Annotated in this window: 113 protein-coding genes (1 of these 113 only partly in view); 48 read left to right on the top strand and 65 right to left on the bottom strand. The window is 60.4% G+C overall.

The annotated features are described in order from the left end of the window. The 10 genes from ACR0JN_RS21245 to ACR0JN_RS21200 all read right to left on the bottom strand — a co-directional run. On the bottom strand, positions 1–412 hold the 5' portion of the coding sequence (locus ACR0JN_RS21245; RefSeq protein ID WP_480888484.1) for a plastocyanin/azurin family copper-binding protein. It extends 74 nt beyond the left edge of the window; 412 of the gene's 486 nt are visible here — the first part of the coding sequence; it begins with the start codon at positions 410–412; its stop codon lies off the left edge, out of view. Positions 413–427: 15 nt separating this feature from the next. Next, entirely contained in the window at positions 428–2,635 is a 2,208-nt protein-coding gene (locus tag ACR0JN_RS21240; RefSeq protein WP_480888483.1) for a HEAT repeat domain-containing protein, read from the bottom strand. 144 nt (positions 2,636–2,779) lie between these two features. Further along, a complete protein-coding gene (locus ACR0JN_RS21235; RefSeq protein WP_480888482.1) occupies positions 2,780–5,461 on the bottom strand; it encodes an arsenate reductase (azurin) large subunit in 2,682 nt (893 codons plus the stop codon). 14 nt (positions 5,462–5,475) lie between these two features. Further along, on the bottom strand, positions 5,476–6,045 hold the full coding sequence (locus ACR0JN_RS21230; RefSeq protein ID WP_480888481.1) for an arsenate reductase (azurin) small subunit: 570 nt from the start codon (positions 6,043–6,045) through the stop codon (positions 5,476–5,478). A gap of 5 nt (positions 6,046–6,050) precedes the next feature. Beyond that, positions 6,051–7,235, bottom strand: coding sequence for a cytochrome-c peroxidase (locus tag ACR0JN_RS21225; RefSeq protein ID WP_480888480.1), 1,185 nt, complete (start codon positions 7,233–7,235; stop codon positions 6,051–6,053). Positions 7,236–7,246: 11 nt separating this feature from the next. Further along, positions 7,247–8,353, bottom strand: a complete 1,107-nt coding sequence (locus tag ACR0JN_RS21220; RefSeq protein ID WP_480888479.1) for a cytochrome-c peroxidase — start codon at positions 8,351–8,353, stop codon at positions 7,247–7,249. Positions 8,354–8,818: 465 nt separating this feature from the next. After that, complete coding sequence (locus ACR0JN_RS21215) at positions 8,819–9,637, bottom strand: hypothetical protein (RefSeq protein ID WP_480888478.1); 819 nt, start codon at positions 9,635–9,637, stop codon at positions 8,819–8,821. A 68-nt stretch (positions 9,638–9,705) separates the two neighbouring features. Next, on the bottom strand, positions 9,706–11,370 hold the full coding sequence (locus ACR0JN_RS21210) for a sulfatase-like hydrolase/transferase (RefSeq protein ID WP_480888477.1): 1,665 nt from the start codon (positions 11,368–11,370) through the stop codon (positions 9,706–9,708). Next, positions 11,367–12,599, bottom strand: coding sequence for a DUF3179 domain-containing (seleno)protein (locus tag ACR0JN_RS21205; protein ID WP_480888476.1), 1,233 nt, complete (start codon positions 12,597–12,599; stop codon positions 11,367–11,369). Before ACR0JN_RS21205 ends, ACR0JN_RS21210 begins: the two co-directional genes overlap by 4 nt. A 24-nt stretch (positions 12,600–12,623) precedes the next feature. Next, a complete protein-coding gene (locus ACR0JN_RS21200) occupies positions 12,624–12,851 on the bottom strand; it encodes a hypothetical protein (RefSeq protein WP_480888475.1) in 228 nt (75 codons plus the stop codon). 174 nt (positions 12,852–13,025) lie between these two features. Here ACR0JN_RS21200 and ACR0JN_RS21195 point away from each other — a divergent pair, with 174 nt between their 5' ends. Then, a complete protein-coding gene (locus tag ACR0JN_RS21195; protein WP_480888474.1) occupies positions 13,026–14,384 on the top strand; it encodes a tetratricopeptide repeat protein in 1,359 nt (452 codons plus the stop codon). A 56-nt stretch (positions 14,385–14,440) separates the two neighbouring features. Here ACR0JN_RS21195 and ACR0JN_RS21190 read toward each other — a convergent pair whose 3' ends face one another. The 5 genes from ACR0JN_RS21190 to ACR0JN_RS21170 all read right to left on the bottom strand — a co-directional run bounded on the left by ACR0JN_RS21190 (position 14,441) and on the right by ACR0JN_RS21170 (position 18,926). Continuing rightward, a complete protein-coding gene (locus ACR0JN_RS21190) occupies positions 14,441–15,586 on the bottom strand; it encodes an ABC transporter permease (protein ID WP_480888473.1) in 1,146 nt (381 codons plus the stop codon). Then, positions 15,583–16,509, bottom strand: coding sequence for an ABC transporter ATP-binding protein (locus ACR0JN_RS21185; protein WP_480888472.1), 927 nt, complete (start codon positions 16,507–16,509; stop codon positions 15,583–15,585). Before ACR0JN_RS21185 ends, ACR0JN_RS21190 begins: the two co-directional genes overlap by 4 nt. Next, positions 16,506–17,465: an HlyD family secretion protein gene (locus ACR0JN_RS21180; RefSeq protein WP_480888471.1), complete on the bottom strand. Its 960-nt coding sequence runs from the start codon at positions 17,463–17,465 to the stop codon at positions 16,506–16,508. The genes ACR0JN_RS21185 and ACR0JN_RS21180 overlap by 4 nt, the downstream gene beginning before the upstream one ends. Positions 17,466–17,578: 113 nt before the next feature. Further along, a complete protein-coding gene (locus ACR0JN_RS21175) occupies positions 17,579–18,469 on the bottom strand; it encodes a haloalkane dehalogenase (protein WP_480888470.1) in 891 nt (296 codons plus the stop codon). A 79-nt stretch (positions 18,470–18,548) separates the two neighbouring features. Continuing rightward, positions 18,549–18,926: a hypothetical protein gene (locus tag ACR0JN_RS21170; RefSeq protein WP_480888469.1), complete on the bottom strand. Its 378-nt coding sequence runs from the start codon at positions 18,924–18,926 to the stop codon at positions 18,549–18,551. A 117-nt stretch (positions 18,927–19,043) separates the two neighbouring features. Between ACR0JN_RS21170 and ACR0JN_RS21165 the strand changes: the two genes are divergently transcribed. Beyond that, complete coding sequence (locus ACR0JN_RS21165; protein WP_480888467.1) at positions 19,044–19,637, top strand: TetR/AcrR family transcriptional regulator; 594 nt, start codon at positions 19,044–19,046, stop codon at positions 19,635–19,637. A 19-nt stretch (positions 19,638–19,656) separates the two neighbouring features. Here the strand turns inward: ACR0JN_RS21165 and ACR0JN_RS21160 are convergent, their stop codons facing one another. From ACR0JN_RS21160 to ACR0JN_RS21140, 5 genes are all read right to left on the bottom strand, one after another. Then, on the bottom strand, positions 19,657–20,292 hold the full coding sequence (locus ACR0JN_RS21160) for a DUF1826 domain-containing protein (RefSeq protein ID WP_480888466.1): 636 nt from the start codon (positions 20,290–20,292) through the stop codon (positions 19,657–19,659). Continuing rightward, positions 20,289–21,503: a GTP-binding protein gene (locus ACR0JN_RS21155; RefSeq protein WP_480888465.1), complete on the bottom strand. Its 1,215-nt coding sequence runs from the start codon at positions 21,501–21,503 to the stop codon at positions 20,289–20,291. The genes ACR0JN_RS21160 and ACR0JN_RS21155 overlap by 4 nt, the downstream gene beginning before the upstream one ends. A gap of 186 nt (positions 21,504–21,689) precedes the next feature. Continuing rightward, positions 21,690–22,841, bottom strand: a complete 1,152-nt coding sequence (locus ACR0JN_RS21150; RefSeq protein WP_480888464.1) for an adenylate/guanylate cyclase domain-containing protein — start codon at positions 22,839–22,841, stop codon at positions 21,690–21,692. Positions 22,842–22,953: 112 nt separating this feature from the next. Further along, a complete protein-coding gene (locus ACR0JN_RS21145; protein ID WP_480888463.1) occupies positions 22,954–23,556 on the bottom strand; it encodes an NAD(P)H-dependent oxidoreductase in 603 nt (200 codons plus the stop codon). A 53-nt stretch (positions 23,557–23,609) separates the two neighbouring features. Continuing rightward, positions 23,610–24,104, bottom strand: a complete 495-nt coding sequence (locus tag ACR0JN_RS21140) for a nuclear transport factor 2 family protein (protein ID WP_480888462.1) — start codon at positions 24,102–24,104, stop codon at positions 23,610–23,612. Between the two features lie 120 nt (positions 24,105–24,224). Here ACR0JN_RS21140 and ACR0JN_RS21135 point away from each other — a divergent pair, with 120 nt between their 5' ends. The 4 genes from ACR0JN_RS21135 (at position 24,225) to ACR0JN_RS21120 (ending at position 27,728) form a co-directional block, all read left to right on the top strand. Further along, entirely contained in the window at positions 24,225–25,121 is an 897-nt protein-coding gene (locus tag ACR0JN_RS21135; protein WP_480888461.1) for a LysR family transcriptional regulator, read from the top strand. An 83-nt stretch (positions 25,122–25,204) separates the two neighbouring features. After that, positions 25,205–26,092 carry a helix-turn-helix domain-containing protein gene (locus ACR0JN_RS21130; RefSeq protein WP_480888460.1) on the top strand — a complete coding sequence of 296 codons (888 nt, stop codon included), beginning with the start codon at positions 25,205–25,207 and terminating at the stop codon, positions 26,090–26,092. Between the two features lie 112 nt (positions 26,093–26,204). Next, positions 26,205–27,158 carry an alpha/beta hydrolase gene (locus ACR0JN_RS21125; protein WP_480888459.1) on the top strand — a complete coding sequence of 318 codons (954 nt, stop codon included), beginning with the start codon at positions 26,205–26,207 and terminating at the stop codon, positions 27,156–27,158. Between the two features lie 60 nt (positions 27,159–27,218). Continuing rightward, positions 27,219–27,728: a nuclear transport factor 2 family protein gene (locus ACR0JN_RS21120; RefSeq protein WP_480888458.1), complete on the top strand. Its 510-nt coding sequence runs from the start codon at positions 27,219–27,221 to the stop codon at positions 27,726–27,728. Between the two features lie 136 nt (positions 27,729–27,864). Here the strand turns inward: ACR0JN_RS21120 and ACR0JN_RS21115 are convergent, their stop codons facing one another. From ACR0JN_RS21115 to ACR0JN_RS21105, 3 genes are all read right to left on the bottom strand, one after another. After that, positions 27,865–29,844 (bottom strand): bifunctional 2',3'-cyclic-nucleotide 2'-phosphodiesterase/3'-nucleotidase, encoded by a 1,980-nt coding sequence (locus ACR0JN_RS21115; RefSeq protein WP_480888457.1) that lies wholly within the window; start codon positions 29,842–29,844, stop codon positions 27,865–27,867. A 186-nt stretch (positions 29,845–30,030) separates the two neighbouring features. Beyond that, on the bottom strand, positions 30,031–31,074 hold the full coding sequence (locus ACR0JN_RS21110) for a glutathione S-transferase C-terminal domain-containing protein (protein WP_480888456.1): 1,044 nt from the start codon (positions 31,072–31,074) through the stop codon (positions 30,031–30,033). Between the two features lie 89 nt (positions 31,075–31,163). After that, complete coding sequence (locus tag ACR0JN_RS21105; RefSeq protein ID WP_480888455.1) at positions 31,164–31,478, bottom strand: bactofilin family protein; 315 nt, start codon at positions 31,476–31,478, stop codon at positions 31,164–31,166. Positions 31,479–32,026: 548 nt separating this feature from the next. Here ACR0JN_RS21105 and ACR0JN_RS21100 point away from each other — a divergent pair. Next, the gene (locus ACR0JN_RS21100; protein WP_480888454.1) at positions 32,027–32,875 is read left to right on the top strand and encodes a class I SAM-dependent methyltransferase; all 849 of its coding nucleotides are present in this window, start codon (positions 32,027–32,029) and stop codon (positions 32,873–32,875) included. Positions 32,876–32,979: 104 nt separating this feature from the next. Here the strand turns inward: ACR0JN_RS21100 and ACR0JN_RS21095 are convergent, their stop codons facing one another. Beyond that, a complete protein-coding gene (locus ACR0JN_RS21095) occupies positions 32,980–34,029 on the bottom strand; it encodes a LacI family DNA-binding transcriptional regulator (RefSeq protein WP_480888453.1) in 1,050 nt (349 codons plus the stop codon). Positions 34,030–34,156: 127 nt separating this feature from the next. On the opposite strand from ACR0JN_RS21095, the gene ACR0JN_RS21090 reads away from it, so the two are divergent. From ACR0JN_RS21090 to ACR0JN_RS21035, 12 genes are all read left to right on the top strand, one after another. After that, positions 34,157–35,662 carry a sugar ABC transporter ATP-binding protein gene (locus ACR0JN_RS21090; protein ID WP_480888451.1) on the top strand — a complete coding sequence of 502 codons (1,506 nt, stop codon included), beginning with the start codon at positions 34,157–34,159 and terminating at the stop codon, positions 35,660–35,662. 11 nt (positions 35,663–35,673) lie between these two features. Continuing rightward, on the top strand, positions 35,674–36,693 hold the full coding sequence (locus tag ACR0JN_RS21085; protein ID WP_480818935.1) for an ABC transporter permease: 1,020 nt from the start codon (positions 35,674–35,676) through the stop codon (positions 36,691–36,693). A gap of 19 nt (positions 36,694–36,712) precedes the next feature. Further along, complete coding sequence (locus ACR0JN_RS21080; protein WP_480888450.1) at positions 36,713–37,759, top strand: substrate-binding domain-containing protein; 1,047 nt, start codon at positions 36,713–36,715, stop codon at positions 37,757–37,759. Positions 37,760–37,872: 113 nt separating this feature from the next. Further along, a complete protein-coding gene (locus ACR0JN_RS21075; RefSeq protein ID WP_480888449.1) occupies positions 37,873–38,634 on the top strand; it encodes an ATP-binding cassette domain-containing protein in 762 nt (253 codons plus the stop codon). Positions 38,635–38,645: 11 nt separating this feature from the next. Continuing rightward, a complete protein-coding gene (locus tag ACR0JN_RS21070) occupies positions 38,646–39,770 on the top strand; it encodes an ABC transporter permease (RefSeq protein WP_480888448.1) in 1,125 nt (374 codons plus the stop codon). An 81-nt stretch (positions 39,771–39,851) separates the two neighbouring features. Further along, positions 39,852–40,997 carry a substrate-binding domain-containing protein gene (locus ACR0JN_RS21065; RefSeq protein WP_480818931.1) on the top strand — a complete coding sequence of 382 codons (1,146 nt, stop codon included), beginning with the start codon at positions 39,852–39,854 and terminating at the stop codon, positions 40,995–40,997. 75 nt (positions 40,998–41,072) lie between these two features. Then, positions 41,073–42,035: a YncE family protein gene (locus tag ACR0JN_RS21060; RefSeq protein ID WP_480888447.1), complete on the top strand. Its 963-nt coding sequence runs from the start codon at positions 41,073–41,075 to the stop codon at positions 42,033–42,035. Beyond that, positions 42,032–43,036, top strand: a complete 1,005-nt coding sequence (locus ACR0JN_RS21055; protein ID WP_480888446.1) for a 4-hydroxythreonine-4-phosphate dehydrogenase PdxA — start codon at positions 42,032–42,034, stop codon at positions 43,034–43,036. The genes ACR0JN_RS21060 and ACR0JN_RS21055 overlap by 4 nt, the downstream gene beginning before the upstream one ends. 10 nt (positions 43,037–43,046) lie before the next feature. Then, positions 43,047–44,222, top strand: coding sequence for an L-rhamnonate dehydratase (locus ACR0JN_RS21050; RefSeq protein WP_480888445.1), 1,176 nt, complete (start codon positions 43,047–43,049; stop codon positions 44,220–44,222). Positions 44,223–44,225: 3 nt separating this feature from the next. Continuing rightward, positions 44,226–45,134, top strand: a complete 909-nt coding sequence (locus ACR0JN_RS21045; RefSeq protein WP_480888444.1) for a dihydrodipicolinate synthase family protein — start codon at positions 44,226–44,228, stop codon at positions 45,132–45,134. A 1-nt stretch (position 45,135) separates the two neighbouring features. Further along, positions 45,136–46,638 (top strand): aldehyde dehydrogenase (NADP(+)), encoded by a 1,503-nt coding sequence (locus ACR0JN_RS21040; RefSeq protein WP_480888443.1) that lies wholly within the window; start codon positions 45,136–45,138, stop codon positions 46,636–46,638. Positions 46,639–46,774: 136 nt separating this feature from the next. After that, positions 46,775–47,704: an SMP-30/gluconolactonase/LRE family protein gene (locus tag ACR0JN_RS21035; RefSeq protein ID WP_480888442.1), complete on the top strand. Its 930-nt coding sequence runs from the start codon at positions 46,775–46,777 to the stop codon at positions 47,702–47,704. 53 nt (positions 47,705–47,757) lie between these two features. Here ACR0JN_RS21035 and ACR0JN_RS21030 read toward each other — a convergent pair whose 3' ends face one another. The 5 genes from ACR0JN_RS21030 to ACR0JN_RS21010 all read right to left on the bottom strand — a co-directional run bounded on the left by ACR0JN_RS21030 (position 47,758) and on the right by ACR0JN_RS21010 (position 55,537). After that, the gene (locus ACR0JN_RS21030) at positions 47,758–49,299 is read right to left on the bottom strand and encodes a sensor histidine kinase (protein ID WP_480888440.1); all 1,542 of its coding nucleotides are present in this window, start codon (positions 49,297–49,299) and stop codon (positions 47,758–47,760) included. Continuing rightward, on the bottom strand, positions 49,296–49,988 hold the full coding sequence (locus tag ACR0JN_RS21025; protein WP_480888438.1) for a response regulator transcription factor: 693 nt from the start codon (positions 49,986–49,988) through the stop codon (positions 49,296–49,298). Before ACR0JN_RS21025 ends, ACR0JN_RS21030 begins: the two co-directional genes overlap by 4 nt. Before the next feature lie 2 nt (positions 49,989–49,990). After that, on the bottom strand, positions 49,991–51,568 hold the full coding sequence (locus tag ACR0JN_RS21020) for a DUF4153 domain-containing protein (RefSeq protein ID WP_480888436.1): 1,578 nt from the start codon (positions 51,566–51,568) through the stop codon (positions 49,991–49,993). Between the two features lie 164 nt (positions 51,569–51,732). Beyond that, on the bottom strand, positions 51,733–53,148 hold the full coding sequence (locus ACR0JN_RS21015) for an RtcB family protein (RefSeq protein ID WP_480888435.1): 1,416 nt from the start codon (positions 53,146–53,148) through the stop codon (positions 51,733–51,735). An 832-nt stretch (positions 53,149–53,980) separates the two neighbouring features. Further along, positions 53,981–55,537, bottom strand: a complete 1,557-nt coding sequence (locus tag ACR0JN_RS21010; RefSeq protein ID WP_480888433.1) for a vWA domain-containing protein — start codon at positions 55,535–55,537, stop codon at positions 53,981–53,983. Positions 55,538–55,710: 173 nt separating this feature from the next. On the opposite strand from ACR0JN_RS21010, the gene rtcR reads away from it, so the two are divergent. Continuing rightward, the gene (gene rtcR, locus ACR0JN_RS21005) at positions 55,711–57,273 is read left to right on the top strand and encodes an RNA repair transcriptional activator RtcR (RefSeq protein ID WP_480888431.1); all 1,563 of its coding nucleotides are present in this window, start codon (positions 55,711–55,713) and stop codon (positions 57,271–57,273) included. A gap of 14 nt (positions 57,274–57,287) precedes the next feature. Here the strand turns inward: rtcR and ACR0JN_RS21000 are convergent, their stop codons facing one another. The 3 genes from ACR0JN_RS21000 to ACR0JN_RS20990 all read right to left on the bottom strand — a co-directional run bounded on the left by ACR0JN_RS21000 (position 57,288) and on the right by ACR0JN_RS20990 (position 59,063). Continuing rightward, the gene (locus ACR0JN_RS21000) at positions 57,288–58,073 is read right to left on the bottom strand and encodes an MBL fold metallo-hydrolase (protein WP_480888429.1); all 786 of its coding nucleotides are present in this window, start codon (positions 58,071–58,073) and stop codon (positions 57,288–57,290) included. A gap of 236 nt (positions 58,074–58,309) precedes the next feature. Next, positions 58,310–58,792: a protein tyrosine phosphatase family protein gene (locus ACR0JN_RS20995; RefSeq protein WP_480888428.1), complete on the bottom strand. Its 483-nt coding sequence runs from the start codon at positions 58,790–58,792 to the stop codon at positions 58,310–58,312. A 16-nt stretch (positions 58,793–58,808) separates the two neighbouring features. Continuing rightward, positions 58,809–59,063 carry a DUF1272 domain-containing protein gene (locus tag ACR0JN_RS20990; protein ID WP_480888427.1) on the bottom strand — a complete coding sequence of 85 codons (255 nt, stop codon included), beginning with the start codon at positions 59,061–59,063 and terminating at the stop codon, positions 58,809–58,811. A 62-nt stretch (positions 59,064–59,125) separates the two neighbouring features. Between ACR0JN_RS20990 and ACR0JN_RS20985 the strand changes: the two genes are divergently transcribed. The 11 genes from ACR0JN_RS20985 to ACR0JN_RS20935 all read left to right on the top strand — a co-directional run bounded on the left by ACR0JN_RS20985 (position 59,126) and on the right by ACR0JN_RS20935 (position 71,260). Continuing rightward, positions 59,126–60,151, top strand: a complete 1,026-nt coding sequence (locus ACR0JN_RS20985; RefSeq protein ID WP_480888426.1) for a GlxA family transcriptional regulator — start codon at positions 59,126–59,128, stop codon at positions 60,149–60,151. Between the two features lie 315 nt (positions 60,152–60,466). Beyond that, on the top strand, positions 60,467–61,492 hold the full coding sequence (locus ACR0JN_RS20980) for an ABC transporter ATP-binding protein (RefSeq protein WP_480888424.1): 1,026 nt from the start codon (positions 60,467–60,469) through the stop codon (positions 61,490–61,492). Continuing rightward, on the top strand, positions 61,480–62,577 hold the full coding sequence (locus ACR0JN_RS20975; RefSeq protein ID WP_480888423.1) for an ABC transporter ATP-binding protein: 1,098 nt from the start codon (positions 61,480–61,482) through the stop codon (positions 62,575–62,577). The genes ACR0JN_RS20980 and ACR0JN_RS20975 overlap by 13 nt, the downstream gene beginning before the upstream one ends. Then, positions 62,574–64,085: an ABC transporter substrate-binding protein gene (locus ACR0JN_RS20970; RefSeq protein WP_480888422.1), complete on the top strand. Its 1,512-nt coding sequence runs from the start codon at positions 62,574–62,576 to the stop codon at positions 64,083–64,085. Before ACR0JN_RS20975 ends, ACR0JN_RS20970 begins: the two co-directional genes overlap by 4 nt. Positions 64,086–64,148: 63 nt before the next feature. Then, positions 64,149–65,093, top strand: coding sequence for an ABC transporter permease (locus tag ACR0JN_RS20965; RefSeq protein ID WP_480888421.1), 945 nt, complete (start codon positions 64,149–64,151; stop codon positions 65,091–65,093). 1 nt (position 65,094) lies between these two features. Beyond that, positions 65,095–65,958 carry an ABC transporter permease gene (locus tag ACR0JN_RS20960; RefSeq protein WP_480818902.1) on the top strand — a complete coding sequence of 288 codons (864 nt, stop codon included), beginning with the start codon at positions 65,095–65,097 and terminating at the stop codon, positions 65,956–65,958. 17 nt (positions 65,959–65,975) lie between these two features. After that, a complete protein-coding gene (locus ACR0JN_RS20955) occupies positions 65,976–67,769 on the top strand; it encodes a gamma-glutamyltransferase family protein (protein ID WP_480888419.1) in 1,794 nt (597 codons plus the stop codon). Between the two features lies 1 nt (position 67,770). After that, positions 67,771–68,520, top strand: coding sequence for a DUF1028 domain-containing protein (locus ACR0JN_RS20950; RefSeq protein WP_480818904.1), 750 nt, complete (start codon positions 67,771–67,773; stop codon positions 68,518–68,520). A gap of 3 nt (positions 68,521–68,523) precedes the next feature. After that, a complete protein-coding gene (locus tag ACR0JN_RS20945) occupies positions 68,524–69,357 on the top strand; it encodes a sulfite exporter TauE/SafE family protein (RefSeq protein ID WP_480818905.1) in 834 nt (277 codons plus the stop codon). Between the two features lie 2 nt (positions 69,358–69,359). Beyond that, the gene (locus tag ACR0JN_RS20940) at positions 69,360–70,079 is read left to right on the top strand and encodes a FadR/GntR family transcriptional regulator (RefSeq protein ID WP_480888417.1); all 720 of its coding nucleotides are present in this window, start codon (positions 69,360–69,362) and stop codon (positions 70,077–70,079) included. Between the two features lie 44 nt (positions 70,080–70,123). Continuing rightward, the gene (locus tag ACR0JN_RS20935) at positions 70,124–71,260 is read left to right on the top strand and encodes an NADH:flavin oxidoreductase/NADH oxidase (protein WP_480888416.1); all 1,137 of its coding nucleotides are present in this window, start codon (positions 70,124–70,126) and stop codon (positions 71,258–71,260) included. Positions 71,261–71,284: 24 nt separating this feature from the next. On the opposite strand, the gene ACR0JN_RS20930 is transcribed toward ACR0JN_RS20935, so the two are convergent. Continuing rightward, positions 71,285–72,163 carry a LysR family transcriptional regulator gene (locus tag ACR0JN_RS20930; protein WP_480888414.1) on the bottom strand — a complete coding sequence of 293 codons (879 nt, stop codon included), beginning with the start codon at positions 72,161–72,163 and terminating at the stop codon, positions 71,285–71,287. Between the two features lie 92 nt (positions 72,164–72,255). Between ACR0JN_RS20930 and ACR0JN_RS20925 the strand changes: the two genes are divergently transcribed. The 3 genes from ACR0JN_RS20925 to ACR0JN_RS20915 are packed head-to-tail and all read left to right on the top strand — an operon-like array spanning position 72,256 to position 74,066. After that, complete coding sequence (locus ACR0JN_RS20925) at positions 72,256–73,335, top strand: L-dopachrome tautomerase-related protein (protein ID WP_480888412.1); 1,080 nt, start codon at positions 72,256–72,258, stop codon at positions 73,333–73,335. A 3-nt stretch (positions 73,336–73,338) separates the two neighbouring features. Beyond that, positions 73,339–73,653 (top strand): muconolactone Delta-isomerase, encoded by a 315-nt coding sequence (locus tag ACR0JN_RS20920; RefSeq protein ID WP_480888411.1) that lies wholly within the window; start codon positions 73,339–73,341, stop codon positions 73,651–73,653. A 17-nt stretch (positions 73,654–73,670) separates the two neighbouring features. Beyond that, on the top strand, positions 73,671–74,066 hold the full coding sequence (locus tag ACR0JN_RS20915) for a VOC family protein (protein WP_480888409.1): 396 nt from the start codon (positions 73,671–73,673) through the stop codon (positions 74,064–74,066). 64 nt (positions 74,067–74,130) lie between these two features. On the opposite strand, the gene ACR0JN_RS20910 is transcribed toward ACR0JN_RS20915, so the two are convergent. The 4 genes from ACR0JN_RS20910 to ACR0JN_RS20895 form a co-directional block, all read right to left on the bottom strand. Continuing rightward, a complete protein-coding gene (locus ACR0JN_RS20910; RefSeq protein ID WP_480888408.1) occupies positions 74,131–75,399 on the bottom strand; it encodes an FCSD flavin-binding domain-containing protein in 1,269 nt (422 codons plus the stop codon). Between the two features lie 24 nt (positions 75,400–75,423). Continuing rightward, positions 75,424–75,747, bottom strand: coding sequence for a c-type cytochrome (locus tag ACR0JN_RS20905; protein WP_480818913.1), 324 nt, complete (start codon positions 75,745–75,747; stop codon positions 75,424–75,426). Between the two features lie 78 nt (positions 75,748–75,825). Continuing rightward, entirely contained in the window at positions 75,826–76,155 is a 330-nt protein-coding gene (soxZ, locus tag ACR0JN_RS20900; protein ID WP_480888406.1) for a thiosulfate oxidation carrier complex protein SoxZ, read from the bottom strand. Between the two features lie 14 nt (positions 76,156–76,169). After that, complete coding sequence (locus tag ACR0JN_RS20895; protein WP_480888405.1) at positions 76,170–76,607, bottom strand: thiosulfate oxidation carrier protein SoxY; 438 nt, start codon at positions 76,605–76,607, stop codon at positions 76,170–76,172. A gap of 181 nt (positions 76,608–76,788) precedes the next feature. Between ACR0JN_RS20895 and ACR0JN_RS20890 the strand changes: the two genes are divergently transcribed. From ACR0JN_RS20890 to pqqE, 9 genes are all read left to right on the top strand, one after another. Next, positions 76,789–77,535 carry an ABC transporter ATP-binding protein gene (locus tag ACR0JN_RS20890; protein ID WP_480888404.1) on the top strand — a complete coding sequence of 249 codons (747 nt, stop codon included), beginning with the start codon at positions 76,789–76,791 and terminating at the stop codon, positions 77,533–77,535. Further along, a complete protein-coding gene (locus ACR0JN_RS20885) occupies positions 77,532–78,323 on the top strand; it encodes an ABC transporter permease (RefSeq protein WP_480818916.1) in 792 nt (263 codons plus the stop codon). Before ACR0JN_RS20890 ends, ACR0JN_RS20885 begins: the two co-directional genes overlap by 4 nt. Then, on the top strand, positions 78,320–79,921 hold the full coding sequence (locus tag ACR0JN_RS20880; protein WP_480888402.1) for a sensor histidine kinase: 1,602 nt from the start codon (positions 78,320–78,322) through the stop codon (positions 79,919–79,921). Before ACR0JN_RS20885 ends, ACR0JN_RS20880 begins: the two co-directional genes overlap by 4 nt. A gap of 9 nt (positions 79,922–79,930) precedes the next feature. Further along, positions 79,931–80,614: a response regulator transcription factor gene (locus ACR0JN_RS20875; RefSeq protein ID WP_480888401.1), complete on the top strand. Its 684-nt coding sequence runs from the start codon at positions 79,931–79,933 to the stop codon at positions 80,612–80,614. 102 nt (positions 80,615–80,716) lie between these two features. Next, positions 80,717–80,818, top strand: coding sequence for a pyrroloquinoline quinone precursor peptide PqqA (pqqA, locus tag ACR0JN_RS20870; RefSeq protein ID WP_480473037.1), 102 nt, complete (start codon positions 80,717–80,719; stop codon positions 80,816–80,818). Between the two features lie 24 nt (positions 80,819–80,842). Further along, entirely contained in the window at positions 80,843–81,739 is an 897-nt protein-coding gene (gene pqqB / locus ACR0JN_RS20865) for a pyrroloquinoline quinone biosynthesis protein PqqB (protein ID WP_480888400.1), read from the top strand. Beyond that, a complete protein-coding gene (gene pqqC / locus ACR0JN_RS20860) occupies positions 81,736–82,485 on the top strand; it encodes a pyrroloquinoline-quinone synthase PqqC (RefSeq protein ID WP_480819074.1) in 750 nt (249 codons plus the stop codon). Before pqqB ends, pqqC begins: the two co-directional genes overlap by 4 nt. Further along, positions 82,485–82,757 (top strand): pyrroloquinoline quinone biosynthesis peptide chaperone PqqD, encoded by a 273-nt coding sequence (gene pqqD, locus ACR0JN_RS20855; protein ID WP_480617118.1) that lies wholly within the window; start codon positions 82,485–82,487, stop codon positions 82,755–82,757. The genes pqqC and pqqD overlap by 1 nt, the downstream gene beginning before the upstream one ends. Then, on the top strand, positions 82,757–83,866 hold the full coding sequence (gene pqqE / locus ACR0JN_RS20850; protein ID WP_480888399.1) for a pyrroloquinoline quinone biosynthesis protein PqqE: 1,110 nt from the start codon (positions 82,757–82,759) through the stop codon (positions 83,864–83,866). Before pqqD ends, pqqE begins: the two co-directional genes overlap by 1 nt. Before the next feature lie 4 nt (positions 83,867–83,870). Here the strand turns inward: pqqE and ACR0JN_RS20845 are convergent, their stop codons facing one another. From ACR0JN_RS20845 to ACR0JN_RS20815, 7 genes are read right to left on the bottom strand one after another with little or no spacing between them, the layout of a single operon-like run. Further along, positions 83,871–84,467 (bottom strand): ABC transporter ATP-binding protein, encoded by a 597-nt coding sequence (locus ACR0JN_RS20845; RefSeq protein ID WP_480888398.1) that lies wholly within the window; start codon positions 84,465–84,467, stop codon positions 83,871–83,873. After that, entirely contained in the window at positions 84,464–85,213 is a 750-nt protein-coding gene (locus ACR0JN_RS20840; RefSeq protein ID WP_480888397.1) for an ABC transporter permease, read from the bottom strand. Before ACR0JN_RS20840 ends, ACR0JN_RS20845 begins: the two co-directional genes overlap by 4 nt. A 6-nt stretch (positions 85,214–85,219) precedes the next feature. After that, positions 85,220–86,185: an ABC transporter substrate-binding protein gene (locus ACR0JN_RS20835; protein WP_480888396.1), complete on the bottom strand. Its 966-nt coding sequence runs from the start codon at positions 86,183–86,185 to the stop codon at positions 85,220–85,222. Positions 86,186–86,197: 12 nt separating this feature from the next. After that, a complete protein-coding gene (locus ACR0JN_RS20830) occupies positions 86,198–86,446 on the bottom strand; it encodes a PepSY domain-containing protein (protein WP_480649555.1) in 249 nt (82 codons plus the stop codon). 14 nt (positions 86,447–86,460) lie between these two features. Then, on the bottom strand, positions 86,461–86,898 hold the full coding sequence (locus ACR0JN_RS20825; RefSeq protein WP_480819060.1) for a cupredoxin domain-containing protein: 438 nt from the start codon (positions 86,896–86,898) through the stop codon (positions 86,461–86,463). Between the two features lie 19 nt (positions 86,899–86,917). Further along, entirely contained in the window at positions 86,918–87,889 is a 972-nt protein-coding gene (locus ACR0JN_RS20820) for a YVTN family beta-propeller repeat protein (protein WP_480888395.1), read from the bottom strand. A gap of 12 nt (positions 87,890–87,901) precedes the next feature. Next, the gene (locus ACR0JN_RS20815) at positions 87,902–89,083 is read right to left on the bottom strand and encodes an ABC transporter substrate-binding protein (protein ID WP_480888394.1); all 1,182 of its coding nucleotides are present in this window, start codon (positions 89,081–89,083) and stop codon (positions 87,902–87,904) included. Between the two features lie 307 nt (positions 89,084–89,390). Here ACR0JN_RS20815 and ACR0JN_RS20810 point away from each other — a divergent pair, with 307 nt between their 5' ends. The 3 genes from ACR0JN_RS20810 to ACR0JN_RS20800 are packed head-to-tail and all read left to right on the top strand — an operon-like array spanning position 89,391 to position 91,676. Next, the gene (locus ACR0JN_RS20810) at positions 89,391–89,930 is read left to right on the top strand and encodes an SRPBCC family protein (RefSeq protein WP_480819057.1); all 540 of its coding nucleotides are present in this window, start codon (positions 89,391–89,393) and stop codon (positions 89,928–89,930) included. Next, positions 89,896–90,861: a YncE family protein gene (locus ACR0JN_RS20805; RefSeq protein WP_480888393.1), complete on the top strand. Its 966-nt coding sequence runs from the start codon at positions 89,896–89,898 to the stop codon at positions 90,859–90,861. The genes ACR0JN_RS20810 and ACR0JN_RS20805 overlap by 35 nt, the downstream gene beginning before the upstream one ends. After that, on the top strand, positions 90,858–91,676 hold the full coding sequence (locus ACR0JN_RS20800) for a quinoprotein dehydrogenase-associated SoxYZ-like carrier (protein ID WP_480888392.1): 819 nt from the start codon (positions 90,858–90,860) through the stop codon (positions 91,674–91,676). Before ACR0JN_RS20805 ends, ACR0JN_RS20800 begins: the two co-directional genes overlap by 4 nt. A 1-nt stretch (position 91,677) precedes the next feature. Here the strand turns inward: ACR0JN_RS20800 and ACR0JN_RS20795 are convergent, their stop codons facing one another. From ACR0JN_RS20795 to ACR0JN_RS20765, 7 genes are all read right to left on the bottom strand, one after another. After that, a complete protein-coding gene (locus tag ACR0JN_RS20795) occupies positions 91,678–92,232 on the bottom strand; it encodes a PQQ-dependent catabolism-associated CXXCW motif protein (protein WP_480888391.1) in 555 nt (184 codons plus the stop codon). Further along, positions 92,229–93,071 carry a substrate-binding domain-containing protein gene (locus ACR0JN_RS20790; protein ID WP_480888390.1) on the bottom strand — a complete coding sequence of 281 codons (843 nt, stop codon included), beginning with the start codon at positions 93,069–93,071 and terminating at the stop codon, positions 92,229–92,231. The genes ACR0JN_RS20795 and ACR0JN_RS20790 overlap by 4 nt, the downstream gene beginning before the upstream one ends. Continuing rightward, positions 93,055–93,558 (bottom strand): c-type cytochrome, methanol metabolism-related, encoded by a 504-nt coding sequence (locus ACR0JN_RS20785; protein WP_480818760.1) that lies wholly within the window; start codon positions 93,556–93,558, stop codon positions 93,055–93,057. Before ACR0JN_RS20785 ends, ACR0JN_RS20790 begins: the two co-directional genes overlap by 17 nt. Positions 93,559–93,622: 64 nt before the next feature. After that, entirely contained in the window at positions 93,623–95,425 is a 1,803-nt protein-coding gene (gene xoxF5 / locus ACR0JN_RS20780; protein ID WP_480818759.1) for a lanthanide-dependent methanol dehydrogenase XoxF5, read from the bottom strand. A 131-nt stretch (positions 95,426–95,556) separates the two neighbouring features. Next, positions 95,557–95,946 (bottom strand): c-type cytochrome, encoded by a 390-nt coding sequence (locus ACR0JN_RS20775; protein WP_480888389.1) that lies wholly within the window; start codon positions 95,944–95,946, stop codon positions 95,557–95,559. A gap of 22 nt (positions 95,947–95,968) precedes the next feature. Continuing rightward, positions 95,969–96,802, bottom strand: a complete 834-nt coding sequence (gene fghA / locus ACR0JN_RS20770) for an S-formylglutathione hydrolase (protein WP_480888387.1) — start codon at positions 96,800–96,802, stop codon at positions 95,969–95,971. A gap of 1 nt (position 96,803) precedes the next feature. After that, positions 96,804–97,916, bottom strand: coding sequence for an S-(hydroxymethyl)glutathione dehydrogenase/class III alcohol dehydrogenase (locus ACR0JN_RS20765; protein WP_480649542.1), 1,113 nt, complete (start codon positions 97,914–97,916; stop codon positions 96,804–96,806). Positions 97,917–98,080: 164 nt separating this feature from the next. Here ACR0JN_RS20765 and ACR0JN_RS20760 point away from each other — a divergent pair, with 164 nt between their 5' ends. Further along, positions 98,081–98,689, top strand: a complete 609-nt coding sequence (locus ACR0JN_RS20760; protein WP_480888386.1) for a hypothetical protein — start codon at positions 98,081–98,083, stop codon at positions 98,687–98,689. Between the two features lie 6 nt (positions 98,690–98,695). Here the strand turns inward: ACR0JN_RS20760 and ACR0JN_RS20755 are convergent, their stop codons facing one another. After that, positions 98,696–99,727 carry a quinoprotein relay system zinc metallohydrolase 2 gene (locus ACR0JN_RS20755; RefSeq protein ID WP_480888385.1) on the bottom strand — a complete coding sequence of 344 codons (1,032 nt, stop codon included), beginning with the start codon at positions 99,725–99,727 and terminating at the stop codon, positions 98,696–98,698. A 122-nt stretch (positions 99,728–99,849) separates the two neighbouring features. Here ACR0JN_RS20755 and ACR0JN_RS20750 point away from each other — a divergent pair, with 122 nt between their 5' ends. Next, entirely contained in the window at positions 99,850–100,662 is an 813-nt protein-coding gene (locus ACR0JN_RS20750; RefSeq protein WP_480818753.1) for a quinoprotein dehydrogenase-associated SoxYZ-like carrier, read from the top strand. Positions 100,663–100,680: 18 nt separating this feature from the next. Here the strand turns inward: ACR0JN_RS20750 and ACR0JN_RS20745 are convergent, their stop codons facing one another. The 13 genes from ACR0JN_RS20745 to ACR0JN_RS20685 all read right to left on the bottom strand — a co-directional run bounded on the left by ACR0JN_RS20745 (position 100,681) and on the right by ACR0JN_RS20685 (position 112,968). Further along, on the bottom strand, positions 100,681–101,046 hold the full coding sequence (locus ACR0JN_RS20745; RefSeq protein WP_480888384.1) for a hypothetical protein: 366 nt from the start codon (positions 101,044–101,046) through the stop codon (positions 100,681–100,683). Further along, entirely contained in the window at positions 101,043–101,717 is a 675-nt protein-coding gene (locus ACR0JN_RS20740; RefSeq protein ID WP_480818751.1) for a hypothetical protein, read from the bottom strand. The genes ACR0JN_RS20745 and ACR0JN_RS20740 overlap by 4 nt, the downstream gene beginning before the upstream one ends. A 47-nt stretch (positions 101,718–101,764) precedes the next feature. Beyond that, on the bottom strand, positions 101,765–104,020 hold the full coding sequence (locus ACR0JN_RS20735) for a PAS domain-containing hybrid sensor histidine kinase/response regulator (protein WP_480888383.1): 2,256 nt from the start codon (positions 104,018–104,020) through the stop codon (positions 101,765–101,767). 2 nt (positions 104,021–104,022) lie between these two features. Continuing rightward, complete coding sequence (locus tag ACR0JN_RS20730) at positions 104,023–105,180, bottom strand: FIST N-terminal domain-containing protein (protein ID WP_480888382.1); 1,158 nt, start codon at positions 105,178–105,180, stop codon at positions 104,023–104,025. A gap of 9 nt (positions 105,181–105,189) precedes the next feature. Further along, positions 105,190–105,909 carry a response regulator gene (locus ACR0JN_RS20725; protein ID WP_480818748.1) on the bottom strand — a complete coding sequence of 240 codons (720 nt, stop codon included), beginning with the start codon at positions 105,907–105,909 and terminating at the stop codon, positions 105,190–105,192. A gap of 109 nt (positions 105,910–106,018) precedes the next feature. Continuing rightward, the gene (locus ACR0JN_RS20720; protein ID WP_480888380.1) at positions 106,019–107,200 is read right to left on the bottom strand and encodes a hypothetical protein; all 1,182 of its coding nucleotides are present in this window, start codon (positions 107,198–107,200) and stop codon (positions 106,019–106,021) included. Continuing rightward, a complete protein-coding gene (locus ACR0JN_RS20715) occupies positions 107,197–107,871 on the bottom strand; it encodes a hypothetical protein (RefSeq protein ID WP_480888379.1) in 675 nt (224 codons plus the stop codon). Before ACR0JN_RS20715 ends, ACR0JN_RS20720 begins: the two co-directional genes overlap by 4 nt. After that, a complete protein-coding gene (locus ACR0JN_RS20710; protein ID WP_480888378.1) occupies positions 107,868–108,767 on the bottom strand; it encodes a VWA domain-containing protein in 900 nt (299 codons plus the stop codon). The genes ACR0JN_RS20715 and ACR0JN_RS20710 overlap by 4 nt, the downstream gene beginning before the upstream one ends. Next, positions 108,764–109,726: a VWA domain-containing protein gene (locus tag ACR0JN_RS20705; protein ID WP_480888377.1), complete on the bottom strand. Its 963-nt coding sequence runs from the start codon at positions 109,724–109,726 to the stop codon at positions 108,764–108,766. Before ACR0JN_RS20705 ends, ACR0JN_RS20710 begins: the two co-directional genes overlap by 4 nt. Beyond that, positions 109,719–110,081 carry a hypothetical protein gene (locus ACR0JN_RS20700; protein WP_480888376.1) on the bottom strand — a complete coding sequence of 121 codons (363 nt, stop codon included), beginning with the start codon at positions 110,079–110,081 and terminating at the stop codon, positions 109,719–109,721. Before ACR0JN_RS20700 ends, ACR0JN_RS20705 begins: the two co-directional genes overlap by 8 nt. Next, positions 110,078–110,983, bottom strand: coding sequence for a DUF58 domain-containing protein (locus ACR0JN_RS20695; protein ID WP_480888375.1), 906 nt, complete (start codon positions 110,981–110,983; stop codon positions 110,078–110,080). The genes ACR0JN_RS20700 and ACR0JN_RS20695 overlap by 4 nt, the downstream gene beginning before the upstream one ends. Next, complete coding sequence (locus ACR0JN_RS20690) at positions 110,980–111,936, bottom strand: AAA family ATPase (protein WP_480888374.1); 957 nt, start codon at positions 111,934–111,936, stop codon at positions 110,980–110,982. The genes ACR0JN_RS20695 and ACR0JN_RS20690 overlap by 4 nt, the downstream gene beginning before the upstream one ends. 84 nt (positions 111,937–112,020) lie before the next feature. After that, the gene (locus ACR0JN_RS20685) at positions 112,021–112,968 is read right to left on the bottom strand and encodes a hypothetical protein (protein WP_480888371.1); all 948 of its coding nucleotides are present in this window, start codon (positions 112,966–112,968) and stop codon (positions 112,021–112,023) included. Positions 112,969–113,223 lie beyond the last annotated feature (255 nt).

Raw genomic sequence — 113,223 nt, 5'->3', positions numbered from 1 at the left:
GATAGGCCTTGGCATCTTCGAGGTTCGAGCTGGGATCGCCGACCACCAGCAGCATGACCATGCCATGGCGGCCATGCACGCGGCAGCGGATGCCATAGACGCCCTCTTTCTCGAACGTCACATCCATCTCGGGCTTGCCGCGAATCTCGAAACTGCGGGCCCCGACGGGGATCATGCGGGTGATGGCGGTCACGGTATGCCGCCCGGTCGAGCCCTTGAAGCGCACGGTTGCCCCGGCGGGGACTTGCAGGAACTTGGGTTCGAACCGGAAAGCATGGGCCGGGGTATCGGCGTTCAGGTCGATGATCTGATGCACCACCGCGACCTCGGGGATGTCGTCGGCTTGTGCGGCGGGGCCAAAGGTCATGGCACCCGCCAGAATCGCTGCGGCCAGTTTCAGCGAAGTATTCATCTGTCCCTCCGGGGTTCAGGCCGCCCGAGAGGTTCCCCCCAGCAGATCGGCCAATGCGCTGATCATCACCGGCCATTGCGCGCGGCGGTCTTCATCGCGCAGTTCGGCCAGAAGTTCGTGGCCAATGGACACCACGGCGGGGGTGCTGTCATTGACATAGGTCACGATGCGCTGCTCGGGGTTGGCCAGCAGGAAGGGCACGATGGCGGCACCGGCCTGATCAGGCGCAGTTTCCGACAACAGCCGCATCGCCGCCTGCCGCACGGGGGCCGAGACATCATCCAGCAGGCTGCGCGCCACATCCGGCGTGCCGTCCCAGCGGGTCAGGATCTGCATGGCGTCGATGCGGAAGGCGGTATCGCCGGTCTTCACCATCGCCCGCAGCTTGCCGCGCAGGCTGTCCTGCGGCGGCAGATCGGCCTGTTGCAGCAGTTTCAGGGCCTGCAGCGCAAGGCCCGAGTCGGTGTGCGACAGGCCCTTGGTGATCAGGTCCACCAGTTGATCCTGTTCCAATTCCACACCGTTGCGGGTGACTGCGGCGGCCAGTGCCGAGAAACCCTGTTGCGCGATCTCGGTCTCGGGGTCCTGCGCGATCTGGGCCAGCATGATCTGCATCCCCGGCACCTCGCCCAGCAGGCGGATGGCGGATAGGCGTGTTTCCCGTTCCAGTGCTTCGGCATTGTCGTCCAGCGCGACGCGGCGGCGTTTGGGATGGCGGGTGGCCTTGGCCAGCAGCGCCTGTTCGCGGGGGGTCAGCGGTTGCACCTCGTCCTCTTGCGCCTCCTGCGTCATCTCGGCCGCGATGGCGTCATGACCGAGGATCGCGCCGAGGCTTGAAGTCGGGCCGTTCTCGCCGCCATCCGAGACATCCAGTCCGGCCTCTTCCAGCGCGGCGATGTCGGTTTGCGGGGCCTCTTCTTCGGGGGTTTCCTCGGCGGCCACGGGCATCGGGGCCAGCGCGAAGGACAGCAGCAATTCGCGGCCCTGCTGCTGGTTCACATGCGGGCGGTTCGTATCGGTGACGATCATCGCCAGCGACGCGACGGCCTTGAGTCGCACCGACCGGAACGGCGCGCGGCAGGCGCGTTGCAACCATTCCGCCGCCTCGCGCAGAGGGGAAGTTGCCAGCGCGTCGACGATGGCCCATTGGATACGCTCGGCCTTGAGGTCGTCCGCATCGACCGAAAACAGCGCGTTCAGGCGATCAGCCACCAAGTCCGGGGCCAGCGCTGCCAGCAGGCCCAGTGCCTGTGCGGACACTTCGGGTTGTTGACCGGTGGCGAGGAAGTCCAGCACCTGCCAGCGCAGGTCTTCTTGGTCCGCGATCGGCGTGTCGCGGTCCAGCCGGTCGAGCAGCGCCAGTTGCACCTTGGCACCGGGGTCGCGCATCATGCGGTCCAGCAGTTCGGGTTCGGAAAAGCCGGACTGGGTCAGGGCCGCGATGCGGATATCCTCGACCGCATCGGTCAGCGCCTGTTCGACCAGCGCCGGATCGCCGGGCATCAGCGCCTCATAAGCGATCAGGCGCACGGCCCCGTCCTTGTCGGTGGTGGCTTTGCGCAGGATCGCTTCGGCCTCGGCCCCGCCGATTGTGGCCAGCGTGCGCAGGGCGCGGTGGCGCAGGCGGCGGTTCGAGGATTGGGTAAATACGCCCAGCGTCGGCACGGCGGGCTGGCCGATCCGGCCCAGCGCTTCGCAGGCCACATCGCCCAGCTCTTGCCCGTCTTCGTCCATCAGGGCCATGACGATGGGTTCAATCGCGGCCGCGTCACCCATGCGACCCAGCGCTTTGATGGCGGCGATCTGGGTGTCCAGCCAGTCGTCCCATTCGTCTTGGTGCAGCTCGTCCTCGTCCCATGTGATATCCTCGCCGCGTCCGGTGACGAGGGTGCGCAGATAGGGCGCGGCGTCTTCGGACTTCAATTCGGCCAGAGCGGTCACGCAGGCCAGTTTCACCTCACCGCAGGGATCGTGGATCAAGTTCTCCAGCAGTTGCGGCGCGGCGTCCTGCACGCCCAGCGCGCCCAGCGCCTGCGCCGCGTCCTGACGGACGTCTTCATCATCGTCCAGCAGCGCCTCGACCAGTGCGGGGCTGTTGGCGGCACCAATGGCGGTCAGGGCCTGTATGGCGCGCAGGCGGATCACGTCATAGTCGGATTTTGCGTATTCGGAAAACAGGCCAGCGGCCTCATCGCGCAGGGCGGTATCGGAATGCATGTTCATATCGGGTCTGCCATGTTTTGCGTTGGGACAGGTTGGGTGAAAGTGGAAGGCAGGTTTCCCAACCGAAGCCTGCCTTCCATGTGGTCCCTTCTGCAGTGGGACCAGACCCGGGGGGCGGCATGGCGACCGCCCCCCGGAAAGCCGTCAGGCGATATCGCGCGGTGCGAAGGACATCGTGCGGAACGAGGTCTTGTAGGGGCTCGGCCCCAGTTTGCGCAGCTTGGCAACGCCCATCTTGTAGTTGTAGTTGCCGCTGATCCAGTCGACGATCCGGCCCTCAAGCGCGTTTGCAGGCTGCTGCATGTGCAGGAAGTCCATGTAAACAACGCTTTTCTTGATGGCGGGCGTGACCATGGCCACGGCGGTGATCGCCGCTTTGGTCAGTTCGATATGCCCGTTCTCCATCAGTTTCGAGAACTGGAAGTCATCGCCTTCCACACCCAGCAGCGTGGTCTTGTTGCCCGGAACACGTTCCGAATAGACCATCACATAGTCGCCGCTTTCGATGCCGCGTTCAGCCGCATCATCGGGGTGGATTTCGACCCAGTTTTCCGGCCAGCGCTGCACGATATACGGGCGGCGGCGGTCGTCGAAACCGGACTGCCAGCGTTCGTTGATCCGACCCGAGGTCGCCCAAAGCTCGCCTTCGTCCTTGTTGGGTTTCAGCCATTCCCAATAGTCCGAGAACAGATTCCACGGCGATTTCTGGATGTTGCACTTACCGGTCTGGCTGTTGAAATGCGTCAGCTTCTTGTTGAACACATCCGCGCCAGCCGCACCGGTATCGGGCAGTTCGCGGGTTGTGTCGTGCAGACGTTTGGTTTCAATCAGCGTGACCCCATCGGCATCCAGCATGACCGGGCATTGCACACCATCAGTGCCGAATTCACGGACCTTCTGGTGGAGGGTTTTGCCCTCTTTCTTGGCCAGACGGTGCACCGCGTGGAAGTCCTTGCGCGACCCGCGGGTAAAGCGCACGGCCTCTTCCGCGACTTCGTTCGAGCTCTGCCAATCGAACCCGTCAAAGCCCATCCGCTGTGCCAGTTGTGCAATGATCCACCAGTCAGGTTTCGCCGCACCGGGGGCGTCATAGAACTTCTGGTAAAGGCGCAGACGACGTTCGCCGTTGGCGCGCAGGAAGTCCTCTTCGCCCCAGGTTGCTGCGGGGAACACGATGTCGGCGTAACGGTTGCCGATCGGGTCCTGCAGATAGATGTCCTGGTTGATCACCACCATGCCACCGCTGTCGGCGCGGGCCTTCAGTGTGTCGATCATCTCTTGCTTGTCAAAAGAGGCGATCTGGTGCGGGTTGCGGACGGTCAGTTCCTCAAACTTGTCGGCCAGTTGCTGGCTGCCGCACATGGATTGGATCCATGTGGTGCCGATCACATGGGCCATACGGGTATGACCTGCGATCAGATACCGGTCGGTATCCATGGCGCGACGACGGCGACCGGGCAGTTTCTCGGGCGATTTGTTGCGCGGATATTTCCCGCCCTTCACGCCGCCCCGCTGGTGACCACCGGCCCGGCCAATGACCTGACCCGGACGACCGCCACAGCCACAGATGATACCCAGAGCCGAGATCGCCTGCGTGTTGCCGGTGTTGTTGGACCAGTAGAACCCTTTCTCGATCATCACCGAGGTTTTGGGCCGGGTGCCATCCGCCTTGGGTTTGGCCAGCCATTCGGCGGCAGTATAGATTTTCTGCACGTCGATTTCGGCCATGGCGGCTGCGTTCTCGGGCGAGAACTCGTCCTGCGACAGCAACCAATCTTTCCAGTCTTCAAAGCCTTTGGTCTGGAACTTGCCCCAGGTGGTCCGCCACTGCCATGGCGTGTTCCGGGTGCCCTGACCGAAGCCCGAGGAGCTTTCCCACTTGTTGTTGACCCATTTCTTGATCCAGTCGCTGTCTTCCCAGCCATTTTCCACGATAACGCGGGCGATGGCATTAACGACCAGCAGGTCAGTACCGGGCAGAACGTCGATATGCAGACCACCCATCTTCTCGGCATGGGCCACGCCAGCCGACCGGCGCGGGATCAGATAGATTTCTTTCTGACCGTTCTGCATCCCCTTCATCATCCACTGGGTATAGAGGATGGTTTTGGTCTCATACGGGTCGGTGCCGCAAACCAGAAGGGTTTCCGCATCGCGCCAGTCTTCGTAGGACGGGCCGAAATTGTCGAAACCCGCATCCCGGAAACCGGGGGTCGAGGTCACGTCGGACGGCGTGTCGTGGAAGGTGAAGTTCGCGGTGTTGATATGGCGCAGCGCGTATTTCGAGATCGCATAGGTATTCTCGATATACTGATAGCTGAAGGTTTTCACGCCATAGGCATTGGTGCCGTGTTTGGCGATGACGTGGTTGCCCACCTCAGCCGCCACATCCAGCGCCAGATCCCACGGGACCGGCATCAGCGTGCCATAGATCCGCATCAGCGGTGTCTTCAGGCGGTCGCGTGTCGGTGTCTGCGGGTTATAGCATTTCTGCGCGATACACCCGCCCCGCAAGGAGCTGTCGCCGTCGGTGTTGACGTATTGCGTGTCCTTGTCAGGGATGATCACCACGTGGTGCGGCTGACCTTTGTGCAGAACGATGTTGTGCTGGTTCGGCGCGACCCATGCACCCAAGGGTGCAACGGGGAAATCCTCGCCAAAGGCGTTTTCGTCCGCAGTTGGGCCACCGGGTTTGGCCGTCACGGGCCAGCGGTAGACTTTGTAACCACAGGCCACAATGCAATAGTCGCAGGCGGTCGAGATGACCTCGGCGCCTTTGGGCGGCAGCGGGACGTTGGTTTCGGGTACGTAATACGGGGTTGCCATGTTTCCGTTTCCCCTTATGCAATCAGGTTGTCGTAGCGGCCGTAGATCAGGCCGAACATGCCAACGGCGTAGATGTCATCACCGTCCAGTTCCAAAAGGACCTGCGGCAGCGACTGATAGGCCTGCCCCGAGACGAGGATGCCGTGCCGTGTCGCGTCATAGGTGGACAGGTGCAGCGGGCACGGGCCCAGCACCTTATGTTCAGGCTTGTAGCTGTCATACATCGACCCGCCCTGGTGGGTGCAGGTGAGGTTGAAGGCCACAACATCCTTTTGCGGGCCGATGCCGCCGCCGCTTTCCACGCCGGTTTTCACAAGGATCGAGTCCGAATAGTCACCCTCATCGGGGTAGTAGAACTCGACCGGCACATCCTGTTCCAGTTCGGACAGTTTGCCGATCAGCTTGCGCGGATAGGTGGACACAAGGGCAGGAACCTGTTCGGCCTGACCGTGGCGGGTGGGCATGGCCACCATCACGGCAAAGGTTGTTGCGCCCGAGGCGAACAGGAACTGGCGGCGGTTCACGGTGCAGGCCTTCTTGGCCTCACCCGTACAACTGCATCCGGTTGCGTTATGATCTTTCATGACGCTTACTCCTCTGCTGCCGCGGGAAGCGGCTGGTAATCCGGCAGATCAGGTTCTTCGACCAGAATCTCGTCACCGGACAGGGATTTCAGGAAGGCCACCAGATCCGCCTTTTCCTGATCATTCAGGCCAAGCGGCTGGATCAGTGGGGATTTGGTTGCTGCGAATTCATTCTCGCCGCCGCCCTGATTGTAGAATTCGACCACATCCTCGAGCGTCTCCAGCATGCCGTTATGCATGTAGGGTTCGGTGTAGAGGGTGTAGCGCAACGAAGGCGTGCGGAACTTGCCCAGATCGGCCTTTTCCTTGGTGCGGAAATAGAAGCCGGGGTCGTCCTTGGTGTGGCGATAGAAATCCTCGGTCGAGCCTTTGGAATAAAGCTCGTACCGGAAGGTGATCTGCGCCAGACCGTCATCTTCCCAGCCACTATAGGGCGGAACGCCGGTGTTGTAGTATTTCTCATCCGACAGCAGCGCGCCGTTGTGGCATTCGGAACATTGCGCCTTGCCGGTGAACAGCTCCAGCCCGCGTTTCTGTTCGTCGCTCAGCGCCGCATCATCCCCACGCAGGTAGTTGTCGAAGGGCGTGTCGGTCTGAACGATGGTCCGTTCAAACGCAGCGATGGCCCGCCATGCGTTGCCGATGCGCGGCCACTGATCGCCGAAGACATCGTTAAAGCGTTCGACATATTCGGGAACGAAGGCCAGTCGCGCCTCCATCATGTCGGATTCGCCGTTGCCGGCAACCGCACCGCTTGCGGCGGATTTGGCCTGACTTTCAAGGCTTTTCGATGAGCCTGCCCAGAACAGTTTGCCGTAATAGGCCGAGTTCACAACCGTCTGGCTGTTGCGCCAGTGGGTCGTGCCAGGATAGCCGAACGAGATCGGCGCTTCGACGTCCCAGCCCACATCGGGCAGGTGACAGGCCGAACAGGGCGTTGTCTCATTCCCGCCCAGACGTGGATCGAAGAACAGCATCTTGCCCAGTTCGATCTTGGCCTCGGTCTGCGGGTTGTCCAGCGGGATGGGCGGCTCGCCCAGCGCCACCAGCGGTGCATCGGGGTCAGGGTCTGCCCCGCCGATACCGGCCTCAATCGCGATACTGTCCGCAGCAAACGCTTGCGAACCGATGGCGGCAAACAAGGCAGCGGTGGCGATTGTGCCTGAAAGGTAAGACTTAAGGTCTTTCATGGGTCCACTCCTCAGTTTGTCGTTTCGCGCCAGTTTTCGATCGGCGCATAGTCCGTATCGATTTCCTCGGCGACGAAGTCAGGACCGGTCAGCGGCTCGCCGGACAGTGCCTTCAGGAAGGCCACCAGCTGTGCTTGTTCGGTCTCGTTGAGGCCAAGCGGCTTGATGCGCGGGTCCTTGTTCTCATCGTCACCGCCACCGGCGTTGTAGAAGGCCACCACGTCTTCGAGCGTTTCCATCGTGCCGTTGTGCATATACGGCGCGGTATAGGTCAGCTCGCGCAGCGTGGGGGTCATGAAGGTGCCGAACGTGTCGGCGGTGTGGGTGCGGATATAGGCACCGGGGTCAGCGCGCAGGTTCATGTAGTTCTCGACGCCGAGGAACTTCATCATGGTCACGAAGGTGATGTGACGTGTCGGTTCCGCCCAGATGTCGGGGTTGTCACCAACGCCGATATTGTGCGGCAGGTCATCGGTGAACCGCTCGCCCGAGTGGCACGAGTTACAGCCGCTGGCATTGAACAGCTCGTACCCTGCCTTGGCCTCGTCCGACATCTCGCCACTATCAAACGGAGCGCCCCGCGAGATCAGCGTTTTCAGATATTCCGGGATCGCGTTACGCACGCCGCCATTCGACGGCTCGCCAAATCCGGCGGCTTCGAACATCTCGACATAGACCGGGTCCTGCTTGATGCGTTCCTGCATCATCCGCATGTCCATGTTCATGGAATAGGTCTCGGTGATGCTTTCGCGGGTCACGTCGTTAAGGTTGGTGCCTATGCGCCCGTCATGGAACCACGCGTTGCGCTTGGCGCTGTTGATCAGAGTCGGCACGTTGCGGAAATGCAGGTTGCCCGTATAGGCATCTGACAGGGCCTGCCCGTCGGTGAACCCGTTTTCCGGCTGGTGGCAGCTGGCGCAGGCCAGCTCTCCGTCGCCCGACAGTCGCGGATCAAAGAAAAGTCGTTTGCCAAGTGCCGCCTTGGCAGGGTCGAACTCAATGGCTTCTACCGGGCCCGGCTGCTCTGCCTGGGCCTGGTGAACCGGGTAAGCGGCACCCATCGTCAGCAACGAAACTGTCGACAGCGCCGAGAACCATGTTCTGGCTTTGGTTGTCATTTAAAAGCCCCTTTTTCGCTAGTCCGGTCTTCTCGGCATGGCCGGGGACCGGCATGGCGGACCATAGGGAGGGCCATGGGGCGGCGATTTGATCTGGATTAAGGTGCAGGGTTTTAGCTGGGGTACGCGACACCCCGCCTCAGGCCAAATCAGACGGATGCTGCATTTTTGGGCAACATGGGGCAAAACGCGCGCCAAAGCCCTATGCCTTATGATCGTAACTCCTGCTCAGATCAAAACCCCAGGGCCCGTATCCCACAGGAATCACCCGAAAACCGTGCATAACATCCCGGTGCGATTCGAACCGAAAGAGCAGCCGCCAATTGGTCAAATCCCCCACCGTTCCGGGCGTGGTTCGGCGAAATGACATCCCCACTTGGTGAGAAGGTGGATGGGTCGGGGCAGCAGCGGGTATCAGTTCCGATCCTTGGCCTTCAGATCGGTCGCAGCTGAGGGGTTACACGCCTAGTTGAAGAATATCTTCAGTCCAAAATACGGCCCGTGCTGCGTGACATCATAGGCAAACTCGCCTGTGCTTAGCGTGTCGCTGTAATCGACGCTGAAAAACCGGTAGCCGAAGGTAAGCGCGGTTCTGTCCCAGGGCTGATAGTCGAAGCCGATATTCGCGCCGACCTGCAGGTCATTGCCCCCGGCTCCAAAACCGCCAAGATCCACCGAGGCGATGGTTGTCCAGCGCTCGTTCAGCCGCCACATGCCACGGGCGCCGACGACCGGCTCGATCCAGCCCTCGTCGCCGCCCAGCGTGGGTGGGGTTGTCGGGCCCGGGGTGGTGAACTTGATCTCTTGCCGGATCGAGTTGTAGCGGATGCCCCCCTGAAGATCGACGCTGTAGCGCTGGTTCCCGGTGCCGTATGTTCCGTTCGCGACGCGGTAGGCCCCCATGACTGCGAACCATTTCTGGCGCACATCTATATCCACGGCCGAGCCGCGGGGACCGGGGAGGGTCGTGTCCTCTCCGATACCCACGTAGTTGGCATCGACGATGATCCCCAGATCCCCGTTCCACGCCTCGAACCGCCCGGCAGCGGCGAAATCGAGGACGTTCAGCACATCGCCGAGATCAAGGTCCAGATCGGCTGAAACGCCCGCCACGGTCGATGTGCCCGTAGTTCTGAGCGGCGTGAACAGATAAAGGCCAAAGCTTTGCCGCCAACCGTCATCCGCCTGCCCCGGCGCGGGCAGCGATTGGGCTGACGCGCCGCAGGCCAGCAGGCAGGACAGGGCAATGGTGCCTGCAGCGCAGGGGGCTGATCGTAGGGCCATGTGTCAATCTCCTTGCGTGTGGTCCGGCGAAATCCGGGTATCGGGGGTGCCGACGCGGCGTGCTGCGGTCATTTGCTGACCGAGGATTGCTTGAGCAAGAAGGCCTCGACAGCGGCCTCGGTTTCCGGGCGCAGGTTTTCGATGCCTTCATAGGGAACGCCGCGCGCGGGTTCGGTATCGGGGTATTTCTCCTTGCGCTTCAGGTGACGCCCGAGAATGCGCACGAATTCCTGACCGCCCCAGGCCCCGACCTCGGTAGAGACCGGATATTTTTCATGCGTGTCGCGGTAAACATCGAAGAAATCCGCAAGGATCGCGCTTTCACCGGAGCCCGGAATGCGCAGCTTGAGCTGATCCTTGATGATCGCCCGGGGGGTGTGGACGGAATAGACGATCAGGTGATCCCGCCGCCCTTTTGTTTCCCCCAAAAGCAGCAGCGCTGACTGATCGACGCCATCGACCAGCCGGTCCCGGGGGATACCGGCCTCGGCCCCGGCAAAGCGGGCGAGCGTTGTATACAGGTCGGACACGTGGACGATATCGCCGACGATGCCGTCGGCTTCGATCATTCCGGGCCAGCGGATGAAACTGTCGACCCGGATACCGCCCTCGGACACGTCACCCTTGCCGCCCGCGAACACCATCGGCGTAAAACCCGATTGCGGCGAGTATTTGGTAAAGTGGCCATTGTCGCCCATGACGATGACGATGGTGTTTTCGGTCAGGCCAAGCGCGTCCATTTCGTTGAAGATGTCACCCAGCCAGCTATCGAGCAGTTGCATCTTGTCGACATAAAGCCCGCCGTTTGGCGATTGCGGCCCGCCCCGGCCCGCGCGGGTATTGTCCAGCGGGATCAGGGGCCAGTATTGCAGGAAAAAGGGTTTGTCCCCGCCCGCCAATTCCCGCAGTTTTTCAAGCGTCTGATCCTGATAGCGCTTGTTCATGTCGTCATATTTTTCGGCCGTCCACCGTTCGCCTGCGGTCATCTCGACCTCGCGCGCGGTGCCGCCCCGTTGGGCTTCCAGCCCGGTGACCATGGCGGCAGGGTCGGGGCGAAAGAAATCGTCGAGAATGAACCGGTCGTCGAAATCCGATATTCCGACCGAGACCTGTTCCTTGATCGCGTCGTCATTGTAGATCGTCAGCTGGCCCTGCTGATGCACCGGGAAACCGGCCCAGTCGAACCCCTGATTGTGGGGCCAGGCCTCGGGGATGTCGCCCATGTGCCATTTGCCGACATGGGCGGTTGCATAGCCCGCGTCCGACAGAGCCTCGGCCAGTGTCACCTCATCCGCTGGCAATCCGAACCCTGCGATGTCGACGGTGGTGTCGCCCATGCCCATCCGCACCGGCAGCCGCCCGGTCATCATCGCAACCCGCGTGGGGGTGCAGGACGGCTCGGTATACATGCGCACCATCCGCATCGCCTCGTCGGAAAAGGCGTTTATGTGCGGGGTCGAATACCCACGCACGGCGTTCAGTTCCGGTATCCCCAGATCGCCAAAGCCGATATCGTCGATCAGGATATTGAGGATGTTGGGCGGCTTGCCCCCGTTCGAGCGGCGGAAGGCGTCGAGCAGCTGGTCGACCTCGGCATTGTCCGCCGCCCATTGGTCGGCGTTCTGGGCCTCGAGAATATAATACTCGGCATCATGGATGATGGGACTTTCCTGAGCGGTCGCGGACGTGACCGCAAGACACATGAGCGCCGACAGGCCAGACAGGTTTTTCATTTCGGAGCTCCTTGTTGGGTCTGTTCCATTGCGGGATCGGGATCGGTTTTGCGGTTGATGTCGGTGCCGGGAAAGAACTCGACCCAGACATGCCAGAACATCCCTGATCGCAGGGTTTCAACGCGGCTGAGCGTTCCGCAATCTGCATGGCCGAAAAAGTCGATTTCCCGGACGGGCGCGGCGCTGTCATTGTACCAGACGCCGACGCTTTCATAGGCCGGGTCGTAAGACACCACGACATCACGGCCGCCGACCGTGGCGTTAATCAGCCCGCGGTTTTCGGCAATGAAATCATCGGTCCAGCACACCGCGTCGTCGCCCACGGTTACACCCCAGACATAGGTCTTGTTCGGCAACCGGTCATCGCTGTGGCTCATGTTGTCCATCACCGGCGCGGCCTCTTGATGCTGTTTGGCGATGCCCGAGGAGAATACGGTTTCGGTGAACGTATCGAACAGTCTGAGCAACGGGTTCGAAGACGGTTTGTTCAGAAAAACCTCGCCATTCGGATAGGCCTTCTGAAACCCGCGAAAGCTCATCCGGAAGGTTGGCCAGGGCTGCATTGCGGATTGTTTCGAGGCATCGCTGTCGAAATAGCCATAGATCTGCTGGATCGGCTCTCCGGTGGTGTTGTCGCGCAGGATCAGGTTGTTGCCGTGCTGGGCCATCACTTCCAGGTCCAGCCGCTTGCCGTCGATCACCGGTTTGTAGGCCAGGCCCAGATTGGCCATGGCGCAATAGGTCATCACGATGTCGTCGCCACCCAGCCCCTGGGCATCCCCGGCCAGATGCGGCCGCATCAGCTGCGCGTCCGAATGCGCCCGTGCATGGCCATTGTTTTCGATCACCAGAACGCTGGCAGAGGGGTTGATGAAATTCCGCGCCTCAGAGATCGGATAGTAGCGCGCGCTGTTTTGCTGGTTGCGCAATCCCACATGAACCCAGACCCAGGGGAACACGAACAGGAAGATGATCAGCAGGGTCACCGCAGGCACGCCAAGGAAAAACAGCCAGCCGGGGCCGCCGCCCATCCAGTGACCGATCAGCAGCAGGACCAACCCGCCGAGACCGGTGGCCAGAAAGGTATTTTCATTGCGGATGAAGCGGATCATGTTGTTCCGCTTGACCTTCAGGACCATCTGGCTGACATCCCCGAGGTCACGAAAATACATGAACCCGATGGTCATCGACAGGATCAGCCCGGCGTAAAACAGAAGATTGGCCAGCATTGAGATCGCCTTTTCGTATCGTGGTCAGAGTACGGGGGGCGTCGGCTTTGACGCCAGATAAAGCCGGATTTCGCTTTCGAGTCCCCGAAGGCTGTCGTGCAAATCCGGGTAGGTCGGGGCGCTGGCATCGCAGGGCAGCAGCGCGGCCAGCTTCTCGTAATCGGTGCAGATCTGGGCAAACACCGTGTCCGAGCTGCGCAGGCGTCCGATTTCATTTGCCTGATCCGGAAACAACATCGACAACGCATCCATATCGCACTCCTGATGGAGAATTCCTGACAAGGCCCCGGTGGCGGGGCATTTTCCCCCTCCTTTCCGGTTCAGTATCGCTGAAACCCTCTTACATATTCAGGTATCTTAACGTATGTTACGACGTAACACGTTATTTATCAGAGGTTTAGGACCCGCCGGAAAGCTGCCAAAGCGATGTCGTCACCACATCCAGATTCTGAAACAGGTCCCGGTCTGGGCCGGAAAGACCCGCCGGATACCGAGATTCGGCAGGCCTTGCAGGCCGTTCTGGACAGCCCGGAATTCGACGGGGCCGAGCGGCTGCAGTCCTTTCTGCGCTATGTGGTCGAAAAGCTGTTGGCGGGCCAATCCGGGGACATTCGCGCCAAGTCCATTGCCGAGGATGTGTACGGCATTTCACTGAACGCGGGTGGGGACCCGATGGCCGTCGTGCGTGTCGATGCCGGGCGTATGCGCCGAAGACTGGCCAATTACTATTCGAACTCGGGCAAAAATCAGTGCCTGCGTATTCACATCGACCCCGGCGGATACGTGCCCCGGTTCGAGGTGCTGCAGTCTGAACAGAGCCAGGTTCCGATCCGCCCCCCGCGACCGCATTGGATTTTGGCCGCCGCAGTTTTGGCGGCGCTGGTGCTTGTCGCAGGAAGCGTTTTCTATTTCAGGACGTCGCCACCCCCCCAAAACGCCACAGCGCCCTCCGAAGACCGCAGACAGCAACAAGCTGTCCGAGAAGCGCTGTTTTCCACCAATCCAACTAAATTGCAGGCGGTCAATCTGGTGAGCGAAGCGCGCCCGCTGATGTTTCCGGCGCTTGATCGTGAACGCCTTCAGGCTGTCAGCGGTATGTTCGAACGGGCGATTGCGTTGGATGACACGTATTTCGGGGGCTATGCGGGCGCGGCGCAGGCGTTGGGCATTCTGGCGATCACCTCTCCGCCCGGTGACGAAAAGCGCGCTTTGCTGGACCGCGCCAGATCACATGCCAACACGGCGCTGGAACTGGCGTCGGACCAGGGGTGGAGCCATTCGGCGCTTGCCATGGTGTCCTTTGCCAGTCGGGATTTCGATGCGGCTCTCGATCAGTCTGCGCGCGCGGCCAGCCTGGCACCGGACGATATCCACGTCACGAATTTCGACGCTTTGATTGCATTGTTCAGCGGCGATTTCGAGCGCGCCATCGCATCGGCCCGCCGCGCGCAGGACAGCGACACCACCGACCGAAGGTTCCCCTATCGCAGCGTATTGGCATCGGCCAGCTATCACCTGCAGGATTTTCAGGGGTCCGTGGACCAGTTCAACGAGGCGATCAGGCTGGGGGACCCGGTCAGCGCGATCTCGATCGGCTATCTCGCCGCCAGCTATCAACGGCTGGGCGAGCTCGAACAGGCCCGCGCGACGGTACTGCTATTGGACGAAGCCTGGCCGGGCTACCCTCTGGCTGCTTTGTTCCGGACCCTGTTTGCCGATACATCCCATGCCGAGCAGATCATAACCGCGCTCGACGCCATTGAGCCTTCGCAAGGTGAGAAGTGATTTCTTTTGGGCGCGGGGTCGCTTCGCCCTGTCCATCTGGCGTGAAATCGGGCCGCCTATCCCAACCGCTTCTTGAACCTCAGGGTAGCCGCCAACAGTCCGAAAACGGCAAACCCGATCATCCATAAGATGTCCCACCGCAATTCATACAGCGACGCGTCACGCAGGACCACGCCGCGGATCATGTCCATGAAATGGGTCGCTGGCAGGACCTGAGCAATAATCTGGACCGGTTGCGGCATGCCGTCGAAGGGGAACATGAAGCCCGACATCAGGATCGAGGGCAGCAGGACAAAGATGGTCATCTGCATCGACTGAAGCTGGTTCTGCGCCAAAGTGGATATCACCAGCCCCAGCGACAGGCTGGCGATGATGAACAGCAACGTCACCACCAACAAAGTACCCAACCCGCCGTTTATCGGGACATCGAACAGCACGTGCCCGAGGCCGAGGATGATTGCGACCTGTATCAGGCCCAGAAAGATATAGGGGATGATCTTGCCGATCATCAGTTCGATCGATTTGATCGGGGTGTTGATCAACATCTCCATATTGCCCCGCTCGCGTTCGCGGACGATGGCGGCCGAGGTGAACAGGATCATTGTCATGGTCAGGATCACGCCGACAAGACCCGGCACGATATTGACCGCCGACCGCTGCTCGGGGTTGAAATAAAGCGTCACCTCGAACGTGGGCACTTGCCGGTTTGGTGGCTGTTTCAGCAATTCGGTCAAGGGCATCGTGCGCAGGGATTTGATCGCGCTGGCGACCATCGTGTCCGAGCCATCGACGATCCAATGGGCAACCGGTCGGCTGCTGGTCTGGTCGGTTGCGTTGGGCAGGCCCAGCCCGACCGACGGGCTTCGGGCAAGGCGCTGGCTGACATCCGGCGGAATGATCAGCGCGGCGCGCACGCGGGATTCGGTGATCGCGCGTTCGGCCTCTTGCGGGGTTGTCAGTTCTTCGGTGATTGTCACGACTTGGGTGGCCTGGACAATCTGCGCCAGCGTGCGTGACAGTTCGGTTCCGGACTGATCCACCACCGCCACGGGCACATGGCGCAGGTTGGTGTTGATCGCATAGCCAAACAGCAGCAGTTGGATCAGCGGGATCATGATGACCATGGCAAAGGTCATCCGGTCCCGCCGCAGTTGCAGCAGTTCTTTCTTCAGAACAGCGGTGATGCGGCGCGCAGAGATCACTGTTCCGGCCCCCGTGTGGCACTGACGAACACGTCTTCCAGATTTGGTCGCTGCGGGGTCAGGGACAGGTCGGCAAATTCAGCAAGCTGGCCGCGCAGCATATCCACTGGCTGAGGTTCGGATTTGTCCACCAGCACACGCAGCCGCGACCCGACCTGCGCCGTCGACAGGATCTTGGGCTGACCGTCCAGCGCGTGTTTGACCTTGCGCAGGTCCGGGCCTTCAACCTCGACAACGTCGGCCTGCAGATCGTCCATCAACTGACGTGGAGAGCCATCGGCTTTTTTTACCCCATGCTGCAGGATGGCCAGCCGGTGACAGCGTTCGGCCTCGTCCATGAAATGGGTCGACACGATCATCGTCGCGCCCTGATCGACCAGATCGAACAGTTGCTCCCAGAAGGTGCGGCGGGTTTCGGGATCAACGGCCGAGGTCGGCTCGTCCAGAAACAGCAGTTTCGGGCGATGCATGACGGTTGCGGCAAGGGCCAGTTTCTGACGTTGTCCGCCGCTCATGCTGCCGCTGAGTTGATGGACATTCGTCGTCAGATCGTAGGTCTGCAGCAACTCGTCAATCCGATCCTTGGCCGATTTCCCCGGAATGCCGTAAATCTCGGCCGCAAACCGGAGGTTTTCCAGCACGGTCAGGTCGCGGTAATACGAGAAGATCTGAGTCATATACCCGATCTCATTCTTCAGCGGCTCTGCCGCCTCGGGCATCGATTGACCCAGAACCGAGATCGCCCCGCTGCTGGGGGTCAGCAGCCCCGTCAGCATCCGCATGGTCGTGGTCTTGCCGCAGCCATTGGGGCCGAGAAAGCCGTAGATCTGGCCGGTTCGGATTTCGAGGTCCAGATTGTTCACGGCAGTGTTGTCCCCGAACCGGCGGGTCAGACCTTTCGTCGAGACGACGATATCATTCATGGCATGGGGACCTGCACGGGCACTCCGGCGGGCAGGTCCGGGGATGCGGTGGGCAGGTCAATCTCGGCCAGATAGACAAGCCGGGTCCGGTCATCCTGATTCAACCCGTAGTAGGGCGTGAACGAGGCGTCATCGCTGATCCAGCGGATCACGCCGTCCAGCGGATCGGCCAGCCCGTCCACGCGCACGTCCAGCGTGTCGCCGGGTTTCAGATTGACGCGATGCGGCTCGGGCACGTAGACGCGCGCGTATGGCGTCTGGCCCGTGACCATCACGGCAACCGGGCTGCCGGATGTCACGCGTTCGCCCAAATTCCACGGCAGGGAATCCAACACGCCGTCGCGGGTGGCCGTGACCGTCAAATCGTCCAGCACGGTCTGTTCGGCGGCGACCGAGGCTTCTGCCGCCCGCACATTGGCCTCGGCAACCGCAAGGTCTTCGGGGCGGGTGCCGTTTTGTAGCTCTTTCAGGGACTCCTGAGCGCTGGCCAGTTCAGCGCGCGCGGAATCGCGCAGGGCCAGATCATTTGCCACTTGGGCCTCGGTCACGACCGAATTCTCGACCAGTCTGGCGTTTCGGTCATAGATGGCCTCGGCATCGGCAAGACGCGCAACCGCGCCTGCAACCTTGGCCTCGGCAATCGCAATCTCTTCCTCGCGCGGGCCAACCTGCAGTTTCAGAAGCGTGGCCTGCGCCTTTTCCAGTTCAGCCTGCGCCAGGGCCAGCTTTGCGCTTTGCAGGGTGGGGTCAAGCTGAACCAGCGTGTCGCCTGCCTTGACAACAGTGCCCTCGGCCACCGGCAAATCGACAACGATTTCGCTGGCCGTCGCGGTCAAAGCCACCCGGTCGCGCGCCAAAACGCCCAAGGCGACGCTGGTATCGGAGCCCGAGCACCGGTCCAGAAAGGCGGGCAGGACAGCCGCCAGAATCAAAGGTATGGGGATTGTCAGATTCAACAGGTTTTCCCTCCGGTGCTAGGCCTTTGAACGCGTTGGGCGATCGTCAAAGCATAAAATCAGGAAATCCGATTTATGTATACGGTTCAGCCGCTAAACATGACAGGACAGGGTCACGCGGGCAGTCGCGCCAGCCAGTCCTCCAGCTTTTCTCCGATCAGATGGGGGTTATCTTCCTGCAGGAAATGAATGCCTTTGCCGATATCCGCCACGTCGAGATTCTGGATGGTTTGACGGCACCATTTGACCTCTTTTGGCCCGATGGTGCCTCCGGGCGTGGCGTGGAACATCAGCATCGGGGTTTGGGTTTCACCCAGCCAGCGGCTGTAGCCACTGACGACGTCATGAACATCCGCTGGCGTTCCGTCGATCGGAATCTCGCAGGGCCAGACCCGAAGCGGCTTGCGGCTGCGCGCGGTGGGGTAGGGCGCGCGGTAGTGGTCCATCTCTGCCGGGGTCAGGTCGCGCAGAATGGCGCTTGGCAGGATCTTCTCGACGAACATGTTCAGGCCCGAGATCATCAGCCACCCCAGACCCGGCGTCCGCATCATGCGAAACCCGGTACGGAAGTCTGGCGGGAATCCGGCCCAGCTCATCGGGCGGATGATGCCCTCCATGAACGCGATGCCGCGGATGTTCTCAGGGTTCCGGTGGGCATAGTGAAACCCCAAAGCCGAGCCCCAGTCATGGATGACGAGCGTCACGTTCTGCAGCCCCAGCGCCTGGATAAAGCCGTCCACGAAGGGGACGTGATCGACGAAACGATAGGGGATGTCCGGCTTGTCCGATTTGCCCATGCCGATCAGGTCCATCGCAATGGCGCGACCCTGCCGCGCGGCATAGGGGATGACGTTGCGCCACAGATAGGACGAGGTCGGATTGCCATGCAGAAACAGAACCGGTGCGCCTTCGCCTTCATCGACATAGTGGATGCGCTGCCCGTTCACCTCGACATATTTCGAGTCATACGGGAAGTCGGGTGAAATCCCCTGTTCGCTACTCATTGGGCCGCCCTTTCTGCGTTGCGAGTCTCTTCGATCAATCCCAGTGCCTCATCATACCATGCGGGGCCGGAGGCTGATCTCAACCATGATACGCGAAATAGGCGCGGACAGGGGCGGTGAAGGTCAGGCCCATGCTGATGATCGCGATGATAAAGCCGATGACTGCGGTCGCCGGGATCGAGACCAGAAAATCAACGGCAATCGCGGCGTGGATACCGATCATGCTGCGCTTTAGGATCGACGCGACGATGCAGGCAAAGGTCACCATATAGCCCAGCATCGTATAGAGCATCAGGTTGGCGGCTTGCGGGCCAGCCAGCTCTCCGACCTGCAGGCCGTAGAATTTGAAGGCGGCGAAGAAGCCAAAGGCCAGCAGAATTTTCAGCGCGTTCAGAATGAAGATCACACGCAGCGTGACGGGTTTTGAAGCGCCGGGCGTCGGGTTGATGGCGGTCATGTCAGGTCTCCGGTTCAAGTGGGCCACACGGCATTTGCTGCCGCGCGTCCGCAATGCTATCCATGTGGATAGGAACTGATTACTATCCACATGGATAGAAAAAGCAAGGAGAAATCTGTGGCGCGCAAACGCAAGACGGATCACGACAGTGCAGTGGCCGGGGCGCTGGACCTGTTTTGGCGGCGGGGATATCACGGTGCCAGCACGCGAGAGCTTGAGCATGAGACGGGGCTCACCCGGTTCACGTTGCAAACCACCTATGGCGGGAAAGAGAAGTTTTTCCTAAAGACGCTGGACACTTATCTGGACAACGCCGAGGCCCGGCATTTCCCTGATCCCGAAACCTACTCGCTGGATGATCTGGCCGGTTGGTTCCGGGGCATCGCCTCGGCCAAGCGGATGCCAAAGATCGAAGATGCGGGGTGCCTTGCCTTTAACTCGATCAGTTCATTCGACCGCTCTGACCCCGAGGTCAACGCACGGATCGAGCGCTACCTGACCACGCTGGAGGGGCGGTTCGCGGCGATACTAAACCGGGCCAAGACAGACGGGGCCATCCGGTCCGAGGTCGACCCGGATGAGGCCGCACGGGTGCTGATCGGCCTTTTGCTGGGCCTTCATACGATCATGAAAGCCCGAACCACGGACCAGTTTCCCCAGAGCTACGCCGAGGCGGCGGTCGGGCTGATTGACGGCTGGAAAATACGGTAGCTTCGCGCAGCAAGGCCCGCTAGCCGACCTCATCCAGATCGAAAACAGGGTCAAGCACAAGGACCAGACGCGTTTCGCCGGTGCCCGCGATAGGCGGCGAACGGTGCAACAGGCCGGGTGATGGGGTTTGCGGCCAAAGCGTGCCGCGCATGATCATCGGGGCTCCGGTGGCGAGGGTGAAGACCCGTTTTGGGTCCTGACCATCACGCGATATTCCGTATTGCGTTCCGGTGCCCCGATAGGTGCAGATCAGGCGTGCGTGGATCGCGTCGATGTGGAATTTCCGGCAGGCGTTTGTGCTGATCGGGTCCAGGCGAAGCCGCAGATAGGGCGCGCGCATGATCTCGGCAAACCGGGTCGCCAGATCGGCGATATCGTTTTCCAGCCAACTCCGGTGGGTTGTGTTTTCCATGGCTGAGATCTCGCATAGATGCTGAACCGCCTCGGGCACGGCCGTTGGACGCAGGATCAGACGCCCTTTGGGCAGGTGTGCCGGGTCGAGCGCATTGATCCATGCCTGAAAAGCCGAACCGACCTGGCGTCGCCAGATTGCAGCGGCACATCCGGGCATTCCGATCCGGGCCAACCCTTCGGGCGTGTCGGCAATGCCAACACCGACGGCGGCGTTTTTGATTTCTGTGCGAACATAGCTCATGCGGCATCCTCCACCCTGCGCCACAGCGGGAACGGATCCGGCAAGTCAGTCGGCAGGGTGTCGGGGCCGGGCGCGACGGTCTTTGGCAGCAAACAGGCATCCAGCCGCGATCTCAGCCCTGGCCAGTCAATGCCTGCGCCAATAAAGACCAGTTCCTGCCTTCGGTCACCCCAGGGCTCGGACCAGTGCTGTTTGATGTAGCTCAGCACAGAAGGGTGTTCCGGCCATCGCGTTTCCGGGACCGAGGCCCACCAAGTTCCGATCGGCTGAACGCTGGACAGCGCCCCGGCCAATGAGAATTCTGCAACCCATTGCGGCCGGGTTGCGATCCAGAAATGCCCTTTGGCCCGGATCACACCGGGCAGGTCGCCGTTCAAAAGGGCCAGAATCTTCTCGGGCTCAAAGGGCTGGCGGGCGCGGTATACAAAAGACGAGACACCGTATTCTTCGGTTTCCGGAACGTGGTCTGCAAAACCGTAAAGCTCTTTCGCCCACATTGGATGCTGGTGCGCTTCTTCGATGTCAAAGAGGCCGGTGTTTAGAATGGCGTCGCTGGCGACCTGCGAATGGTTGGTTTCGATGATCCGGGCATCCGCGTTCAGGCTGCGGATGATCTTGCGCGCCGCATCGGTGCGTTCCGACCCCGCATCACCGACCTTGTTGAGAATGACCACATCGGCAAATTCGATCTGATCGGTCAAAAGATGGACCAAGGTACGTTCATCCTCGGCCCCCAGTGTTTCGCCCCGGTCGCGCAGGAAATCATGGCTGGAAAAGTCCTTGAGCAGATTTACCGCATCCACAACGGTCACCATCGTGTCCAGACGGGCGACATCTGAAAGGCTGCTGCCGTCTTCGTCCCGAAAGTCAAAGGTCGCCGCGACAGGCAAAGGTTCCGAGATGCCGGTGGATTCGATCAGCAGATAGTCGAACCGCCCTTCCGCAGCCAGCCGCCGCACTTCGGCCAGCAGATCATCGCGGAGGGTGCAGCAGATGCAGCCATTGGACATTTCCACCAGCGTCTCGTCGGTGCGGCTAAGCTCGGTTTCCGCGCGCACGAGGTCGGCGTCGATATTCACTTCGGACATGTCATTGACGATGACGGCAACGCGCCGACCTTCGCGGTTGTTCAGAACGCGGTTCAAAAGGGTGGTTTTACCAGCCCCAAGAAAGCCGGACAGGACGGTAACGGGAAGACGGGCATCGGTCATGGCTGGGGGATATCTCGCTTTTTCTGGGCGGTTGGTCCTTTGATTTGCAACGTGATATCATAACATTTAGAAGAAACACAAGCCGGTTGAGCGATCCGTTCGGCGATCTGGCTCGGACAGTAAGTCGTCACCGATACGGCTGAACCAAGCGCTTTCAGCAGACCGATGAAATCACCAACAGCTTGATCAGACTTTGAACACTTCAATATCCGCGCGCAGGCCGCGGATGGAATGGCGACCGACGGACTGGGCGTCATCGGTCATGTGCTGTGCGACGCTCTGGGTTACGAGCACCTTTTCGCCCAGCAGTTTACACAGGTCCTGAACGCGGCTGGCCACGTTCACGGCCTGACCGACGACAGTGAAATCCAGGCGGTCGGGGCTGCCGATGTTGCCATAGGTGACCTCGCCGAAATCAATGCCGATTACGAATTCTATGGCCTCCCGGCCTTTGTCAGCGGCGGTGTCGTTGTAGGTGCGCAGATTGATCAAGGCTTGATGCGCCGCCCGAACCGCCGCCAAGCAAGAGGTCTGGGCGCTGTCATCCACATCAAAAACGGCCAAAATGCCGTCGCCCATGAACTTGAGCACGTCGCCGCCCTGATCCTGAATGGGGGACACGACCATCTCGAAATACTCTCCCATCATGGCAAGCAAGTCAGCTTCGGGCCAGGTTTGGGCCTTTTCGGTGAAGCCGCGCAGATCAGCGAACAGGATGGCAGCGGTGACGGTCTTGTGTTCCCCGCGTTTGATATGCCCCTGACCGATTTCCTCGGCGGGGCCATGACCCAGATAGGTCTGCAGCAGGCTCTTTTGCGACTGACGCATCGCGATGGGTTCCAGGGCAGAGGCAAGCGCGTGGCGTGTGTCTTCGATGTACCGGACATGCTGGTCCGAAAACCCCGCCGCCGCATTCGAGGTGTAACTGGTGCCCTGAACCGATCCGTTGCCATGCTCCAGCGGAATGGCCAGAAAGTCGGTGGCCCCTGTCTCGGCAAGTTCGGCATAGACCGGATGTTCCGCCGTCAGGTCGAGATCGGTCAGGCGTTTGCGCAAGGGGCGCCGCTGGGTGACCACATATTCAAACGGGCTGCCGTGCCAGGCGCTGGTTGCCAGAACCGTTGTCGCCACGGTGTAGCGGCGGGTTTCTTCAGGTGTCCAGATGATGCCCCAGGCGCTGAGCAGGGGGTTGGAGTAATTCTGCGCAATGCGCGCGCGGGACAAGGGGACCCCAAGCTGCACCAGACCCTCGCAATAGCCCTGGACGATTTGCGTTTCATCGCCAAGCAAGCGGCCTTGGGAAATCAGCCAATGGGTCAGGTCATCAATCTGAGTCACGGTGTTCTCGCAAACTGCTTCCGCACCGGCATTCTACCGATCACAGGCCGCGAAAGAACCCGCGCCGGGCTGCAGGCTTACAGTTTTCGATCCGGCGCGGGACAGGTGGGCGTCAGCTGACCGCTGCCGCAAGGGTGGGATCATCTTCCAATTGTCTGAGCAAGCGCGCCTGTCTGACTTTGGGGTCCAGTTCGGGATCACTCAGATAGGCCAGCATACGGGGCACGCTTTCGTCGATCTGTTCCAGGGTCGCCACCGCCATCCCATGCGCCACGAAGGGCCGCAGATAGGTCATCCCCGACAGGTTCGCCGTTTGCTGAAACGGTTTCAGAAACTCGGCCATGGTAAAGTTGTTGTAGCCGCCCGCGTGATAGCTGTGCTCGGGCCCGCCGGTCGAGACAAGGATCAGCAGTTCGCGCCCTTTCAGTTGATCGCCACCCGGACCGTAGGCAAAGCCGTAACTCAGGACCTGATCCATCCAGGCTTTCATCACCGGGGGTGCCGAATACCAGTAGAAGGGAAACTGAAACACGATCCGGTCATGCGCCAGCAAGAGCGCCTGTTCCGTTTCGATGTCAAAGCGCATTTCGCTGCCGCCAATGGCGGTCAGATCGCGCGTCGTTACGTTGGATGCATCAGACAGGGCGTCGAACCACGCGCGGTTGATGCGCGATTTGTTCAGGTCCGGATGGGCGGTGAGAACGAGGGTTTTCATGTATCAGCCTCTTGCAGGAATATTGCGGAATAATGGGTGATCAGCGGGCCGGGCTACTCGGCCAGCCGTTCAGGCACAGGGGCCAGCGTGTATTGAGACCAGAAAAACGTGTTGGCCGCGTCCTGATCGGCGGACAGGTTGGTTGCCTCGACGATCTTGCCATCCTCGATCCGGTAGACCAGCGCCCAAGTCGTATCGACATTCGGCTTGCCGTCGGCATTCGACCAGCCACGGTGGATATCGACCACATGGGTCTCGTCCGCGCCGAAATAGATGGGTTCGGCCTGAAATCCGGCGACGCCCAATTGTTCGAAAAAGGCCAGCACTTCGTCCCGACCGGTCTTGGTGCCAGACAAGGGGTGGCGGCCGGGGATGTGCCATTTGACGTTCTCGTCCATCACCGCTGCGATGCCGTCCAGATCGTTGGCGCCATAGGCGGCAAAGAAATCCTGCACGACCTTGATATTGTCTTCGGGGGATGCGGCCATGGCGGTCTCTCCTGCGATCAGCGCGGCGGTGAGGGCAGCAATTTTGGTCAGAGTGTGCATCTTGTGTCCTCCTGAATATGTGGTGACACAAAGGTAATAATCTCGACTAAGCGCGATAATTCACCCTGTAAGCATTACTTTCATGTATGATATCGATTAATTGAGCTATTCGAGGACAGGATGCGCCTGCCACTTGCCACGCTGGAAATCTTTACCGCCATCGCGCGCCACGGGTCGCTGCGTGCAGCGGCCGAGGCGCTGGGTATCAAGCCCTCGACCGTCAGCCACCAGTTGAAAGCACTGGAAGAGCAGCTGGGCACCGCGCTCTTCATTCGCACAACGCGATCCATCAGTCTGACCGAAGCCGGGCGCGCCCTGATCCGTGGTGCGGGGCCTGCTTTTGATCAGTTGACCGAGGCCGTCGAAAGCGCGCGCAGCACCGGCCACGCCGCGCGGGGTACGTTGAAACTGGCGATGCCGGAATTTGCCTATCACCTCTATGTCGGTCCGATCCTCAAGAGCTTTTGCGCCGAGTATCCCGAGATCGAGCTGGAACTGTCCCTGACCGATGCGCTATCGGATATTCTGGGCGAGGAACTGCATGCCGGGTTCCGTTTGGGGGACCGCGTGGCACAAGACATGGTGGCGGTGCGGCTGACGCAACCGTTGCCTGTAACCGTTGTAGCCAGCCCGGACTATCTGACCGCCCGAGGGATTCCGGAAACGCCGCGTGATCTGCTTGGGCATAACTGCATTCGCTATAGGTTCCAATCCTCGGGCCAGATCGCGCCATGGAGTTTTCAATCGGACGAGGGCGAGTATTCAGTCGATGTGCAGGGCAATCTGATCGCCAACGCCCTTCCAGCCTCGGTCGATCTGGCCAAACGAGGGCTTGGGCTGGTCTATACGTTCAGCGCCTATGTCGCCCCGCAGATCGCTGCGGGACAGTTGCAGCCGGTTCTGGACGACCATTTGGGCCCGACCCCCGGTATTTTCATGTATTTCCCGCGTGAATACCGGTCGATGATGCCGCTCAGGCTGTTCATCGACCATATCAAACGCCAGCGGGGTGTCTGACCCTGCATGTGTTGGCCCCATCTATCGTTGCCCGCGATGCCGAGACCTGCAAATCTGTGTGCATCGCCAGCCGGAGCCGCCCCTTGCCCCTAAGATACGCCGATATCTACCCGTCAGAGCCTTTGCTCAACAGCGATGCGATGCAGCGTCCTTCGGCGGCGGGGTTGATGTCGGTGCGGTATTTTCAGGCCGAACCTGATCGGATGCCGGAAGAGGTGTTTGCGGAACACCACGTCCTTCTGAACCTGCAGAAAAAGGGGCATCGCGTTCAAAACTGGCGCGACGGCACGCTGCGGGATTTCACCTTTTGCAAGGATGAGGTCATCGTAACCCCGGCGGGCATGCGGTCGGGGTGGCGGTGGTACGGACAGTCCGATGTGATCGTGATCACCTTGCATCCGGACAAGGTTCAGCGCTTTGCGCAGTCCGAACTTGGCATGCTGCTGGCCCCGGAACAGTTTCACGATCAGCCGCAGTTTTCCGATCCTGACCTATGTGCTGCGGGCGTCATCCTGCGCGATGCGCTTGCGACCGACGATATGTCCTCAGCCGTGATGTTCGAAGCCATGAGCCGGGTGTTTCTGGTCAAGCTGCTGCAGAAATACGGCAAACGCCGTGCGGAAGAGGTTGAACTGTCGGCGCGCTTTACCTCTCAGCACTATCAACGGGTGCTGGCCTATGTGCAGGACCGTTTGGATCAGACGATCACGGTCGATCAACTGGCGTCTGAGGCGGGCATGAGCCCCTCGCATTTCGCGCGGGTGTTCAAGGAAACGCTGGGCTCGACCCCGATGCAATATGTTATGGCCTACCGGGTCGAGCAGGCGATGAAGATGATCGAGGACCCCGCGCGCCCTCTGGGGGATATCGCCTTGGCCTGCGGGTTCTCGGATCAGGCCCATTTCACGCGCAGTTTCAAACAGGTGGTGGGCCAGACCCCGCGTGCGTTCCGCGCAGCGAACGCTCTCTGAAGCAGAATCTTTCAAAAACGCGGCAGTCCGGTGCAAGTTTCCCTGCCGTCGCCAGCGTATCTCAGATGTCATCGGGCTTGTGCCCATCCAGACAGTTTTGGGAGATACCGCTATGAACACCCTCGCTACGACCACCGCAGCCGCCTTGATGGCATCGACAGCCGCCGTCGCGCAGGTTGAAACCCGCAGCGTCACCTTCGAGAACGAAGGCGCTGTGCTGTCCGGCACATTGTACCTGCCGGAAGAGCGCGGAGCCGAACCGCTGCCGACCGTCGTCGTAACCGGGGCATGGACCTCGGTTCAGGAACAGATGCCCGCCAACTATGCGCGCGAGATGGCCGAACGCGGCTTTGCGGCCTTCACCTTTGATTTCCGCGGTTGGGGCAAATCGGGCGATCTGCCGAACAACGTGCGCTTTGTTGAAAGCCCCGAGGCCAAGACATCGGACATCAAAGCGGCCATCGCGTTCGTCGCAACCTTGCCCGAAGTGGACGCCGATCACATCAACGGTCTGGGGATCTGCGCCTCTGCCGGGTACATGGTCGATGCGGTTTCCGGCAACCCGCTGGTTCAGCGGCTGGGTCTGGTTGCACCATGGTTGCAGAACGCCGAGATCGTCGAGGCGGTCTATGGCGGCGCTGACGGTGTCGCCGGGCTGATCGAGGTGTCTCACGCTGCCGAGGCTGCTGGTGGCCAGATCATTCCTGCCGCAGGGCCCGAGGGGGCCGAGGGCGTGTTGATGCCAATCGGCGGATACTACTACGAGGCCGACCGCGGCGCGATCCCGGAATATGACGACAAGTGGAACAATGCGGGCTGGGAAGGCTGGCTGACCTATCACCCCGCCGACAATCCGCAGCGTTTGGATAAGCCGCTGGCCATTGTGCACTCGGAAAGCGCGGCGATCCCACAGGGCGTGCAGACCTTCCTGGCCGGTTTCGCGGGCGAGGCAACCGCGCAATGGCTGGAGGATGTCACGCAGTTCGACTTCTACGACAACCCCGAGGATGTGACCCGCGCGGCGGATACCGTCGCTGACCACTTCCGCGCCGGTTCGAGCAACTAAGCCCTGTTTGGACGCCGAGCAATCGTTCGGCGTCCGCCCTCATCTATTCGGAGCATCCTTATGCCTAGAAAACTCGCATCGACCCTGGCGGTCGTCTCGATGATCGGAACCGCAGCCTTTGCCGAGCAGCAGGCAGGCATCTCGACCGCAATCACCGATATCGCGGCAGGCGCGGATCGCCATGACTGGGCCCGCGTGCGCGGTGCCTTCGCCGATACCGTCACGACGGACTACACCAGCCTCTGGGGCGGCGATCCGGTCACGCAACCCGCCGATGAGCTTGTGGCAGGTTGGTCCGCCTTTCTGCCCGGTTTCGATGCAACACACCATATGGTGGCCAATCACACGGTAACCTCTCTGTCCGATACATCCGCCACAGCGCAGGCCGATTTCACGGCAACCCATCGTCTTGACGATGGCTTGTGGGTTCTGGGCGGGCGCTATGATTATGAGCTGGAGAAATCTGACGACCGCTGGGTTGTCACGTCGATGACCATGACCGCCCTGTGGGAAACCGGTGATCGGGGTCTTGTGACGATAGCCGGTCAGCGCGCGGCTGAAGCGAATTGACAAGTAAGACAGTGACCGGAGCCTATCGCGGTTTTCGTTCCGCGTTCGGTTTGGGTTGCAAAAACAACTCGGCATAAGCCCGCCACTGGTTTCATCCGGTGGCGGGCTTTTCTGACGAAGGTGCCGATCTATCGGATCAGAGCTTGATCCGGAACGCGGCGAAACCGTCTGCGCCGTCTCCGGCTTCCTCGATCGAGACCCCTTTGAGTTCTTCCATATAGTCCCGCGCCTTTGGGCCGGTTTCGAACAATACGGTCGTGTCCGCAAGCGGAGCGAAGGACCAGTTGGCGTCTGCTTTCGGGTCGATTGTACCTTGCTCGACAATATAGCGCACGATGACGTCCCGGTTGGTGTCGGGGGCTTCAAACACAACCGTGTCTCCCAACGCACCCGGGAAAGAACCGCCGCCAGAGGCGCGGTAGTTGTTGGTGGCAATGATGAACTCCATGTCATCCGTGACCGGTGCGCCATTGAAGGTAAGGTTCACGATCCGGGCGGCATCGGGGTTGATCTCTTCGCCTTTTGGCCCGAAGCGGGAAGGCTGGGACAGGTCGATCTGATAGGTCACACCGTCCATCACATCGAAGTTGTAGGACGGGAAGTCCGGGTTCAGCAGATTTGCGTCGGTCGAGCCTGCCTCGACCTGATTGAACATACCGGCTGACCGTTCCAGCCAGCCGCGAACCTGCGCCCCGTTCACGCGAACCGCGCGCACAGTGTTGGGGTACAGATACAGGTCGGCCACGTTCTTGATGGCAACATCCCCAACCGGAACATCGGTGTAGTAGTCCGGGCCGCCACGGCCACCGGCCTTGAAGGGCGCGGCCGCCGACAGGATCGGCAGCGCTTCGTGCTCGGTGCCTTTCAGCATCTCCGCGACATACCATTTCTGCGCGATCGACACGATCTGCACCGATGGATCATCGGCGACCAGTGCGAAATAGCTGTGCAACGGGGCCGAAGTTTTGCCAACCGCACGACGGACATAGGCGAGCGTCTCGTCATGGTCCTTTGCAACCGAGTCGAGCACCTGCTGATCATCCCCGACCAGCGCGGTTATCGAGCGATCTTCGTTGCGCTTGGAAATCGGGCGCGCCTCGGACGTTGTCGTGACCACGCGCCACGCGGTCCCGTCCCGTTCCAGCAGCAGGTCGAGCAGGCCAAGATGCGATCCCCAGAAGCCGCCCATAACAGCCGGTTTGCCCATCAGAGTGCCCTTTTCCACGTCGATACCCGGGCGGTCGGCAAAAGTGGGGGACGGGAAGACCAGATGGTTGTGACCCGTTACCAGCGCGTCGATCCCGTCGACACCTGCCAAAACGACCGACGCGTTTTCCATGCCTTCTGCGTGATTGGCATCGCCAATCCCTGAATGCGACAGGGCTATGATCAGGTCACAGCCCTGTTCCTGCATCTCGGGCACATAGGCCTGAGCGGTCTCGATAATGTCACGCGCTTCGACATTGCCGTCCAGATGCTTGCGATCCCAGTTCATGACCTGCGGGGGTGTAAAACCGATAACGCCGATTTTGATCGGATGTTTGGTGCCGTCGCCCATTTCAATCTCGCGGTCGAGAATGGCGTAGGGCGGCACCAGGGTCTTGTCGTCGCGCGGGGTTGCGCCTTTCTGTTTTGCCACATTCGCCAGAACCACCGGGAATTCGGCCCCGGCCAGCGCTTTGTCCAGGAAATCCAGACCGTAATTGAATTCGTGATTGCCCAGCGTGGCCGCATCGTAACCGACCGTGTTGAACGCGGTGATGATCGGGTGGCTGTCCCCGTCCTTCATGCCGCGCTCATAGGCGATGTAGTCGCCCATCGGATTGCCCTGCAGGAAGTCGCCATTGTCAACCAAGAGCGAATTCGTCGCCTCGGACCGGATCTCATTGATGATCGAGGCCGTGCGGGAAAGGCCCACCGTGTCGCGGGGTTTGTCTGCGTAATAATCATAGGGGAAGACGTGGACATGTATGTCGGTGGTTTCCATGATCCGCAAATGTGCCTGGTTGTTGGCCGCTGCAGCCGAGAACGGATGCAATGTGATGGCCGCGACGCTGGCAGTAGATGTTGCGAGAAACTGGCGACGCGAAACGGAAAAGCGGTCGGAGAAAGACATGGGCTACCTTTCTGGTTGGTGATTAACGCCAAATGTGCCAGCTTTTCTCAACACCCGTGTGACGATGGGGTCCGGCACATCTGACGTGGTGTTTGTCGGCTGGAACAGGTGCCAGCATACTGCAAATTCACGTGCGCGCTAAGGTCCTGCGCGCCCTGAACTGCCATTCTACAGGTCCCAACAAGACTAATCGGGTGTATTTCGGTCGCGCATTGCCAATTCCGGATGCGCATAGGCTTGGGGATATTCCATGGGCTCGAAAGGACCCAAGGGTATGACGCCGTTCCAGCTGCGCCCGAAATACCCCTGCCGGCAATGGTCCAGAGAGCTGCTCTGAGCAACGCCGGGAAGGCTGTGAACACGGCACAACCAGCGCCACAGGTGGGGGTAGTCAAGGACCCTGGCACCGTTCAGCTTCATACGCAGATAGTAGACCGGATCATGCCGATACAACGTCGGAAAAAGGCGCAGGTCGGCTTCGGTAAAGGTCTTGCCGGTCAGAAACGGGCGTTCATCTTTGGCAAGATGCGCTTCAAGCCAGGACAGAGCTTCAAAATATGCGGTGAACGCGTTGGAATAGACCGCCTGATCCGAGGAAAACCCGGCTTTGTATGCGCCATTGTTGATGGTGACGTAGATCCGTTCGTTCAGCGCGTCGATCTCACGTCGAAGGGTCGGATCGTCGGGGTAGAGCCTCGGCCGCAAGGGTTCGGTTTTCGAACGGCCCAATGCGGTGGCATGGGCATCCAGCGTGCGAATGATCTCGGCGCTTTCGTTGTTGACGATGCGGTTTGTCTTTTTGTCGTAGAGTATCGGAACCGAACGTTCCTCCGCGCCTTCTGCGCGGTAGATGTCCCGGACCAGCCTGAAACCCTGACCTGTGCCGGTTTCAGCCGTGCATTCCGGCAAGGCGGTGCCGGTCAGCGCTGCCACTTTGTCAGGTGCGAACTGCCAGTGATTGGGGCCGTCAGGATCGTCCTCGCCCGTGCGGTTCGGAAAAAGCACGTCCATCGAGATGCCGTGCTGCAAGCCCAGCACATTGCGGGCCAAGGTCACGCGGTGACACCAGGGACAGTTCAGGGCGACAAACAGGTGATAGCGTCCGGACTCAGCCGGGAAATCCGGATCGCCGATTGCGTTTCTGAAACCGCTGACGCCACGCACGAACTCTCCGCGTGCGCGGCGCGCTTTTGCGTGGGACTGATCTTCCTGTTTCGAACGGTCGGTCATGCGGATGCCTTTAGACGCATGTCGTCTGGCATGTGCGAAACATGATTGAGGTCATCCGGCGTTTCTTGATCATGCGACGGGCGCGCGCACTAACAGCCGCTGGCTTCCACCCGACCGCTGATCTTGGCCCCTGAACTTACGGTCATGGTTCCGGCCGTCACGTCCGCCTTCAACGCGCACTTTTCCTCCAACGCCAAAGCGCGGCATTTTACGCTGCCTTCAACGCTGCCCGCGATTTTGACATCCCCGGCCTGAACGTGGCCCTTAACGGTTCCCGGTGCCAGAACTTCAACGGATTTAGCTTCGATGTCGCCCGTCACGGTGCCAGCGACAGAGATCGCTCCGTCATTGGCAACCATGTCACCTTGAATCGTCAGGTCTTCCTGAATCACTGTAGCTGCCAAGACGCTTTCCTCGCTGTTGGTTCCCAGTCAGGAATACGTGCTGCCGTCAGAGAATGCGAACGGAGTTGACGCTGGAGGCAGATTTTTGCCGACGGTTTCGCGTTCCGGCGAACCTTTTGCGTCCGATCAGAATGCCCCGCGCCAGCCTTTGTTGGTCACGGGCACACCGGGCATCTGAGTGTCTGCCCGCTGATAGACAAGCTGTCGGATGCTGCGCTAGGCTGCGGCAAGCTTGCTCAATCATCACTTCGGACGGGCGGACGCCAAACCTGGGGCATCCCCAAAGGCAGATCGAAAGAGCTGTGACGAACAGAAGACATATCATTACCGGTATCAGCGCCTTCGTGGGCGCTGGCCTTGCTGCGAAGCATCACCGCAGGTTTACTCTTTGATGTGAGGGTGCGACGTGCGTTTAGACTGGCGCTGTTCTGAGCGTGCCAAAGCCCGGCTCTTTCCAAGCCCCCACTTTTCCTGAATGGTTTTCTGTGGTTTCGGATGGATGCGGTCTTTGACCAAAAACAGCGGTGTTACCAGGAAGGTATCAACACGTGTTCGGAAAACTCGAAGAGATATTCAAGCGGCCTGAGCCCTTCAGCGTTTATACCGCCGAGGCGCTTTGGTCGGATGAACACCGCTCAGGGCAGATGCTGCGGTTTCATTTGAACGGTGCGATAGATGTTTCGTCCCGGAATGCGCAGTTCCTGGAACACTCGTCCGAGTGGATCACAAACCGCTTCGGTCTTGGCCCTGGAAAATCCGTATGCGACTTTGGCTGTGGGCCGGGCTTGTATACCTCTCGGCTGGCGCGGTCAGGTGCGCGGGTTACGGGCATCGATTTCTCATACAACTCGATTGAATACGCCCGAAAGCAGGCCCGTCATGCAGGGCAAGACATCGACTATGTTCGCGGTAACTATCTGGAATTCAGTACAGACGCGCGGTTTGATCTTATCACCATGATCATGTGCGACTATTGCGCGCTAAGCCCGGCGCAACGGCAGCAACTGCTGACCATTTGGCGCGAATGTCTTGGCGATGGCGGTGCGGTTCTCTTCGATGTTTATTCAATGGCGGCCTATGCAGACCGCGAGGAAGCAAGCCTGTGCGAGAAAAACCAACTCGACCATTTTTGGCATGCGGAAGACTATTACGCCTTCGTCAACACGTTCAAATATGACGCCGAAGCGGTCGTGCTGGACAAATACAACATCTTCCCAGAGCACAGTAAGGCCCAGACGGTCTATAACTGGTTGCAAAATTTCAGCCCGGAACGCCTGACCGAAGAAGTGGCAGAGGCCGGTTTCAAGGTGGATCAACTTTGTGGAGATGTCGCAGGCGGCGCGTTCGCGGACCAGAACCCCGAATTCGCCGTTGTCGTCACGAAAGAAGGGTCTTGAAGCTTAGTTGCAGTCGGGCACAAGGCAGCACGTCAATGGCCGGTTAGACCCGAACGTGGGTGATTGGCGCACACTCCTTGGGCCGCTTCGATTTTGCGCGCCACTTATCCATTCGGCGTGGTTTTCCTGACGGTACTTCCCGGGATCAGCCGGAATCCCACGTCCTTTGCAGACTTTGTCGGCTCACCATTAATTTGTGCCAGGACCATCTCCGCCGCGATCTGGCCGATTTTCAGATGAGGCACTGCAATTGACGTCAGCCGATAGGGTTGTATCGCCGAAATCGGTAAATCGCCCCATCCCGCAATTCCGATGTCATCAGGCACGCTTAACCCGATCTTCTGCGAATAGTGCAACCCGCCGATGGCCATATTGTCATTCTGGTAGAAAATGACTTCGACATCGCGATGGGCTGCCAATAACTGTTCGGTGCCATAAAACCCGGTGTAAAAGCCCGGAGTGTCCTTCAGAAGCAATTGCTTCTCAAGCCGCCCCTTCGCGTCTTCGATCGCTTTCGAGAACCCCTGAAGACGGGCGGTTGCCGCGTTCGCTACGTCGTGCGATGTGCCCACATAGCCAAATTTGCGATAGTCCATCCCGGCCAGATAACGGCCCATGCTGTAGCCGCTGTCAAAATGGTTCAGGCCGACGCACATATCCAAAGGGCTGGAGTTGAAATCCCAGATTTCGACCAGCGGAATACCCGCGCCGCGCAGCATCTGGATGGCTTTCGGGCTGTGCGATCTGCCGGTGACGATCAGCCCCGCCGGTTGCCAGGACAGCACGGTTTCGATCCATTTCTCTTCATGGTCGATTTCGTGCTCGGTCAGGCCCAGCACCGTCTGATGCCCGAACGCGCCCAGTTTCCGGTCGATGCCTTCCAGAACCTGCGCGAAGATTTCGTTGCCCAATTCGGGAATGCTGACCCCGACAAAGGTCGATTTCTTGTCACCCGCAAACACCGTCGCCAGACGATTCGGCAGGTAGCCCAACCGCTCGACCTCGGCCATGACCTTGGCGCGGGTTTTTTCGGAAAAACCACCCTCGTCCCGCAACACCCGGCTGGCCGTCATCTTGGAAACGCCTGCAGCCTTGGCAACCTCGGCAAGGCTTATCTTATTGTTCTTATTTGATTTATCCGGATCGCTGCTCATTTACGTTACGGGTAACTCTTTTTTATTGACATCTGATTGGCCTAGGAGAATGCTAACGTAACGTTACGGGTAACTCAATACGTTGTTGAGGAGCAGCAGAGGGACCCCGACCTGGGAGGAGACCGCCGTGCCGGCCACTGCGCACAACAATCTGTTCTTTGACGGGATAAAGAAGCATTTTGGCGGCACCTATGCCCTGCGCGATGTGTCCCTGAACGTTGAGCGCGGTGAAATCGTGGCACTTCTGGGCGAAAACGGCGCGGGCAAATCGACTCTGATCAAGATCCTCGGCGGTATCCACAAGGCGGATGAGGGGCGCGTTCTGATCGATGGACGGCCCTATGAGCACCGTCCCGGAGGGTTCGGCGAGCGCCAGTCGGTGGCCTTTATCCATCAGGATCTGGGCATGATCGAATGGATGACCGTGGCTGAAAACATCGCGCTGGCGCTGGGTTATTCGCGCAAGGGTGGCCTGATCAACTGGAAATCGGTCGAAGGCTTTGCGCAGCGGGCGCTGGACAAAGTCGGGTGTGAATTCGACCCGACCACACGGGTGCAGGACCTGTCGCGGACCGAAAAGTCGCTGGTTGCCATCGCGCGGGCGCTGGCGGTGGATTGCGACTATCTGGTTCTGGACGAACCCACGGCCTCATTGCCCGCCGATGAGGTCGAACGGCTGTTCGAGGCGCTGCGCCCCCTCAAGGAACAGGGGGTCGGCATGATCTATGTCTCGCACCGTCTGGATGAGATTTTCCGGATCGCGGATCGCGTTGCCGTGTTGCGCGATGGTGAGATGGTCGGGCTGCGCAGCATCGACCACACCACGCCCGAGGAACTGGTTTACATGATTGTTGGCCGCAAGACGCGGCAGGTGGTGAAACCCGACAAGCCGCCGGGCGACACGATTTTGCAGGTGTCCGGCCTGAATATGGAGGCCGCACATAACGTCGGCTTTCAGCTGCAGGCGCATGAGATCGTGGGTCTGGTGGGCCTGCGCGGAGCGGGGCACGAACATGTCTCGCGCGCGCTGTTCGGGTCCGAGATGTTCGATGGCGAGATCACGTTGCACGGCGAAAGCCCCGATCTGTCGTCGCCGCAGACGGCCATGGCCTCGGGCATTGGCCTGGTGGCGCGCGACCGGACCGAGGAATCGGTGGCCATGTCGTTGACCATTCGCGAGAACACGTTTCTGAACCCGGCGGCCATCGGGCGGTCGCTTCTGTCTTTCATGAGCACCCGCGCGGAAACCGAAAGCGCGGCCCGGATCGGCAAGGGGGTCGCCCTGTCGCCCAATGACCAGAGCATGGCCATCGAAAGCCTGTCGGGCGGAAACCAGCAAAAGGTCGTGATCGGGCGTTGGCTGGAAACAAAGCGCAAGCTGCTGATCTGCGAAGACCCGACCGCAGGCGTGGATGTGGGGGCCAAGGCCGAAATCTATGCCCTGCTGAACCGCGCCATGGAAGAGGGCGTGGGCATTATCGTCGTATCGACCGATTTCGAAGAGGTCGCCGCCATCTGCCACCGCGCCATCGTGTTTAGCCAGGGCCAGATCGTGAGCGAATTGTCGGGCACGGAACTGACCACAGAAAACCTCATACAGGCTGCCTCGGCCTCGAACGCCGTTGCGAGTTAAGGAACTGAGATATGCAATCGCTTGAATCCAACGCGCTGGAACCCACCAAGGCCGAGTTGAAAAACGCCTCGCTGAAAACGCGCATTCTGCGATTTCTGCCGGTCTATGGTCTGGTTCTGCTGACGGCGTTCCTGATCATCCTGTTCTCAATCCTGCTGCCCAACACCTTTCCGACGATGCTGAACCTGCGGGCGATCATCTCGGACAAGGCGATCATCGCACTGTTGTCGCTGGGGGCGATGATCCCGATGGCGGCGGGCCGCATCGACCTGACGGTGGGCTATGGCATCGTGTTGTGGCACATTCTGGCGATTTCCCTGCAGACCATGTTCGGCATTCCGTGGCCCATCGCCGTGGCCATCGTGCTGTCGCTGGGTCTGTTGACCGGCTTCCTGAACGGGCTGCTGGTCGAGGTCGCCAAGATCGACAGCTTCATCGCCACGCTGGGCACCGGCACGGTTCTGTACGCGCTGGCCCTGTGGCACACCGGTGGCCGTCAGATGGTGGGCGCACTGCCCGAAAGCTTCTATGCCATCAACGGCACCTTTGTCTTCGGCCTGCCGATCACCGGGTTCTATGTGCTGGGGATCACGGTCGCCATGTGGCTGATCCTGGAATACACGCCCATCGGTCGATACCTCTATGCGATTGGCGCGAACCAGCGCGCCGCGCAGCTGAACGGTATCCCGACGCGCAAATTCGTTATCGGAGCTTTCATGTCATCTGGCCTGATCACCGCCTTTGCCGGGGTGCTTCTGGCGTCGAAACTTCGGATCGGGCAAGCCTCGGTCGGTTTGGAATTCCTGTTGCCTGCTTTGGTCGGGGCCTTTCTGGGGTCCACCACCATCAAGCCGGGACGTGTGAATGTCTGGGGAACAGTCGTGGGTGTCGCGATCCTGGCTGTCGGTATCTCGGGCATTCAACAATTCGGTGGGTCCTTCTGGGTCGAGCCGATGTTCAACGGTGTCACGCTTCTGATCGCAATCGGCATTGCCGGTTACGCCCAGCGGCGCAAGGGCGCCAGCAAGTAAAAGCATAAGGGAGGAGATTATGCTGAAACGGACGTTCATGGCGGTATCCGCCGCTGCCCTTCTGACCGGTCTGGGGATGCCAGCAATGGCCGAGACCGCTTTTGACGGGCCCACCGCAGGACCAACCGCGGCCGAGGGTAAATCGATTGTCGTCGTCGCTGCCGACCTGAAGAACGGCGGTATTCTGGGCGTGACCAACGGCGTGGAAGAGGCCGTGGACACCATAGGCTGGGAGGTCCGCGTGCTGGACGGTGCAGGCTCGATCCAGGGTCGCACCGGGGCGATTGGTCAGGCGCTGGCCTTGCAGCCTGACGGCGTCATCATCAATGGCTTTGACGCCGTCGAACAGCAGGCCGCGCTGGAAGGCGTGGTGGCCGCAGGCATCCCGATTGTCGCCTGGCATTCGGGCCCCAAGATCGGCTGCGATGCGCCGGGCGGTATCTTTGCCAATGTCTCGACCGATGCGATGACCGTGTCCGAGGTCGCCGCTGAATGGGCTATGGAGGATGGCGGTGACGGGGTCGGTGCGATCATCTTCACCGACTCGACCTATCAGATCGCCATCGACAAGGCCGACCGCATCAAGGAAACCATCGAGGCCGCAGGCGGCACGGTGCTGGAATATGTCGACACGCCCATCGCCGATACCTCGGCCCGGATGGGACCGCTGACCACCAGCCTGTTGCAGAAATACGGCGATCAGTGGACGCATGCGCTGGCGATCAATGATCTTTATTTCGACTTCATGGGTCCGGCACTGGCCGCCGCTGGCATCTCGTCCGAGGATGGCCCGCAGGCGGGGTCGGCAGGCGATGGCTCTGAGGCTGCGTTCCAGCGTATCCGCAGCGGCAACTATCAGACCATCACCGTGGCCGAGCCGCTGAACCTGCAGGGCTGGCAACTGGTGGATGAGCTGAACCGCGCCATTCAGGGCGAGGCATGCTCGGGCTATATCACCTCGCCCGCGCTGGTGACCGAGGCAGGGCTGGCCAAGCTGGGCGATACCAACCAGTTCGACCCCGACAGCCCGTACCGCGAGGCCTATTCGAAAATCTGGGGCAAGTAAGCCCACGGGCGGCCCCTGAAAAAGGGGCCGCATTCGGCAGGAATGAAAACGTGCAAGAACCTGCGAGCGGTCGATTGACCGCCCTGGCGGAGCTATGCGCAGAGGAGGAAACCATGAGCGACACGCCATTGGTTCAAATGCAAGGTATAACAAAGCGCTTTGGCGGTGTGACGGCGCTGCAGGATGTGGACCTGACCGCTTATGCGGGCGAGGTTCTGGCCATCGTCGGCGACAACGGGGCCGGGAAATCTACGCTGATCAAGATCTTGACCGGGGTGCATCAGCCGACCGAAGGCCGGATACTGCTAGACGGCCAACCGCTGGAGATGTCCAGCCATTCGGACGCCATCGCAAACGGGATTGATGCTGTTTATCAGACACTTGCGCTGGCCGACCACCTGTCGCCTGCCGCCAATATGTTTCTTGGTAACGAATTGACCAACAGCTTTTTCGGCATCCCGTTTCTGGACAACAAACGCATGAAGATCGAGGCCGCGCGGGTGCTGGAAGAACGCCTGGGCGTGCGCTTGCGGTCAATGGATGTGATGACCGAAAGCCTGTCGGGCGGTCAGCGTCAGGCGGTGGCTATTTCGCGCGCGGTCTATCACGAAGACCTGCGCCTGCTGGTGATGGATGAACCCACTGCGGCCTTGGGCCCGCAGGAGACAGCGCGGACGCTGAAACTGATCAAGGCGCTGCGCGAGCAGGGGCTGGCGGTGATCCTGATCTCGCACTCGCTGGATGACGTGTTCGAAGTGTCGGATCGCATTCATGTGCAACGTCGTGGCCGTGCCGTTGGTGTTGTCAAAACAGCGGAAAGTTCCGTGCAGGATGTTCTGGGCCTGATCGTAGGTGCCCAGGATGCGGCTGCGTGAGGAGTAACAAGATGTCTGCAACAACCACGCATCCCGACAAGACACTGATGGACCGTCTGGAACCTTATCTGGCCTTTATTGGCCCCATGGTCATGATCCTCGCGATCCTGATCTTCATGGGCATTGCCGAACCGGCGCGGTATTTCCGCCTGACCAACCTCAACCTGATCCTGCTGGACGCGGCGCTTTATATGCCGATGGCGATGGCGATGACCTTTGTCATCACCCAACGCGGCATTGATCTGTCGATTGGCTCGGTCGCTGCGCTGTCGGCCATTCTGATGGCCTTTCTGGTCAAGCAATACGGCTTTCCGGCCTGGATCGCAGTGCCGCTGGCCATTCTGATGGGCGCGATCATGGGCCTGATCAACGGTCTGGTCATCACCCGGTTCAAGGTGCCGGACCTGATCGGCACGCTGGCGATGGACCTTGTCTATCGCGGTCTGGCGCTGGTGATTGCCAAAGGTCTGGTGCTGGCCCGTTTCCCGGAACTGATTACCGAGATCGGGCGCGGCCAGATCCCCGGCTTTATCCCGGTGCCGGTTGTTCTGGGTCTGATCACCATGGCCATTGGCTATGTGGTCCTGACCCGCACCTATTTCGGGCGCTACACCATTGCCATCGGGTCCAACCCCGAGGCCAGTGAGATGACCGGCGTCGCGGTCGACCGCCACAAGATCTACGCCTATGTGCTGATGGGCGCAGCGGCGGCGATGGCGGGCGTGATGCTGACCGGTAAGCTGAACGCGATTCAGGCGACCTCGGCCCCCTATTTCAACCTGCACGTCATCGCGGCGGTGGTTGTAGGCGGTACGTCCCTGTTCGGCGGGCGCGCCTCGATGCTGGGCTCATTGGCCGGGGTACTGCTGCTGTCGATGATGATCAATGCACTGGTGACCCTGCGGATCGAGTTCTTCTGGCAATCCGTCGCCTCGGGCGTGGTGATCGTCAGTTCGGTCGCTCTGTACACCTGGATGCAGAAAAAGGACCGGGACGGGGCGCATGGCCTGCTGGCCGGGTTGCGCAGCAAAGAAGCCCGCAAACTCATCCGTTTTTCAGCCGCGCTGATCGGCGCACTGATCCTGTTGCTGGCCCTCGGGGCGGGACTGGCAACCGAGCCTGCGCCAAGCGGCTAAGGCAACGAAGTGGTGCGCCGGGGGATAGGAGCCCCGACGCACCTGCAAGACCCCACTTATTCGCGAAAGGGAGGACTTACCGTGAAACAATTGAACAAAGCACTACTGACGACAAGCGCGTTTTGCCTGTGTGCCGCAGCGGCCTGGGCCGAGGGCAACCTGCCCCTGAAAGAGTTGCCGGGCATCGAAGACCGCGACTACTGGGTTCCGGGCGAGGTGAACGCCGACGGCAAGCTGGAAGCGCTGCAGGCGACAACCGGGGCCGAGGCGGTGAAATACAGCGGCACACAGGACGGCCCACTGCAGATCGCGCTGATCTATCCGTCGGCGGATACCTCGGATTTCTGGGCGCGCAACTATCTGGCGATGACAAAACGGCTGGAAGAGTTGGGCATCGAATACGAGACCACAGAATTCGCCAGCCGTCAGATCGAACACAGCCTGCAATCGACCTATGCCAATCAGGTGGTGCAGGATTCCGATCTGTATGACTTCGTGATCTTCGGGCCGTCAGAACTGGCGATTCAGGCGGACAATATTGACAAAATGGCGGGTAATGATGGCTTTGCCACCTTTGTCTGGGCCTTCCACACGCCGCCCAAGGATCTGAAGAACCAGCCCGATGCGTGGTTCGATTTCAGTTCCGCCGCCGGTGCGCTGACCATGTGCGACTACATGCTGGAACGTCTGGGCAACGACGTAACCATGGCGATGAACCGGGGTATTCCGGGCATCACCGACGATCAGCGCTCGGGCGATTTCAAGGCCTGCGTGGAAGAGAAAGGTAACTGGACCACCGTTTATGAACATTACGGTGAGTACCAGCGCGAAGGCGGTTTTGAAGGCACCAGCCTGATCCTGCAGGCGTATCCTGAGGCCACGATCATCCATAACGCCAACACCGCAATGGCCATGGGCTCGGTCGAGGCGCAGGTCGCCGTCGGCAAAGAGAAAGACGTGTTCTCAACCGGTTGGGGCGGCACCGGGCTTGAACTGGAAGCCATCCGCCGGGGTGAGTTGGACGCGACGCCGATGCGCATGGGCGATGATGTGGGCGCGGCCACGGCCGAAGCGATCAAGGCGCATCTTGAGGGCCGTCAGGACGAACTGCCCTTTGTCTTCCTTGGCCGCATCACGGTGGCCCATGATCAGATGAGCGCGGATGAGTTGAACGCGCTGGAACAGGAAGCGTTCCGCTTCTCGGGCGTTGGCGCGCTCGAGCGCTGATACCCCTTTCCGTGACCGGCTGGCGAGTGGCCGGTCACGGACCCCAATTGAAGACGACCACCGGAGGGAGATCGAATGGCGCAATCCATGATGCTGATTGAAAAATGCAGCCATTGCGTAAGCTGGTACGATATTGAAACGGGCGCCCGGCAGGGGCGTTTGGATTTGCCGCATTTCCCCCATGAATTCGTGGTCGATGATGAGTTTCACTATGCCTATGTCGGGCATTACGGGGTGCAGAACTCGGGCATAGAAGGGCTGGAAGGCCGCTCGGTCATCGTGATCGATATCCGCAAGCAGGAAATCGTGCACACCTATGATCTGGGCGACCACCGCCGCCCGCATGGGATCGGGCTGGACGGGCAGGGGCGGCTATATGTGTTGTCGGAATGGACCGGGCATCTGCTGGTCAAGGAAAACCCGCGCGCCTTCGATCAGGGGTGGGATCACATCACGCCCACCGGCGGCACCAAATGCCATCTGTTTGCGCTGACCAAGGATGGGCACACGGCCTATTCGATGAACCTGACCTCGGGCGATGTGACGGTGTTCAACCCGTATGATGCCGGGGTCACACCGATCTCGATCAAGACCGGGCAAAAGCCCGAGGGGCGGTGCCTGCGCGAAGAGGTGCGGACGCTCTATACCTCGCAGCGGATTTCCAACACGGTGGCGGTGATCAACACCGACACGCTTGAGATCGAGCGCACGTTCCCAACGCCGGACGATCCTTGCCGTATTTACTATGACGGCAAACGCAACCGGCTGGTAACCATGAACCATTTCGGCGGGTCGTTTTCGGTGTTCGACGAAGCAACAGGTGAGATGCTGCACGACCAGAAAACGCCGGCCAACCCGCTGGCGCTGTGTATCGATGATGAGGCCGCATTCGCCTATATCGCCATCGATTGCGAGCAGGTGCAGCGGTTCAACCTCGATACGTTCGAGGTGGTGCAGACCTTTGACACGGGCAAAGAGCCGGACGTGATGGTCATCCTGCCCGATGGATTTTCCAAACATTGGGAGGGCGTGGCATGACCAAACCTCGTATCGCCATCGTCCCCGGCGACCCGTCGGGGATCGGGCCAGAGTTGATCGCCAAGCTGCTCAATCAGGACGGCGTGCAGGACGCAGCCGATATCGTGCTGGTGGGCGACAGTCACCTCTGGCAGCGCGGCGCGGAACAGGCCGGACTGGATGTGCCGCTGAACACCGTGGACGCGGTGGCCGACCAGCCAGGCCTGACGCATCTGGAACTCGACACAATCGCGCCAGAGGACGTGCAGATCGCCGAAGTTACAGTCGAGGGCGGCACGACATCCCTGCGCTGTCTCGACAAGGCGATGCATCTGGCGATGGCGGGACAGGTCGATGGCATCCTGTTCGGTCCCTTCAACAAGGCCGCGATGACTGCAGCCGGGCTGAATGCCGAGGATGAGCACCGCTATATGGCGCGGTATATGGGGCACACCGGCTATCACTCGGAACTCAACGTTCTGGATGAGCTGATGACGACCCGCGTGACCTCGCATATCGGGCTTAAGGATGTGGCGGCTAATATCACCGAAGAGGGGATATTGAAGGCGGTTAACCTGGCCAATGATACGCTGCGCAAGGCGGGCAAGGCGCGCCCGAACATCGCGGTGGCGGCGCTGAACCCTCATGCCGGGGACAACGGCAAGTTTGGTCGGGAAGAGATCGATATTCTGGAACCCGCCGTGCGCAAAGCGCAGGAAAAACAGATGAATGTGACGGGGCCATGGCCCTCGGACACGGTGTTCCTCAAGGCGCAGCGGGGCGAAGTCGACGCGGTTGTGACCATGTATCACGACCAGGGCCAGATCGCGATCAAGCTGATGGGGTTTGAACGCGGCGTGACCGTTGCGGGGGGGTTGCCCATCCCGGTCGCCACCCCGGCCCATGGCACCGCCTTTGATATCGCCGGACAGAACAAGGCCAATCCGGGCGCGACACGGCAGGCGTTTGATCTGCTGGTGCGTATGGCGAAAACACATCGCGCTGATCGCGGCGCGGACTGAGAGGACAAAGATGACCAAGATCAAATCCGTACGCACCCGCGTCTGGAACTGGACCGGACCGACCGTTCCGCCCACCGGCAATTTCTGCACCAATGCCTCGGACGCGCTCTATGAAAAGGGCGATGCGATGTCGTCCTTCCGCTTCCACCAATGGCTGACCTGCGAGATCGAGACCGAGGACGGCACCGTCGGCATCGGCAACGCGGCCCTCGCGCCCTCGGTCGTCAAAGCGGCCATCGACGAATGGTTTGCCCCGCTGGTGATCGGCGAGGACCCGTTCGACTACGCTTACCTGTGGGAAAAGATGTACCGCCGCAGCCATGCCTGGGGGCGCAAGGGGATCGGGATGATCGCGATTTCCGCTGTTGATCTGGCGATCTGGGACCTGATGGGCAAGCTGGCGGGCAAACCGGTGTTCAAACTGTTGGGCGGGCGCACCAAAGAGAAGATCCCGGTCTATTACTCCAAGCTCTATTCCGGCCCCGTCGACGTGATGCAGGCCGAGGCCGCCGAGGCGCAAAAGAACGGCTATTCCGCCTACAAGATGCGGTTCGGCTGGGGGCCCAAGGACGGCATGGCGGGGATGCGCGAGAACCTCAAACGGGTTGAAGCGGTGCGCGAGGTCATCGGCTATGACGTCGATCTGATGGTTGAATGCTACATGGGCTGGAACCTCGATTACACCAAGCGGATGCTGCCCAAGCTGGTCAAATACGAACCCCGCTGGCTGGAAGAGCCTGTGATCGCCGATGATGTCGAGGGCTACCGCGAGCTGAACGCGATGAACATCATCCCGATTTCGGGCGGGGAGCACGAATTCTCGATCATCGGCTGCAAGGACCTGATCGAGAAAAAGGCCGTTTCCGTCCTGCAATATGACACCAACCGCGTGGGCGGCATCACCGCCGCGCAAAAGATCAATGCGATTGCCGAGGCGTTTCAGGTGCCCGTGATCCCCCATGCAGGCCAGATGCACAACTATCACCTGACCATGGCCAACGCGAATTGCATGATCAGCGAATACTTCCCCGTCTTCGATGTCGAGGTCGGCAATGAGCTGTTCTACTACATCTTCGAAGGCGACCCCGAGGCTGTGGACGGGTTCCTTGATCTGGACGACACCAAGCCCGGTCTGGGGATCGAGATCACGGACAAACACCTGAAACACTTTGAGATTACGGAGTAATCCATGACCTATACCGGTATCTGGCCCGTTGCGCCGACACCGTTCCACGATGATGGATCGCTTGACCTTGAGGGCATGAAGCGCGTTCTGGATTGCCTGATCGATCAGGGCGCGGATGGCATCTGCGTGCTGGCCAATTTCTCGGAACAGTTCCTGATCTCGGACGAGGAACGCGCGATCCTGACCCGGCTGAGCCTTGAGCATGTCGCGGGCCGTGTGCCGATGATCGTGACGATCAGCCATTTCGCCACCCAGATCGCGGTGGAACGGGCGCAATTCGCCAAGGACTTGGGCGCGGACATCGTGATGATGATGCCGCCCTATCACGGGGCGCTGCTGAAGGGGAACGCGCAGCAGACCTATGATCAGTTAGCTGCCGTGGGTCAGGTCGGCATCCCGATCATGGTGCAAGATGCGCCCTTGTCTGGCGTCGATCTGCCGGTACCCCTGCTGGTGCGCATGGCGCAAGAGATCGAGATGGTGAAGCTGTTCAAGATCGAATGCCCCCGCGCGGCCAACAAGCTGCGGGCGCTGATCGCCGAAGGCGGCGACGCGATTGAAGCGCCCTTTGATGGCGAAGAAGGCATCACCCTGCTGGCCGATCTGGATGCGGGGGCCACGGGGTCGATGACCTCGGGCATGATTGTCGACCAGATCAAGCCGGTAATCACGCATCACCTTGCGGGCCGCGTGGACGAGGCAACCGCCGCCTATGGCCGTGTCGCGATGGTGATCAACCATGAAAACCGCCAATGCGGCTGGCAATCCTGCAAGGCCGCGATGGTCGAAGGGGGCGTCATCGGCTCGGACTTCTGCCGCCATCCGATCGACCCGCTGCAACCGGCCATTCGCGACCGGTTGATAGACCTTTTGAAACCGCTGGACCCGATGGTCCTGAGATGGGGAAGATAACATGATCCTTGGACAAAACCTGATCGACGGCACCTGGGTCGGGTCAGACAACCTGCGCGCCTCTGACGACCTTGACGGCCAAAGCTTTGCCCAGGCCACCGCCGCGCAAGTGGACCAAGCCTGCCGCGCGGCCCGCCGCGATTTCCGCGCCTATTCCGGCAAACCGCGAAGCGAACGTGCCGCGTTTCTGCGCACGATTGCCGACCAGATGGATGTGCTGGGCGATGAGATCACCCAAACCGGCATGGCCGAAACCGGCCTGCCCGAGGTTCGTCTGGTGGGCGAACGCGGACGCACGACAGGCCAGTTGCGCATGTTCGCCGATCTGATCGAAGAGACCGGGTATCTCGATACCCGCATAGTTGGCGCACTTCCTGACAGGACGCCACTCCCCCGTCCTGATCTGCGCCTGACGCACAAAGCCATCGGCCCTGTGGCCGTCTTTGGGGCGTCGAATTTCCCGCTCGCCTTTTCCACGGCGGGCGGGGATACCGCTTCGGCTTTGGCCGCAGGCTGCCCGGTGATCGTCAAGGGTCATAGCGCCCATGCGGGCACAGCGGAACTGGTGGCGCAGGCCATCGCGAAGGCCATCGAGATCTGCGGCATGCCTACGGGCACCTTCCAGATCGTGCAAGGGTCAGGGCGCGAGGTCGGCTCGGCCCTTGTGCAGCACCCGGAAATCACAGCCGTCGGCTTTACCGGATCGCTGGCCGGGGGTCGGGCGCTTTATGATCTGTGCCATGCGCGCCCGCAGCCGATCCCGTTTTATGGCGAGCTTGGATCAGTCAATCCGATGTTCTGCCTACCTCAGGCGATGGGCACCCGCGCGGCTGAGATCGGCGCGGGCTGGGCGGCGTCGCTGACCATGGGGGCCGGGCAGTTCTGCACCAATCCCGGCGTGGCCGTCATGGTCAAGGGGCCGGATGCCGATGCCTTGGAAGCGGCCTGCGTTGCGGCCCTGAATGACACGGCCGAGCAGAAGATGCTGACCGACGGCATTCACGGCGCCTACGAACAGGGCGTCCGCGCCTTCCGCGATTTGATGGCCGAGGTCACATCCTGTGGCGCGGCCACCGGCAAACGCGCGGCCCTGCCTGCGCTGTTCAAGGTCAGCGCGGCTGAGTGGATGGCCAACCCCAAGCTGCAGCATGAGGTCTTTGGCGCGGCGGGTATCATCGTCTTGTGCGAAGACACCGACCAGATGAAGGCTCTGTCCGAGGGGTTGGAGGGTCAACTGACCCTGACCCTGCACATGGATGACAGCGATACCGCACTGGCCCGCGACCTGATGCCGATCCTTGAAGAAAAAGCCGGTCGCCTTCTGGTCAACGGCTTCCCGACAGGGGTCGAGGTCTGCTCGGCCATGATGCATGGCGGGCCATATCCGGCCAGCACCGATGTCCGCGCGACATCCGTGGGAACGCTGGGCATTGTCCGCTGGCTGCGCCCGGTCAGCTATCAGAACATGCCCGAAACCCTGTTGCCGGACGAACTGAAAGGCTGAGGTACCCCCCAGATAAAAGAACGGCCATTGGCCCATTGACCCGGAACCGGGCCACGATGCGGGCCAAGCCTTGCTGGGAAGCAACGGGCATATGAGATTGGGTGCGATCAGCCCCCTTAAACAAAGGAGCGGAGTGATGTTTGGTGTACTGGATGGCACAGGGTTCGAAGTCATCGAAAAAGAATTCGAGGCCTGTTTCATCGGCCATGCCCGGGTCGAGCGTCTGTGGACCGGCGCGCGCTGGTCAGAAGGGCCGGCGTGGTTCGCAGCCGGTCGATATCTGGTCTGGTCGGACATTCCCAACAACCGCCTGATGCGGTGGGATGACACGGATGGCACGGTCTCGGTATTTCGCCAGCCCTCGAACAACGCCAACGGCAATACGGTTGACCGCCAAGGGCGGCTGGTGTCCTGCGAACATCTGACCAGACGGGTGACCCGCACCGAACATGACGGGTCAATTACCGTTCTGGCCGATGCGTGGCAGGGCAAACGGCTGAATTCCCCCAATGATGTGGTGGTGAAATCCGATGGCTCGGTCTGGTTCACCGATCCGTCCTACGGCATCATGATGGATTATGAAGGCGAGCGCGCAGACAGCGAAATCGGTGCCTGCCATGTCTATCGCATCGATCCTGACACGACCGAAGTCACCGCCGTCGCGACCGACTTTGTAAAACCCAATGGTCTGGCCTTTTCGCCGGACGAGAGCAGCCTTTTCATATCCGATACAGGTGTCACGCATGACCCCGACGGGCCCGCGCACATTCGCAAGTTCAGCGTATCGAGCAGCGGAAAAACTCTGTCAGGGGGTGAGGTCTTTGCAAACTGTTCTGCAGGCTTGTTTGACGGCTTCAGACCCGACCGGCACGGCCGCATCTGGAGCTCAGCCGCCGATGGCATTCACTGCCTCAACCCGCAAGGAGATTTGATCGGCAAAGTGCATATTCCCGAGATGGTTGGAAATGTGAGTTTCGGCGGTGCCAAACTGAACCGCTTGTTTGCGGCGGGAACAAGCAGCCTCTACGCGATTTATCTGAATGTGAACGGTGTGTCCCCGGTTTGATCTCATCTGTGGCTCGAGTTTGTTGAAAGGCAGCCGCGTCTTTAAAGACCGCGCTACAAATGGCTATGGCCGGTGCGGTCGAAGACGATGTGAAACGAAACGCCTTGCGGGCTGCTCTGGAAGTCGATTTTGCCGTTCGAGGCCTCAACCACTGATTTCACGATATTCAGCCCCATACCTGTGCCCCCGTCATCGCGTCGGGTCGTGAAAAACGGCGTGAAAACTTTGTCGAGATTGCCTTCGCTGATGCCTTTGCCGTTGTCCGTCACGGTCAGGGTTACCGAACCAGCGTCATCGGTGCAGTCCAGCAAGACGCGGGTTGCCCCGTGCTGGCTGGCGTTTCCCACCAGGTGAGACAGAATGATCAACAAAGCGTCGCGGCCCACGGGAACTTTGGCATCGTTCCGCCCGATCCCGACACCGGCCTGAGGGAAAGAGGACCGGATCTCGGCAAGAACATCCATCAGATCGGTTTCACCGCCGTCGAGCTTTTGATCAGCCAGGCTGTATTCCCGCATTTTCGCCAACAGGGTCTCCATCCGGTCAATGTCGCGCGCGACATTTGCCAGAAACCGCTGGCGTTGATCCTCCGGCATATCGCCGTCTCTGAGCAGTTCCAGCGCCCCTTTGGCCGCCGTCATCGGCGACTTGAGCTCATGAGTGACATGGGCGGTGTACGACCTGAGCGCGTCTTGCTGGGTTTGCAACCGTTCCGTCAGGGATTGGAAACTGTCGCTGAGGTTTTCAATCTCCCGGGTGCCCAGATGGTCGATGGGTTGCCATGTCCAGCGCCGGGTATCGGACGCCGACATGTGGCGGATAAGGCTATGGATAGGGCGGGTGATGAAGCGCCAGAACAGAAAGCCGACAAGCGCCGTTGCCAGCAGCACGAACAGGCCCGCCCGGGCCAGATTAAGACGCTCGCCATAGAGAAACCGAAAGATGTGGTTCGGTGTTCGGCTGATATAGACCGCGCCGATAAGCTCACCATCCAGCGTGGCGGGCATGGCCACAAAGATCCGAACGCGGGTCCCTCGGCTAAAATCGTACAGGAACGGCTCTGGTTTCGAACGGATACGCATGCGGGCGACGGACGCGGTCTGTCCCTGCAATGCCATAGCGACTTCATCCACATGGGCCAGTGACAGACCGACCTCGGCGCTGCCGCCGATCACGTTTCCGGACGGATCGAGAAACCTGTAGCCTGCCAGTGTTCCGATTTGGGACAGATCGGCGATCCGGGACAGGCGTTCGCCGACCGCATCATAGATTGGGTCGGGGGTTTCAGTGATTGTCCGGGCATCAGGGCGCGGAGGTAAGATCGTGCTCTCGCTCAATGAAAGGGACGGGAAAAGCGGTGCCAAATCTTCGGGAATGACAGGCTTGCTGTGGCCCTGTGCTGTCTCGGCATAGGTTTCGGCATAGAGAGCGGACATGATGGACGCCTGCGAAAGCAGGCTTTCCTCGGCCTGTTGGACAAGCTGGTTGGCATAGAATTTGAACAGCAGCAGCCCAGCGAAAGGCAGGCAGAGAACCACGCCCAGCACCGCCACCAAAACCAGCCACAATCGGGGCCGCCATTTGCGGCGTTTCACCGGCACAACCCCATGCGCAGGCCGACCCCATGCACCGTGACGATACCGCTTTCGCATCCCGCGTCAGCCAGCTTTTTGCGGATGTTGCGGATATGGCTGTCGATGGTGCGGTCCGAGACATGGACATTGCCGCCATAGGTCGCGTCGATGATAGATTGCCGGGAACTGACGATCTCGGGCCGTTTCATGAGATGGGCCAGCAGCGTCATTTCGGATGCGGTGAGGTCGAGTTTCGTTTCCTTGAACCAGCAGGCGTGGCGCGCGGCGTCCAGCCGCAACTGGCCGTGCTCCAGCGCGATTCCGGGGTTTGTGTCTTGCGGGTTTGGGCGGCTGCGTTTCAGGATCGCCTTGGTTCTTGCCACCAGTTCTCGGGGGCTGAACGGCTTTGTCACATAATCGTCGCCGCCAATTTCAAGCCCAAGCACCCGGTCGATCTCGTCGTCTCTTGCGGTCAGGAACACGATCGGGACTTCCGAGGATTTCCGAATGTTCCGGCAGACCTCAAGCCCGTCCATTTCGGGCAGGCCAATGTCGAGGACAATCAGGTCAAACGGAGTTCTGGCAACCATTTGCAACGCGGTTGCCCCATCTGCCGCAAAACTGACGTGGTAACCGGCCTTTTCCAGGGCAAAGCCGATCACCTCGCGGATGTTCTGATCGTCGTCGACGGCGAGAATCCTATTCGGCATTACTAAACTGGCTCTTGGGCATTTGCGTCAAGATAGACCTCTAGCCGCCAGCGACGGAACCCCCATTCTCGCCAATCGGAAATCGGATCCAGCCACGGACGAAGATAGGGGCTGCACGCCTGTCCTCCTGTTTCGGTTTCGAAAGCAATGATGACCGGGAGCGCCTGTTCCCCCAGTTGGCACATATACTGCGGATCAAAGCGGCCCAGTTCCGGCCGAGAGGCGAAATTGTAGGCTGCGATCAGGTAGGCAAAATTCACAAAGCAGCAGATATATAGCGTTGCCCCTACGGTGATCAGGTTGGATCGGATCAGCCAGCCGATCCCCTTGTTCCGGGCCATCATGAAGACGATCAGACCCAGACCGACAAACACCAGACCCATCCAGATGAAGGCTCGGACACGAAGATAGGTCAGGGAATAGACATCGACATAAAGCTGCAGCCGAAAGGCGGCGGTGAGCACCAGAAACAGGGTTTGGCCCAGCCAAAGATACATCAGGGCGCGCAGCATCGGGTGGCCTTCAATCATCCTGTGCGATGCGATCGCAAAGATCCCGGCCAGCAGGGCGGTTAAGACCAGCGGATAGGCTCCGCGATGGGCGTATTCCGCATAGGTCATTCCCGCTGGCAAGGCCGCCCCGCCGGACAGCACGCCGATATCCAGCGTCGTCTGCACCAGGAACATTGCGTTGAACAGAACCAGCGCATTGCGAACGGATGCGGGGTTGAACAGGTCATTGCTGCGCTGGCGTGTTTGCTGTTGCCGTGTGCGCCCGACCGCAACCGGCCCGACCCAGGCACCCTGCAGGTGCAGATAGGGCCAGATCAATGACGCGGCCACCAGCCAGAACACAAACCTAAAGGCGTAATCCGCGTCGATAAAATCAAGCGATGCAACATGTTGCAAAGCGCGATCCAGAAGGGGATTGGCCGAGGTCAGAAGCAGCAGGAAAACCAGCCCGACACCGGCTGGCATAATCAAGGCCATGATATTCTTTCTGAAGTCAGACCCGGGTTTGAATTCCGTGACGTCCCGAACGACCTTCACGGGCAAAATCGCGGCCCCGACAGAGGACACGCGCAGCATTAGCCAGAGCGCCTGCCACCATGTGACGAACCGGTCATAGGCGACCCAGACAGTGATCGCGACGATCCCGAGGCCTGCAAAAAACAGCGAAAGCGGTTGCAGCAGTTCGATGACAGGCAGGTTGAGCGCGATCTCGGCGCTCATCCAGAGCAGCCATTCTTTCCGCGTCGCACCGGTTTTCTTCGAGGCCAGGATTATTGCACAAAACGCCATGGCAAAAACCGCAACGGACACGCCCGGGCCTTTCTCCCAGAACAGCCAATCCGCCAGCAGGACCAGAAGCAGAAGAACGGGCACCGTGAACGGGCGCGCACTTTCGCGGATCTCAACCGGGCTGTCAGGAGGGCCCGCACTTTCCGCCCCGTTCGGCGTTGCCGCCGTCAGCCACCATCCATCCTGTTTGATGCGCGAGGGCACCCCTCTGATAACCAATTGCTGTTCCATACGCCCCTCGGCCTGTTGATTGCTCAGGACGGAGGATGGACAAGACATGTGCATTCCAAGGCCCCAAGGTCCTTAGAGCGTCAGGTCATTTCGTGCATGATTTGTGCAGATCGAACCGGAACAGCCGCGACGATCTTATGTCGCGGCTGCCAACACGAAGTTTTCTGTGCTGCAGGGTTCGGAGATTGTGTTGCCGGGGCCGTCGGCGGATTTCACCGACGCCCCTTCTTCTTGTTTTTCCAGAACGGCGGCACATCTCCGGCCATGATGCAGCCGTAAGGATCGATATAGTCCTCGATCTCGGCCAGATCATAGGACTTGATCTGCGCCACGACACTGTCTGCGCTTTTGTAGCTGGACGGCAGTTCAGAGGCATCGACTCCACCCGCATGAAAGCGGATGTCCAGACCCTCGGTTTCTGCCTTCAGCATCTGATCCGGTGTCACCGACCCCATCCGGCGCTTGTGCTCGGACCGTGAAAAGTTCCGCCCCGCGCCGTGCGGGCTGAAGCCCAGACCGTGGCCGGCATCCTTGCCGCGCACCACCAGAACCGGTTCCGACATGTTCAGCGGGATCAGAGTCAGACCTGTTGCATCCGCCGCGTAATCGCCCCAGGCCGGGGTTGCGCCCTTGCCGTGATAGAACAGATCACCCCGTTTGAAGACGGAGTTATGCTCGTTCCAGAACCGCTCACCCACATCGCCCACCCGCGCAGCCTCGACCGTGGCCTGATGGATCGCGTTATGGTTGGCCTTGGTCCATTTCCGGATCAGTTGCAGCGCTTCCCAATAGTTGCGACCCTCTTCGGTATCTGCCGGAATCCAGGCGTTCTGCTTGGATGTCTGCGGCGACAGCGCCTTGCGGAACCGCTCGGCCACGGCCATGCCGTTCTTGTACAGAACCGCCCCCGGCCCGCGCGAACCATGATGGGTCACAATCGCCGTCCGTCCGGTCTTGCGCGAGCGTCCCACAAACAGGAAATGGTTCCCGTCGCCTTGCGTCCCCATATGCTCCTGCGCCATGCGCAGCGATTTGGGATTGTCCAGAAACGGGTTCTCGCGGAACGCGTCCAGCAGTTTCAGCGAGGTTGTGAACCGCTTGCCCTGCGCCCGCCCGCCCGGGCCGAAATGGGTCACCGACTGCGCGGCATCCAGCACCGTCTTAGGGTCCGCATCCCCCAGATCGGTGATCATGACCGAGCAACAGATATCCGCCGAGTGCATCCCCGGATGGATCGCATTGCGCGCCGCCGCCACGCCACCGACCGGGATCGTTCCAACCGGACCCGCCGGACAGGCATCCGGCATGATCGCCCCGGCCTCAATCGTCGGTGTCCGCATCAGGGCCGTCATCGTCTCGCGCACTTTTGAGACGTTGTCTTCCTCATCGGGGTCGCCCGCGTCGATGTTCTCGTGAAATGCGATCTCTCCGGGCGCGCGCAGGTCCAGCGTGGGCGGGATCGGAGGGATCTCGCCCTCCAGCTCCTGCCGGATGCGTACCAGACCGAACCCTTCGGCCCGCATCTCATTCGCGCGCGCCAACAGGGCCGGGAAGTGCTTGCCGGGGCGATGCCCCCAGTCTTTCAGATGTTCCCCGGTCACGGGGTCAAATGTGTTTTCTTTAGTCATCTTCGTCTACTCGCGTTCCCAAATTGGATGGGCGACAAAATGTTCGCAAACCGATATTTTCCGCCACCGGATTGCTCCGGGCTGGGTTCGAACCAGCACAACATGGGTATCCATGTCTCCCTTTCGGGCGCGTCTACCAGTAGGTCAGCGGGCATTCGCCCAACTTTTCATTGGCCCCGGCGACAAGGGGTGAAGAAACAATCGGGAGGCCCGCCCCGCATCTGAATGGGCAGATGCGTTTGCCGTCTGGGCGCCGGCACGGAGGGGAGTTGAACCCGCTCGACCTGTCCCTGTTGAGCCATGTAGTTCCTTCGGCATTCGCCGGGGGTGTCCTTTCGTTTTGGGTCTCGACGACAAGAATTTGGTGAAACGCCTGCTCTACCTGACTGAGCTACATCGCAATGCGATAGCGGGATTCGAACCCGCGACACGGAGATTAACAATCTGTAGTTCCACCGGCATTCGCCGAGATTTGTCCTTTTGTTCGGGTCAGGCAGACAAGAGGTGATGAGACAGCGCCCTTTAACGGGCGCGGATCGTTAACAGCGATGTAGTCCCACCGGCATTCTGCCTGATGTTGTTCGGGTCCCGGCGACAAGGCGGTCGTGTTTGCGTGCAAACCACGACCAAGGTGAAACAGCTTCACTGAGCTACGCGCATTGCGCGGCGAGAGTTGAACCCGCGACCTCCGGCCTGCTGACCGGCGCTCTATCCTGTAGTTCCACCAGCATTCGCCGGGAAAAATCTGTGTGGGTCAGGCGGACAAATCTGTTTGTGAGACGGTGACATTACCTAAAAATGTAGTCCCACAGGCATTCCGCCTGACCCGGTTTCATATTTCGATCTTCTCGATCTCGCCGACCCAGTGATCCGGGCCGGTCTGACCGGCAGCAAACGCCGCGATCTGGTCAAAGACCGCATCCGAGAAGCCGCCGACATTCAGCACGTCTGCGCGCGTCTGCGCCTGCGTGGTCCCGTATGGGGCGATGTCGATGCAGACCAGTTTGGCCTTCGGGTTGCGACGCTTGATCACCTCCCATTCCTTCAACATCGCCGTCCCCTGACCGCCAGCGCGGGCGTCCACCCACGACTGGTTGTCAGACACGAACACCACCAGATCCGGCGCGCGACCACGTTTGTTCAGCCAGGCCAGCGGTGCGGAACAGTTCGTCCCGCCCCCCGCAAGCGCCGCCAGACGCTCGGCATTGGTCAGGATCGTGTCGCGCGGCTGCAGACGTACGTCACGCACGTTGAAGTCGAACGGCAACACCTGACACCCGCGGTTCACCCGTTGGAAAGACGCCGCCACCAGCGCCGCCACATCCACGTGGCGCACAGCCGAGGTTGCCCCCGGACGATACCCGGTCACGGCCCAGGTCATCGAGCCCGACACGTCCGGGCACACGACAACCTGACCCGAGACCTGCGGCACGTTCTGCACCGCGATCTCCATCGCGTCGTGCAGGGCATCGACGATCTCGCGCGGCATCTCGCCGTTCACGTTCTGCGCTGCCACCATCAACTGGTACGGAAACGCACGCGCCTTGGCGATCGCCTGCGGGTCGCGCAGCAAGGCCGCCACATGATCCACGTTCCGGGTCACGTTGAAAACGCCGTGGCGCTGGAACGTGTTCAGGTTCTGCCGCACCATCTGCCACGACCCCTTGCGCGCAATCCGTGCCCAATGCTCGGGCGACAGCTCCAGCTGCGTCAGCATCTGGAACGGCACATCCGGCACCGGACCCTTGCCGGTCTCGCGAAACGCAATCCAGTCCCGCAGGGCCTGTGGCAGCCGTGCCAGATTGCACGGCCGCCCGACGATCCAGGCAAACAGCGCCTCGCGCTCGGCCGAGGCCGGTTTCGGATGCACCATCTTGATCACGTCCGCCAATGACGGGTCATTCCCGATATTGGCGTTCAGCAGCGCCCGATCAGACGCGGTGTTCAACCAGGTCTGCACCATTGCTTTCGGTGCAGACCCAAGCGATTTCCGCCCCGTCTGACCCGACCGGATGACCTGCACAAAAGTGCGCAGCATCTTGCCGTTATCGATCACCTGGGCGAACGCCGCCCGGAACAGAACCGGGTCACGCCGGGCCAGAATGGCCAGCAGAACCGCAGGCATATCCTTCATGTATCCCGACTGGCGGGCATAGATCGCGGCCTGTGCCAGAAAGCGCGGCGCGACGGCTTCGGCCACATCCAGAACGTATTCCAGTTCCTCTTGCGGCGACTGATAGAACATGCCCCCGAAAGTGCCGGTCACGGCGACCTGAGCCAGAGCATGGGCATCGGAATAAGCGTAGGCCGGTGCGCCATGGGCGTTCTTTGCAGTTGCCTTCGGCAGCAACCGGCCTTTGATCGATGCAAACACGGATTTGTTCGCCATTTCCTTGTCCTCGTTTGTTTGTGAGGATGTTTTGCCATGGCGGCGGTGGGGATCAGAGGAAAATCTGTTACTGCTTTAACCATCTGATTATAATGTAAAATAATCCATATTGATGAAATTGATATCTGACGATACGATACAAAATAATCGTCTTTTATAAATATTGATATGTCATGCAAAATGTCGTCATCGGATTCCTGGGCACGCAGTTGGATATGGGCAAGAAACGGCGCTGGAAGCCGACGCCCAGTCTGACCATTCATGACGATTTCAATGTCGACCGGCTGGAACTGCTGCACGACCACAAGTTCAATCGCCTTGCCCATCAGGTCAAACGTGAGATCGAAGAGCTGTCACCCGAAACCGAGGTGCTGCTCCACCGCATGGACCTGGCTGACCCCTGGGATTTTCAGGAAGTCTATGGCAAGCTGTTCGACTTTGCCCGGGCCTATGGGTTCGACGAAGAGCGCGAGCAATACCACGTCCACCTGACCACAGGCACCCATGTGGCGCAGATCTGCTGGTTCCTGCTGACCGAAAGCCGCCACATCCCTGCGCGGCTGATCCAGACGGGACCACCGGGCCCGGATGAAAAAACACCGAAATTCGACATCATTGATCTGGACCTGAGTCGTTACAACGCGCTGCAGCAGCGGTTCGACCAGCTTTCGCGCGAATACAGCGATCAACTGAAGGGCGGGATCGAAACGCGCAATCCGGCCTATAATGCCTTGATCGACCGGATTGAATTGGTCGCCAGCAATTCCGACGAACCCATCCTGCTTTTGGGTGAAACAGGCACCGGCAAAACCGAACTGGCCGAGCGAATTCATAGCCTCAAACTGGATCGACGGCGCGTAAAAGGTCGTCTGGTCCATGTGAACTGCGCGACATTGAACGGACCGAACGCTATGGCGACCCTGTTTGGTCAGCGTCGTTCCTACCTTGGGGCGGCAGGGACCGAGCGCAGCGGGTTGTTGCGCGAAGCGGATGGCGGTGTTCTGTTTCTGGATGACGTGGACGAGTTGAACCCCAACATGCAGTCGGTACTGCTGCACGCGATCGAAACCGGGCGGTTCTACCCGCTGGGGGCTGACCACGAAATCTCAAGCCGGTTTCATCTGATTGCCGGAGCCAACCGCGATTTGCGCAGCTTGACGGCGTCGGGGCAGTTTCGCCCCGATCTTCTGGCCCGGCTGAACACGTGGAGTTTCACCTTGCCTGCGCTGCGCAACCGCATCCAGGATATCGAGGCAAATCTTCTGTATGAGCTGGATCGCTGCGAGCGGGATTTGGGCACTCATGTTGGTTTCAACACTGATGCGCGCGCCCAATATCTGGACTTTGCCAAAGACCCGGCTACCCAGTGGCCGGGAAACTTCCGCGACTTTTCGGGATCAATCCGCAGGTTGTGCACGCTTGCGCCTCGGGGCCGCATCACCCGGGCGATGGTGGCCTCTGAAATTGAGGCACTTCGAATGGACTGGAAATCCGCCCAGTCCAATGATGACTTCCGGCTGGTCGCAGAGGTGATGGGCGACGGAGCGTCCGAGGTTGATCCGTTTGACCTTGTGCAACTGGCCGAGGTGATCCGGGTCTGCCGAACGTCCTCAAGCCTGAGCGCCGCAGGACGCGTCTTGTTCGCTGTGTCGCGCAGCAAGCGCAAGACCCAGAACGACGCGGACCGGTTGAGAAAATACCTGGGCAAGTTCGGGCTGGAATGGGGTGCGATCTGATCAAGAAGGCGGGTTCATTCTTTCCAACGAAACCGGTTACCTTCTGCATTCACATACCCCAAAGAGGGCAAGGCAAAATGCGATCCCAAAACCATGCAACTGGTTTCGGAGCAATGTTCGAGCAATAACCGCCGGGATGTAACCGCCCGATCTGCATCTGCATCGAATTTGAAATGCCAATCGGGATACTGACACTGAGCAGAGATGTGCAGCGCATCGCCGGTGATGACCGCCTCATGGCCGCGGCTTTTCACAAGGATTGAAACATGGCCCGGCGTATGTCCTGGCGTCGGGAACAATGTCACATGATCCCCCAACTGGTGCCCGGCTTCCACCAGTTCCACCTGACCGGCCTCGACAACCGGCAAAACGCTTTCGACATAGGCGTTGCTACGCCGCAAACGCTGTGTTTCTTCGTCATCTTTGGGCATAAGGTAACGCGCGTTCGGAAAAGTTGGCACCCAACGGCCATCTTCCATCTGCGTGTTCCAGCCAATGTGGTCCACATGAAGATGTGTGCAAAGCACATAGTCGATCTCAGGCGTGCTGACTCCTGCGGCTTTTAACGCGGCCATGAACCGCCCGTCTGACCGTTGATGCCAGTCTGAGTAATCCGGGTTGTTCTTGTCATTGCCGACACAGCTATCCACCAGAATATTGTGCGACGGCGTTTTCAGTAAGAACCCTTGTATGGGCAGGATCAGCCGCCCGGATCTGGCATCGATGCTGCCTGGGACCAGATCTTCGATGACCGTTCGGACATCCGGCCCCGCATCGGGAAACAATTCTTCCGGTGTCATGAACGGAGCATGAATTTCAAGAATCCGCCAAACCTCAACTTCGCCAATCCTGCAGAGCATCGTTTTCGATCCTGTGTTCAAATGGGTATGGGGCGACACTCGGTCTTTTGGGCGGGTGTCACAAGGGTTTTGGCTTCCCATCCGCCGGTCGATTTTGCCGGTCAGTTCCGCTACGCGCAGTTGATTGCTTTCAGGAAACGACCGCGTCGCGCCAAGGCAGGTACCAGGATACGCAGTCAATAATCCTCACCGGCGTACCGATTGGGCCGACCCTGCGCATCTTCGCTGCCGATAAAGGTGGCCCAATCTGAACCCGGGCGCCAGATGCTTTCCATATTCTCGAAAGCATCCGAAATCGACATGCCATGCCCGTCCTTGGCATAGCGATAAAAGAAAGCACTGACCCGCGCATTATAGATGCAGTGGACGTGGATTTTTGCGCCCGGATATTCAGCCAGCGCTTCCTTGAACGCCTGATAATCGGCATCCGTCGGGTTTTGGAAATCGACCGGGATATAAGTGTATTCCATGCTAAGGTCAGCGACCGTGGCAGGTTCGTCAACCAGCGCGCCTTTGCCCTGATGATGAATGCCCAGATTCACAACATGCGTCACCCCGAGGGATTTAAGCTCGGCCATCTGCGCCTCATTCGGCTGCCCTGATGTGGTGATCGAAGCGTTGATGCGCCGCCAGTTCAGGATGTGATTCAGTTCTGTCATCGATGCCCCCCTCGCGTTAGGCGTGCAGGTCTGCACACGCAGCATGTGCTTTGGTGAAACGCTTTGCAGAACCCGGAAACCGGGCCAGTTTATCCGCCGGGCGCACTGGCCGTGGTACAAAATTGCCACCGCAATTCGGGCAGGTGTTGGCAAATCGCTTCTCGGCACAGTCAACACAGAACGTGCATTCAAAAGAGCAAATGCGCGCCTTCGGTGATGCGGGCGGCAGGTCCGTGTCGCAGCATTCGCAATTCGGTTTCAAGATCAGCATGTCGACGCCTCCGTAGAACGTGCTTGTAGACTACTCGGTTTTCTTTTGGCAGAAATGCCAACATGGCTGCAAAAACCGCCAAATCGAGTCCCGCGAAAAGCGAACCAAGGCTGGTCGTCTTTGTTGTGTACCCCGACATCGTTCTGTTGGACCTTGTCGGCCCGCTGCAGGTATTCTCTCACGCCCTGAATTCTGCGACAAAACACAATGGATACGAGTGTGTCGTCGTGTCCGTCGATGGCGGCCTGATCGAGACGAACACCGTGGTCTCCATTCCCAGCGACCCCATGTCCAGCTTGGCGTACCGATCCGTGCACACATTGGTGGTCGTCGGTGGCGACGGGGCCATTCCCGGTATGCGCGATGCCAAGCTCGTCTCAGGGGTAAAAGCGCTTGCCGAAAGGGCGCAACGGATAAGTTCGGTCTGTTCCGGTGCACTAGTGCTGGCGGCGACCGGGTTGCTGAACGGAAAACGTGCTGTAACACATTGGGACGACTGCAAGATGCTTGCAGATGAGTTTCCTGACGTGCATGTCGAACTTGATCCCATCTTCATAAAGGATGGCCGCTTGTGGACATCCGCCGGGATCACGGCTGGCATCGATATGGCGTTGGCGATCGTGTCCGAAGATCTGGGGCGAACATCTGCCCTGAGCGTGGCCCGCTCGATGGTTGCGCAGATGGTTCGTTCCGGTGGCCAGTCCCAATACAGTCCAGCATTGGGGAGACAGGTAAGTGATGGCATGGGACGTTTCGAGGCGCTGCACGCATGGATTTTGGAAAACCTGGCTGCGGAGCTATCCGTTGAAGTGCTGGCCTCAAAGGCTGGAATGAGCGCTCGCAACTTCTACCGTGTTTATTCCGAAGTGATGGGAACCACGCCTGCCAAGGCGGTTGCCGCGATGCGGATAGAAAGGGCGCAGGACCTTTTGGAAACGACCCGCAGAAGTGTGAAGCGCATCGCCTGTCTTTGTGGGTTCGGCAACGAAGATCGCATGCGGCGCGCATTCCTGCGGGCGAGGAAAGTGACGCCGTCGGAATATCGCCGGAACTTTCAGTCAGCGAATTCGCCGGATCAATCCCGGTAGCGTACAAGGTGCTTTGAAGACGCAGGCGACGGAAACGCGTAAATGGCCGCCCTGATCGTGAGATTTCACCTGCCTCTGCAATCGCAAGTGCGTCTTCCCACTCAATCCAAGAGATCGGGCCGAAACGTCAATCTTAGTGTGACCATGCAAATGCCGAATTGCACCCCATAACCCGCCGCATAACCTGTGCCCAAAGCTTAGGCACGCGCAGCCGATATAGGGTTGTGACACCAAAAAAGCTGTGGCCATGCGTTGACAAGCCGTTTCCAAAGATGCAACCAATTGCGTATTGGTTGTAGATAAAGGTTACGATCCGTGCCTGACCAAAGCCCCAGTGCCACGTCCGACTCGCAAGGTGCGATCCTGAAGTTATCGGGTTTCAGCCTGTTGTTTCGCGGTCAGCCCGCCCCGGCAGTGGACGGGCTGGACCTGACGGTGTCCGCTGGCGAAACCCTGTGCATCGTGGGCGAATCCGGGTGCGGCAAGTCGGTGACCGCCATGGCACTGATGGGGCTGCTGCCGCGCGACATCATCGACATCCCCTCGGGCCGGTTGGAGTTCGAGGGCCGGGCCTATGACCTGCGTTCAGACCAGCTTGAGGCCGCAACGCGCGGCGACCGGATGGCGATGATCTTTCAGGAGCCGATGACCTCTCTCAACCCAGCGTTCCGGATCGGGGACCAGATCACCGAGGCCGTTCTGCATCACCGCAATTGCAGCCGGGCCGAGGCCGAGGAAAACGCGCTGACCATGCTGCGCCGGGTGGGCATCCCCGCGCCGGAGCAGCGTTTGGCCGAGTATCCGCACCAACTGTCGGGCGGTATGCGGCAGCGCGTGATGATCGCGATGGCGCTGATCAACAACCCGTCGCTTTTGATCGCGGATGAGCCGACAACGGCGCTGGATGTGACCATTCAGGCCCAGATCCTCGATCTGATCCGCACGCTTCAGGCGGAAACCGGGATGGGGGCTTTGTTCATCACCCATGATCTGGGCGTCGTGGCGGAAATCGCGACGAATGTGGCGGTGATGTATAGCGGGCAGATCGTTGAAAGCGGTCCGGTGGACGCGGTGTTCGACGATCCGCAGCACCCCTATACCATTGGCCTGATGAGCTCGGTCCCGCGGATGACCGGGGCGCGAGATCGGCTGATCACCGTGCCGGGAACGGTGCCGTCACTGGCCGATATGCCAAAAGGGTGCCGGTTTCGCACGCGCTGCCCCTTTGCCACCGATGACTGCGCCGAACGCCCGACCCTGTCCGAGATGGGGCAGGGGCATGCGGTCGCCTGCCACTATGCCCCGCTGGAGCAGCTCAAGGGGGTCCGATGCGCGATATAATCCTTGAGGCGCGGAACCTCACACGTCATTTCACGCTGGGCACCGGGCTTTTTGAACGCAAGACGGTGGTGCGCGCGGTTGATGGCGTTTCGCTGTCTGTGCGCACCGGTGAAACCTTTGCCATCGTTGGCGAATCCGGTTGCGGCAAGTCGACCCTTGCGCGGCTGCTGATGCGGCTGGATCGGCCGACCTCGGGTCAGGTCCTGTTTGACGGGCAAGAGGTTCAGGACCTCGCCCGCCGCGATATGGCCCCGCTGCGCCAGCAGATGCAATTCGTGTTTCAGGACCCGTTTTCCTCGCTCAATCCACGTATGACCGTGGGCAAGCTGGTTGGTGAACCGCTTGAGGTACACGCGCCGGAACTGGACGAGGCTGCGCGCCGTCAGAAGGTGGCCGCGCTTTTGGCGCAGGTCGGGCTGTTGCCAGACCACGCCAACCGTTATCCGCATGAATTCTCGGGCGGGCAGCGCCAGCGGATCGGCATCGCCCGCGCGCTGGCCTCGGGGCCGCGCCTGCTGATCGGGGACGAGCCCGTCTCGGCGCTGGATGTGTCGGTGCAGGCGCAGGTGGTCAATCTGCTGAACGATCTGAAACAGGATCTGGACCTGACGCTGGTGATCATCGCCCATGATCTGGCCGTGATCCGGCATATGAGCGACCGGATTGCCGTGATGTATCTGGGTCAGGTGGTCGAAACCGGCCCCGCCGATCAGGTCTTCGAACAGCCACGTCATCCCTACACGCACGCTTTGTTGTCGGCGATCCCGGAACCCGAACCTGGCCGGGAACGCGATCACATGGCGCTGACCGGGGAAACGCCCAGCCCGTTCGCGCCGCCCGCAGGGTGCCGGTTTCACACCCGCTGTCCCTTTGCAAAGGGTGATTGCCGCACCCAAGCCCCGGTTCTGAGTGACGCCAGCCCGGATCATCAAGTCGCCTGTCATCACTGGAAAACCATACCAGAGGCCGGAAAACCGGCCCCGCCCCGACGCCGCAGCGCCGGAGCAGAAGAGCGGTTCGCGCTGTATCGCGCGGCTGTCCAAACGCCCCAGACTTCTGCCAAACACAGAGAGGAAACATCATGAAGGTCTTCAAAACCGGTCTGCTGGCCGGACTACTCGGAGCCACCGCGCTGAGCGCTCAAGCCGCTGACCTGCGCATCGCCCTGCAATCGGATGCGGATGTGCTGGACCCGGACCAGTCGCGTACCTTCGTGGGGCGCATCGTCTATGCCTCGCTCTGCGACAAGCTGGTCGATATCACCCCCGATCTGGAACTGATCCCACAACTGGCCACCGGCTGGGAATGGAGCGAGGACGGCAAGGCGCTGACCATGTCACTGCGCGAAGGCGTGGTGTTCCATGACGGAACGCCCTTCAACGCGCAGGCCGTGGCCGACAATATCGACCGCTCGCAAAACCTTGAGGAATCGCGCCGCAAATCCGAGCTGAAATCGGTCACCGGCGTCGATGTGGTCGATGACTACACCGTTCGCTTCAACATGGCCGCGCCCGACGCGACCTTGCTGGCGCAATTCGCGGACCGATCCGGCATGATGGTCTCGCCCACTGCCGCCAAGGCGGCAGGCGCGGATTTCGGCTTGAACCCGGTCTGTTCCGGCCCGTTCAAGTTCAAGGAACGTGTGGCGCAGGACCGGATCGCGTTAGAGCGCTTCCCGGATTACTGGAATGCCGGTGAGATCCACTTCGACAGCGTCACCTTCCTGCCGATCCCCGATACAACCGTGCGTCTGGCGAACCTGCAATCAGGCGACATCGACATGCTCGAACGTCTGGCCGCAACCGATCTGACTCAGGCTGAAGGCGACGGTGACATCAACGTCGAAAGCGCGGTTTCGCTGGGATATCAGGGCATTACTATCAACGTGAACAACGGCGAAAAGGGCGACAACCCCTGGGGCAATGACAAACGCCTGCGTCAGGCGCTCAGCTACGCGCTGGACCGCGACGCGATCAACCAGGTGGTGTTCGAGGGCGCGTTTGCTCCGGGCAACCAGCCCTTCCCGCCAACGTCTCCGTGGTATGACGCCGACCACCCGGTGCCTGCGCGAGATGTGGACAAGGCCAAGGCGCTGTTGGCCGAGGCGGGATTCCCCGACGGGATCGATTTGGAGGTTCAGGTGCCCAACACCACCGTCCCGCTGCAGCTGATGCAGGTGGTTCAGGCCATGGCGGCCGAGGCCGGGATCAATATCGAGATCACGTCAAAGGAATTCGCCACACTGCTGGCTGATCAAAGCGCCGGTGACTATCAGGCCAGCCAGATCGGTTGGTCGGGCCGCGTGGACCCCGATGGCAATATCCACCAGTTCATGACCACTGGCGGCGGCATCAATGACAGCCACTATTCCGACCCGAAAGTGGACGAGATGCTGAACAACGCCCGCGCCTCGACCGATTTTGACGTGCGAAAGGCGGATTATGACAGCGCGCGGGACATTCTGGCCGAGGATATGCCCATCGTGTACCTGTATCACCAGACATGGATCTGGGCGCTGGATGATGGCCTCAAAGGCTTCACACCCTACCCGGACGGGATGATCCGTCTGGAAGGCGTGACGCTGGAGAAATAAGCCACCTGCGACCCGCCTGAACCTCCGGTCAGGCGGGTCGTTCTGCCCGAAAGCCCAGAGCCTATGCTATCCTTCATCCTGCGCCGCATCCTGATTGCGATCCCGACGATCCTGCTGATCTCGATCTTCGTGTTCAGCCTGCAAAAGCTGTTGCCCGGCGATCCGGTCCTTGCCATGGCGGGTGAGGAGCGCGACCCCGAAGTGCTGGAATTCCTGCGCGAGAAATACCGCCTGAACGACCCCATTCCGGTGCAATACCTGACATGGGTCGGGAATGCGCTGCAGGGTGATCTGGGCATTTCACTGCGCACCAATCAGCCGGTGACGGAACTGATTGCGGAAAAGCTGCCGGTGACGATTCAATTGGCGGTTATGGCAATCCTCTTCGCGCTGGTAATCGGGATACCGGCTGGCATTCTGTCGGCGGTGAAGAAAGGGACGGTCACCGATTACGTGGCCAATATCGTGGCGCTGTCCGGGCTGTCGATTCCGAATTTCTGGCTGGGGATCATGCTGATCCTGCTGGTCTCGGTAAAGCTCGACCTGTTGCCCGCCTCGGGATACGTGCCCCTGTCCGAGGACCCGGTGAAATCCATCACCACCATGCTGATGCCCGCCTTTGTACTGGGCACCGCGCTGGCCGCGACACTGATGCGGCATACACGCTCGGCCATGCTGGGTGTGCTGAAGTCCGACTATGTACGCACCGCTCGTGCCAAGGGTCTGCATGAACGCCGCGTGGTTCTGAAACACGCCTTCCGCAATGCGCTGACGCCGATTGTGACGCTCACGGCGCTGCTGTTTGGCGAGTTGATCGCGGGCGCGGTTCTGACCGAGCAGATCTTCACCATCCCCGGCTTTGGCAAGATGGTCGTCGATGCGGTGTTCAACCGCGATTACGCGGTGGTGCAGGGCATCGTGCTGGTGACTGCCGTGGGCTTCATCGTGATGAACCTGCTGGCCGATGTGGCCTATGTGCTGCTGAACCCCCGACTAAGGACCTCCTGACATGGCCCTGGCTGATCCCATCCTGTCGCGCCGCCCGGAAAGCCGGGTGTGGAAGAAATTCCGCACCCATAAAAGCGCCATGCTGGGGGGCGTGCTGGTCACGTTCTTCGTGCTGATCGCCCTTCTGGCCCCAATCCTGCCCGTGCCCGATCCGGCGGCCACCGATTGGGGCGCAGTGCGCAAACCGCCCACGGCGGCGCATCCGTTCGGCACCGATGAGATCGGGCGGGATGTGCTGTCGCGGATGATCTGGGGCGCGCAGGCATCGCTGCTGGCGGGGGTGGTCTCGGTCGGGATTGCTGTGTTGCTGGGCGTTCCGCTGGGCATCGTCGCGGGCTATTTCGGCGGCTGGATCGACGCCATCATCTCACGCTGTACCGAGGCGCTTCTGGCCGCGCCCTTCCTGATCCTCGCCATTGCGCTGGCGGCGTTTCTGGGGCCGTCCCTGACCAATGCGATGATTGCCATTGGCCTGTCGGCAACCCCCATCTTCATCCGCCTGACACGGGGGCAAGTGCTGTCGGTGCGGGCCGAAGATTACGTGACCTCGGCCCGGGCCATCGGTTTGCCGACCTCGAAAATCCTCAGCCGTTACATCTTTCCCAACGTGCTGCCGCCGGTGCTGGTACAGGCAACGCTGACCATAGCGACCGCCATCATCGCCGAAGCGTCGCTGTCCTTCCTTGGCCTTGGCCAGCAGCCGCCCGCGCCCAGTTGGGGCTCGATGCTGAACACCGCCAAGAACTTCCTCAGCCAGGCCCCGTGGATGGCCATGTGGCCGGGTATCGCGATCTTTTTGGTGGTGCTGGGCTTCAACCTTCTGGGCGACGGGCTGCGCGATGCGCTGGACCCGCGCGAACACTGATTTCGGAGACGTAAGACATGACAGATTTCACCACCCGCCCCGAGATACGCGGCACGTTCGGCGTCGTTACCTCGACCCACTGGATCGCCTCGGCCGTGGGGTTCGGCATTCTGGAAAAGGGCGGCAACGCTTTTGACGCCGCCGTGGCCACCGCAATGACCCTGCAGGTGGTCGAGCCGCATTTGAACGGCCCCGCAGGGGATATGCCCGCGATTTTCCACTCGGCCAAAACCGGCAAAACCGAAGTTCTGTGCGCGCAAGGTCCCGCGCCCGCCGCCGCCACGATTGACCATTACACCGGGCTGGGTCTGAACCTGATCCCCGGCTCGGGCCTGTTGGCGACGGTCATCCCCGGTGCCTTCGACGGCTGGATGCTGATGCTGCGCGATCACGGCTCGCTGCCGCTGCGCGATGTGATGGAACCTGCGATTGCCTATGCCCGCGACGGCCATCCCGTGCTGCCCCGCGTGGCGCATACGATTGCCGGCCTGTCCGATTTCTTCGAAGACGAATGGCCCACATCCGCCGAAACATGGATGCCGGACGGCACTGCGCCCGCGCCCAACAGCAATTTCGCCAATCCCGCTTTGGCAGCAACCTATGAGCGCCTCGTGGCGGATGCCGAGGCCGCGTATGAGGATCGCGTGGACCAGATCGAAGCCGCCCGCCGCGCGTGGCGGCAGGGTTTCGTTGCCGACCGGATTTTCGACTATCTGGCCGATGCAAAGGTCATGGATGTCTCGGGCCAGCGCAACGCCGGGGTGATGACCCGCGAGGACATGGCCGATTGGCAGGCCACCTATGAGGACACGCTGACCTACGACTATCACGGCTGGACCGTGCACAAGACCCACGCCTGGAGCCAGGGGCCGGTGTTGTTGCAGGCGCTGGCGATCCTGAAAGGGGTCGATCTGGGCGCGATGGACCCGAACGGGGCCGAGTTTGTGCATACGGTGATCGAGGCGATGAAGCTCGCCTATGCCGACCGTGAGGCGTATTACGGCGATCCGGCGCATAGCGATATCCCCATGCAGTACCTGCTGAGCGACGCCTACGCCGCCCAACGCCGCGCGCTGATCACCCCCGATGCCTCGCAGGATCAGCGCCCCGGGCGGGTGCCGGGCTATGAGCGTCTGGCGGATGCCTATATCGCCCGTGCGGCCCGCGATTTCTCGGCCAGAACCGGGGCCAGCGCGGGGGAACCCACCATGTCGCACCTGACCGAGAAACGCGGCGACACCGTGCATCTGGACGTGATCGACCGCTGGGGCAACATGGTGGCGGCAACGCCGTCGGGCGGGTGGCTGCAAAGCTCGCCGGTCATTCCGGGGCTGGGCTTTCCGCTCAATAGCCGGGCGCAGATGTTCTGGCTGGAGCCGGGCCTGCCGACCTCGCTGGCACCAGGGCGCAGGCCGCGCACCACGCTGACGCCCAGTTTGGCGGAAAAGGATGGGGTGCAGCTGGTTTTCGGCACGCCCGGTGGCGATCAGCAGGATCAGTGGCAGTTGATCTGGTTCCTGCGCTTTGTCCATTTCGGGCTGGGTCTGCAGGAATGCATGGACGCGCCGCTGTTCCATTCGATGCATTTTCAGGGCTCGTTCTATCCCCGCGCTGCCGCCCCCGGCGAGATGATGATCGAAGAGAGCTTTGGCGAGACGGTGATCGAGGACCTGCGCGCGCGCGGTCACAAGATCACCGTGGCCGAGCCATGGACTGTTGGCCGCCTGACGGCGGCCCTGCGGGAACCGGATGGAACCCTGCGCGCGGCGGCCACGCCGCGGCTGATGCAGGCTTATGCAGTAGGACGGTGACATGACATATTCCCTGATCGCAAAAGACCCCGAGACCGGTGCCATCGGTCTGATCGTGGCCAGCCGCTTCTTCGCCTGCGGCGCGCGGGTGCCTTGCGTCGGCGCGCGCAGTGCGATTGCCTCGCAGGCGTTTTCGAACCCGGTCTGGGGGACCGAAGGGCTCAGGCGGTTGGAAGCGGGCGAGGCCGCGCAGGCGGTTTTGGATGATCTGGTCGCCCGCGATACGGGCCGGGACGCGCGGCAGGCGCATCTGATGGATGCGCAAGGCAATTTCGCCGCCTATACCGGGGCGGATTGTGTCGATTGGGCCGGGCATCGGATTGGTCCCACGCATTCGGTCGCGGGCAACATGCTGACCGGGCCGGAGGTGGTGAACGCCACGTTCGAGACCTACGCCACTGAAACCGCGCTGCCCTTCCCCGAACGTCTGATGGCGGCGATGGAGGCGGGCGAGCGCGCGGGTGGCGACAAACGCGGCAAACAGGCCGCTGGTCTGGTCATTCATCGCGGTCAGTCCCATGCCTGGCTGGACATGCGCAGCGACGATCATGCCGACCCGCTGGCGGAACTGCGCAGGCTCTATGACGTGGCCGGAGAGCGGTATTTGCACTTTGCCGAGGCGATGCCCAGCGAACAGAACTTCTCGGGCAATCCCGACCGGGGGGCGTTGGAAGAGGCAATCGCGCGCGCGGATGCCAAACGTCAAGCCGAAGGGCGGGCCAGCCGGTCGCTGGCCAGCGACCCTGCGTGATGTATGGGCGGGATTGACCTTTCCACCCTTGCGACACTGATCGCCATCGCCGGTGCCGCCGGTATATTCGGCGGCATTCTGGCCGGTCTGCTGGGGGTTGGCGGGGGGATCGTCATCGTCCCGGCATTGTATTTCGCCCTGTCGCTGACCGGCAGCGAACCGGCGCTGACCATGCAGGTGGCGGTGGGAACGTCGCTGGCCACCATCGTGTTCACCGCGCTGTCCTCAAGCTGGGGGCACTACAAGCGCGGCGCGCTGGACATGGCGCTGCTGAAACGCTGGGCCCCGGCCATTCTGGTGGGCGTGATCATCGGCGGGCTGCTGGGCGGGTTGGTCAGCGGTTACATTCTGGTCGCGGTCTTTGCCTCGGTCGCGGCGGTGGTGTCGCTGGACATGATCTTTCGCAAACCCGGCCATGATGGCCCGCCGCGCAGTTTCTCGCCGCGGGTCTGGGCTGCGACGGGTGTGTTTGCCGGGGCGATTTCGGCGATGATGGGGATTGGCGGCGGCACGGTCTGTGTGCCGGTTCTGAACTTTCTGGGCTACGATATCCGCCGCGCTGTGGGCACCTCGGCCGCCATCGGCTTCGTGATCGGTCTGCCGGGGGCGCTGATCTATGCGGCGACAGGGCTGGGGCAAACCGGTTTGCCGCCCTTTTCCATCGGCTATGTCAACCTGATCGCGGCAGCGCTGATCATTCCGCTGACCACCAGCTTTGCCCATGTGGGGGTTCGCATTGCGCACACAATCTCGCAGCGGGCCTTACGTCTTGCTTTTGGCGCGTTCCTGATGCTTACGTCCTTGCGCATGTTTTATGACCTGATCGGAGCGTTCTGACCTTGGGACATTGTCCAACTGATACCGAACTGACCGCAGCCCTGCGGGCGGGAATCGACACCGGCGATTTCCTGAAGAACGGCAAGCTGCTGCCCGAACGCGCCCTGGCCGAGGCGCTGGCCGTGACCCGCGCCCGCATGCGCCGCATTCTGGATCAGTTGGAAGAAGACGGCACCGTGTTTCGCAGGCACGGACAAGGCACATTCGTGTCACCTCCGCCCGCCGTTGGGGCCAGCCCGTTCCGCGCCGTGGCCGCCAAGGTGATGCCCCGCGACGTGATGGAGGTAAGGCTTGAGATCGAGCCCGCATTGGCGGCTTTGGCGGCGCAGCGCGCCTCGGCCAAGGAATTGCGGACGCTGGAACAGCTTATGCGGGGCACGTTGGATGCCGCCGACACGCAGGCCTATGGGGTCGCGGATGATGTGTTTCACTACAAGATCGCCGAACTGGCCCATAACCCGCTGTTCCTGACGGTCTACGATTCAATCCGCGCCGTGCGCAAGCAATCGGAATGGACCCGCCAGCGGGAAACGCAATATTCGCCCGCGACCCTGGTGCGTTTGGGCGAGCAGCACGAGCAGTTGTTCAGCAGCATCGCCTCGCGCGACAGTCAGGCCGCCGCCGAAGTCATGCACTCGCACCTGCTATCGGTGTCCAACGTCATGCTGCGCGAAAGGACCTATGGGCAAACTCAGAATTTGACCGATCTGGCAGAGGGTTAGTCAGCCTGCGACGTATGTGTATGAAACAGATTTGAAGGACAAGGATGCCCGCTCTATTCAGCAGCTTTCGCCTTCGCGATGTGACGTTCAAGAACCGCATCGCCGTCTCACCGATGAGCCAGTACCGCGCGCGGGACGGCCATGCCAATGATTGGCATCTTGTGCATCTGGGACGGTTTGCCATGGGCGGCGCGGCGCTGGTCTATGCCGAGGCCACGGCGGTCACCCGCGACGGTCGCCGCACGCCCGGTGATCTGGGCCTGTGGGACGACGGCCAGATCGAACCGCTGAAACGTGTCAGCCAGTTCATCACCCTCGAAGGGGCGGTGCCGGGTATCCAGCTGAGCCATGCGGGGCGCAAAGCGTCCGAGCGGCGGCCCTGGCACGGGGAAACGCCGCTGGATGATGAGGACGTGCGCGAGCGCGGCGAAGACGCGTGGCCAGCCATCGCGCCCTCGGCCCTGCCTTATGCCGAAGGGTGGCCGACCCCGCGCGAGATGACGGAAGCCGATATCGAAACCGTCATCGCCGCCTTTGGCGCCGCCGCCCGACGGGCCCATCTGGCCGGGTTCAGGATGATCGAGGTCTATGCCGCCCACGGCTTTTTGCTGCACCAGTTTCTGTCGCCCGTCACCAACAAACGGCACGACCAATGGGGTGGCAGCGCCGAAAACCGGATGCGGTTTGCCGTTGAGGTCGCGCGGGAAATTCGCCGAAACTGGCCCGAAGACTTACCGCTGGCCTTTCGGCTGTCGGCGACCGATTGGCTCGATACCGGGCTGACCGTCGATGACACGGTGCAGATCGCAAAAGCGCTGAAAGCGGCGGGTGTGGATTTGATCGATTGCAGTTCGGGCGGGATCGGGGGCAAGGACAGGCCGCAACGAATGACCATCGCGCAGGGGTTTCAGGTGCCCTTCGCCGCGCAGGTCCGGGCGCAGGCCGAGATTGCCACCATGGCGGTGGGTTTCCTGTGGGACCCAAAAGTTTGCAACGCGGTGATCGAACAGGGGGACGCGGACATGATCGCCCTTGCGCGCGAGCTGCTGGATGATCCCAACTGGCCGCTGCATGCCGCCGCACAACTGGGGCAGGATACCGATCACGCCAACTGGCCGGTCGAGGCCGGGTGGTGGCTGATGAAACGCGATCGGTTGCTGTCCAAACTCGGTCTGCGCTAGGGACGCGACCGCCTAGCGGTTGCTTTACCCAAATGTGTTGGAAACGAATTCGCCAAACGCTTTTGTCTTGGCCGCAGCGCGTGCCTCGGGCGGGTAGACGAACCAGATCGGGGCGTCCGGTGCCCAAAGCGATCCGGGGGACACCTCTACCAGCCGTCCGGTATCCAGTTCCTCTTTGACCGCCAGCCGCGATTTGATGGCAAGGCCCAGACCCTGCACCACAGCGTCGGTCAGCGTGTCGGAGTTGGACACAAGCACGCTGGACCGGACATTTGCATCCTTGCGCTTGCCCTTTGCATCGGCAAAGGAAATCCGCGTCTGCCACGGCAAACAGACCCAGGGAAAATCCAGCGTCGTTTGCACATCGACCGGCACCCCCTGCCGCGCCAGCAGTTCCGGCGCGGCACAGATAATGCGCTCATTGTCGCTCAGCTTGCGGGCGACAAGCGCGCTGTCCGACAGGTTGCCGACGCGGATCGCGCAATCCTGCCCCTCGGCGGACAGGGAAACAAATCGGTCGACCGCGAGAAAATCAAAAGTCAGCTTGGGGTGCTGGCGCTGGAATGCGGGCAGCGCGGGCAAGACAAAACGTGACAGGATCCAGGGCGACATCGTAACCCGGATATGACCTGTCAGCTCCGCCGACCGGCTGCCGGCAGCGCGTTCCGCCTGCGCGAGATCGGCCAGAACATCCTCGGTCCGTTCAAAGAAAATGCGCCCCTCATCGGTCAATCTGAACATGCGGCTGTTGCGATGAAACAAGGTCAGTTTCAGCGCCGCCTCAAGCTTGTTCAGACGGTGGCTTGCCGTGGCCGGGGAAATGCCGACACGCCGCGCCCCGGCGGTCACGCCGTTTGCATCGGCAATGGCAACAAAAGTCCTGAGATCGTCGATCGAGTACATTCGAAATCTTCAAACGCTGGTTTCTATATTTAGCGTATTCATCTAACGTATTCGATTGATCTACTCCAGAGCCAAAGCAATGGAGGAAAGTCATGCGAGAAATTCTGTGTGCGGTCAGCACGATCGCCGTTCTGGCCAGCCCGGTCGCGGCCGGTGCCCTGGAAACCTATCTTGAGTTTCCCAAGGACATGCCACCCGGCAATCTGGCGATTGGACCGGACGGTCGCATGTTCATGTCCGTCCATGGCTTCTACGGCCCCGAGCTACGCGTGGTCGAGGTTATGCCCGACGGCAGCACCAAGCCCTATCCGACGGAAACCTGGGCCCGCGCCCCGGAAGATGACGGGGACGGCCTGCGTGGCGTTCTGGGCCTGCGCGCGGATCGCGACGGTATCCTCTGGATGCTGGATGGTCAGGGCGAAGGTCAGACCGGGCGCGTTGTGGGTTGGAACACCAATACGGAAGACCTGCACGCGATTTACTATGTTGGGCAGCCCGTGGCGCGTCCGTCCTCGTTCCTCAATGATCTCGCGATTGATCGGGAACACGGTGCCATCTACATATCGGATACCGGCGACGGGATGAATTCGGCCATCATTGTCATCGACATGGCCACCGGTCGCGCGCGGCGCGTGCTTGAAGGCAGTGCGTTCACGGTGCCCGAAGACACCCCGATGATCATTGACGGGCGTGAAATCAAACTGGGCGGCAACCCGGCGAAGATCGGCATCAACCCGATTACCATCGACCCCACCAATACCTGGGTCTATTTCGCGCCGATGACCTCGGGGTCCATGTACCGGGTGCGAACGACGGATCTGCTGGACCAAGGCCTGAGCGATGACGCCTTGGCCGCCAAAGTCGAACGCTACGGCGACAAGGTCATCTCGGATGGTTCGACCGTGGATGCCGACGGAAATGTCTACATCACTGCGATGACGGACAATGCCATTGGCGTGACCCGCCCCGATGGCACTTATGAGGTCCTGTTTCAATCCGATGACGACCTGCCATGGCCCGACGGGTTCTCGATGGGGGTGGACGGCTACGTGTACGCCACGGTCAACGAACTGCACCGCTCACCCGTTCTGAATGGGGGCGAGGATGCCTCGGTCGGGACCTATCGCATCGTGCGCTTTCCGGCGCTTGGCCCGGTTGTCAGCGGGAGGTAAGGCATGCTGTATCGTTTGGATTTCACGGTGGAATACGATTCCGCCATGCAGCAGCAAGGCCTGTTAGGCGTCTGGGCCGAAGAGGCCGACGCCGCCTTGGGCGCAAAATCCGCCGGGGTCGTGAAGGACCTTTGGAAAGTGGTCGGCGAACGCAAGGTGCTGGCAATTGTCGACGTCGAGTCCCCCGATGCGCTGGACCAGATCCTGTTTGATCTGCCGATCATGCAGAAGATGGGCCATCACGTGCAGGTCGATGTGAAATCGCTCCGGCGGTATGAGGATTTCGCATCCGATGTAAAAGACCGCATCGGTCGCTGAGCACAAGGACATCCCAGATGACAAAAATGGTTCATTCCTGCATCCGGGTTCTCGATGATGAACGATCCATCGCCTGGTACCGGGATGCGTTTGACCTCGACGTCGCGGATCAGCTGGATTTTGAGAGCTTCCGCCTGACTTACCTGTCGAACCCGCATAGCGGGTTCGAGCTTGAACTGACCCAGAACAAGGACCGGGCCGAGCCATATGACTTGGGCGACGGCTACGCGCATCTGGCGTTTGTCGTCGAAGATGCAGACGCGCATCACGCGGCAATGAAATCAAAGGGACATGACGTCGGCAACCTCGTCGACTTCGCCCCCGGAGGAGCGCTAGTCGCCCGGTTCTTCTTTGCCACCGATCCCGATGGCTACAAGATCGAAGTCATACAGAAAGGGGGCCGCTTCGGTTAGGCCCCCACCCTGCGATTGCGCCCCTACAGGATCGAAAGGGGTCGCAATTCTATGACAAAGTCAGCTAGTGAAACATGTCTTCCGAGATCGCGGCATACCAGTTAACCGATTCCTCATAAGTGACCCGCCGCGTTTCGGCAGATTCTCCGGTTTGACTGATGAAGCCGTCAACGCGTGCTATTTTCTCTTCGGTCGCTTCATAGGTCGCCCCAACCTTGACCCCGTCATTAACTGCGATCAGTGACCAGCACGTGTTGGCGTAGCGCGGCGGGAACACCCGCGAGCCGGTCAAGGCCCCGCGGATCGCGTTGGCACACACCTTCGCCTGTGAGTTCGCGGAAAACCCGGATTTCGGCATGTCGCCCTGTTGGCTGGCATCGCCCAGAACGTAAACATCCGGATCAAGCTTTGATGACATATCAGCCGCGTTTACCGGGGCCCACCGGCCCTCGGTCACGCCTGCGAGTTCGGCGATATGCCCCGCTTTCATCGCGGGAATGACGTTGCAGACGTCCACGGCCATGTCTTCGCCATCAATCGTCAGCGTCATCTGGTCCGGATCGACCGAGACATTGCCGCCACCGAAATCTTCTCCGATCCAGTCGATCATGCCGGGGTAGTGCGTGGCCCAGCCCTCTTCGAACAACGCCATTTTCGAAAATTTCGGCTTTGGGTCCGCAATGACGATCTTGGCGGTCGGGTTGGTGGTTTTCAGCACATGGGCCACCATCGAAATACGCTCATACGGTCCGGGCGGGCAGCGGTAGGGGTTGGGCGGCGCGACCATTGCGTAAACACCGCCCTCGGGCATGTTTTCAATCTGCGCGCGCAAAAGCTCGGACTGCGATCCCGCTTTGTAGGCATGCGGCATCCTGTTTTGCGCAGAAACGTCCCATCCCTCTACTGCGCCTTCAACAAAATCAATGCCGGGGGCGATGATCAGCTTGTCGTAGGGAAGAACCGCGCCTCCGGCCAGCGCCACTGTTTTACTGTCGCGATCCACACCGACGGCCCAGTCATGGATCACGTTGATCCCGTAATTGGCAGCAAGCGCCCCGTAGGTGTGGCCGATATCGTCGATCGAGTTCAGGCCGCCGATATAGAGGTTGGAAAAGAAACAGCTGAAATAGACTTTCGAAGGCTCGATCAACGTCACCGAAATCGCCCCGTCGCTGTCTTTGGCGATGTAGCGCGCCGCAGTTGCACCACCGGCCCCGCCGCCGATCACAAGCACGCGGGGCTTTCCGCTGCCCTCTGACAGCACGGCAGGGGCTGACAAAACGCCCGTGGCGGCGACACCAGTGCCCAGAAATTTACGCCGATCCAATGTCATTGGTCTCCCTCCCGCTCTGCGTTGTCAGTCAATCGTGCCAAAATAGGCGGCCAGCGCCGCTATTTCGTCGTTGTTCAGTCGCCCGGCCATCATCTGCATGATGGGATGTTCGCGTTCGTCTTGTTTGTAGGCCAGCATGGCCGCCACGAAGTCGTTGGGGTTCATCCCCGAAATCTTGGGAATTCCATCGGTCTGCCCGGTGTTTTGATGACAGGTCACGCATTCCGCCGACAGATACGCGCCCAGTTCCAGATCGGCCTGCGTCGCCGCGACTGTGCCCTCGGCCATCGCAGCAGGACCGGGCAAATACAGAGCAGACCCGTACACGAGCAGGTTGAGGTATTTCATCTCCATCCCAAAACCCCAGCAACACCCAACGCTTGCAAATTCAGGCCTTTATCAGAACCGACACTTTCGTCGGCATTCCTAAACCACCGTAATTGCGCGGTTGTCGGTGTAGATTGCGCCATCGTCATCATACCACGCGAAGGTAAACACACCCGGACCGGGAACGAGGGCCTGAAACTCGAAGAACGGGTTTGTCGAAATGCCGGGCCCGATCTCAAGGTCGATGACGGTTTCGCCTTCGAAGGTGCACAGGAACCGGTGGATGATCGAACGCGGAATGGGGCTGCCATCCGGGTCAACACGCTGGCCGGATTCCATACGGTGGGTGATCAATGTCTTGATCGTAGTCACCTCGCCCGCCCGGACTTCCTTGGGCAGCTTTATGCGGGTTTTGACACCTGACGCCATTGTCCCCCCCGCGCTCAAGCGCAACCGCCGACGACGACCGAGACCGGTTGCTGGCCGCGGTGCACATCGCCGTCCGGCATACGTGCAAGGGCCAGCACGTCCTGTGTCTGGGCCAGACGCATCCGGGTTGAAATCGTCTGGGACCCCGCCATCGGCCCGAACGTGGCCTTGAGCACCGGCAGAACCGGGTTGCCGGGTGCAACCAGCAGAACATCCTGCGCGCCGGGCGCGTCGATGGAAACGGAAACGCGATAGCCGTCTTCGGCGACAGCGGGCAGGGTCAGGGCTACGCCAGTGTCCTCAATCGGCCCGTCGTGTGCAAAGGCTGCGACAAGGTCCTCCAGCGTGGCAGAAGCTGGCACAGCGACCATCTGCTGCGCCCGAACCGGTGCCGCAAGGCACAGCAAAGCCCACAGGCTTACCTGCATCGCATCGCGCCGGGTCAGGGTCATGGCGGGCCTTTCTGTCTGATACGTCAGAGATGTTAGCCCTGACGCCGCTCTGCCCCTACATAACAAGTTCGTGAGCCTTCGCATACTTAAGTCGTGGTCCGGCATCCGCATGTGCAGTTGAGAAAACCGCGCCGAACATGCAAGCTGCTGTTCAGATTACAAAGTCAGGACCGAGGGTTAGATGCCGCATGCAAAGTCGCCAGAGGGGGCCAGCCCCGGCCTCGCCGTCCGCGATCTGAGCTTTCACTACGGCGCAAAGACCGCGCTGGATGCCGTATCGTTCGATGTGATGCCCGGTACCTTCTGCGCGCTTCTGGGCCCGAACGGTGCCGGAAAATCGACGCTGGTGTCGCTGTTGACCCGCCTGCTGGTCGCCCCCGAGGGCGAGATCAGCGTGGCGGGCCACAACCTGCGCCGGGCACCCCGCAAGGCTTTGGCCCGGCTGGGTGTTGTGTTTCAGCAGCCGACCCTCGACCTCAGCCTGACGGTGCGTCAGAACATGAGCTATTTCGCTGCGCTGCACGGGCTGCCCCGGACCGAGGTGCCCGCACGCATCGACGCCGCGCTGGACCGTCTGAACATGCGCGAGCGCGCGGATGAAAAGGTCCGGGCGCTGAATGGCGGGCATCGCCGCCGGATGGAACTGGCCCGTGCCCTGCTGCATGATCCCAGCGTCTTGTTGCTGGATGAACCAACGGTCGGCCTGGACGCAGCGGCCCGGCACTCCATTACCGATCAGGTTCACGATCTGGCGGCGCAAGGCCTATGCGTTCTGTGGGCAACCCACCTGACGGATGAGGTGCGCGACGGTGACCAATTGCTGGTCTTGCATCGCGGCCGCATTCTGGCCGCAGGGCAAACGGGCGACCTGCGCGGACAAGCGACCTTGTCCGACTGGTTCCTGTCGCAGACCGAGGTTCCGGCATGAGCGGGTTCTGGGGCGTCGCGCGCGCGATCATCGGGCGTGAGTTTCTGCGCTTCATCCATCAGCGCGAACGTTTTCTGGCTGCACTGGTCCGGCCCATGGTGTGGTTGCTGATCTTTGCCGCAGGCTTTCGCGCCGCGCTGGGGCTTTCAATAATCCCGCCCTATCAGACCTATATCACCTACGAGACCTATATCGTCCCCGGCCTGTGCGCGATGGTTCTGCTGTTCAACGGCATGCAAAGCTCGCTCAGCCTTGTGTATGACCGCGAGATGGGGTCGATGCGCCTGTTACTGACCAGTTCCTTCCCGCGCTGGTGGCTGTTGTTCTGCCGCCTGCTGGGATCAACGGCAATCTCGATCCTGCAGGTCTATACTTTTCTGGCGCTGGCCGCGCTTTTCGGTATCGTGCTGCCCCTGCCCGGATACATTGCGGTCCTGCCCGGCCTCATACTGGGCGGGCTCATGCTGGGCGCGTTGGGGCTGGTGCTGTCCAGTTTCATCAAACAGTTAGAGAACTTTGCCGGCGTGATGAACTTTGTCATCTTCCCGATGTTCTTTCTGTCCTCCGCGCTTTATCCGCTTTGGAAAATGGCAGAAAGCTCACCACTGTTGCGCGATATCTGCGCGCTCAACCCGTTCACCCATGTGGTCGAGCTGATCCGGTTTCTGCTCTACCTGCAGATCAACTGGGGCGCATTGCTCTGGGTGCTGGCATCGACCGCCATTCTGTGCCTGATCGCTGTCTGGGGATATGATCCCGCACGTGGCCTGATGAAGCGGAAGTCATGACCGAAACGGCCAAAACCACCCGCCGCAGCCTGTTGCTGAAAACCCGCCTGGGGATTGGCGCCGTGGTTTTGGGATCGGGAACCTTGTTGACGGCGGCGGTTCTGTATCTGGGGATGCAAACGGTCGCCAACCGGCTGGACACTGCGCTGGCCTCGGAAACCCGCATGGCGCGCTACGCGGCATTGTCCACCCGCGCGGCCACGTTTCTGGTGATCGCGACCGAGGCCGTTCAGACCGGCCAGCCCGCCGACATCCGGCTTGAAAGGCTGGAGCCGATCCGGGGCCAGATTGGCGCGACCTTTGAGCAGCTACGCGGGGATGTCGAAGATGCGGTGGCTGCGGTCGAGAAACTGGGGCTGGATGAACAATCCCGCTATGGCACGCAGTCGCTGGGCCTGGCGCGGATGGAGGCGCTTTTGGGCAACACGCTCGAAGGTCTGGGCGACCCCGATGCGGATCAGGCGCATCTACGGGCCTATATCGACTCCTTCGCCTCGGGGTTCGATCCGTTGCTCAGCCAGGCCGTGAACACCGAGGTTCTGTTTCGCAACGCTATCCTCGCCGGTATTGAACAAACCCGTCTGACCCTGACATGGATTGCGTTTGGGTTTGCCGGTTTTGCCATTCTCAGCACGGTCTGGTTCTATTTTGGCCTGATCCGCCCCCAGTTCACCCGTCTGGACCGTCTGCGCGCGGCCGCCGAACAGGTTGGCAAGGCCGAGTTTTCGGTGGCCTTGCCGGACACGCGCAATGACGAGATCGGCCAGCTTTATGGTGAGACAAACCGGATGGCCGCCGCCTTGAAACATCGCCAGACCGAGATCGAGGCGGAATGGGACCGCCTGAACGAAACCATTGGACGGCGCACCGAGGAACTGAGCGCGGCGAACAAGACCCTGTCCAGAATAGATGAAAACCGCCGTCGGTTTTTTGCCGATATCAGCCACGAATTGCGCACGCCGCTGACCGTGATCATGATGGAATCCCAGATCGGCCAGCAGGACGCTGAAAGCGCGCCAGGGGCTTTGGCAACCATTGAAAGCAGCGCAGCGAAACTGAACCAGCGTATCGATGACCTGTTGCGGGTGGCTCGGTCGGAAAGCGGCGAACTGGCGCTGGACCCGCACAGCGTTGCCCTGCCGGAACTGATGCAAACGGTCATTCAGGACATTCAACCGGAAATCGACAGCGCCAACATGCAACTGGATGCTGGTGAGACCCCGGATTGCGTGCTGAACTGCGATCCGAACTGGATGCGGCAAGTGCTGTTGAACCTGATCCGCAATGCCATCCGGCACGCCCGCACCGGAAGGGTGATTTCCGTGCACGCCACGCAATCCGATACAGCGGTCGAGATTTCGCTGACGGATAACGGCCCCGGCATCCCGCAAGCGGCGCAAGGCCGGGTTTTTGAGAGGTTCGTTCAGGGCGGGACCGCCAATCGGCAGGGCTTTGGCGTTGGTCTTGCCCTCGCGGCCTGGGTTGTCGAGGCCCATGAGGGGACGATCACCCTGACCAGCCCGGTGCCGAAAGATCAGGCAATAGGTGCTGCGCCCGGTACAAATGTCTGCATTCGATTACCCCGGGCAAAGGCATAGGATACGCGCATGGCGTCCAGACTGCTGATCATAGATGACGACCCCAAAATCGCCTCGGCCCTTGTGCGGGGCCTGTCGCTGCACGGCTATGATGCCGAGTTCGAAAACCGCGCCGACAAAGGGTTGGAACGATTGCAGAGCGGCGCGTACTCTGGCGCGATTGTCGATGTCATGCTGGGCGAGGATAGCGGGATCGAACTGGTCAGGTCCGCGCGCGAGATCGGGGTCTCGATCCCCATCCTGATGTTGTCGGCCCTGTCAGATGTCGACCACCGGGCCGCCGGGCTTGACGCCGGAGCGGACGATTATGTTGTCAAACCGTTCAGCTTTGGCGAGCTTGTCGCGCGGTTGCAGGTGCAGGAACATCGCGCGCAGTCCCAACACCCCGACCCGGCCCGGATATCGCCGCAGAACAGGACCATAACCATCCGCGACAAATCCGTTGCCCTGACAGAGCGCGAGTTCGATCTGCTGGCCTTGCTCAACAGCAAGGCGGGGTCGCCCATCTCGCGGGGTGAGTTGTTTGACACGCTCTGGTCGCAGGAGGGGTCCAGTAACGAAAACGTGGTCGATGTCTATATCGGATATCTGCGCAAAAAGCTTGGCGCGGATGATTTCGGTTTTGAAATCAAAACACTACGCAATCAGGGCTTCTGTCTGCAGGGTCGTGCACCGCTGCCTGATGACGGCTGAATACCCACCAAAGTCTACCCTGTTCTTACAAATTAAGATTCGCTCTGACCCCCATTACCTGCCAGATTGCTTGCAAGGACATTCCAAGAGGAGGAGCCCGTTATGGCCTGGAGTAAACCGATTATTCGCGAGATCGAGTGCGGCATGGAAATCAACATGTACGGCCCGGATCATGATGATGAGCGCGGCGGCGGCCTGATCTGATCTCAGACCTGGCGCCAACACTAGATGACGTTGCGCGCGATAATACTTGGGGCCGCTGCTGGCGGCGGCCTGCCGCAATGGAATTGTGGATGTAAGAACTGCGTTCTCGCCAGAGCCGGAAAAATACCCGCTCAAACACAGTCATCTTTGGCTGTGTCTCCTGACGGCCGGAATTGGGCCGTCTTGAACGCGTCTCCGGACATACGACACCAACTGAGCACCACGGAACCTCTGTTTCCCACGGGGTTGCGTGAGATGCCCATTCACTCGGTTCTGGTTACAAACGGCGACATTGATCATGTCGCCGGGCTGTTGACGCTTCGCGAGATGCAGCCCTTTAACCTGTTCGCGACGCAGAGCATTCAGGACGTGATCGCACAGAACCCGATTTTCGATGCGTTGAACGCGTCGGTTGTGGATCGCACCGCGATCTCTCTGAACCAGCCGTTTGAGATGGTTCCCGGCTTGCAGGCAACACTGTTCCCCGTTCCCGGCAAGGTGCCCTTGTACCTGGAAGGTGAGCATGTGCAGACCGATCTGGTGGGCGAACAAACCGTCGGTGTCGCGCTGAAGGCGGGCGGCAAAACCGCCTATTACATTCCGGGCTGTGCCGCATTGACACCGGACCTGCGGGCCACGCTTGAGGGTGCAGATTTACTGTTCTTTGACGGGACCCTCTGGCAGGATGATGAAATGGTGCGCGCGGGTTTGGGTCAGAAAACCGGCAAGCGCATGGGCCACATGTCGATGGATGGCGACGACGGGTCCATCGCCAGCTTTGCCGATATGAAGATCGGGCGAAAAATTTTCGTCCATATGAACAACACCAATCCGGTTCTGCGCCCCGACAGCGCGGAAAAAGCGGCGGCCGAAGCCGCAGGCTGGACAATTGGACAGGATGGGATGGAGATCGCTTTATGACCCAAAGCCGCGAAGACTTCGAAGCCCGCCTGCGCCAGATCGGCGCGGAACGCTACCATGATCTGCACCCGTTTCATGACCGTCTGCATGGCGGGCAATGCACGCCCGACGAGGTGCGCGCCTGGGTGATCAACCGGTATTACTATCAGCACTCGATCCCGATGAAGGATGCCGCCTTCATGTCCCGCGTCGAGGACCCAAAATTGCGGCGCGCATGGCGGTCCCGGATCGAGGATCACGACGGCACCGAAGAAAACGAAGGCGGCATCAGGCGCTGGCTGCGTCTGGCCGAGGCCGTGGGTCTTGATCCCGACTATGTCGCCTCGTGCGAGGGTGTCTTGCCCGCGACGAAATTCGCCGTGGATGCTTATGTTCGCTATGTGCGCGAGAAAACTCTGCTCGAGGCCGTTGCCGCCTCGTTAACCGAGTTGTTTGCCCCCAAGATTCACGCCAACCGAATTGAAGGTCTGCTGCAGCACTACGATTTCGCCGATGACAGTTCCCTGTCCTATTTCCGGAACCGTCTGAAAGAAGCGCCCAAGGATGTGGCCTTTGGTCTGGCCTGGGTTCTGGACAAGGCGGATACGGCCGAAAAACAGGACGCTGCAGCCAAGGCGCTGATCTTCAAGACGGATATATTGTGGTCGCAACTGGATGCCCTTTGGGGTGCGTATGTGGAACCCGCGCGTATCCCACCCGGTGCGTGGCAGCCCGGCACCGGGCTGCTGATGCGGCAGGCGTCGTGATGCAGGCCGCAGACATCCCCACCCTGCCCCGTGGCGTCCGCCTGCATTTCGACAAGGTGCGGGAAAACTGGGTGCTGTTGGCCCCGGAACGGGCCGTGACGCTGGATCAGATCGGACACGCCATTCTGAACGAGGTGGACGGCCAGCGAAGCTTTGAACAGATCACAACCGCGTTGTCCGAGAAATACAATGCCCCGGTGGATCAGATCGCCGAGGACAGTTCGGGTTTCCTTGATGCCCTGCGCGCCCGGCGTTTTCTGGACGTATCGTAATGGTTAAAACTGCACCCCCTATCGCCATGCTCGCCGAGCTGACCCATCGCTGTCCCCTGTCCTGCCCGTATTGTTCCAACCCGGTCGAAATGGCCAAGCAGGACAGCGAGATGGATACGGACACCTGGGCGCGCGTGTTTCAGGAAGCCGCTGCGTTGGGGGTGTTGCAATTGCACCTGTCCGGTGGCGAACCGGCGTCGCGCCGCGATCTGGTGGAACTTGTGACTGCGGCGCGGGACGCCGGGCTTTACACCAACCTGATCACCTCGGCCATCGGGCTGACAGAACGCCGCATGAACGAGTTGGATCGCGCCGGGCTGGACCATATCCAACTGTCTCTGCAAGGCACTGACGTGGCGATGGCAGACAAAGTGGGCGGCTATCGCGGTGGGTTCGACCGCAAGATGAAGGCCGTCGAATGGATCAGGGACATAGGGTTCCCCCTGACATTGAACTTCGTCCTGCATCGCCACAACGCCCACCAATTGCCCCGAGCGCTTGAATTGGCGCAGGAGATGGGCGCGCGCAGGATCGAAGTTGCGACGGTTCAGTTTCACGGCTGGGCGCTGAAGAACCGGGATGCACTGATGCCGACACGGGAGCAGGCGCAGGTGGTCACGCAGCAGGTTGATGAGGCCAGACAAGCCCTGAAGGGCGCGCTTGTGATCGACTATGTGCCCGCAGACTATCACGAGGATTTCCCCAAACGCTGCATGGGAGGCTGGGGAACAAGCGGTCTGAACGTGACGCCTGATGGGCAGGTGCTGCCCTGCCACGCGGCCCAATCCATCCCGCATCTGACTTTTGACCGGGTGCAGGATAAGCCGCTGTCGGACATCTGGTATCACAGCGCGGCATTCAACGCCTATCGGGGTACAGACTGGATGCCGGAACCCTGCCAAAGCTGCGATCGCAAAACCATCGACTTCGGGGGGTGCCGTTGTCAGGCCATGGCCCTTGTCGGAGATGCCAGCGCAACCGATCCGGTCTGTGTCAAATCTCCGCATCATCAGGCACTGCAGGATCAGGCCAACCAGCACGCGGCCAGCGTTGACGCGCCGTTCGTCTATCGCGTGGCACCCGGTGCGGTGGCTGAAACAACCGAGTGATCCGCTAGGCCAAAACTGCTCCTTGTGGCGCGGCTTTCAACTCAAGGACCCGATCTGCAAGCCGCTCCGCCTCGGTCTCTGAATGGGTGACGAACAGCGTCGCCGGGCGGTGCCGCGCCATCAGTTCTTCGGTCAGCGCCAGCATCGCGTCGGCTGTTTCGGCATCCAGCGAAACAAAGGGTTCGTCCATGATCAGCAGCTCTGGCTGACCGACAAAGGCCCGCGCCAGCGACAGGCGTCGCTGTTGTCCCAGCGACAATTGACCCGGAAACAGGTCGCCTTTGTCGCTCAATCCAACTGAGCCAAGCGCGGTCTCGGCCTCGGTTCGGGACAGATCGGGATGGATGATCGTCAGATTGTCCAATGCGCTGCGCCATGGCAGCAAAGTGGGTTCCTGAAACACGATTGCCGTTTGGTCAGGGCGCTCAATCCGCCCGTCAAAATCCGGATCAATCCCGGCCACAAGGCGCAGCAAGGTCGTCTTGCCGATACCGGACGGGCCGATGAGGGCAACTGTTTCACCCGCGTTGATCTCGAACGTTATGGGCCCCAAAACCGGGTCTGACCCGAACCGTTTCTGCCGGATATCGATGCGGATCATGCGGCTCTCCACCTGCGGGCGCTACGCTCCCACGGTTGAAGGATCAGCCATTCCACAAGCAACATCACCGCGATGAAGGAAAACGCGTAGACCAGCACCATCGCGACATCGAAGAGTTGAAAATAAAGGTGTATCTGAAAGCCAACACCGGATGAGCGCCCCAGAAACTCGACCACCAGCACGATTTTCCAGATCAGCGACAGGCCCGACCGGGCGGCGGCGGCGATGAAGGGCGCAAGCTGCGGCAGGATCACATGCCGCAGACGCGTCCATCGCGGCACCCGGTAGACCTGCGCCATCGCGTCGAGGTCCGGGTTCAGCGCCCGGCCCCCTTCGCGCAGGATGGTTGCGACATTGGGAATTTTGTTCAGCGTCACCGCCGTGATCGCGGCGGCCTCGGTCAAGCCGATCCACAGGTAACACAGCACGATCAAAACCAGCGCGGGCAGGTTCAGAAAAATCACCAGCCATGGGTCCAGCCAGCGGTTGACGGCGGGCGATCGGCCCATGGACAGGCCGATGAGGCCGCCCAAAGCCATCGCCAGCGCAAAGGCCCAGATCACCCGCAGCAGGGTCACCCCGATACTGCGCTGCAACTCTCCGGTGCCGAATTCCTGTTGGAACCGGGGGATCAGATCCCAAGGTTGGGGCAGGATTTGCGGGTCTGCGGTTAGAAACGCGGCGACCACCCAAAGCAGCACCAGACACCCGATAGACAGCAGCGGCGTGAGGCGCGGGTCCGGCATTGACGGCTAGTCCACGTCCGCAAACAGACCCTGCGGTACCGCAGTGGCGTCACCCACCAGTTCAGCACCGCCCAGTTCGGCCATCAACGCCAGCATCCTGTTGGCCGCTTCGGTGTCCACCGGGCCCCGGTTCGGGATGCCCGCAATCCAGTCGGATCTCAGCTGTTCGAATTGCGCATCCGATTTGGCGTTCATGCGCGGCCTGATCACCTCCCACGCGCCAGGAGAGGTTGCGAGAAAATCCTTAGCCTCGCGGCTGGCCGAGAACAGGCTTTGCGCCAGATCGGGATGATCTGCCAGGAAGCTTTCCTTCAGATAGTACCCCAGCAAAGGAGTATCGGTATCCAGGCCAAGCGCCTGCCCCGCGTCTTCCACGGAAATCAGTTCCCGCATGCCGGACGCTTTCATCTTGGCCAGAAAATGCCAGAAGTTGATCGCACCGGCATAGTCGCCGCCAAGTGCTGATTTGAAGATCAGCGGCGGCGCACCAAAGACCTGTTCGGTGTCGGCTTTCAGGTCCATGCCGTATTCCTGCGCCGCATAGGCGCGCAGGATCAGCCAGGATTTATCCAGCGGCCCACCGGCAATTCCGATCTTGCCCCCGGACAGATCCTTGAGAGTGCGCGCAGGGCTGTCGGCGGGCACGACCACACCGCCGACGGCTTTGGAATAGGGGATAAACACATAATCCTTGCCAGCGGCCCGTTGCCGGGCCACCCAGATCCAGTCTGCCACGGCCAGATCAGCCTCCCCCCCTTCTACGGCGATACGGGTCGCGCCATTGTCGGCAAAGGGTTGCACGTCGAGGATAAAACCGTGTTTCCTGTCCAGACCATTTTGCCGGATGGTCTCAAGCTCCCAATTCACGGTGCCGATTTTCAGGACGGCGGCGCGAATGGTCGGCAGGGTTTCGGCCAAGGCCGCCCCCGCCATCAGAACAAGCGCAGCGCAGATCGCGAACAGCTTTGTCATCCCGCCCCCGCGTTACTCAGCCCTGCGGCTCACCTCGTTCAGGTCCTTGTCCAGCTTGATGTCGAACTGATTGCCGCCCTTGCAGATCACATCATCCAGATCGTAGCCGTCATCCTCGACCTCGATGTCATCGGGGTCCATCTGACATTCAATCGACGCCAGATAGGCTTCGATCTTGCTTACGGTTTCGGCATCCAACTCATCTGCCAACGCCGGAGCCGCCAGAACACCTGCGAATACCACTATGCCAAGTTTCTTCATCTTCTGTCCTTTCGTTATTGAATGCTGACCGTTATGCGTTGCGAGTCTCCGGTGGAGCCGGGGATACGTATTTCATGACTGCCGGGCTTGATGGCGATGAAGGACAGTTCGGCGACGCCTGCCTTGTCAAACTCGATACTGTCCACGGCCATGGGGCGGATTTCGATCTTGTTGATGACAATCTCGTTCATCCAGATTGCCCGAAAGAAGGATGGCCCCTCGATCGCCAGTTCCGCCGAGCCGTCCGCCGTGATCTCAAGCTTGTAATAGGCACCGGATTGCAGCACCACATCTTCGCCCAGGGGTTGGCCCGAGGCCAGCGTCAGCTTGATGGTGTCGCCACGATTGCACTTGGCCAAGAGCCCGGCGAACCCAAGGTCGTCGCAGAGCGGGGCTGCAGCCACCGGCCCGCCCAACATTGCAACCATCGCTGCGATTGCTAGTTTTTTCATTCCCGTCCCTCCCAGAACCTTAGTCGATTGTCACCACGCCCCAGGGCTGCTGACCAACCTGAACTGATTTGATGGCCTTTTCTGCAGCCACGTCGATGATCGTGATATCGTTGGAATTGCCGTTTGTGGTCAGCAGGTATTTTTCATCCGGTGTGAAATCCAATTGCCAGACACGCTGCCCCACAAGGATGTAATCCAGCACCTCAAGGCTTTGCGCATCCACCACCGCAACCCGGTTTGCCGGTCCAAGGGCAACGAACAGACGCTTGCCATCCGAGGTGACTTTCGCCCCCACAGGTTGCAGCCATTCGGGCTGAACGCCGGGTACTTCGAACCCGATCTTGCCGACAACCGTGGGGGTGCCGTCTTCGGCAATGTCCATCACCGACACCGTGCCGCCGATTTCCGAGGTCACGAACAGCCGCTTACCGTCTGCCGTGTATTGCGCATAGCGCGGGCGCTGATCGACCAGCACGTTGTGCTTGATCGTATAGTCCTCGGTCGAGATGAAATGGGCCATATTGGTGGTCTCGGACGTGTTGACCACGAATTTGGCATCCGGGCTCATCCCCATGCCTTCGGGCTCGACCCCGACGGGAACCTCGGCCAGAATTGTGCGGGTTTCGGTGTCCGTGACCGTCACCAGATTGTCGTCTTCATTGGCGATGTAAAGCCGTTTGCCCGAGGGTTCGAGGATGAACAGCTCCGGGTCCGGGCCCGACGGCAGGCTGGGCAGTTCTTCGTAGGTCGTGGTGTCAAACACCCGGATGATATTGTCATCCGAGGCGCAGACATACAGCTTTTTGCCATCCGGGCTGACAGTGATGCCGCGCGGGCGGTTGCCGCCGGGAAACTCGGTCAACACCTCCCACGTTTCGGTATCGACCACGGTGATGGTGTTGCCCCGCTCGTTCGACACAAAGGCCTTACCGGCCAGCACGGGGCCTGCGGTCAGGGCGGCAAGAGCAGCGGTCAGCAATAATCGTTTCATCAAGTCCTCCGGTTACTCAAATGCCTGACAGTTGGATTCCGGGCGGTCCAATCCCATCGTGTCGAGCGGTGATGTCTGATGCAGGAACCCGTCCTGCGGGCTGACGCTGACGGTGATCGAGCCGTCATACAGAAGGATCGGTTGGCGCAGTTGTCCGTTCCAGTCCCGAAACGTGACCTTCTGGCCCTTGAACGCCGCCAGTTCGAACTCATCCGACAGGGCATAGTCCCGTACCCCGTCGGGTTCTGCGGTATTGGCGCGTGTAACCGCTTCGCCGATGACGCGCAGGGCAAGCCAGACATTGTAATCCTCGGGCCGCACATAGCGACCGGTCAGGTCTTCGAAACGGGTCTGAAACTGCGTGGCCCCCCAGGCTTCGTGCGCGCCATGGATCGTCACCGGGCGCAAACCGCCCGACCCCATCACCGGGCGCGGGGTCCAGAGGTGATAGGACAGATAGCGCCCGAAATAGTCGCTTTCATCCGCAGCGATTACCACGTCGTGGTCCCGAACATCCTGTGTGTCCAAAGGCAATTGCCGCTGCACCAGAACATGCCCCGAATCCGTACGACGAGAGCCGCCGGTATCCTCAAAAACACGATCCTCGACGAGCTTCGCGCCGAACTTGGTGGCGGCGCGGCGATAGGCATCGGCCAGCTTCGTATCTTCGGGGTTCGACCCTGCCAGCAGGAACCAATCGCCCCATTTCTTCCAGACCGCAAACTGCGCCACCGCGTCCGCCTTCATCGCCCGCGACGGCGCGATATGCAGCAGGTTGCCACGGCAGTTCGCATCCCGCAGATCGACATCCGGGGCCGAGGCGTTGAACACTAGCGCACCGGCCTCGGCCGCCTTGTCCGTCAGGCGCAAAACATCCGGCGCATCGGCCAGAAGGATGATCAGCCTGGCCCCATCGGCCAGAATCTGATCCATCGCTTCATCGGCCTGTTCGGGCTGAGTGGCCACCGTGGTTGTTTCGTATGTGTGGCCCAGAAAGCCACCTGTGGTGCTGTTATCTTCGGTTCCAAGCGATGCACCGGCAAAGCCCAGATCATCGGGTTTCAAATCGTAGCGAGAGATCGGCAGCAGGCTGGGATAGTCAATCCTCAGGACCGCTGTTTTCACATCAATCGCCACTGCGTCTATCGCAGAAACACACCAAAAGAGTGCCGCAAAAAGCGGCAGCGCGTTCATGTTCAAGATGTCCTCCCGGTCCCTGCCAGGTGTTTTGGCAGGCTCTTATTCTTCAGCGCAATGCGCTGCGAAACGGAACCAATACTTTTGGCCGTGTTGTGATCTCAAGCCTATCAGCTTCATCATTAACCTCGATTCTTATTTTATAAGAATGCACGTATGCGATTGAACTTGCTTCTGTTTCCCGCCGTGCCCGTCAATGTGGCAGGTGTTCGGGACGGACAGAGCGGGTCTGGTCGCGTGCCGATCCGCGCTGGCAGTGCAACCCGCCTGGGTCAGCCATCGGCGCAGCTAGGGAGGATACCGAATGAAGCGACGAACCTTTCTTGCGGCAACCGCTGCCGCTGTGGTTCCGGCCGTTGTCTGGGCCCACGGCCCGACCCGGCAAAAAGTCACCCTGACCACCGAAGTTGCCGCCCCACCGGACGAGGTCTGGGCCGCCATCGGCAATTTCGACGACATGTCCTGGCACCCTGCGGTGTTCTCGACCGAAGGAAATGGCGGCAATGCAATCGACGCCACCCGCCTTCTGACCCTTGGGCAAGAGGGCGGGCCGACCATTGCCGAGGTGCTGTATAAGTTCAGCGACGAAAAGATGAGCTATTCCTACCGGATCACCGAGGTCGCGGTCGAGGTTCTGCCGGTCACCAACTACTCGTCCCACCTGACGGTCAAGCCGCGCGATGGGGGCGGGTCGATTGTCGAATGGCGCGGCGCGTTCTATCGCGGCTATCCGAACAATGATCCCCCGCCCGAACTGAACGACGAAGCCGCGATTGCGGCTGTGACCGGTGTGTATCAGGCAGGTTTGGATGCCCTGGTCGAGCGTTTCGGTGCGGCGAGCTGATTGCGGCCTGATCCTGCTGATGTCGCTGCTTGCTGATCCCGGTTCGGCTGAAACGGCCTTTGTCACCTGTCAGAATGGCGAAGAACTCAGCCGGATCGAGCTTGCGGACATGCGCGAAACCGCCCGCTGGCCCCTGCCCGGCAAACCCGCTGGCGTGGCGGTGGGGCAAGATGGCGTTGTGTTCACAGTCTCCCCCGACAGCAAACACGTGCGGCGCATTTCGGCAGAGACGGGGGAAACGATTGCCCAGGCCACGCTGGATGGCGGTCCGATCGGTATCGCACTGGACCCGCAGCGCAGGCGGGTGTTTGTGAGCGATTGGTACAACGCCCGAATCTGGGTTCTGGACAGCGAAACCCTGTCGGTTCAGGCCGACCTGCCGACCGGGTTGGCACCGGCAGGCATTGCGGTATCGGATGACGGGCGATTTGTGGCGTCGGCGGACAAGGATGCCAATCAGGTCTCGGTATTTGACGCCGAAACCCTGCAACCCTTGCTCCAGATTCCGGTTGGGATACGCCCCTTTGGACTGCGCTTCGCGCCTGACGGGCGGCTGTTTGTCGGCAATGTCGGAAGCAATGATGTCAGCGTAATCGACCTTGATGCTGCAGGCGTCACCGCAACCGTTCCGGTCGGCGAACGCCCTTACGGCATTGCTTTTGCCCAAGGCCGGGCATTTGTGACAAACCAATACGCCAATACGCTCAGTGTGATTTCGCTAGAAACCCTCGAACCTGAGGCCCTGATCGAGGTTGGGGAATATCCTGAAGGCATCGACGCAACCGCAGAACAGGACCTGCTGGTTGTTGCAAACTGGTTCGACAACACGGTCAGCATCGTGGACCCGAAGGCTCTGACTGTGGTAGAAACTTTGGAAACTTGTGACGGCCCGCGCGCCTTCGGCACGTTTCTGGGAGGAGGAATGCAATGAAGACTTCTCATCTAGTGGCAGCTTTGATCTGGGTGTCAGCGGCCCCGGCCATGGCGGCTGGCGAAGCCTGGGAAAACGTGCGTGCGCTGCTTTATGGCGATCGCCCCATGCAAAACGGGGACGCGTTAATCGCGATTGATGCCCCCTATCGGACCCCTGACGACGCGCGGGCAGAACTGGCCGCGCAGGTGGTTGCGCCACAGGGAACCGAAGTCGCAAAAGTGACGTTGGTGCTGGATGAAAACCCGATGCCGGTTTCCGCCGTGTTCGAACTGGATGAACCGCTGCCCAGCTTCTATTTCGATGTGACCATGCGGGTGAACGGGCCCACGCCCATGCACGTGATCGCGGAAACGACGGACGGACGCCTTTGGGTTTCAGAGACCTATGTCAAAACATCCGGCCTCGGCGCATGTGCCGCGCCACCGGGAACCGACCCGAAACTGGCCCTTGAAAACCTGGGAACGATGGAGGCCGAACTGGTCGGTCGCGTTCCGGCGCTGAACACGCTGACCCGGTTGTCCCAACTGGGTACGGGTCGTGCGAACAAGATGGATCTGAACATTGACCACCCGTCGCATTCCGGGATGCAGATGGATCAGATTTCGCTGCTGTTCATCCCGATGCGTTACGTGGAAACCGTGGATATCGACCTTGACGGCGCAGGTTACATTCAAATGACCGGCTCGATTTCCCTGTCCGAGAATCCGAGGGTCGGTATTTCAGTCCCCAGCCGCGCGCAGGCGGTTGATGTGACCATGACGGATACGGACGGCACGGTCAGCCATCTGCATAAGAAACTGGCGGGCTTCTAGCTTACCCGTCGCCGGTCACGGGCTGACCGGGGGCCGGTTTGACACGTTCCGTCGGATAGTCCCAGAGCGCCCAGCCATCGGTGCCTTCGGGAAACCAATAGACGTTGGAATAGCCCCACTCGATAGCACGCCGGGCGGCATTCCAGCTCATCCAGCAATCTTCGAGGCAGAAGAAAACAACGGCCTGTTCGGCGTCATTCGAGGTGGCGGTTTCGAGCCCGCTGCGAAAGTAATCGGCGGTGACATCGGCAATGGCACCGTAGCCCACATTGGGCAGCCAGACCGCGCCGGGAATGCTGTTGCGCGGCTTGTCGCGCCAGATCGTGCCCTTGGGCAGATTGGCGGGCTTGGGGGCCTGGGGGAGCACGTCAATGAAAGCGGCGCTCTTGTCCTGCCACAGCGCGTGCGCCTCTTCCGGGCCTATGGTGATGCCGCCGGTAATCCGGTCCGGCACCGGTGCCCGGTAATGATCCATGCGATAGTCGGACGGCTCTGGAACGGTTTGGGCCGCCGCAGCGCCTGCGCAGATCGCAAACGCCACAAGGGCGCGGATCATTGCGACAGCTCCAGCACCTCGGTTCCCAGATCGTTCACCAGCGGCACACCTGCTTCGGCCAGAACCGCGTTGATCTCATCCTGATTGCGCCGGATCAGTGAATTCAGCTGCCGCTGCCACACTTTCTCGCCCTGTCGCACACCCATGGTGATGCGGTAGAACAGGCGCGGCGGCAGCTCTTCCTTGACCAGAGGGATCACCTTGAAGCCCGGATAATCCGCCTTGACCAGAGGGCCGCCCAGCGGACCCCACAGGATTGCGGCGTCGATCTCGCCGGATTGCAGGTCGTTCAGCATATCAATGGCGGGGCTTTCCACACGGCGGTCGACAAAAAGGTTGTAAGGCTTGGCTTTTCCGATCAGGCCGTTGCGCGCCATATGGGCCGCTGGCGGCGTGCCGGCCACGACGCCGATCTTCCGTCCCTGAAGCGCCGGGTCGGCCAGCGTATCGACCTGGGCCAGGTCGCTGTCATCGGGTACGATCAGCGCATAGGCCGAGGTATAGTAGTGATTGGTGTTCTGCACCAGCTCATGCCCCTGCGCATAGCCGATCACGACATCACAGCGCTTGGCGGTCAGCGTGTTGCGAATGAACCCGGTCGCCTGAGGAAACCAGACATATTGAACCGGCAGTTCCAGTTTCCCCGCCATCAACTCGGCCAGTTTGTTTTCGTACCCCGATCCGTCCTCGGACGAGACAGGATAGTTGGCCGGGTCAGCGCAGACACGAAACGCCGTGTTCGAAACCAGATCCGAGGTCTGCGCAACAGCAGGCGCCGCCTGCGAAAAACAGGCGGCAATCCCCAGAATGGCAATGCAGGTCTTAGCCCATGCAGGCATCTTCATCCTCTCGGATTACATCCGATTTCGCTTCTTTCTTCGGCGGGCGTCCGCGCGGGATCGCCTCAGAACCGTGCGCCTTCAGATAAACATAGATGTCGTCCAGAAAGCACATCACATTCGGGTTGTCGCCAAAGCCCGGCATGACCGAGTTTTCGGCGGCGTTGACCACCTGGCGTCCATTGGTGACAACATCGACGAAATCGTAATAGTCCATGTCCAGCGCGGATTGCTTCAAAGCCGGGGCATAGGTTGATCCCTCGCCATCCGGGCCGTGACAGACGTGGCATTCCGCGTGATAGCGGCGAAAGCCCGAGAATGTCATCCAGTCCACCGTTCCGTCTTCGGCGATGTTGAACGTCGGGATATCGTCTTCGGTGTAGTACCGCCCATCCTCGGAATACGCGACCGTCAGATTGTCGGCCGCCGCAGCAAGCGGAAGGCCGGACAAAAGTAAAGCTGCCGAAAGACGTTTTAGATGCGTCATGGATGTCTCGTTTGCTGCAAGTGGAAATCCGGCGCGACCATCACGGGCCGCGCCGGGGTTTTGCTTAGTTCGGCAGAGCGAACACGGTCAGTTGGCCACCCAGCGCGGTATAGTCGCTGAGCGCGGCATAGCCACCCACAGCACCCAGACCGTCATTCGGGTTGGTCAGACCAGCCGCCAGACCGATACCGGCCCAGCCACCAACACCCGACAGGATGCCGATGTACTGCTTGCCGCCCTGTTCATAGGTCATCACGTTACCGATGATACCCGACGGTGTCTTGAACTTGTAAAGTTCCTCACCGGTTTCGGCATGAACGGCCTTCAGATAGCCTTCGAGCGTGCCGTAGAACACGACGTCACCCGCAGTTGCCAGAGCACCGGACCAGACCGAGAACTGCTCGGGCAGCGACCACTTGATCTCACCGTTGATGTTGTCCCACGCGATGAAGTTGCCCATGCCACCGTGGCTGTCGGGGGCCGGGTACATCGCCAGCGTCGCACCCACATAGGGCTGACCTGCGGTGTAGGAGACACGGAAGGGTTCATAATCCATGCAGACGTGGTTTGTCGGCACGTAGAACACCTGGGTCTTCGGCGAATAGGCCGCAGGCTGCTGGTCTTTTGTACCCAGAGCCGCCGGGCAGATACCGGTCGAGTTCACGTCCTCGCCGTTCTGTTCCGTCGAATACTGAGCCACAACCGCCGGACGACCATAGGTGTCGCTGTTGGGGTCCATGTCGACGCCGGATGTCCAGTTGACGACCGGGTCATACTTTTCGGCCACCAGCAACTCACCCGTCACGCGGTCCATCGTATAGGCCAGACCGTTGCGGTCGAAATGGGTCAGCAGCTTGCGCTCGGTGCCATCAATTTCCTGCTCCGTCAGGATCATTTCATTGATGCCGTCATAGTCCCATTCGTCATGCGGCGTCATCTGGTAGAACCAGCGCGCCATACCAGTGTCGATGTCACGTGCCATGACGGTCATCGACCAGCGGTTGTCGCCCGGACGCTGCGCCGGGTTCCATGTCGACGGGTTCCCGGTGCCGTAGTACATCAGGTTCTCGTCCAGATCGACCGAGTACCAGCCCCATGTGGTGCCGCCACCGATCTTCCACTGATCGCCTTCCCAGGTATTGGTGCCCGAGTCCGCGCCAACCGGTTTACCCAGATGGGTGGTCTTTTCCGGGTCGGCCAGAATGTCGGAATCCGGTCCCATGGAATAGGCGCGCCAGACCTGCTCGCCCGAGTTCATGTCATAGGCCGTGACCGACCCGCGCACACCGAATTCGCCACCAGAAATGCCGACAATGACCTTGTCCTTCACCGGCAGCACGGTGGCCGTGTTGGTTTCACCAATCGCCGGGTCGCCGTTCTGCACTTCCCAGACCACGTCACCGGATTTGGCGTCCAGCGCGACAACCTTGGTGTCCGCCTGATGCAGGAAGATCTTGCCGTCCGCATAGGCCACACCGCGGTTCACGGTGTCACAGCACATCACCGGAATGACGTCCGGGTCCTGCTTGGGTTCATACTTCCAGACGATCTTGCCTTCGTTGGCCAGGTCAAGCGCGTAAACGATATTGGGGAACGGCGTGTGGACATACATCATGTCGCCGATCACCAGCGGGGAACCTTCGTGCCCGCGCAGAACGCCGGTCGAGAATGTCCACGCAACCTGCAGATCGCCTACGTTGTCCGCAGTAATCTGATCCAGTTCCGAATAGCGCTGGTTCTTGTAGTCACCCGTCTGGATCGCCCATTGTTTCGGGTTATCCATCTGGGCAATCAGGTCGTCATTGGCATATGCCGTGCTGGCCATGGCAATGGCGATCCCGGAGGTCCAAAGCGATAACTTTTTCATTCAATCTCCTCCCTTGAGTGCAGCGATGCCGCTGCAATGAAACACCTCAGCCAGGTTGGACTACGGTGCCGTAGTTTGCTCACCCGGCGGCCTCTCCTCTGGCCAAGTTCGGGGGCGAGCGATTTCGCGTCTTACGATCCTTCGTCGGGGAAGGTCGCAAGATAGGCGATAATGTTGACCCGGTCCTCTTCCTTGCGCAGACCGGCAAATGTCATCTTGATGCCCTTGGCATAGTCACGCGGCTTGGTCAGGAACGCGTCCAGTTCCTCGGGCGTCCAGACCAGACCGCCCTCGGACAGTTCGATCAGGGCGGGGGAATAGCCGAAATCCGCGACCGTGGCGGCCTGTCGGCCAACAATGCCGTTCAACGCCGGGCCGACCTTGTTTTCGGCCCCTTCGCCGACCGCATGGCAGGCCTTGCACTTGCGGAACACCTTGGCCCCTGCATCCGGGTCGCCCTCGGCGCTTGCAACAATCGGCACAATCATGAGGCAGGCCGCTGATATAACTGTTCTGAACACTATTGATCTTTCCTTGCTGTTTTCATTGGCTGAGCCGCTCGGCGTGCCATTCCACATGGTCCCGCGCAAAGCTGTTCACGAAGAAGTACGAGTGATCATACCCCTGCTGAATTCTGATCTGTCCGGGCTGGCGACGCTTTGCCATCATGTTGGCCAGGGCTTCTGGCTTGAGCAGGTCAAGGAACTGGTCATCCGCGCCCTGATCAATCAGCAGATCGCCTTTCCAGCCGTATTCTTCCAAAAGTAGCGTTGAATCGTGTTCGGCCCAGGTGTTTTCGTCATCGCCCAGATAGCTGCTGAGTTGCTTGCGGCCCCAATCGGACCGGGTCGGATGGGCAATCGGCGCAAAGGCCGACAGTGCTTCGAACTTCTCAGCGTTGCGGATCGCGATTGTCAGCGCGCCATGCCCGCCCATGGAGTGGCCGGTAATTCCGTGCACGTCCTGAACCGGGAAGTTCCTGAGCACGATGTCGCGCAACTCTTCGACAATGTAGTCATACATCCTGAAATGCGACCGCCACGGATCGCGTGTTGCGTTGACGTAAAAGCCAGCCCCCTGCCCAAGATCATAGGCATCATCATCAGCGACGTTTTCCCCACGGGGGGATGTGTCGGGAAAGATCACCGCGACCCCGAAATCCGCTGCAGCTTCCTGAAACCCGCCTTTGGTCATGGCGTTTTCATGGGTGCAGGTCAGTCCGGACAGGTACCACAAAACCGGGACCGGACCATTCCTGGACTGGGGCGGCAGATAAACCGCAAAGGTCATCTCACAATCGCAGGTTTCGGACTGGTGAGAGTAAACTGTCTGCTCTCCTCCGAAACTGCGGTTTTGTGAGATGACCTTGAGATCCATGTCAGTACTCCACTACCGCCCGGATCGATTTGCCTTCGTGCATCAGATCGAACCCGTGATTGATCTCTTCAAGCTTCAGCTTGTGGGTGATCATCGGGTCGATCTCGATCTTTCCGTCCATGTACCAGTCGACGATCTTGGGCACATCGGTGCGGCCCTTTGCGCCTCCGAACGCCGTCCCGCGCCAGGACCGGCCGGTGACCAGCTGGAACGGACGGGTCGAGATTTCGGCCCCCGCAGGCGCCACGCCGATGATGATGCTTTCACCCCATCCCTTATGTGCGCATTCCAGCGCGGTCCGCATCACGCCCACATTGCCCGTTGCGTCAAAGGTGTAATCCGCGCCGCCCCCGGTCAGTTCGACCAGATGCGCAACCAGATCGCCGCTGACTTTCGACGGGTTCACGAAATCGGTCATGCCGAAATGAGTCGCCATTTCAGCCTTGCCGTCATTCAGATCGACACCAACGATCTGATCCGCACCCGCCATACGCAGACCCTGGATCACGTTCAGCCCGATACCGCCCAGGCCGAACACAACCCCGCGAGAGCCGATCTCGACCTTGGCGGTGTTGATCACCGCGCCGATACCGGTGGTAACACCACAGCCGATATAGCAAATCTTGTCGAACGGGGCGTCCTTGCGGACCTTGGCCAGCGCAATCTCGGGCACCACCGTATGATTGGCGAAGGTCGAGCAGCCCATGTAGTGATGGATCGGCGTTCCATCCAACATGCTGAACCGGGTGGTGCCATCCGGCAGCAAGCCCGCCCCCTGCGTGGCGCGCACTTTCTGGCAGAGGTTTGTTTTGGGGTTCAGGCAATATTCGCATTCACGACATTCGGGCGTGTAAAGCGGGATCACGTGATCACCAACTTCCAGGCTGGTGACACCTTCGCCCACCTCAAGAACAACGCCCGCGCCCTCATGACCCAGGATGGCCGGAAAGATACCTTCGGGATCGTCACCGGACCGGGTGAATTCGTCCGTATGGCAAAGCCCTGTTGCTTTGACCTCGATCAGAACTTCGCCCGCCTTGGGGCCAGCAAGCTCAACCTCCATAATCTCCAAAGGCTGACCTGCCGCCAAAGCAACTGCCGCGCGCGTTCTCATATGTGTCTGTCCTCCCTTGCACCGGAATCATTCAGACACCGTGTGCTTGGTTCGAGTATGACGGCTGGCATGTCACTCAAACAATTAAGACAATGGTGTGTATTGGGTTTGGTAGACTCAGCGCGCAGGCTTCGGGCATAGTATCCGGGGGAAGGAGACCTGCGATGTTGAACAAGCAGACCATAGCGGCCCTGGCCTTGATCAGTGTGGCGGGCCCCGGTTTTGCGGCGGATTTTTCCGACCCGACCTGGCCCTGCATTCAACGCAAGGTCGAAAATCTGTCCCTGGGCCTGATGTGGCCGCATCAGATTGACGACGCGGCAACCGACCTGCAGCCCGAGATCGACGAAATGGCAGGCCTTCTGGCCCTGCGCCGCATCGAATTGGAAGAGCTTCAGCCAAGCGTCGCAGCCTTCGCGGCCCGCCACAACGGCGATACGGAAGTGCTGGGCCGGGTCTTTCAGCGGGTGTTCGACACGCTGTCAAAACGCCGTGCCCGTATCATCGGCGGCATCGGAGAGTTTTCGCTGAAACAGATTGATCTGGCAGACAAGATCGACCTGGCCCGCGCCGATATGGATCAGGCCCTGACCGCCGATCCCCCCGATTATGACAGGGTCGATGCGCTGGAAGAGCAGTTGGACTGGGATCAGTTGATCTATTCCGACCGCCAGCGCTCGATCACCTATCTGTGCGAAACCCCGCAGATCATCGAGCGCCGCCTGTTCGCCATTTCGCAGATGCTGCAACAACTTGCGTCGGATCAGGGCTGAGCGGGCTTATTCCCATTCAAGCTCGGTAAAGGCGACGGTTGCGTTGCGGGGGTTATAGGCCTCGAACAACTCCCATTTTCCGGCCTCGCCCTGCGCGATGGTTTCCACCGCGTCGCCAAGCCGCTGGCCGCTGTCAATTGCCGCCCGCGTGTCGGTTTCCAGCACGTCCAGATACCGTTGCATATCTTCCCCGCCCTCGGGCCATGCCAGCACCGTACCGCCATGCCCCGGCACGATCCGGGTGACATCCATATCTGACATCTCATTCAACACACGCCGCCAGCCGACCAGCCGACCATCCAGTGCTGGTGTGTGCATGTGGAAAACCAGATCACCGGTGAACAGAATGCCCGAGTCCTGATCCAAAACGGTCAGATCGTTGCTGGTATGCGCAGACGGCCAGGCGCGCAGGGCCAGTTTGCGGTTCCCCAGATCAATCTCGCCGTCCCCGCTGACCGGCATATCGACCACTACCGGATCAGCCCCAAGGTATTCAGTGGGGCCGATCAGGGCGCTCAGGCTTTCGACATAGTTGGCTTGTCTGTCCAGCAGCGCCCTTTCCAGCCCAGAATGGGCCACCACCTGCGCGCCCGATCGCGCCAGGGGCGCGGTTCCAAGGACGTGATCCGGATGCATATGGGTCAAAATTACGTGACTGACGGGTTTTTCCGTTCGTTGCCGAATGGCGCGCCAGATGGCCTCTCCCATCCAGGGGGCGGTGCCGGTGTCCACCACGGCGACACTGTCCTCACCGATGACGAACCCGATATTGGACACGTCCCCAAGATTGTCGGCGTTCGGTTCTTCGATCCGGCCACGATGGACAAACAGACCGGGCGCGATCTCGTCAAATTCCAGCGAAATGCCAACGGGTTGGCAAAAGGCGTCCGCAGTCTGTTCGGGATCGTCAAACGGAGGGTCTGCGGCCAGCATCTGCTCGCACGCCTCCTGACTTGAGGCCTCGTATCCCGGCAAAAGCTGATTTCGGCACAGCCCGTCTGACGCTTCCAGACACAACATGAAAACGGCTTCAAACATCGCAATCCTCCGCCCGGAACTTTGACATAACGCGCCGTGGAAACCACACAGCCTTTTGTCGGCGTATATTTTATTGGGGTTTTGTGGCATATTTTGCGGCACCGGTTGCCGGAGGAGACAACATGGCCAGATTCGTCGGACCCTCGATGGTCCTTTCACTTGCACTGTCGCTGCCTGTTTGGGCAGACCAATCCGCCAAGAATCCGCTGGTCGAAAGCGAGACCTGGCAGGATTTGCGCTACGATGTTGTCGGTGATGCCCAGCTTGGCAGTGCCGAAACATTTCTTTCGGTGGACGCGCCCTACCGCGCCCATGATGCGGCGACGGTTCCGATCCTGTTGAAACAGCTCGACCCAAACGCGCAAATCAAATCCGCGACAGTCGTGATCGATGAAAACCCTGCCCCGATTGCTGGCGTTTTCACCTTTTCCCCGGCCATGGGGGAACTGGATTTCGAAATGCGGGTGCGCGTTGACCAGTACTCGAACATCCGCGTGATTGCCGAGACGCAAGAGGGGCTGCATATGGCGGGCCGCTTCGTAAAAGCGTCTGGTGGATGTTCCGCGCCAGCCAGCCGCGACCCCGAGGTGGCGTTGGCGTCGATGGGCAAGATGAAGCTGCGCAGCTTTGGGGAGCAGGCGCAAATCTCGACCCCGCGCCGCGAAGCCCAGATCATGATCCGGCATCCGAACTATTCGGGCCTGCAGCGCGATCAGATCACCCAGCTGTTTATCCCGGCACATTTCATTGACCATCTGGAGGTCTGGCAGGGTGACGAGTTGCTGTTTACCATGGAAGGCGGCATTTCCATTTCGGAAAACCCGGCCTTCCGCTTTGCGTATAATGACAACGGAACAACCACGCTGACGGTCAAGGCAACCGATACCGAAGGCAACAGTTTCCAAGCCGACCTGCCGAAATCAACGTCCAGTTAATCGGCGGACGGTTCGGGTTCAGAAACAGACCACTTCAGCTTCGGCCTGCGCCCTGCGCAGGTCGGCCACCATCGTTTCCGCCATAACCGCGCTTTTGAAAAACGCCATGCGCTCGCCGCCAACCCGGCGCATCGACAGGACCGTTTCGGCCTGCTCATATCTCTCATAGGGCAGAATCGACGCAATCAGATCAATCGAGCACGAACACCGGTCCAGCATTTCGCGCGACTGACCATTTGTGACCATACAGGCGAACACATAATCAGCCCGCGCAGCGGTGGGATAGTCATTCAACCGCTCTGCAACGCTTTGCGCCACAGATACGGATGGGATCGCCGTGCAGAGCGCTACGGCAAATGCTGCCAGCCGGGCCGTTGTGATCATTGCCGCCCCTCCTGCACCCCTTCGAACTGCATTTCCGACCGGTACACCGCGTTGCTGCCATCTGCGGGTTCGGTCTCGGCGACAAGGCGCAGATACCAGCCTGGCACCTGCTCAGAAACAGTGACGCTGAGAACCAGATCCCCAAACCCCTGCATCCGATCCCTGTTCGGGTCCTGTGCAAAGGGGCGCATTCGAATGGTCTGCACGGGCACGGTTTTGCCGTCGACAACAGCCTCGCCTTCGACCATTTCGGCCGGTTGCACCAAGGCGTCCTTGACCCGGTTGCGAATGTAGAACGGGCTGCCACCGGCGGATTCCGCCATATCGCGGATGGTGCTTTCATAGAACACCATGATCATCGGATTGCCGACACTGGCCGGAAAGACCCCCATCGCACGGTGCTTTTCGTCCTGACGGAACTCTAGCTGTGCCATCTCTGTTCCGTCCTCGGTGAAACTAAGCGCGATGTCCCCGGTATCGCGCTCGGCGGCTTCGGGTTTCAGCCGGTTTGTCACAGTGCGCTGGTAAACAAGCTCTTTGTCCCGGCCGATCGTATCCAGAACACCCCCCTGAAACAGAAGATCATAGGCCTGTTCCGCCTCAACCGGTGCCGCATGGGCCGGATTGAAGCTTAGGCCGACCATCGCCAGCCCGAATAAAATCATCCTCATGAGTCGATCTCCTCCCACAGTTGAGAGTATGGCCTTCAGCGGTCGTGTCATTGCCGACTTTTGTCGGTGTCCAGCGCCTGGGTCACGACGCTGCGCTGGATCTTCCATATAATCAATGGCCGCAATCGCGACAGTTTCACCGGTTTCGTCATCACCGATATCTCATGCCGCAGACCGGCTTTGCGCACCGCCTCGCTGCGATCTGCGGTGATCAGAATGGCTGGAACCCGTGTCTGGGTCATTTCGCGGATCTGACGGATCGCGTCCACGCCGGTTTCGCCGTCATCAAGCTGATAATCCGCCAGTATGATGTCGGGCGGCATCCCGATATCGGTGACAAACTGAATGGCCTCTTGCGGAGATCCGGCGGGCAGGACGCTGGCACCGTTTTGTTCCAGCCACTGGGTTGTGCCAAAAAGAACATCGCGATCGTTCTCGATGACAAGCGCGATGTAATCCAGCGGCACGTCCCCGGTGTTTGGCAGCAAATCAAGGGGCTCGCTTGCGCTGCGTTCCGCCTCGACCCTGTCCATTTCGATGCTGAACACGGAACCGACGCCCGGCTTGGACCGCAGGGATAATGTGTGCCCCAACAGACGGCAGGCCCGATCGACCACGGACAGACCCAGCCCCATGCCCGAGCCCAAAGGCACGTTGTCCGCCCGGGCGAATTCCTCGAACACGCGCGCCTGATCCTTTCGCGCGATGCCTATTCCGGTGTCCCACACCTGCAGCACGATTTTGTCACCGCGGTTGCGGCACCCCACCAGAACCCTGCCGCCAGGTTCGGTGTACTGAATGGCATTTACGACCAGATTCTGGATCGACCGCAACAGATAGACCGGATCGGAATACACAAAGCCCGAACAAGTCACCACGTCCAACCGGATGTTCTTGTTCTCGGCCACCAGCGACTGATCGCCCTGAATACCGGCAATGACCGAGGCCAGACTGACATTGGTAGGCGACACCGTGTCCGGATCAGCCGTTTCAAGCCGCGAGATATCGAGCAGCGAGTGCAGCAGTTGCTCGGCTGATCCAAAGGCACCGTCCAGACGCTCGACCATCTCGTAAAGCTCGGTGTTGCGCGAAATCTCGGTCAGGGTCGAAATCATCAGCTTGGCGGCATTGATCGGCTGAAGAAGGTCATGACTGGCGGCCGCCAGAAAACGGGTCTTGGACGACACCGCAGCCTCGGCGCGTTCTTTGGCGATGCGCAGCGCCTCTTCTACATTGGCCTTTTCTTCATATTCGCGGGTCAGCTTTTCATTGGCGCGGGTCAGTTCGGCGGTGCGTTCCATGACGCGGTTCTCCAGCGTCTCTGTGGCGCGCGCCTCAAGCGTCACGTCCTTGAGTTCAACCAGAAACCCGCCATCCGGCAACTGGTTGGCCTGAATGTCCAGAACCCGGTCCGCCCCGTCGCGCACGCGTTTGCGCAGCCAGCCCCGGCTGTTCAGCTCAAGCTGCCACTTTGCGATCTTCAGTTGATCATCGGCCCTGATCAGCCCGCGCGCGCGCAACAAATCCAAAAGTGTCTGCACCGGCACATTGCCCTGCAGCAATGATCTGGGCACATTCAGAAGGTCCCGAAACCGCGCGTTGTGCATCATGATGTCGCCATCCGCGGAAAATGTGCACACGCCGGAACTCATGTTCTGAAAAACCGCCTGAAGATAGTCCTCCTGCCGGTCGATGAGGGTTTCTTTTTCGTCGCGATTTCGGCGCACAACCGACGTGATGTCGGTCAGCAGAATGACCACATTCTCGGGTGAGGTATATTGCGCGCTCAGCTTGTACCAACGGTCGCCGCGCAGTTCGATCACCTCACTCGATACCATCCCGGAATGAGAATTGCGTTCCAGCGTATCCATCATGTTCGACACGCCCCGGTCCGAGGAAACAAACTGCCCGCTGTCCTTTACCAGCGAAAAGAACCGCCTCAGGCGAAGTCCCGGCCTGACAAGTTCGGACACATCCAGAAACACGGCCTGAAACAGCTCGTTACACAGGTTCAATTCACCGTCGGTGAACAGGGCAAACCCTTCCTCCATCGAAGACAGGGCTTTGACCAGTGTTTTTCGCGTTTGTTCACGCTCGTACCGGGCGCTTTCCAGTTCGGTTGTTGCGCGTTCCAGATCCCGGCTTTGCTCGACCACACGTTGCTGAAGCTCGATTGCAGACTGAAAGGCGCGGAATGCGGATGGCCCCACATCCTTCTGGCGATTGGCACGGCGCATCAGCGCATCGATGATTTTCGCCTGTTTGACGACCTGAAGTTCCAGCGGATCGTCGGGGTTCAGCATGGTCAGCTCAGTTCACGTTTCTCGGGTTTGAAAAAGGCCACACCCACGAAGGTTTGGTTCATATGTACGCCAGACTGTTGCTCGCCATAGGTGTTGAACCCAACCACCCGACGGGTTTGCAACACGTCCGAAACCTGTTTACCAAGTTGTTTTTGTTCGATTTCCAGCTTGCGCAGGACGCAATCGAACCCAAGAATGAAATCCGGTGCGTTTCCCGCGTTGTCGCGAATGTCCAACCCGGCTTCCAGCGTCTTGATGATCTCTTTGCCGCGTCCCAGGGTCATGATAAGGCCATCGTCAATCGCCGCCAGAAATGACAGGGCTTGCGTATCCGTCGCCTCGCGTATGGCGCGGACATAATAGTTCAGGTCTTGCCGCAGCAAGAGCGGGTTTTCGGCAAAGACCAGCGGTGACAGGTCCGAGGCTGCACACCCGACCAGCCGGGCATATTCCTGCGCCGCAGGTGCGCCGTTTATCTCGTAAACCATGCGCTCGTCCGGGTCGGCATCGGTAATAATGATTTCCGAACCGATGGGCAGGAAGTGATCAAACCCAATGCCTTGGAAGCTCAGGTTGGTTTCAATCAGCAACAAGACAGCAGCATTGCTGTAAGCCCTGCCGCTGTGCAGAACAAACGTCTCTTCATATTGCAGACCGTCGCCTGCCGATCCACCAAAAATCGGCAGTCCATCCAGAACGGCCTCAAGCGTCGAGACCAGCAGGTCTTCCTGTTTCGACAGCCCATCTGAGAACACCAGCGCCAGCCTGTTCCAGCCTGCAGTGTGCCGGAAACGCTCGGCCTGGCGTTGCGCAACAGCGGCGATTTCCGTGGAGTTCAACGGTCTGAGTTCTTCGAACAGGATAGACGAGCAGCGGAAGTTCGATTTTGGGAAGGACAGCAGAAGCAGGGCGTCGGATTCATAGCCAAGCTCGGTGATCTGCCCGGCGGTGGTGCACCCAAAAACCGGCACGCCGGACAGTTTGCGGTTCAGGCCGCGCGATACCTCGGCCGGGTCCAGCCTGTTTGGAATGAATGCCAGCACAAAGCAGGATTTCTGGCTGTCGATATCCGCACATGCCTCTTCGACGGCGGCATGCGGGTCCGAGGCAAGCGACCTGCCAATCGCGATGAAGTTTGGTCCCAGCTTCAGGTCCCGCATTTGCGATCCTCAGTGTTGCAGAAAGGATTTGACCTCCGGCTCATGCCGTGTTTGCCGGGCCATGACAGAGTCCACCAGAACAGCGGCCTGCGTACGATTGCGCACCCCCAGACGGCGCAGCAATGCGGTGATATGCGCTTTGACGGTGGCTTCGGCCAAAGACAGTTCATATGCGATCTGCTTGTTCGACTTTCCCACGCAGATCAGCTTGAGAATGCGCACCTGTTGCGGCGTCAGCGTCGAAAGCTCGGGGCTTGACTGATACACCGTGTTTTCCGGCGATTTCGGTTCTTCCGCATGACTGTACTCTGCCGGTATGTACCTGCGCCCTGCGACAACTTCCTGAATGGCAAATTTCAGCGTCTGCGCCGAGGTGTCCTTGGGCAGAAACCCCATGGCACCATAGTCCAGCAGAGACCGGACAAGCTCAGCCGATGCCAACGCCGAGATCACCAGAACCGGGGCCGAGGGCCACCGGTCGCGCAACTGCTGGAACCCCGAAATACCGGTCACATCCGGCAGTTTCAGGTCGAACATGATCAGGTCGGCTTTGAAGCCGCCGCTGAGCACTTCGAACGTCTGTTTCAGCGTGCTTGCTTTTTTGATACAGCAGTCGTCGAAACTCAGCTGCAATGCTGCAGCCAGCGCATCGCTAAAAAGCGGATGATCATCCACAATCAAAACGTTGGACACCTGGTCCACCGCTTTGGGGTACCCCACCGTATGCATTATTTCTCCTCCGCTGGGAAAGGTACAGCAAATCGGGATCAGTTCAACTGTTTCAGGATGAAACCGAAAAAAATGCGCCAATAAACAGAACCTTGACGTTCATGAAGGGTCAGTTGCGCAGGAATTTCCCGGCAAACCGCTGCAAATCGGGTGCCGGAGATTTTGGATCGAAACAGCCTCGATCAAAGTCCTGCAACTGCGCAACGCGCGTTGGTGACGGTCCATCACGCCGCAGGATAGAAGCCGCGGCCTGACGCACACCGCGGGCACTTCCGTTTCTGGCGCACGCCCTTAGATCCCGCGCCAGAGGGTCAAAGGCCGCAAAGCGCTGCAGCGCCTGCAAACCGGTCAGCTTGCGACCCGACATGCCCACCCACACAGCGGCTGCGAACACGATTACAGCCAGCACAAATGCCGGCCAGCCTGGTAACCTTGCGGCGGTGGGAACAGGTGGGGGTGCCTCGGCGATTTCACTGTTTGCGACGGCCCCATAGGCCACCCGCTGCGCCGAGATTGTGACCTCGCGCGCCTCGCGCGCGACGGTGTCAAAGTAACTGAGTTGCAGGGGCTCCACGATGCCCGACGTGTCATTGCCGGGCCGAATGGTCCAGCGCCAGAAAGCATAGGTCACCGGACCTTCCGGTGTCAGTTCCACCAACCGTTTTTCCGGATGGGCAAAGATCATGGCGGAAGGTGAGCGCAGATCGGGCATCGGGGGAACCATCTCGGGTGTCGCCCCCAGCGCCTCAATCCGGATTACACGCAGAACGCCCTCACCCGGCGACAGTTGATCCGGTGCGTTCGACCATTGGTCCGATATCTGCAGATCACGCACCGGAAACCACCAGTCCGCCGAGGCTGGGGCTTCGGCGACCTCGATGGTCAGAGGTTCGGACTGGATGTTATGTTCGAACCAGTCGTCACTTTCATCGGTCAGCGTCAGGCTGTGGGTGAACCGGCCAATGGTCAGTTCACCGGACCTGACCGGGTAGACCGCCATGCGCCGGGTGAAAACCTTGAAGTTCCGCCCGTTGATCCGTTCCTCGGTCCAGTGATCCGGTCCAAGCTGCGCCCAGCTGAAACCATCGAAATCCGGCTGTATCAGCTTTTCCCGCGTAATATGGCGCCGATACACGCCCCGAATGGTGATCAGGATCATTTCGCGTGTGAACGGCACAACGCTGCTGTCCTCGACCGTTACCTCAATTGACAGTTCCGACGGCAAAACGGTTTTCGATTGCGCCAGGACCTGCAAAGGGAAAAACAGCCATGCAAGAACCAACCACTTCATTGCGGGTCCTCCGGTTCCGGTGGTGAAAGCCCCAGTTTTTCGCGGCGTTTGTGTTCCTGCGCGATCCGGGCGGCCATGAATTCCCCCGGCACGTCGGACAGTTGGTTGAGCCATCGTTCATCCGCCACCATGAACTTGTCGTCAAAAATACGCCGCACCCCAAGACGCCCGCGACTGTCGAGTTCCGCCAGCCCGAGCATCGTGTTGGAATTGGTGACCTCGCTGCCCGTGCCCGCCGCACGCGCATCACCGCGCGCTATGAAGCTGTCCGCCTGAGGCCCGGTTTTTCGCTCGGGGAACAGGCCAAGCGCTTCGGGATCGATCTGCAGACCTGCATAAAAAGCGGCGACAACATCGAAATTGGCCCGCGCGTCCGCGTCACCCGTCACAATCGCCTGATCATAAGCCTCTAGCGCGGCGGCAATGCGACCGCCATGAACCTGAGCGTTCCCGAGGTTATACAACGACCCCGCATCCTCAAACGCCTGCGCCGCCGCATCGAATTGGCCCGCCCGGTATAGGGCCACACCCTGCCAATCCGGATCGTCAAACAGCCGGGCGGCAATCGTATTCATCCCAAGCGCCAAAGCGACCCGACCAAACGGAGCCGCACCCCCCAGTGCAATCGCAAAGGCAATCAGGGCCACACTGAAGACCGCGAGCCACTTCATGCCCGTTCCCTCCGGAACAGCAGCAGCATCGGGAACAGAGCGAGGAACAGCAGATATCGCCCCAGATCGTGCCAGAAGAGCACCGGGAAATCCGACTTCTCCAGCCGCGTCGCGGCGTCTTCTGACAACCACCCCCCCAGATCATCGGTCTGATCCAATGTGAAAACCGCGCCGCTGCCGACGCTGGCATGGGTCTGGATCTGCGCAGAGGGTACGTCCAGCGAAACCACGGACACCCTGACACCGCGATCCGCCAGCGCGGCGGCAGCCTGCAGCGAAGCCACCCCCAGACCTTCGCCATCGGTGAACAGAACCACGTCGCCGGCCAGAATCCCGGCCTCATCCATCCGTTGCGCAGCCAATGCCAACGCGCGCTCGGGACGCGAGCCCTTGTCCGGTACGGTATCGGCATCAATCAGAGAAAAGGTCTGGCCCAATTGCCGGTGATCGGTTGTCATGTCAGTCGCGACATAAGCATCGCCCGCAAAAACGATGATCCCGCCGGGCCGTGACCCCAGCGCACTGACACCAAATCGCCCCATGGTCAGCATTTGCGGCCAGCGCTCGTTGCCTGACACACTTGCCGACGCATCGACCAGAAACAAAACCCCGTCCAGATTTCGATAGGTCTCGGCACCGCGCCGTTCGATCGCCGGACCGGTCAGGGCAATCACGCAGAGCCCGGCAACCGAAAGCTGCGCAATCCGCGTCAGGGGCAAGGACGCCCCTTCGATCCGGCCTATTGCCGCCATCGCCTGCATCAATGCGGCGTCAGCGACCTTGTCCCACGTGCCAAATCCACGGGTGTTTGACAGCACCCACAAGGCCAGGCCTGCAACAACCGGAACAGCCAGCATCCAATAGGGTCTGAGGAGGCTGAAATCGGTTTCCATCATCCCGAATGCCTCCACGCTGCCAAAAGCGCCAGGGCTGCGGCCAGCGCGGCGGGCCAGGTCCAGTAGTCGCGATAGACCTCGGCGGTCAGACCCGCACTGTCATTGGCTTCCAGACGACCCAGCGCCTGTGTGACCTCGATCAGATCATCGGTGGTTTTAACGCGGAAGCTCTCTCCGCCCGACACCTGCGCAATGGCCCGCAGGGTTGCGGCGTCGACCACGCCGCGCTCACCGACCGCAGCGCTTTCCAGATCTTTCGGCCCCAGGGCAATGGTGTGGACACGCACCCCCATCCCGGCGGCCAGTTCCGCAACCCCGCGCGGATTGGTGGCACCGGCATTGTTCACCCCGTCCGACAGCAAAATGACAACCCGGGACGCCGCCTGACTGTCTGCCAGCCGTTTCAACGCCAGTCCAAGACCGTCCGAGATGTTCGTCGCGCGCCCCGAAATGCCGATGCTGGCTTCTTCGATCCGGTTGGCCACAGCTTCGGTATCGAAGGTGAACGGGGTGGCGAAATAGGCCTCGGACCCGAAGACAATCAGCGCGACCCGGTCCCCTGCCCGGCGTCTGGCGAAATCAGCACCCACGGTCGTGACAGCCTCGAGCCGTGTGATCTGGCGGTCGTCCAGATAGAAATCGTCCCGCACCATTGATCCGGACAGATCCAGAACAATCGCAAGATCACGGCCCGAGACTTTCAGCGCGCTCACCGGCGTCAGTTCACGCGGGCCGGACAGCCCAACAACCAGCAGGACCCAGATGGCCCACAACACCGCCTGATCTGCGAACCTGCGCCTGCCGGGATCACCGCCTGCGCTTGCCGCATCAAGCATTGCGCCGATACGTTCGGGAACCGGGAAGCCGCGATCCAGCATGGGCCGCGCGTTGAGAATACGCGCGATCAGCAACGGGGCAGGCAGAAGAAGCAAAACCCAGGGATCGGCAAGCTCAAACACTATGCGCTACCTCATCCTTCAAGGCCGCAAGACTTGGCCCGCCGTCCGGGCGATAGAGACCTTCTGAGAGTTCCGAATACCGCTGCGGGTCCTGCTCGCGAAGCTGGTGCAGCAGCGCCACCCTAAGCCGGTCTTCCGACCAGCCTGTGACGTCTTCAACCTTGGGGCCCACCCGTGTCGCGGGCCGCCGGGTACTTAATACCCGCAAGACAAACACGACGCAGATGGCGACAAGAGCCGACAGGCCGATGACCACCGCATAGTCCGCCCAAACGCCACCTGCGGCTTCTGCCGGTAAACGTATGTCCCGCAGGCTGGCCAGCATTGTGGTGTCGGACATCGCCGTTTCGCTCATGCGGCAGACCTTTCCGAGAACGCAAGCGCGATGCGTTGCCCAGTGTCTTCCACCGGATCACTTGCGTTCAGAACAAGCGCCTGATGGGTGCCGATGCTCTGATACAACAGCTCACCCCCGGTCCCGGCTCCGGTCAGATAGACGCGTTTCTGCCGACCGTCGGGCAACCGCATGGGATACCAGCCGCGTGGCATGTCATGGGTCTTGCTTTCGGTGATCAGTATAAGCCGCAGGCTGCGCCGATGGGCGATCCGGTCCAGCCGATCCGCCAAAGCGGCATCCGGCGTATCAAAGCCCGAGGCGACAATGACCTCTGACCCGGATCGGGTCAGGCGTTCCACACCTTCCAGCGCTTGTTCCAGTGATCGCGCGTCATCCTGACCGTTTTGCAGGGATGCAAGGCTGCGCCCATGGGCCTGCACCAGACCGCCGATCACATCCAGCATCCCGCGCGTCCTGCGGCGTGGCGGAATGATAGCCGGCGCTCCGGTCGTGAGTGCCAACAGACCAACGCGCCCGCCGCTTTCAATCAGATGCCAGCCGATCAGAGCCAGCGCCTCGGCGGCGGCAACGGACAGGAAAGCCCGCTGCAACCCCCAGAACATCGGTGCTCGAAAATCGGCCACCAGAAGCGAGACCCGGTCGCGTTCTTCCTGAAACTGTCGCACGTGCAGTCGCCCGGTGCGTGCGGTTGTGCCCCGGTCCAGATGACGGATTTCGTCACCGGCCACGTATTCCCGCGCATCCGCCACCTCAACGCCCTGCCCGCGCTTTCGCGTCAGGAACCCGCCGGGCAAGGCAACCACCGGCGGATCGGCCTGGGACGTTAACGCCACGCGCCGCAATGCGATCAACGCGTCCGAGGTTAAAGTTACACCGGCATGGGACAGAACGGCGGTCACAACGGTTCGACCGTATTCAGAATATCCGCAACCAATCCGCGCGGCTTGCGACCGTCCGCAACCGCGCGCCAGGTCAGAACCATCCGATGGGCCAGCGCGTCAGGGGCCACTGCGGCCACATCCTCGGGCAAGGCAAAGTCACGGCCGCGCAGATAGGCGCGCGCGCGTGCCGCCGACGCCAACGCCAGCGACCCGCGCGGCGAGACCGCATGTTCAATGTGTTCGGCCAGTGGCCCTTGGCGCGTTGCGGACACAAGGCGCACTATGTAGTCGCGCAATTCCGGGGCCACATGCACCGCGCGCGCCTCGGCCCGCGCGGCCCGCAATTCCGCAAGCGTCATGCGCTGCACCTCGGGCGGGCCATCCTGAGTTTCTGAGATGACCAGATCGAGTATCTGCCGCTCGGTTTCTGTATCCGGCAGCGACAGGACCACATGCAGCAGGAACCTGTCCAACTGCGCCTCGGGCAAGGGAAACGTCCCGTCATGTTCAATCGGGTTCTGGGTGGCTATGACCAGAAACGGATCGGGCAAAGCGTGGGTCTCATTCCCGACGGTCACCTGATGTTCCGCCATCGATTCCAGCAAAGCGGACTGGACCTTGGGCGGGGCGCGGTTGATCTCATCAACCAGAACCAGAGTGTGAAAAACCGGCCCGGGAACAAATTCGAACCGGCCCTCCTGCGGCTGATAGACCGGTGTCCCCGTCACGTCGGATGGCATCAGGTCGGGTGTGCATTGTATGCGGGCAAAGCTGCCTTCGACAGCGTTCGCCAACCACTTGACCGCGCGGGTCTTGGCCAGACCGGGTGCGCCCTCGACCAGCAGGTGGCCCCCTTCGAGCAGCGCAATCAGCAGGCTTTCGACCAGATGCTCGTGCCCGACAAGCCCTTGCGACAGATACCCCGACACCCCCGCAATCGCGCGCGGCGGGTTTTCAGGCCTTGTGTCCATATGACCTCCCCTGGGTTCCGATGGTACGGGACCCAAATACAGGCTAACCGGAGTCCCCTGCCCCGCAAAATACACCCGATGGTATTACCTTGAAACCTGAACCGCGCGGGTGCAGCCCTCGTCGAACAGAGACGCAAACTGCGGGTCCGTCAGCGTTTCGTCGGTTTGCGCCCACAGGCGATCATATTCGTCGTCGATATAGTCGATGAACCCTGGATCAATGGTCTGATCCACCGGCGACTGGGCAACCGCGTGCAACATGAACACGTCAAAGGCACATAGCCCGCCGGGGTTGGAATTCAGCAGCGCCCGCATGAACGCGTGCGAGTTCCATGGAAACCGGTGCAGGTTCACAGGCGTTTCCTGCAGCTTCGACAAAAATCCGGCTGTCCTGTCGCTCAGCAGAATGTCCATGCCGAACGTGTAGGACTGGAAAAGCTCTTCCAGCAGGATCGACTTGTGAAACGCCGTTTCCAACAGGTCGGGTCGGCCATGTGCCGGTTGCTTGACCACAAGATGCGTCCCTTGTCCGCGACGGCCAAAGAAGGTTTGCGCCATCGCCGGAGATGTTACCAGATATCTGCGCCCGGAAGGCAGGCCAAGCTGATGGGTTTCGCTCAGCCAGTCCAGATCCGAAGACAGTTCCCGTTCCGGTGGATATCCCGAGTACAAGCGTAGAACCACGGTCCGCCCGGTGCCGCAATCGCTGGCGGACCGCCCCGCATACCGCATCGGCGTCGGATGACCATAGCTGTGCTTCAGCAGATCCCGAAAGGTGTTCAGTACCGCCAGCGTCAGCGGATGCGGCCGTTCCCCAACCAGGCACAGCGAGGCTCCGGCAAGGTCCCGGCCATTGATATGCACCGGAATCGCCATGTCACGGCCCAGCATCGTGGACCGAAGCTCGTACCCCCAGCCGCGCCGGGCAAGCTCAAGATAATCCTGTTTCTCGGCATGAAGCTCTCCAGCGAAAACCAGGATCGCCGCGATCTGAAGGATGAAACGCCGCACGCAGTACCTCTGAATTTTCATTCAGCGTAACCGGAGTTCCGCATATATCCAAGTGTGCCGGATATGCGAGCCGGTGCGCCCGCAGTGCGCATAAAGTATCAGGTTTGCATATTACCTTTCAGAGGTTGCCAGCGTCCCATTAAATTCGATAAGTATCGCTTATCAGTAACGATTGATTTCATCGTGCAAACCGCGCAGAATGAACCTCATGAAGCCCCCTGCCCCATATCTGCCCGCCGCCTCTCCGTCGCTTTCTGTCGAAGATCAGGAGGCGCT

Source organism: Ruegeria sp. G12 (assembly GCF_056533565.1).
Note: the sequence above shows the minus strand (reverse complement) of the source record. Positions and strands in the feature narration are given on the sequence as shown.

Excerpts from the sequence above, each read along its gene's own strand:
- ACR0JN_RS21170 (WP_480888469.1), bottom strand. The coding sequence starts at position 18,926 with ATGACCGCCATCAACCCGACGCCCGGCGCTTCAAAACCCGTCACGCTG.
- ACR0JN_RS20960 (WP_480818902.1), top strand. The coding sequence starts at position 65,095 with ATGGCCCTGGCTGATCCCATCCTGTCGCGCCGCCCGGAAAGCCGGGTG.
- ACR0JN_RS20790 (WP_480888390.1), bottom strand. The coding sequence starts at position 93,071 with ATGCCTGCATGGGCTAAGACCTGCATTGCCATTCTGGGGATTGCCGCC.
- xoxF5 (WP_480818759.1), bottom strand. The coding sequence starts at position 95,425 with ATGAAAAAGTTATCGCTTTGGACCTCCGGGATCGCCATTGCCATGGCC.
- ACR0JN_RS21095 (WP_480888453.1), bottom strand. The coding sequence starts at position 34,029 with ATGAGCAGCGATCCGGATAAATCAAATAAGAACAATAAGATAAGCCTT.
- ACR0JN_RS20920 (WP_480888411.1), top strand. The coding sequence starts at position 73,339 with ATGCTGTATCGTTTGGATTTCACGGTGGAATACGATTCCGCCATGCAG.
- ACR0JN_RS20890 (WP_480888404.1), top strand. The coding sequence starts at position 76,789 with ATGCCGCATGCAAAGTCGCCAGAGGGGGCCAGCCCCGGCCTCGCCGTC.
- ACR0JN_RS21140 (WP_480888462.1), bottom strand. The coding sequence starts at position 24,104 with ATGCACACTCTGACCAAAATTGCTGCCCTCACCGCCGCGCTGATCGCA.
- ACR0JN_RS21045 (WP_480888444.1), top strand. The coding sequence starts at position 44,226 with ATGACCTATACCGGTATCTGGCCCGTTGCGCCGACACCGTTCCACGAT.
- pqqA (WP_480473037.1), top strand. The coding sequence starts at position 80,717 with ATGGCCTGGAGTAAACCGATTATTCGCGAGATCGAGTGCGGCATGGAA.
- ACR0JN_RS21080 (WP_480888450.1), top strand. The coding sequence starts at position 36,713 with ATGCTGAAACGGACGTTCATGGCGGTATCCGCCGCTGCCCTTCTGACC.
- ACR0JN_RS20830 (WP_480649555.1), bottom strand. The coding sequence starts at position 86,446 with ATGAAGAAACTTGGCATAGTGGTATTCGCAGGTGTTCTGGCGGCTCCG.
- ACR0JN_RS20785 (WP_480818760.1), bottom strand. The coding sequence starts at position 93,558 with ATGACGCATCTAAAACGTCTTTCGGCAGCTTTACTTTTGTCCGGCCTT.
- ACR0JN_RS20755 (WP_480888385.1), bottom strand. The coding sequence starts at position 99,727 with ATGTTTGAAGCCGTTTTCATGTTGTGTCTGGAAGCGTCAGACGGGCTG.
- ACR0JN_RS20760 (WP_480888386.1), top strand. The coding sequence starts at position 98,081 with ATGTTGAACAAGCAGACCATAGCGGCCCTGGCCTTGATCAGTGTGGCG.
- pqqE (WP_480888399.1), top strand. The coding sequence starts at position 82,757 with ATGGTTAAAACTGCACCCCCTATCGCCATGCTCGCCGAGCTGACCCAT.
- ACR0JN_RS20935 (WP_480888416.1), top strand. The coding sequence starts at position 70,124 with ATGCCCGCTCTATTCAGCAGCTTTCGCCTTCGCGATGTGACGTTCAAG.
- ACR0JN_RS20805 (WP_480888393.1), top strand. The coding sequence starts at position 89,896 with ATGCCCTGGTCGAGCGTTTCGGTGCGGCGAGCTGATTGCGGCCTGATC.
- ACR0JN_RS21230 (WP_480888481.1), bottom strand. The coding sequence starts at position 6,045 with ATGAAAGATCATAACGCAACCGGATGCAGTTGTACGGGTGAGGCCAAG.
- ACR0JN_RS21135 (WP_480888461.1), top strand. The coding sequence starts at position 24,225 with ATGCGCCTGCCACTTGCCACGCTGGAAATCTTTACCGCCATCGCGCGC.
- ACR0JN_RS20910 (WP_480888408.1), bottom strand. The coding sequence starts at position 75,399 with ATGACATTGGATCGGCGTAAATTTCTGGGCACTGGTGTCGCCGCCACG.
- ACR0JN_RS20750 (WP_480818753.1), top strand. The coding sequence starts at position 99,850 with ATGGCCAGATTCGTCGGACCCTCGATGGTCCTTTCACTTGCACTGTCG.
- ACR0JN_RS21215 (WP_480888478.1), bottom strand. The coding sequence starts at position 9,637 with ATGGCCCTACGATCAGCCCCCTGCGCTGCAGGCACCATTGCCCTGTCC.
- ACR0JN_RS21075 (WP_480888449.1), top strand. The coding sequence starts at position 37,873 with ATGAGCGACACGCCATTGGTTCAAATGCAAGGTATAACAAAGCGCTTT.
- ACR0JN_RS21050 (WP_480888445.1), top strand. The coding sequence starts at position 43,047 with ATGACCAAGATCAAATCCGTACGCACCCGCGTCTGGAACTGGACCGGA.
- ACR0JN_RS20875 (WP_480888401.1), top strand. The coding sequence starts at position 79,931 with ATGGCGTCCAGACTGCTGATCATAGATGACGACCCCAAAATCGCCTCG.
- ACR0JN_RS20800 (WP_480888392.1), top strand. The coding sequence starts at position 90,858 with ATGAAGACTTCTCATCTAGTGGCAGCTTTGATCTGGGTGTCAGCGGCC.
- ACR0JN_RS20820 (WP_480888395.1), bottom strand. The coding sequence starts at position 87,889 with ATGAAACGATTATTGCTGACCGCTGCTCTTGCCGCCCTGACCGCAGGC.
- ACR0JN_RS21195 (WP_480888474.1), top strand. The coding sequence starts at position 13,026 with ATGTCGTCACCACATCCAGATTCTGAAACAGGTCCCGGTCTGGGCCGG.
- rtcR (WP_480888431.1), top strand. The coding sequence starts at position 55,711 with ATGCAAAATGTCGTCATCGGATTCCTGGGCACGCAGTTGGATATGGGC.
- ACR0JN_RS21220 (WP_480888479.1), bottom strand. The coding sequence starts at position 8,353 with ATGACAACCAAAGCCAGAACATGGTTCTCGGCGCTGTCGACAGTTTCG.
- ACR0JN_RS20735 (WP_480888383.1), bottom strand. The coding sequence starts at position 104,020 with ATGCTGAACCCCGACGATCCGCTGGAACTTCAGGTCGTCAAACAGGCG.
- ACR0JN_RS21055 (WP_480888446.1), top strand. The coding sequence starts at position 42,032 with ATGACCAAACCTCGTATCGCCATCGTCCCCGGCGACCCGTCGGGGATC.
- ACR0JN_RS20925 (WP_480888412.1), top strand. The coding sequence starts at position 72,256 with ATGCGAGAAATTCTGTGTGCGGTCAGCACGATCGCCGTTCTGGCCAGC.
- ACR0JN_RS21120 (WP_480888458.1), top strand. The coding sequence starts at position 27,219 with ATGCCTAGAAAACTCGCATCGACCCTGGCGGTCGTCTCGATGATCGGA.
- ACR0JN_RS20845 (WP_480888398.1), bottom strand. The coding sequence starts at position 84,467 with ATGATCCGCATCGATATCCGGCAGAAACGGTTCGGGTCAGACCCGGTT.
- ACR0JN_RS20915 (WP_480888409.1), top strand. The coding sequence starts at position 73,671 with ATGACAAAAATGGTTCATTCCTGCATCCGGGTTCTCGATGATGAACGA.
- ACR0JN_RS20730 (WP_480888382.1), bottom strand. The coding sequence starts at position 105,180 with ATGCGGGACCTGAAGCTGGGACCAAACTTCATCGCGATTGGCAGGTCG.
- ACR0JN_RS21085 (WP_480818935.1), top strand. The coding sequence starts at position 35,674 with ATGCAATCGCTTGAATCCAACGCGCTGGAACCCACCAAGGCCGAGTTG.
- ACR0JN_RS20950 (WP_480818904.1), top strand. The coding sequence starts at position 67,771 with ATGACATATTCCCTGATCGCAAAAGACCCCGAGACCGGTGCCATCGGT.
- ACR0JN_RS20710 (WP_480888378.1), bottom strand. The coding sequence starts at position 108,767 with ATGATGGAAACCGATTTCAGCCTCCTCAGACCCTATTGGATGCTGGCT.
- ACR0JN_RS21210 (WP_480888477.1), bottom strand. The coding sequence starts at position 11,370 with ATGAAAAACCTGTCTGGCCTGTCGGCGCTCATGTGTCTTGCGGTCACG.
- ACR0JN_RS20970 (WP_480888422.1), top strand. The coding sequence starts at position 62,574 with ATGAAGGTCTTCAAAACCGGTCTGCTGGCCGGACTACTCGGAGCCACC.
- ACR0JN_RS21035 (WP_480888442.1), top strand. The coding sequence starts at position 46,775 with ATGTTTGGTGTACTGGATGGCACAGGGTTCGAAGTCATCGAAAAAGAA.
- ACR0JN_RS20945 (WP_480818905.1), top strand. The coding sequence starts at position 68,524 with ATGGGCGGGATTGACCTTTCCACCCTTGCGACACTGATCGCCATCGCC.
- ACR0JN_RS20745 (WP_480888384.1), bottom strand. The coding sequence starts at position 101,046 with ATGATCACAACGGCCCGGCTGGCAGCATTTGCCGTAGCGCTCTGCACG.
- ACR0JN_RS21020 (WP_480888436.1), bottom strand. The coding sequence starts at position 51,568 with ATGTCTTGTCCATCCTCCGTCCTGAGCAATCAACAGGCCGAGGGGCGT.
- ACR0JN_RS21175 (WP_480888470.1), bottom strand. The coding sequence starts at position 18,469 with ATGAGTAGCGAACAGGGGATTTCACCCGACTTCCCGTATGACTCGAAA.
- ACR0JN_RS20985 (WP_480888426.1), top strand. The coding sequence starts at position 59,126 with ATGGCTGCAAAAACCGCCAAATCGAGTCCCGCGAAAAGCGAACCAAGG.
- ACR0JN_RS20895 (WP_480888405.1), bottom strand. The coding sequence starts at position 76,607 with ATGACCCTGACCCGGCGCGATGCGATGCAGGTAAGCCTGTGGGCTTTG.
- ACR0JN_RS20840 (WP_480888397.1), bottom strand. The coding sequence starts at position 85,213 with ATGCCGGACCCGCGCCTCACGCCGCTGCTGTCTATCGGGTGTCTGGTG.
- ACR0JN_RS21070 (WP_480888448.1), top strand. The coding sequence starts at position 38,646 with ATGTCTGCAACAACCACGCATCCCGACAAGACACTGATGGACCGTCTG.
- ACR0JN_RS20720 (WP_480888380.1), bottom strand. The coding sequence starts at position 107,200 with ATGAAGTGGTTGGTTCTTGCATGGCTGTTTTTCCCTTTGCAGGTCCTG.
- ACR0JN_RS20795 (WP_480888391.1), bottom strand. The coding sequence starts at position 92,232 with ATGATCCGCGCCCTTGTGGCGTTTGCGATCTGCGCAGGCGCTGCGGCG.
- ACR0JN_RS21235 (WP_480888482.1), bottom strand. The coding sequence starts at position 5,461 with ATGGCAACCCCGTATTACGTACCCGAAACCAACGTCCCGCTGCCGCCC.
- soxZ (WP_480888406.1), bottom strand. The coding sequence starts at position 76,155 with ATGGCGTCAGGTGTCAAAACCCGCATAAAGCTGCCCAAGGAAGTCCGG.
- ACR0JN_RS20715 (WP_480888379.1), bottom strand. The coding sequence starts at position 107,871 with ATGAAGTGGCTCGCGGTCTTCAGTGTGGCCCTGATTGCCTTTGCGATT.
- ACR0JN_RS21115 (WP_480888457.1), bottom strand. The coding sequence starts at position 29,844 with ATGTCTTTCTCCGACCGCTTTTCCGTTTCGCGTCGCCAGTTTCTCGCA.
- ACR0JN_RS20685 (WP_480888371.1), bottom strand. The coding sequence starts at position 112,968 with ATGAAAATTCAGAGGTACTGCGTGCGGCGTTTCATCCTTCAGATCGCG.
- ACR0JN_RS20825 (WP_480819060.1), bottom strand. The coding sequence starts at position 86,898 with ATGAAAAAACTAGCAATCGCAGCGATGGTTGCAATGTTGGGCGGGCCG.
- ACR0JN_RS21015 (WP_480888435.1), bottom strand. The coding sequence starts at position 53,148 with ATGACTAAAGAAAACACATTTGACCCCGTGACCGGGGAACATCTGAAA.
- ACR0JN_RS20955 (WP_480888419.1), top strand. The coding sequence starts at position 65,976 with ATGACAGATTTCACCACCCGCCCCGAGATACGCGGCACGTTCGGCGTC.
- ACR0JN_RS21205 (WP_480888476.1), bottom strand. The coding sequence starts at position 12,599 with ATGCTGGCCAATCTTCTGTTTTACGCCGGGCTGATCCTGTCGATGACC.
- ACR0JN_RS21060 (WP_480888447.1), top strand. The coding sequence starts at position 41,073 with ATGGCGCAATCCATGATGCTGATTGAAAAATGCAGCCATTGCGTAAGC.
- ACR0JN_RS21110 (WP_480888456.1), bottom strand. The coding sequence starts at position 31,074 with ATGACCGACCGTTCGAAACAGGAAGATCAGTCCCACGCAAAAGCGCGC.
- ACR0JN_RS21240 (WP_480888483.1), bottom strand. The coding sequence starts at position 2,635 with ATGAACATGCATTCCGATACCGCCCTGCGCGATGAGGCCGCTGGCCTG.
- ACR0JN_RS20690 (WP_480888374.1), bottom strand. The coding sequence starts at position 111,936 with ATGGACACAAGGCCTGAAAACCCGCCGCGCGCGATTGCGGGGGTGTCG.
- ACR0JN_RS20990 (WP_480888427.1), bottom strand. The coding sequence starts at position 59,063 with ATGCTGATCTTGAAACCGAATTGCGAATGCTGCGACACGGACCTGCCG.
- ACR0JN_RS21025 (WP_480888438.1), bottom strand. The coding sequence starts at position 49,988 with ATGCCGAATAGGATTCTCGCCGTCGACGACGATCAGAACATCCGCGAG.
- ACR0JN_RS21145 (WP_480888463.1), bottom strand. The coding sequence starts at position 23,556 with ATGAAAACCCTCGTTCTCACCGCCCATCCGGACCTGAACAAATCGCGC.
- pqqB (WP_480888400.1), top strand. The coding sequence starts at position 80,843 with ATGACGTTGCGCGCGATAATACTTGGGGCCGCTGCTGGCGGCGGCCTG.
- ACR0JN_RS20880 (WP_480888402.1), top strand. The coding sequence starts at position 78,320 with ATGACCGAAACGGCCAAAACCACCCGCCGCAGCCTGTTGCTGAAAACC.
- ACR0JN_RS21125 (WP_480888459.1), top strand. The coding sequence starts at position 26,205 with ATGAACACCCTCGCTACGACCACCGCAGCCGCCTTGATGGCATCGACA.
- ACR0JN_RS21185 (WP_480888472.1), bottom strand. The coding sequence starts at position 16,509 with ATGAATGATATCGTCGTCTCGACGAAAGGTCTGACCCGCCGGTTCGGG.
- ACR0JN_RS20905 (WP_480818913.1), bottom strand. The coding sequence starts at position 75,747 with ATGAAATACCTCAACCTGCTCGTGTACGGGTCTGCTCTGTATTTGCCC.
- ACR0JN_RS20765 (WP_480649542.1), bottom strand. The coding sequence starts at position 97,916 with ATGAGAACGCGCGCGGCAGTTGCTTTGGCGGCAGGTCAGCCTTTGGAG.
- pqqC (WP_480819074.1), top strand. The coding sequence starts at position 81,736 with ATGACCCAAAGCCGCGAAGACTTCGAAGCCCGCCTGCGCCAGATCGGC.
- ACR0JN_RS20975 (WP_480888423.1), top strand. The coding sequence starts at position 61,480 with ATGCGCGATATAATCCTTGAGGCGCGGAACCTCACACGTCATTTCACG.
- ACR0JN_RS21155 (WP_480888465.1), bottom strand. The coding sequence starts at position 21,503 with ATGACCGATGCCCGTCTTCCCGTTACCGTCCTGTCCGGCTTTCTTGGG.
- ACR0JN_RS21200 (WP_480888475.1), bottom strand. The coding sequence starts at position 12,851 with ATGGATGCGTTGTCGATGTTGTTTCCGGATCAGGCAAATGAAATCGGA.
- ACR0JN_RS20700 (WP_480888376.1), bottom strand. The coding sequence starts at position 110,081 with ATGAGCGAAACGGCGATGTCCGACACCACAATGCTGGCCAGCCTGCGG.
- ACR0JN_RS21040 (WP_480888443.1), top strand. The coding sequence starts at position 45,136 with ATGATCCTTGGACAAAACCTGATCGACGGCACCTGGGTCGGGTCAGAC.
- ACR0JN_RS21160 (WP_480888466.1), bottom strand. The coding sequence starts at position 20,292 with ATGAGCTATGTTCGCACAGAAATCAAAAACGCCGCCGTCGGTGTTGGC.
- ACR0JN_RS21010 (WP_480888433.1), bottom strand. The coding sequence starts at position 55,537 with ATGGCGAACAAATCCGTGTTTGCATCGATCAAAGGCCGGTTGCTGCCG.
- pqqD (WP_480617118.1), top strand. The coding sequence starts at position 82,485 with ATGCAGGCCGCAGACATCCCCACCCTGCCCCGTGGCGTCCGCCTGCAT.
- ACR0JN_RS21000 (WP_480888429.1), bottom strand. The coding sequence starts at position 58,073 with ATGACACCGGAAGAATTGTTTCCCGATGCGGGGCCGGATGTCCGAACG.
- ACR0JN_RS20740 (WP_480818751.1), bottom strand. The coding sequence starts at position 101,717 with ATGAGGATGATTTTATTCGGGCTGGCGATGGTCGGCCTAAGCTTCAAT.
- ACR0JN_RS20885 (WP_480818916.1), top strand. The coding sequence starts at position 77,532 with ATGAGCGGGTTCTGGGGCGTCGCGCGCGCGATCATCGGGCGTGAGTTT.
- ACR0JN_RS20835 (WP_480888396.1), bottom strand. The coding sequence starts at position 86,185 with ATGACAAAGCTGTTCGCGATCTGCGCTGCGCTTGTTCTGATGGCGGGG.
- ACR0JN_RS20930 (WP_480888414.1), bottom strand. The coding sequence starts at position 72,163 with ATGTACTCGATCGACGATCTCAGGACTTTTGTTGCCATTGCCGATGCA.
- ACR0JN_RS20725 (WP_480818748.1), bottom strand. The coding sequence starts at position 105,909 with ATGCATACGGTGGGGTACCCCAAAGCGGTGGACCAGGTGTCCAACGTT.
- ACR0JN_RS20995 (WP_480888428.1), bottom strand. The coding sequence starts at position 58,792 with ATGACAGAACTGAATCACATCCTGAACTGGCGGCGCATCAACGCTTCG.
- ACR0JN_RS20810 (WP_480819057.1), top strand. The coding sequence starts at position 89,391 with ATGAAGCGACGAACCTTTCTTGCGGCAACCGCTGCCGCTGTGGTTCCG.
- ACR0JN_RS21225 (WP_480888480.1), bottom strand. The coding sequence starts at position 7,235 with ATGAAAGACCTTAAGTCTTACCTTTCAGGCACAATCGCCACCGCTGCC.
- ACR0JN_RS20965 (WP_480888421.1), top strand. The coding sequence starts at position 64,149 with ATGCTATCCTTCATCCTGCGCCGCATCCTGATTGCGATCCCGACGATC.
- fghA (WP_480888387.1), bottom strand. The coding sequence starts at position 96,802 with ATGGATCTCAAGGTCATCTCACAAAACCGCAGTTTCGGAGGAGAGCAG.
- ACR0JN_RS20815 (WP_480888394.1), bottom strand. The coding sequence starts at position 89,083 with ATGAACGCGCTGCCGCTTTTTGCGGCACTCTTTTGGTGTGTTTCTGCG.